Here is an 83,264-nt window from a genome sequence, read left to right as displayed (position 1 = left end):
GGTGCATGACGAAACCGCCGATGGTATGGAACAGGTCGCGTTCAGCATCGAGATCGATATCCAGTTCGCGAAAGACATCGCCGATCGGGGCCGCGCCGTCGATCAGCCATGAATTGGCATCACGTCGAACGATTGCCTGCTCCTCGAACGGGCTTGCCAGGCCATCCATGAGCGCCCCCATGATGTCCTTGAAGGTAATCAGCCCGACGACAAGGCCATACTCGTTGACGATAAGCGCAAACCCGGCACCATGGGTGTCGAACTGGGCGAGCGTGTCCCACAGATTCAGCGTGTCCGGCAGAGAAAGCGTATCGCGCCTCATGCGGAATATCTGACTGCTGATCGGCTGGCTTGGATCAGCATGGGGCGGCACTTCATCGACCACGGCCACGAGCACGTCCTCCGCGCGTATCGATCCAATGACGTGATCGAGGCCGCCATCGCAGAGCGGATAGCGCGAATAGGGACGGATACGCACCTTGTCACGCTGAGATTCGAGTGATTCCTGAACGTCGAGGAACACGATCTCGTCGCGTGGCGTCATAGCGGAGGTGACGGAACGATCCTGGAGGGCCAGCACGTTCTGGATCAGCTGATGCTCTTTTTCCTGCAACACGCCCGATGCCGTGCCTGCTGCTAGCATGGCGTTCAGATCTTCGGGGGTCACGGGCTCTACGGCGGAGGCGGCGGGAATGCGGAGCAGGCTCAGGAGCCAATCCGAGATGATCGAGAAAATCCAGACCGCCGGGTAAAGCACCCTGAGTGCGCCGGTGAGAAACCAGCCCACGCGCAGCGCTACCCGGTCAGGATTATTGAGCGCGATCCGCTTGGGCAGCAGATCGGCGAAAAGCACGAACAGACCGGTCACGATCACGAAGGCCAGGGTTGCAGCGGTCTTGGTCGCCACGCCCTGACTCAAGCCTGCTTCGATCAGGGCCGTGCTGAAAGCAGGGGTAAGAAGCTCACTGGAAATTACGCCGCCTAGAACGCCCACCGCATTGAGGCAGATCTGCAATACCGTGATGACCTGGCCGCTGTTGCGCCGCAGTTTCAGAAAGGCCGAGGCCCGTGCATCGCCCTGATCGGCCAGCGCGCGCAGGCGGATATCGCGCGCTGCAGCGAACGAGATTTCAGACAGGGAAATCAGAATGGAGACGGCAATAGCTGCCACCATGGCCGCAAGGCCCAGAAGCAGCAACGTCATGCGCGTGGCTCCTCATAAACAGGGACAAAGGATAGCGTGAGCCCGTATTTAGGCCTTTTCTGCCTCCCTTGCCAGTATTCGTCCGTCACGGAGCGGGTGGCAGCCCGGCGATTTCCCGCCAGCCCGCCTCATCGCAAGTGTTGAGACCCAGATCTGCCGCTTTTTTGGCTTTTGATCCTGCTTTTTCGCCCAGCACCACAAGCCCAGTCTTCTTGGAAACAGAGTCACTCACCTGTGCTCCAAGCCGCTCTGCAATGGCCTTTGCTTCCGGTCGGGTCATGCTGTGCAGCGTGCCGGTAAAGACGATGGTCTTGCCTGAGAGCGGTCCCGATTCCGGGCGGGATTCTTCTTCGATGGTGAGTTGCCCGCGCAGGTCTGCCAGTGTCTCGACATTATGCGGCTCGGCGAAAAACGCGAGAAGATCAGCCACGATGCTCTCACCGATCCCCATGATGCTGCCGAGCGCAAGTCGGTCGTCCGATCCGATCACGCGGGCAGCGTTCATGGCCTCAACCCAAGCCTCGTAGCTCTGATAATGGCGCGCCAGAAGCTGCGCGGTGCGCTCTCCGATCCGGCGTATTCCGAGCCCGAAGAGAAAGCGGCTGAAACTGATGCTGCGGCGCTGTTCGATGGCGCGCAGCAGATTACGCGTCGAGACCTCGCCCCAGCCTTCGCGACCGCGTATCAGCTCGGCCTTTTCATGGAGGCGAAAAATATCGCCCGGCTTGTCGATCAGGCCGATCTCATGAAACTCACGTATGGAACGCTCACCGAGCCCGTCGATATCGAATGCAGGTCGGGAGACGAAATGAATGAGACGCTCGACCACCTGCGCCTCACAGGTCAGTCCGCCCGTGCAACGGCGCACGGCCTCGCCTTCGGGGCGCTCTGTCAGGGAGTCGCAAACCGGGCAGCGTGTGGGGAAGACGAAAGCCGGGCTCCGGGGCGCGTCTTCGGGTACGGGGCCAAGTATCTGCGGAATGACGTCGCCAGCGCGCTGGACGCGCACGAGATCACCGGGGCGCACGTCCTTTCGGGAAATTTCGTCCTCGTTATGCAGCGTCGCTCTTGAGACGATCACCCCGCCGACATTGACCGGTTGCAGATGAGCCGTCGGGGTCAGAGCGCCGGTACGCCCCACCTGTATCTCGATCTTCTCAAGACGAGTAATGGCCTGTTCCGACGGGAACTTCCAAGCGATGGCCCAGCGCGGTGCACGGCCCACGAAACCGAGGCGGGTCTGTAGGGCGATAGCGTCGAGTTTGAAGACCACGCCGTCTATATCATAGGGCAGGGCAGCACGATCGCGCGCCAACGTGTCGATATACGCGGCGATATCGCTCGCATGGGCGATGCGGCGGGACAGCGGGTTGACGGGGAAACCCCAGGCCCGCAGCTGCTCGAGATAAGCCCAATGCGTGTCGGCGCACGCGGCGCTGGCATAGCCCTGGGCGTAGGCGAAAAGCGAAAGCGGGCGGCGCGCGGTCACCGCAGGGTCGAGCTGACGCAGCGAGCCCGCAGCCGCATTGCGGGGATTGGCAAAGCTCTTCTGCCCCTGCGCCTGCATCGTCTCGTTCAGCGTCAGGAAGTCGGCCTTGGCCATGAAGATTTCGCCGCGTATCTCGATTTCATCAGGGAATTTGCCTGTAAGCCTGCGGGGGATATCGGCAATGGTCAGCAGATTGGCGGTCACGTCTTCTCCGACCATGCCATCGCCGCGCGTTGTCCCACGTATGAGCGCGCCCCCGACATAGGTGAGATTGATCGAAAGCCCGTCGATTTTCGGCTCTGCGACAAAAGCAAGCGCATCCGCTGCGGCCGCATCAAGCCCGAGAAAGCGCGCAGCCTTGGTCACGAAGGCATCGAATTCCTCGGTGGTAAAGACATTGTCGAGCGAGAGCATGGGTAGGCGATGCCCCTGCTTGCCAAACGCTGAATCCGGGGCAGCCCCGACGCTATCTGTCACCCCGCCCTGGGTTTTGAGCTCGGGATAGGTTTCCTCCAGCGCGACGAGGTCGCGTCGCGTGGAGTCATATTCCGCATCCGAGACTTCCGGCGCGTCATTCTGATAATAGGCCGCGTTCCAGCGCGCGATGAGCGCCGCAAGCCGGGCGTGTTCTCTGGCGTGGATATCGTCCATTACTCTTGTTCCAGAAGACTGTCTGCTGCCGTGCGGGCGGCATCCGTGATGGTTTCTCCGGCGAGCATGCGGGCAATCTCCTCGCGACGCTCCTCCGCCGAGAGCTTCTCTGCCAGCGTCTCGGTGCGCTCCTTGCGGATGCGCTTGCTGATGCGCAGATGCTGATCGCCCCGCGCTGCAACCTGTGGGCTGTGGGTGACCACGAGCACCTGAACATCCTGTGCGACACGGTGCAGACGATCACCGATGGAGGAGGCCGTGGCGCCACCTACGCCGGAATCAACCTCGTCGAATACGAGTGTGGGTATGGCGGAGCGCTCGGCCAGAACCACCTTGAGCGCGAGCATGAGCCGCGAGAGTTCACCGCCCGAGGCGACCTTGGCCAGAGGGCCGGGAGGCTGGCCCGGGTTGGCGGCGATCAGGAAAGACGCCTGCTCCTTGCCCCGCAGGTTCCAGGCCTCTGGTTCAAGTGGGGTGAGCGCGACGATAAAACGCGCGCGTTCGAGGCGGACGGGTTTGAGCTCGGCCATGACGGCTGTCTCCAGACGGCGCGCGGCTCGCGCCCGGATCTGGCTCAAAGCCTCGGCTTCAGTCGCAAAAACCTCGCGCGCTGCCTTTGTCTCGGCCTGGAGTTGCTCGATACGCGCATTTCCGGAATCGAGCGCCTCGAGCCGCGCCTGCAGGCTGGCCAGCAAGGCCGCGAGCTCATTGACCCCGACACCATGCTTGCGCCCGGCGGCACGCAGGGCAAAGAGGCGCTCCTCGGTCTCTTCAAGCAGTTTGGGGTCTGTGTCGGCGTCGGCGGCAAGGCGCGAGAGCAGGGTTTCGGCTTCGGCCAGTGCCTCTTCCGCCTTTTCCAGCGCTGCCAGAGCTTCCTGCGCCTGATGCTGCTGGGCCGAACTGGGCGCAGACTCATCCCCCGGCGCCGGAAGGAGACGCGCCAGCGTGCGGCTGGCATTGCGCAGGGCGGCGGCGGGTGTAGCCGACCGACGGTCGCGTGGTGTCAGCTCGGAGAGAGCCGCGGCAATAGCCTCGCCCCGGCGCTCATTCTGCTGCAAACCGATGCGCAGAGCCGCGAGCTGCTCTTCCTCATCTTCCTGCGGCGCGAGGGCGGACAGATCCTCAACCGATTGCCTCAGCCAGTCTTCTTCGCGTCGCGTGGCCTCCATTTCCGACTGGGCGGCGGCGAGGGCAGCCGTCGCCTCGATCCAGCGGCGGTACCCGCGTGCAACAGCGTCCCGCGCACGGCGATCGACGCCGAATGCGTCAAGCAGATCGAGATGGGTGCTCTGATCGGCCAGACCCATCTGGTCATGCTGCCCCTGAATCTCGACCAGCAGCGCGGCAATACGCCGCAGTAGTCCCACCCCGATCGGCTGATCATTGACATAGGCCCGTGAGCGCGAGTCTGTCGTGACCGTTCGGCGCAGCACGAGGGGCTCGTGAGGGTCATCGAGGGCGATGCCTTGCTCAGCGAGAAGCTGATGAACGGGATGCCCATCGGGTATCTCGAAACAGGCTGACACGGCCGCCTGGTCGGCTCCGGCGCGTACCAGACCGCCACTGGCGCGATCGCCCAGGGTCAGGCTGAGTGAGTCGAGGAGGATGGATTTGCCCGCGCCTGTCTCACCCGTCAGTACCGTAAGCCCGGGATGGAACGGCAGATCGAGCCTCTCGATCAGGACGATGTCGCGTATCGAGAGGTGAGTCAGCATGGAAGGGGGTCCCGATTATTCAGCGTGGAAATCGCGCAGCCGGGCAGAGACCATAGCGGCGCAACAGTCTCGGCGGGATCAGAAGACCGAGTGCCACATGCGGCCGAAGAAGCCACGCTGCGTGGAGCCGGGAACCACACTGTGATCGGCGAGCAGGTTGCGGTTGCGCAGCATATTGTAGCTGTAACGATACCACTGGCTGTTCGGGTAATTATACCCGAGGACCGATGCGGCCTTGCGGGCTTCGTCCACAAGACCAAGCTCAAGATTGACTTCGACGATACGCTCGAGCGCTTCGGCAACGTGATTGGTCGTCTGGAAGTCCGCCACCACGCGCTGGTAGCGGCCAAGCGCGGCTTCGTAATTATGCTGTTGCTGATAATAACGCCCGACAAGCATTTCCTTGCCTGCCAGATGGTCGCGGCAGAGATCGATCTTGAGCTGGGCATCGCGCGCATAAGCCGTTTGAGGGAAGCGTGTAACAACTTCCTCAAGCGCATTCAGTGCCTCAACGGTTCCCTGCTGGTCACGCTGGACCTCGGCAATCTGCTCGTAATAGCAGAGTGCGCGCAGATAATAGGCATAGGCGGCGTCAGGGCTGGTTGGATGCAGCAACAGATAGCGCTCGAGCTGCTGGACGGAGAGCGCATATTCGCCCTGCAGATAATAGGCATAGCCTTCCATCAGCTCGGCATTACCAACATAGCCGGAATAAGGATAATTCTGCTGCAGCAGCTCGAATTCGCCGCTCGCCAGGGTGTAACGCTTCGAATGCAGCGCATCGATACCGTAATTATACAGTGCCTCGGCGCTCGCGACTTTGGGTGCCTTGACCTCTTCCTTGTTCGAAAAGAGGGAGCAGCCGCTCAGCAGCAGAAAACTGCTTGCCATTGTTGCGGCAGCGAGACGCTGACGCTTGCGCGCAGGAGGTACGTTACGTTCTGTGTTCTGATGCATGCCGACTCTTCCACTAACGAACGGTCTTATATCACGCCTGACCATTCGCGGAAGACCTGGGCGCATGAGATCGTTTCTCTTACGCCGTTGCGCGCAATTCCGTTCTCGACGATTCTTCACTACCGACGAAACGCCAGTTCTCGGCGGAGGCAAACAAGGCTCTCAGCAGCTTGTTATTAAGCGTATGCCCCGATTTATGGCCCATGAAACCGGCTTGGAGCGTATGCCCGGCCAGATAGAGATCGCCCACGGCATCCATGAGCTTGTGGCGCACGAATTCCTTGGGATGACGCAGCCCGCAGGGATTCAGAACCGTTTCGCCTTCGACCACGATCGCGTTATGCAACGATCCACCCCGAGCGAGCCCCATCTTCTGAAGCGCCTCGATTTCCTTGCGCTCGACGAAGGTACGGCAGAAACCGACTTCCTGACGAAAACGCTCCAGGCTGAGTGGCATGGCGTGGCGTTGCTGGCCGATCACCGACGCCGAGAAGTCAATGGACATGGCGAGAGCAAAGCCGGAACGGGCCGGGCGCAGCTCGGCGAAAGCACCGCTCTCTTCCTCGACATGGACAGGGCGCAGGACTTCAATGACGGCGCGCGGCAACTCCAGAATCTGGGTGCCAGCGCACTGGATGAGAAAATCGAACTCCGCAGCGGAGCCATCCAGAACGGGAGTCTCGGGGCCGTCGATCTCGATAAGGGCGTTATCGATGCCATTGGCATGAAGCGCCGCCATAAGATGCTCGATCGTGGCAACGCGGATCTCCGGGGTGCCGGAATTTGCGATGACCGTGCTGAGACGAGTGCAGACAACATTGTCGTAGCGCGCGGCGATAGGCGCTGAGCCGGTCAGATCAACGCGCTCGAAAACGATGCCGTGGCCTGCCGGTGCCGGGTTGAGCGTCATGCGTACCTGTGCACCGCTGTGCAGGCCGATACCTACGCAGGTGATAGCCTTCTTGAGCGTGTTCTGAAGCGGGGTACGTGGCGCGTTGCCGGGAAGGATCGAGAAGGAGGAGGGCGTAGAGGAGAGCGGGAGAGGCACGATCGATGCTTTGAACGGTGTTTCGGCCGTGATCTGCATGATGAGAGGCTCTCCTTGGTTTGGGCCGGTTTAAGCCCGGATCCTGCGGAAAGCTGTAACCGCTATGAGGGAGAGCAGACCAGTCAATGTTTATTGCCAAGTATTACGGCCTAAGGTCCTGAAACTGAAGTCGATTTTCAGTTTCAGGATGTGACGTAACGCCCGCCTCAGCGTCCCTGTTCGCGTCGCAGGAAAGCCGGAATATCAAGGCCGTTCTCGTCACCGGCGTCATGAGACGCGCTCACCCGTGGCATCTCCTCACGTTCCACGACGGTCGGTTCATTGCGCGCCGGTTCGTGATGAGTCGGCGTGGTCGAGGAGACAGGGCGCCCGCGCAGGGCGCCGGTCACGATTCCGAACAGGCTGCGCGGCTGGGACTGGGGTTCTGGCGCCGGACGCTGTCCCTGATCCGAAAAGAGGCCCGCGCGCGGTGACGGCGCATGCGGCTGAGGCTGTTTCGCAGCCTGCTGCGGTACCGTATGCGGCGACGGAGCCGCCGAGGCGCCACCCTGATTATCCAGCGTGTAGTGAGGCTGCTGACGAGGCACCGAGGCGTAGGTCGAGGCGGGCTGGAACGGGGGCTGAGAGCCGCTGCCCTGAGTCACCTCGGCACCGTCCGGGGCGACGGGCGCTGGCTCAGATGTCTCGGCATGGGTCTCGACGATTTCAGGCTCAGGCACACGGCTGCCATCGATACCGGTTGCGACAACCGATACGCGCATCCGCCCATTGAGCGATGGATCGATGGCCGAGCCCCAGATCACGATGGCATCATCCGACACTTCCTGGCGGATGCGCTCGACGGCCTGATCGACTTCATACAGCGTCATGTCGTCGCCGCCGGTGATGTTGATCAACAGGCCACGCGCGCCGGACATCGAGGAGTCTTCGAGCAGCGGGTTGGAGATTGCGCGATTCGCGGCTTCAAGCGCTCGATCCTCGCCTTCCGTTTCGCCCGTTCCCATCATGGCCTTGCCCATTTCCGCCATGACGGTGCGGATATCGGCGAAGTCGAGGTTGACCAGGCCGGGGGCCATCATCAGATCGGTCACGCCACGGACGCCCATATAGAGCACTTCGTCTGCCATCTTGAACGCTTCACGCAGCGTCGTATGCATGGTGGCCATGCGAAAGAGATTCTGGTTGGGGATGACGATCAGGGTATCGACATATTGCTGAAGTTCGGCAATGCCCGCTTCAGCGGCTTTCTTGCGGCGCCCGCCTTCAAAGCCAAAAGGTGTGCTGACGACGCCCACGGTCAGGATCTTGCGCTCGCGTGCCATTCTCGCGATCACCGGAGCCGCGCCTGTGCCCGTGCCACCGCCCATTCCCGCCGTCACGAACACCATATGCGCGCCGTCGATGTGGCGCGCGATCTCATCGGCGGCTTCCTCGGCGGCAGCCTTGCCGATTTCGGGCTTTGCGCCTGCACCGAGACCCTGGGTGAGGTGCGGGCCAAGCTGAACCCGACGCTCGGCGCGCGAACCGGCAAGAGCCTGCGCATCGGTATTGGCCACGACAAACTCGACGCCCTGAAGCTGCATCTCGATCATGTTGTTGACGGCATTCATGCCACCGCCGCCCACACCGATGACGGTGATACGGGGAGAAAAATCAGAATAGTTGTATTGCGGGGCAGTGAGATTGAGCGTCATGGCGTGATCCGAATAGGGCTGAAATCAGTCTCGAATGGCAGGAGAATGACTGTAGAGCATGAACTACATAGGTTACTTTTTCCTCACGCGCGACCCCTAATGAAATGCACGAGGCGCTTTAGCATGCCTCCAGCGCGCGGCTCGGGGGCATCGGCGTCATGGAAGCTGCGATCAGCACCTGCAGCCCAGGCCAGCAGCCCCGAAGCGGTGGAGAAACCTGCAGAATTGGCCCCGATTTCAGGCAGGCCGACAATGCCCAGGGGACGGCCCAGTCTGACGGGACGATCCAGAATACGCGCCGCCATGGGGCCGACACCGTCGAGCAGAGACGCCCCCCCGGTCAGGACCACACGCTCGCGCCCGGTCCGACCAAATCCCGCGTCGTCGAGCCTGTCGCGGACCAGTTCGAGTGTCTCCTCGATGCGCGGACGAATGGCGGAAACGAGCCGTGCCCGTGAAACGGTGGTCAACGATCCCGCAGCTTCGCCGATTTTCTGAAGCGTGATCAGTTCGCTGCTGTCTTCGGCCGAAAGCTCGGCTGCGCCGTATTTGGTCTTCAGGCGCTCGGCTTCATCCAGCGATGTCGAGAGCATGCCCGCCAGATCGCGAGTGACATGCAGCCCCCCCACGGGCAGGAATGCGGTGTGGCGCAGCATTCCCTCGCCGAATACTGCGACCGAGGTCGTACCCCCGCCCATATCGACCACGGTTGCACCAAGTTCGCGCTCATCAGCGTCGAGTACCGAGAGTCCTGAGGCAAAAGCTGCAGAGACGAGATTGGTCATCTTGAGTTCGGAGCGCATCAGCACGGAATCGAGTGTACGAACGGCGGCCGTGGCCGCGTCGACGACATGCAGCCGTGCGGTGAGCTGTTCGCAGACCTGCCCACGCGGATCGACGATGCCGTAAGTATCGTCCACCGCGTAGCCAATGGGCAGGGTGTGGATGACCGTACGCCCCTCGGTGTAGGCGCGCGCCTGGCCTTCGGCCACGACACGGCTCATATCGGCTTCTCCGACTTCACGGCCGCCGATCGGCATGCGCGCGTTGAACAGCCGGCTCTCGGGATGACCGCATGAGAGATTGACCGTGATATTGTCCAGTCGTCGGTCGGCCGCGTCTTCCGCCTGCCCGACAGTGGCCCTGATCGCCTGTTCGGCCTCCTTGAGATCGACGATATTGCCGTTGCGTATCCCGCGTGAGCGCCGCCATCCATAGCCGAGAACGCGTAACGTGCCATCGGCCTCTCCCCGCCCGATCAGGCAGGTCATCTTGGTCGAGCCGATATCGAGCACGCCGAAAACACCAACGCGCCAATGCCGCGGCAAAGCGGGCTCATCAGCCGGGGGTAATGCCAGGATATGGTCTTCTGACCGCTCCTGATTGCGTCGCCCCGTGCTTACTGGAAGCAGGGCGCGACTGCGGACGGTGCGACGGCGCTTCTTGCGGGGAGCTTCCGGATCGGTCGTGACGAGATCGTTCATTCTGCCGGGGCTCCATTGAGTGGCTGAGGGGCGGGCAAGGGGCGTTCCGCATCCTGTGGCGGAACCGGACGGGTCGCTGAGGGGCTTTGGGTCGGATGCGGTGCGGGAATCATCCGGTTGTTCCCTGCATCACCCGCAGTCGAGGGCGTTCGCTCCTTCATCGGTCGCATCGCCGGGCCGCGGCCCTGATCGGCACCTCTGTCGGTTTCCGAACGGCCACTCACCGGTTTCCTGGCTGGAGAGTCGACGCGGCTCTTCCCGCCATCGGTAGCGGAGGAAGGCGGCTTAGGCGCCGTATCCGAGTTCGCCGTGCCATCGGCAGGCTTGCCGTCGCTGTTCTCGGCTGCGGGTGCGTTCTGATGAATGACCATGCGGTCGGGAAGGCGCATGTCGATCGATACGACCGGGCGTTCCAGCAGACGGAATTGTGCCTGATACTGCGCCAGGCGGGCCAGTGCTGCCTGTTCCTGCCCTTCAGGCAAAAGCACGGAGGCGCCATCGCGCAGGGTTAGATTCCAGCGCCGCTGGCCGATCCGGACCGCGGCCACCACGAAATCCTTGACCACTGGATTGGCCGTCATCGCATCTACAAGGGACGATGCGGCGACATTCGCCCCTTCACCCACCACAAGCGGCAGGCGAATGAAGGCCTGACCGTTCTTGCCTTCGAGCCCCTGATCAGGAACTTTCTCTCCTGCGCGGTTGATTAGGATGAAATGGCCATGATCCTGCCAGACGGCAATTGGACTGCGCTCGACAATGCTCACGATCACCGTATCGGGCATATGGCGCGACACCATGGCATGATCGACAAAGGGCAGAGTGTCGATCCGGTCGCGCGCCGCCGAGACCGAAAACCCGAATATTGGCTGACCGACCGACGTGCCGAGCGCCTTCATCAGATCTTCTTCAGGAGTGAGATTGCGTCCCTCGACACGAATGGTCTTGATCTGGAATGGCAGGTACTGGACCAGTTTCGCGCGGTAAGGTGCGAAACGGGATTCCGAGCTCGACAGATGCAATGCCGAAATTCCGAATCCCGCCAGCCCGAGCAGGATGAGAAAAGCGACGAACAGACGCAGCCCGCGCTTGTGCCGGCGCATGAACAGCGCGAGACGGGCAGGCCTGTCCTGCTGCACCGGGCCGCGATAAGGCGCGTCTGGCCGTCTGTTTTTCATGCAGGGCGTTTACCGCGTGTCGTCAGGGCGTCACGCACCAGCCAGTCGCAGAGCTCGGGGTAGGAAATGCCGCAATAGGCTGCCTGCTCGGGCAAAAGTGAGGTTGCCGTCATGCCGGGCTGCGTATTGACCTCCAGCAGGATCAAGCGGGCGTTGTCCTCGTCATAGCGGAAGTCGGAGCGTGAGGCACCGGAGCATCCAAGCGCCTTGTGCGCCGCTTCTGCACAGCGCAGGGCCTGTTCGAAAATCGCCTCAGGGACCTGCGCCGGAACATGATGCACCGAGCCGCCAGGCGCGTATTTGGCATCGAAATCATAGAAATCACCGGTCGGCGAAGCTGCCACGATATCGGTCACGGTCAGGGCGCGATCACCCAGCACCGCGACGGTGAGCTCGCGACCGGGGATGTATTCCTCGACCAGCGCCTCATGGCCATAGGCCCAGCCTGCGGCGATAGTCTGACGGCGATTACTGCCGGTGCGTACGATCTCGACCCCGAAGGACGAGCCTTCCGCAACAGGTTTCACGACATAGGGTGTGGGGAGCGGATCCGCGTCCGCCAGCTCCTCCATGGTGACCACACGCCCTTCTGCCACGGGCAGCCCGGCAGCGGCGAAGACCCGTCGCGAGGCGTCCTTGTCCATGGCGAGTGCAGACGCTCGGATGGAGGAATGGGTGTAGGGCAGGCCCAACCATTCCAGCACGCCCTGAATGGCGCCATCTTCACCCAGCGGGCCATGGAGTGCGTTGAACACCACATCGGGTGCGGCAGCGCGCAATGCCCTGATCGTCTCCACCAGATCGGGACCGGCATCGACACTCACCACGTCATGACCGGCCTCGACAAGAGCCTGCGCCACGCCCGCGCCGCTACGCAGGCTGACGGGACGCTCGCTGGAAATTCCTCCCTGCAGGACGGCAATTTTCAGGCTCATGGCGTTTCCTCCCGGCGCAATTCGGCGACTGATGGTGTGTCTTTTTGCTGAGCGTTGTCGTGCAAGACTTCCCCAGCTTTTCTGCCCAGTCGCTTGATCTCCCAGTGCAGCGCGATGCCGCTATGGTCGAGCACGCGCTGGCGCACGAGATCGCCAAGCGTCTCCAGATCCGCGCTCGTGGCCTCGCCCAGATTGAGCAGGAAGTTGCAGTGTTTTTCGCTTACCTGCGCGCCGCCCTGGATGAGTCCCCGACACCCGGCCTCATCGATCAGTTGCCACGCCTTGTGCCCGTCCGGATTGCGAAAGGTCGAGCCGCCTGTACGCGATTTGATGGGCTGCGAGGCTTCGCGTGCCTCCTTGATCCCGGCAATATGGGCGCGGATCTGCGCCTTGTCGCCCGGCTGGGCCCTCAGGCGCGCGCGCAGCACGATGGCCCCCTGAGGCAGCACGGCATGGCGATAGGTGAAGGCCAGGGCGGGATTATCGAGTTTCGTGATCGATCCGTCCGGTAGCAGGACCTCTGCCCAGTCGAGCACGGCGTTCATATCGGAGCCATAGGCCCCGGCATTCATCACCACCGCCCCACCTATCGACCCCGGAATTCCGGCGAGGAACTCCAGGCCTGCCAGACCGGCACCTGCGGCCTGCTCGGCCACCATCATGTCGAGCGCCGCAGCCCCGGCGATCAGCCCGTCCGGTTCGATCACGATCTCCGCAAAGCCGCCCGCCAGACGCACCACGAGTCCATCCAGCCCGCCATCGCGAATGATGACATTCGAACACGCCCCGAGCACGGTAACCGGGGTATGCGGGGGCAGGGCGGCCAGGGTTTCGGCCAGATCCTGCGCATCCTTGGGGACAAAGAGGGCCTCGGCATTGCCGCCGGTACGAAACCACGCGCGTGGGCCGAGCGGCGCATCGAAGCTCAGCCTCCCCCTTGGGGTAAGATCACGAAGCGCGGTGCTCATGATGCCTTGCCATTCAGCGCGGCGAGCTGCCCAGGCAGGGCCTGCGCCCAGTTGGTAATGGTACCGGCGCCGAGGCAGACCACGAAATCACCGGGCTTTGCGATGGCATTGATCATCTCGGCCAAATGTTCCGGGCCGGGCAGCGGGACAACCGAGCGATGACCGCTCGCACGCAGTCCCTCGATGAGGGAGTCGCGGCTGATCCCCTCGATCGGAGCCTCACCCGCAGCGTAGACGTCGGTCACGATCACCGTGCCGGCATCGTTCATGCAGGTGCAGAAATCGCTGAACAGGGCCTCGAGGCGCGAATAGCGATGGGGCTGCACCACGGCAATCACGTCGCGCGCACCAGCCTGACGTGCGGCGCGCAGAACTGCCGCGATCTCGACCGGATGATGGCCGTAATCGTCGATTACGGTGATACCGTTGAAGTCGCCACAGCGCGTGAAGCGACGCTTGACGCCACGGAAACCGGCCAGAGCCAGGCGGATCGTCTCGTCATTGATGTCCATCTCGCTCGCGACCGCAATCGCAGCGAGCGCGTTGAGTACATTATGCTGCCCGAGCATCGGCAGGCGGAACGGCCCGGCCCTGCGCGTCGTCTTTTGCGTGCGGCTCGTGATGACGACTTCAAACGTCGCGCCCAGACGGTCGGTGATCAGCTTGTCGGCGCGCACATCGGCCTGAGGGCTGAAGCCATAGGTCACCACGCGATGATCGGACAGGCGCGGGATCATCTGTTGGACGGCTGGGTGATCGATGCAGAGCACGGCGAAACCGTAGAACGGGATATTGGACACGAACTGATCATAGGCGGCCTGCATGGCCTCGGCCGTGCCCCAGTGATCCAGATGCTCGGGATCCATATTGGTGACGACCGCAATTACGGCCGGAAGACGCAGGAAGGAGCCGTCGCTCTCATCGGCCTCGACCACCATCCAGTCGCCCGAGCCCATACGCGTATTTGTGCCATAGGCCTCGATGATGCCACCGTTGATGACCGTGGGATCGAGCCGGGCCTGCTCGAGCACGCAGGCCACGAGGCTGGTGGTAGTGGTCTTGCCATGGGTGCCGCCGATGGCCACGGCCCAGCGCAGACGCATCAGCTCGGCCAGCATTTCGGCACGACGCACGACGGGGATCAGCCGAGCCCGTGCGGCAAGCACTTCAGGATTGTCCTTCTTGACCGCCGTCGAGGTCACAACGACCTGCGCCGTCCCCAGATTGGCCTCATCATGACCAATCGCCACGATGATGCCGAGCTTGCGCAGGCGCAGGACGTTGGCATTCTCGCTGATATCGGAGCCCTGCACCTTGTAGCCCAGCATATGCAGCACTTCGGCGATTCCAGACATGCCAATACCGCCGATACCGACGAAATGGATGGTGCCAATGGAAAGGGGAAGTGCGCGCATGGACCAGGCTTTCAGAGAAACAGCAAAGGATCGGTTGACGAGGTGACGTGTCAGGAAACGGGGGAGCGGTAATCCACTATGCGGGCTTCGACAAGGTCGGCCAGCAGGCGGGCGCTCTGCGGATGGGCGAAGCGTCTTGCCGCAGCCGCTGCCCCCGCAAGACGCTCAGGGTCGTTCAGCAGCGGGGCCAGGAACGCGGCAAGGGCATCGGGGGTGAAATCCTTCTGGCGGAACATCCAGGCCCCGCCTTCATCGACCAGTTGGGACGCATTTGCCCCCTGCTCATCAGAAGCGGCAATCGGCAAGGGGACGAGGATCGACGGCTTTCCCGCAATCGTCAGTTCCGCCACTGAGGAGCCGCCAGCACGGCCGATGACGAGATGCGCCTTTTGTAGAAGAGAGGCCACGTCGGAGAAGAATGGCGCCAGAACGCAATCGATGCCCGCCTTGTCATAAGCGGCCTGTACCTCTGGAATATCCTTGTTATGCACCTGCTGGGTTACATGGAGCCTGGCTTTGAACCCCGGCGGTAGCTGCGCCAGCGCCGCAGGCACGGTGGTCGAGAATACGCGGGCCCCCAGGGACCCACCCCAGACCAGAAGATGGAGCGCGTCGCCCGGTGGCGTGTAGGGCGTGTCCAGCAGGGCCTCGATCTCCGGGCGCACCGGCATGCCGGTGAGCGCCGCGCGCAGACCAAGCGGCAACCTTGCGACGGTGGGAAAGGAGGTCGCGATGGATGTCGCGAAACGTGCCAGGAGCGCATTGGCCTGACCCAGAACCGCGTTGCCTTCGTGTAGGATCACGAGCGGGCGTCTGGAGTCAGGCAGGAAGCGGCTGCCAAGAATGGGCGGCACCGAGGGGTACCCGCCGAAACCGATCACGGCGACCGGGTTGATTTGACGATGCAGTGCCCGTGCGGCCCAGGCGCCGCGCAGGAGCGCAGTCATACCGCGCAGCTTGGTCGTGATGCCCTTTCCCGCCACACCGGTGCCCTCGAGCACATATTGTGGCCGGTCCTTGAAGATGCCGCTGGTGCGTTTGCCTGCCCGTTTGTCGGTCATGAGCACCAGTTCATGACCGCGCGCGGCGAGTTCGGTCGCAAGGGCTTCTGCCGGGAAGAAATGGCCACCCGTTCCCCCTGCAGCGATCACGATTGGACGGGTCATGAATTCGATCCTTCCCGAAGCGAGGTCCAGTGGCCCTGACTCGCGTAAGTGGAACTGATGGGGCTGGCCGAAACCTGATGCCGTGTCAGCGCCAGCACCATGCCAAGCGTAAGGGCAATGGAGAGAGCCGACGAGCCTCCGTAGGAGATGAGCGGCAGCGTCATGCCCTTGGTTGGAATCAGATGCAAGGTCGAGCCCATATTGATGAAAGCCTGCAGGCCAAAGCCTGCGACCAGGCCTGAGGCGGACGTGATCACGAAAGGATCGCTCTCGCGCATCAGCTTGAGCAATGTGCGGACCACGATCACGGCGAAGATCAGGATGATGAAGAGGCAGATGAAAAGCCCGTATTCCTCGCCTGCAACGGCAAAGACGAAGTCGGCATGGGCGTCAGGCAGTAGATCCTTGACCCGTCCCTCGCCGGGGCCGCGCCCCATCATTCCGCCATTACCGAAGGCGCGCAGGGCGGTGTCGATCTGGTAGTGATCGCCCACATTCGGATGCAGGAAGCGCTCGACACGTGATCGAACATGCGGGAAGGCCACATAGGCGCCTGCGAAGGCTGCGATCATCGCGCCAACACCCGCACCCACGAAAATGACGGGCAGACCATTCACGAATAGCTGGATGAAGAACACCATCGTGATGACGGACAACATCCCGATATCGGGCTGGGATTTCAGAAGCAGCAGAATGAGTCCGAAACAGCCAAACGCAATCAGCATGCCGGGAAAACGCATCGACCCGAAGATGACCCGGCGGCGCTGCTCCGCCAACAGCCATCCCGTGACCACGGCGAAGAAGGGCTTGAGGAATTCGGAGGGCTGAACCGACATCATGGGAAGCGCGATCCAGCGACGCGCCCCCTTGATCTCCACGCCATGGACAAGCGTCATGAAAGTCGCCGCGAGGGCGATGACCCCACCGATCAGGGCAAGGCGCCTGACCGCTGGGCGGGAAAGCCCGGAGACGCCAAGCACCACGGCCCCTGCGAGAAGCAGGAAGATGACCTGTTTGAGAATGAACATCTCACGCGATGCGCCGATGCGCACGGCCACGGCCGGGCTTGCAGCGAGCATGAGAATATAACCGAACGCGATCAGGATCCCGACGCAGCAGAGCGTGACGCGATCGACATTGCGCCACCAGCGTCCGATTCTGGACGTATCGACACGTGAATGCCCTGCCATCTTAATTCAGTCCCCCAAGGCCCTGCAGATCAGGGCGATCCCGTTTCACGCCGTGCGTCCACTCGGTCCAGACGTGACAGGATATCGATAAAATGCGCGCCACGCGCCTCAAAACTCGCAAACTGATCGAAGCTTGCGCAGGCAGGGGAAAGCAGAACGATAGGCACGCCGAGCGCCTTGGCGGTTTCGAGGCTGGCCATGGTGGCGGCTTCGAGCGTTTCGACGCTCTCACAGGCTACGCCGTGCGTCTCCAGAGTCTCACGAAGAAGGGGCGCATCGCGACCGATCAGATAGGCCTTGGCAATCCGGTCAAAAAGGGGCGCCAGAGCCTGGATCCCGCCGGACTTGGCAATGCCCCCGGCAATCCAGATGATCCTGTCATAACAGAGCAGCGCCTTTTCTGCGGCTTCGGCATTGGTGGCCTTGCTGTCATTGATGAAGCGTATGCCATCGATGGTAGCGGCCAGAGCCTGTCGATGGGGCAGGCCGGGATAGCTGCGCAGCCCATCCGTGATCATCTCATCCGAGAGACCGAGATGGCGCGCCATGGCTTGGGCAACCAGGGCATTTTGCAGATTATGCTTCCCGGGGAGGGCAGGCGCTTCTTCGAGTGCGGCAGATATTCCGCGTACGGTATCCGGATTATCGACCGAGATCAGGGTGACGGTCAGACCCTTCGCAATCAGTTCCTGCGCCTGAGCGCAGCAAGGGGCGTCATCCACCCCGATAACCGCCAGATCGCGAGGGGTCATGTTGTCGAAGACATGGCGTTTGGCGCTGGCATAACCCGCCATTGTGCCATGGCGCTCCAGGTGATCCGGTGTCAGATTGAGCAGGCAGGCCGTCGCGGCGTGGAAGCTCTCCAGCCTTTCGAGCATGTAGGATGACATTTCGATCACATACACGCCCTCATCGGGCAGGAGCGGCAGGGCGAGGGAAGCTGTACCGAGATTGCCTCCTGCCGCAACAGGCACACGGGCTTTCTCGAGCATATGCGCCAGCAGCGCCGTAGTGGTGGATTTGCCGTTTGTGCCGGTCACCGAGGCGAAACGCGCCAGCGAACCCGCTTTGCGCACGGCGCGATAGAGGATCTCTGCATCCGACAGGATGGGCACCCCGGCTTGCTGGGCAAGCAGGGCAACCGGATGCGGGAAAGGCAGATGATGCGGGATACCCGGTGAGAGGATCAACGCTTCGAAACCCGTCAGCTCCTCAAGCGGGGCCGCGATGAAGCGGGCAGCGTTCCCGTCGCGAGCGAAATCGTTGGGTCCGGGTGGGGCTTTGTCGTCCCATGCCTGCACTTCCGCCCCCATGGCGAGAAGCGCTGACACGACGGCCGCGCCGTTTCGGCCGAGGCCCAGCACGGCAAAGCGCGAGCCAGCAAAGAGATCGGAGGGAAAGGCGCGTATCGTCATCTTAGCGCAGCTTCAGCGTCGCGAGGCCGGCCAGCCCCAACAGGATAGAGACGATCCAGAAACGGATGACGATCTTGGGCTCCTGCCAGCCCTTCTTTTCGAAGTGATGATGCAGTGGTGCCATCAGAAAGACGCGGCGCTTGGTGCGTTTGTACCAGAAGACCTGGATCACGACAGAGAGCGTCTCCACCACGAAGAGACCGCCTACGATGCAGAGTACCAGCTCATGTTTGACGGCAACGGCGATGGCGCCCAGCGCCCCGCCCAGAGAGAGCGAGCCCGTATCACCCATGAACACGTCAGCGGGTGTCGCATTGAACCACAGAAAGCCGAGCCCCGCCCCGATGAGGGCCGCGCAGAACACGCCGAGTTCCCCTGTGCCTGGAACCAGATGAAGCTGCAGGTAGTCGGCAAAGACGCGATTGCCGACCAGATAGGCGATCAGCGCGAAAACCAAAGCGGCGATTACCACCGGCACGATGGCCAGCCCGTCCAGGCCATCCGTGAAATTTACGGCATTGCCGAACCCGGTCATGACGATCATGGCAAAGAGTGGAAAGGCAAAACCCAGCGGCAGGAGGAAATCCTTGACGAAGGGAAAGGCCACCATGTTCCGCAGTTCGGGCGGCATGAGGCTCTCCATCCAGTACCCCGCGATCAGAGATGCGGCAAACTCGCTTCCCAGACGGGCGCGCTTGGACACGCCTTTCGTGTTGCGCTTGGAGAGCTTGAGATAGTCATCCGCAAACCCCACCGCACCGAATGCCGCGGTGACGAACATCGCCGCCCAGACAAAACCGTTGGTGAGGTCGGCCCAGAGCAGGGTCGAGGCAAAAAGCGCAATCAGGATGAGCATTCCACCCATCGTGGGCGTGCCGGCCTTCTCGAGAATATGCCGCTCGGGACCGAGCGTGCGTATGGGCTGACCCTCGCGCTGGATGCGCTTGAGCTGGGCAATGAAAGGGCGGCCGAAGACCAGCGAGATGACGAACGCCGTCAGACAGGCCCCGCCCGAGCGGAAGGTCAGGTAATGGAAAAGATTGAAGAAACCGCCATGGGTCGTGTCGTGAATGGCAATCAGATTATACAGCATCAGCCTGACACGCCCCCAGCAAGAAGAGGGGTGACAATGTCGCGCATGCGACTGCCAAGACTGCCTTTTACGAGAACCACGTCACCGGCTTTCAGATAGGATTGGACGAAGGGGGCGAGAGATGCCGCGTCTGGTTGCCAGACGCCACGCTTTTCTTCGGCAAGCGCGTCAAAAACATGGCGCATATGCGGGCAGCAGCAAAAAACCAGATCCGCATGGGCCATCAGATCGGGCAGGAGGGCCAGATGCTCGCGCTCGGCGAAATCACCCAGTTCGCGGATATCGCCCAGTACGGCGATACGACGCTTGGCTGGCATGAGCGCAAGGGTCTCCAGCGCTGCGCGTATCGACAGAACAGAGGCGTTATAGCTCTCATCCAGAAGTGCGGCCTGACCGCCCAGGATGGGTTGCACCTGTCCGCGCCCGGCGCCGGGGCGCCAGATTGCGAGCGCTGCTGCCGCCTTGTCGAGGGATAATCCGAGCGCATCGATCGTGGCCAGAACCAGCCCCGCATTGCGGATGAGATGGCTTCCAGGTGCGGAAAGCATGATGTCACGGTTCATGAACTTGAACCGCGAGCCTTCCGCTCCGGTTTCGAGCGCTGTCAGCCGATAGCTGGCGTGTGCGCTCAGCCCGACGCGGGAAATCCGGCAGCCCGACCGCGCGGCGGCGCCGGCAAGAATGGCCTCCATGCCGGTATCATCTGGTACAATGGCCACGCCCTGCGCCGAGAGCGCGCCGATGAGATCGGATTTTTCTTCCGCAATGGCTTCTACACTGCCCATATGGCCCAGATGGGCACTGCCTATGGTGGTGATGACAGCGATATCGGGTTGCACCATGGCAGCGAGTGGCGCGATCTCGCCGCGGTGGTTCATGCCGATCTCGGCCACGCAGAAGGCGGTATCACGCGGCATTCTTGCCAGGGTGAGGGGCACCCCCCAGTGATTATTATAGGAAGCGATGGCGGCATGGGTGGGCCCGATGGAAGCCAGCGCGCAATGCAGCATGTTCTTCGTGGTGGTCTTGCCGACCGAGCCGGTCACCCCGACCATTTTCCCGGTAAAGCGCGCCCGTGCGGCATGGCCGAGGGCGCGCAGCCCTTCCATCGTATCGGCCACACGCAACAGGCGCGGGTCGGAGACATCACCGGCCTCATGCACCATGACGCAAGACGCGCCCTTTGCCAGGGCCGCCGCCACATGGGCATGGCCATTGCTGTTCTCTCCCTGCAAGGCGATGAACAGGTCGCCAGGCTCGAGACTGCGCGTATCGATGGAAATGCCGGTCACCACGATCTCGGCGTCGAGCATGCCATGCGTCGCGGCACGCAGTTCCGCGCTGGTCCAGAGGGTGTTCATGGGGCGACCCCGGCCAGCTCGCGAATGACGGCACGATCGTCGAAGGGGGTGGTGACACCGGCCACCGTCTGACCGCTTTCATGACCCTTGCCAGCCACAACGACCACATCGCCCGCCCGCGCTTGCGCAAGGGCTGCGGCAATGGCTGCGCGACGATCGCCGATTTCGAGGGCGTCGGGGCAGGCTGCCCTGATGGCGGCGCGTATGCTGGCGGGGTCTTCGCTGCGCGGATTGTCGTCGGTGACAATGGCCAGATCGGCCAGCCTTGCGGCAATCTCTCCCATAAGGGGACGCTTGCCCCTGTCACGATCTCCGCCCGCGCCGAAGACGACGATCAGGCGGTTTGAGGCGTGAGGGCGCAAACTGTGCAGCAGGTGCTCGAGCGCGTCCGGCGTATGGGCATAATCCACGTAAAGACCGGCCCCGTTATCGAGCGTTGCCGCAAGCTCGGCCCGCCCACGCACACCGGCGAGCCGGGGGAGTAGATCCAGCACAGCGCGCGCGTCCTCATCCTGCTCAAAGGCCATGGCGGCGGCCAGAAGCACGTTATCAACCTGGAAACGTCCGGTGAGTCCAAGTTCGATTTCAGGCAGGGCTTCGCCGAGGAGCGAAAGAGAGATGATCTGCCCATGGGGCAGGGGTGTTGCGCGTAGCAGGCGCAGGGTTTCGCCCTGCTCGCCCACGCACCGCAGTTTGAGCCCACGGGACTGCGCCAGTTCACGGAGGGCGGACACCGTTACCGCATCCATGTCCGCATTGATCGCGGCGAGTGCGCCCGGTGGCAGGAGGCTAGAAAAAAGGCGCAGCTTGGCAGCTCGATAGGCTTCCATCGTGCCATGATAATCAAGGTGGTCGCGCGTCAGATTGCTGAACCCGCCTGCGTGAAGCGCGACGCCATCGAGACGATTCTGCTCGAGCCCGTGCGATGACGCCTCAAGTGCTACATGCTCGATTCCGGCAGATTTGAGCCGGGCAAGCGTTTGAACCATGGAGACCGCATCAGGCGTTGTGAGCGGGGGCGGAGCCTCGACCGGGACATCGCTGATGAGACCGAGCGTTCCGATACTGGCCGACATCGTGCCGGACAAAGACCAGAGCTGGCGCAGGAAATCAGCCGTGCTGCTCTTGCCATTCGTGCCGGTGACGGCAGCAATGCGCGCCGGCTGCGGCCCCGCCAGCGCTCTGGCAAGCACAGCAAGATCATGGCGCGGCCCCTGTGAGGCGATGAGCGGCACGTCTGCTGCGACGGTCGTCGTTTCCGGCAGCAGAAGCGCGGCTGCTCCCTGGGACAGGGCTTGGGGAATGAAGCGTGCGCCATCGGTCGCGACGCCGGGCAAGGCGGCGAAGATCATGCCGGGCCCTACGGCGCGGCTGTCAGCGGTGATCCCTGTGATTTCGGGGTCGGCCTTCGATGAATCGACGGCGAGCGGCGGGACCGGGAGTCCGGCCCGCTTCAGGAGTTCGGAAAGGCGCATGGCTCAGCCTCGTTCAGAAGAGTGACGCGCGGCGCGCTCGGTGGCCTTCGCAGCGAGCTTGGCGGCTTTCTCGGCAGCCTTGGCGGCGTCTTTTTCCGCCTTTTCCTTTTGCGCAGCGATGCGCGGATCACCCGGATCGTTGCCGGGGCCGAGGGCGCGTTTACCCGGCGGAATGCCGGGTTCGAGCGGTATGGCCATCTCGGCATCGATCTTTGCGGCGTTCTTCGTGTCGGGAAACAGCCCGAGCATCGGCCCGATACGTGCAATCAGCTTTCCTGTCGTCGGGGCGGCGTTCCAGCCAGACGTCACGAAGCCGTGGGTCTTGGGGGTGGGGTGTGGCGAATCAAGCATGACATAGACGGCGTAGCGCGGTGCATTCATCGGGAAAATCGAAGTGAAGGCCGAGATATTGACGTGCTTCAGATATCGGCCATTCGGTCCGACCTTTTCAGCCGTACCGGTTTTGCCGCCTACGAAATAGCCGGGTACTTCCGCGCTGCGCGCCGTGCCCTGCGTTACGTCAAGACGCAGCATCTTGCGGATGAGCCTGGAATTTTCCTCCGATACGACCCGGTCACCCTGAGGCTGCGGCGGCGGGGCGGGGGCATCGCCCGAGGCATCGCTCTCGGGCCTGAAGGCGGCGGGTACAACAGGGGCGCCCGGAGGTGCGGCCGCACCCGTCGTGCCAGATTGCGTTCCGCCGGGTGCATTCAGGGGGGCACCGCCGGGCGCGGTCGCACCGGGGGGGAGGGCCTCCTCATCCGGTTTTGCGCCGTCATCCTGTTCGCGTGCCACGAGAGTAGGCTTGATCAGAATGCCGCCATTCACCGTGGCAGCGGTGCCGCGCACGATAGAGAGCGGTGGCTCAGCCACGCCGTGACCGAAGCCGACCGTCATGACAGTCGAAACGCCCCAGTTCTTCGAAGACGGTACGATGGGACGTCCAGCCTCGGGTAGTTCGATCGGCACGCGATTAAAGAACCCCATATTGCGCAGCCATTCCTGCTGCCGTTTCGCGCCCACGTCGAGTGCGATATGCGCGGCAGCCGGGTTCGATGACTTGGCAAGAACGTCGGGCAGGGCGAGCCAGGGCGCGAAGTGATCGGTCTTGATATCCGAGATGGTGAAGCGACCGATATGGATGGGGATGGTCGAGAAGCGATCCCAGATATGGGCCACGCCATATTCGATGGCCATGGCCGCGGTCTGAAGCTTGAAGGTCGAGCCCGGTTCGTACATGCCCGTGACGGCGCGGTTGAACCGTGCATCGGCAGGCGCATGGCCGAACTCATTGGCGTCGTAATCGGGCAGGCTGACCATGGAGATGATCTCGCCCGTATTCACATCCATCACGATGGCCGCAGCCCCGATGGCCTGAAACTCGTCCATGGCGGCCTGGGTCACTTCCCGGGCCACGGCCTGGATACGCACGTCCAGCGACAGACGCAGCGGGGTGCGATCCTTGTTGAGACGCTCGTTGAAATAACGTTCGACCCCGGCCACGCCGTGATCGTCGATATCCACCCCGCCCAGAATCTGCGCGGCGGTACGGCCCAGCGGGTAATGACGTCGCTCGCTCGCTTCGAAATAGATGCCCGGAATGCCCAGATTATTGATGGCTATTTCCTGCACGGGCGAGATATCGCGGGCAATGTAGACAAACTGCTTCTTCAGCGAGAGTCGGCGTGTTGTCTCTGCCTCGTCGAGCTGGGGCAGTACGGATTTGAGCTTCTTCGCTGCATCCGGGGCGTCGATCAGCTCCATCGGATTGGCATAGACCTGCGCCACGGGCAGAGAAAGGGCGAGGGTCTGCCCATTACGATCGACGATGCTCGCGCGATGCACATCCGGTAACGAGAAATCGCCTGCGATCTGCCCTTTCGGGTCGCTTTTCGGAATTTCAGGCACCTGTGAAGCGATCTGTCGCTTCTCGGGGGCCATAGGCATGAAAACGGTGGCGAGGCTCAGTTTGCCCGCCACGAGGCCGAAAAGGACCAGAAACCCGAGCCCGACCCCGATCAGTCTTGTGTGCATCTGGTCGAGCGACGCCCTGACCCGCTTGGTGCTCTTGCCTTCAGGACGCGAGGGCGCGCCACCGGAATGGCCCGACCTGTTGGGGGGAGGTGTCCTGCCAGCCATGCTCAGCCGCTTTCATATCCGCTCAATTGGCAAGAGGCGTAGGCGGTGGCAGAGCATCACCATAGCCGGCGAGGGATGAAGAAGATCCGGAATCGCTTTGCACATGATGGGGCTTGGGTGCCTGCATGGCAATCTCCGCGTTGCCATGCGTCACATGGGGGGAAGCGCTGACATGGGCACTGTGCCATGAGGTGGCGGGCGTCGCCTGCGGACGATTGCCCCGAAAGCTCGCCAGACGAACGGCCAGATCGGTATCGCCTGTGCCGGCCGCGCCGGGACGCGTTGTGGCATGAACGACGGCATCATAGCGATGGCTGTGATGGGCTGCCTGCCCCAGTTCATCAGAGACCATATGAGGGCGGCTGCTCTGCTGGGCGAGTTCGACCACAGGGCGTTGGGTGGGCGCGTGCAGGGCATGAGGCGCGGCCGTGGCTGCATGGGCAGGAGGCTGGGCGCGCGGGGTAGCCGAGGCAAGGGCGACACGTGCCGGTGCGGTCGCGGCAGGGGCGATGACCGGCGCGACGGGCAATGCGGGTGCAGAGCGGTGACGAGCGGGCTCGGCGCTCGCCACGAGGGCTGCCGTATCACGTGCCGCCGGAGCGGATGGGGTCGGGGCCACAGTCTTCGGCTCTGCGGGCTTGACCGCGGGGGCGACGACACTCGGAGCGGCGGGGGCGTTCGACACGGCGATGCTCAGGCTCTCGCGCGGATCGCGGAAGGCAGGTTTCGAACTGGGCGCAGGCAGCCCCTCGATCATGCTCGCCAGGCGCACATATTGCGTGGGAGCCATGGGATGAAGCTGCCCCAGGAAACGCCCGGAAAGCGCACTGAGGCGGTCCGGCTGGTTGAGTAGCGCCCATTGGGTCCGCAGCATCGCCGTTTGCTGTCTGACGCGCTCGGTCTTTTGCACCACATTTGTGATGTTCTGATCGAGCACTGTCGTTTCATGCTTCTTCGTATAGAGAAACAGTCCCGAACCACCAGCAAGAAGCGCGCAGAGAAGAGTGAACGGCCGGATCATGAGAGAGACCCCCTAACAGAGGCTGATGGTGCGGTACGAAGAAGGCTACGCAGTTTGGCGCTGCGCGAACGGGGATTGCGACTGATCTCGTCATCCGAGGCGAGGACAGGGCGGGTATGGGGCAGGACGTAATCCGGCGTGACAAAGCGCTCGGCCATGGGTTCATGGCGTGACGGGCGGCTTACCCGCCCCGCGGCCTGGGCAAAGGCGCGTTTCACAAGACGATCTTCCAGGGAATGGAAGGTCACCACCACAAGGCGGCCATTTTCGGCTAACAGGGACGGCGCCTCATCCAGAGCGCGCTGTAATTCGCCGAGCTCGTCATTCACCGCAATTCGCAATGCCTGAAAGGTGCGTGTGGCAGGATGAATGCCTGATTTGTCGGGACGCACGACACTGCGCACGACATCGGCCAGGCGCGCGGTGGTGAGGATCGGTTCTTCCTGACGCGCACGCACGATGGCACCGGCGATCCGGCGCGAAAGACGATCTTCACCGTAATGGTAGATGATATCGGCCAGCTCGGCCTCTTCGGCCTCGTTCACCAGATCGGCAGCGGAGCGACCCGACTGCGCCATACGCATGTCGAGCGGGCCATCATGCCTGAACGAGAAACCACGCTCGGCTTCGTCGAGCTGATAGGAAGACACGCCAATATCGAGCACGATGCCGTCGAAAGGGGCAGCGTCACCGAGGAGTTCCGCCATGGCACCGAACGTGCCCTCTACAGGTATCAGACGATGCGCGGGGGCGTCGGCTGAAAGGGCCGCGGCGAGGGCTTCGGCACGCGCAATGGCGGTGGGATCGCGGTCGATCCCCCAGACGCTGCATGCCGCGCGGGCCAGAATGCCCCGCGTATAGCCGCCTCCACCAAAGGTGCCATCCACGTAACGACCGCTCTCATGCGGTGCGAGGGCGTCGAGGACTTCCGGCAGCATCACGGGGACATGGCCAGGGTCATGGCCGGTCAGCAGAGCAAGGGGAGAGAGCGCATTCATGACGCCACCTCGTTCGGCGCAGCGGCGCGGCTGGTCATGCGGCGCGCACGGGCGCGTGCCTCTTCGCGGCGTTTGGCGCCAGCCTCAGGCTCCCAGATCTGGAATACGCGTCCGAGACCCATGAAGGAAATCTCGTCGGTGAGATTGGCGTGACGCTTGAGCACATCCGGCAGGATGATGCGGCCTTCCTTGTCGGCATCGATCGGATAGGCGTCCGCATAGAGACTGGCGGCGAGGTCGTCATGGTCATCGGAGAAGATATCAAGTGACTCGACAGGACCCGCCAGCGTGGCAAAGGCGGCACTCGGCCATGCCTCGATGCAGGGATGCAGATGGGAGGGACGCAAGATCACGAGGCTCTCATCGGGCTGGGCCTGCGCCCTGAGGGCGGCGCGGAAGGAGGCCGGAATGGACACGCGGCCCTTGGCGTCGAAACGGTTCTGATGCGTGCCGAGAAACACACTCACGCCGTTCGATGCCTCCTCTTTCCGCTGGAGTAATTGCCGCTGATGTTTCGCTCCCGGCACGGGACAAGGCGCTGCGCTTCATGTCAGAAGGACCGTCCGGGATAAATTTGGGATATCATGGGATTTCATGGGACGTCAAACAATTCGCGCGCAAAAACCGCAGAATTTCGGAGTTTTTTTGAATGCGGCAATTTGTATGTTCTTATTATGTTCTTGTGGGCAATAAAAAGAAACTGCCCGGACATCGCAATACATCGTTTTTGTTATGTTCTTATTAAGGCATGGCTGCGGAACATTGCGGCATGATTGTGGCGCAAAATGCCCTTCGAGCCGGATTGGGCCACGTTATTCGGGCGTCATATGTCATGATCCGGCTGCCAGATCCTGCCGCCGCTTCAAGCAGGGACTCTCCCGGGTTTAGGGGGCAATCGAGAGAGCGATCCGTCGCGCTCCGACACGCGGGTAATGTCAGACGGTCTGTAAGCCGGGTTCTGTCCGCCCTGAGGCGGGGCGATCATTCCTCTGGGACCGGTCTTGCAACCGGCCTCACGCAACCAACCCGAATGACAAGGCGGGAGAGCCTCTGATCCCATCCCGGGGGATGGATCCGCCATTCCTATTCGGTCTTGCTCCCGATGGGGTTTGCCCTGCCTCCCGCGTTACCGAAGGAGCGGTGCGCTCTTACCGCACCGTTTCACCCTTGCCTGCAGCCCGAAAGCCGGGCAGGCGGTTTGTTTTCTGTGGCACTTTCCCTAGGGTCACCCCCGCCGGCCGTTAGCCGGCATCGTTCTCCCGTGGAGCCCGGACTTTCCTCCATCACGACGGTTCTCACCGGCGCAGCAGCGATCGCCCGACCGTCTGACGGGCGCAACCTGACCGATGCGCTCCCCAGGGTCAAGCGCCACACCGGGAATTTATCCTTCATTCCACCTCTCATAAGCTTGCCCTGACCGGCGAGCCTGGTCAGGCAGCTGCGAGATGGGCAGGGAAGCGCGTCGTCCCCAGGGGGCAGGGCGCTGAATCGAGGATCGTGATCATCATAGTCCCGCCATGCGGGCCAACGGGAAAAGGAAGGGGGATGAAAGCCGCGCCCGAGGTCCAGCGGCATGCCGATGTATCGCGCGGATGCCATCCTTCCAGCGCTTCGTCGTCAAGATGCACGACAATATCACGTGTGCCCTGGTCGTCGGTGAGCGTGATCCTCCCGACAAGAACGCCCAATGTCCGCCTGTCATCGATGAAGGCGCCGATATCGACCGCAGGGATGAAGCAGCGTGCATGCAGGATCACGGTGCGCGTATCGGCAGGGAGGCCGAAAGCGACCTTCGTCCCGCCGGTGAAGCGGGGCGGGAGGACATGCCCGTGTTCCGTGCTCATACAGAGCCCGGCAGCGCGGGGATCACGCGGGTCGCGTTGACGCGAAAGCGGCGCAATATGACCGTAACGAGCATAGAGAGACGCAACGAAGGGTGGCGTTACATCGATCGGCAGCGGGATAAGCGCAGCGCGGCTTGCCTGAGCACCCTCAGAGGTTGTTCGCTCTTCCGCCGGGTTCGGCTGTGCCGGGAGATAACTCTCGACGGGCAAGCCATTGGCGAACAGGACCTCATGCCTTTCCAGTTCGAGATTGTAGTAACGATAGGGGGCAGAGCCCGTCTCGTAGATGACTGAGTTTTTGTTGACCAGCATGCGGGCAGGGACGCATCGACCCTGAAGATACAGGCAATGTTCAGGAGTAAGCCGCAGATCCCGATGGGGGGCACCTTCACCAAAAGCGTGAGCGCAAACCCGCACAGGATGGTTGGACCAGCATTCCGCAAGGAGGGGATTGGGGGTCTGCTCCCCTTCATGGACAGCGACGATCGGCACCGCCTCGCGGCTCTCACCGCGAAGGACCGTGACCAGATCTCCCGGGCGCAACGTCTCGACGCTACGCTCACCATTCGGAGTGGCAATGAGTGTGCCGGGCAAAAAACACGGCGCGGCGCGCGTGTAGGTCACGCCCTTGTTGCCGTTATAGCTGTCGGCATTTGAAAACGCGTTTCGATCATAACCGAGACCGATATCCAGGCGTATCGTCTTGGTAAGCTGAGTGATCGTCAATATCCCGGTGGCGGGGTCGTAGCTGAAGCTGTTCGACCCGTTTCCATTCCAGACATAGAGGACATCGCCCTGAGAAAAGCCGCGTATTTTCAGATTGACGGGGCCGGACTGGAAGTTGAAGGCGATATAGTTATTCGATCCCTTGAGATTGATCGTCGTATTTGTCATCCCACCGCGCACGGCTAGAGACGAATTTTCCATGTTGATCGTCTGCCCCGAGACGAGAAACAGCGAATAACTGGTCGGATTGCGTGTGTAGCCGTTGAGCTGCACGTTTCTGAGGTTGATCGTGCCCGACCCGGTAATCGAGGCAGGCTGATAGGGCGTCAGCGAGATACCTGTAATATCGATCGTGCCATTATTGACGATGGCGCCTCGCACATTGATCGTCGAGGCACGATCTGAAGACCCGCTGAACCGCATGGTCTGACCGACTGACACGGTGGTCGTCTTCCCGGTGGCCCCCAGCTCGTAGGCGGCCCGTGGCGATATCGCCGCAGCAGCGCGCGCGTAGAGGGCGTTCGCTCCATGAGTATTCACGGGAACTACTTCGTCAGGCATCACTTTATTCCGGCATTTAATGATTATTACATATCAATGCGATGAAGAGGTCTTCATTTCTATGAAGAGAATAAAGTGACGGGGAGTGTCACTGTCAAACCTGTTATTTTCATGCGCGGTAAGCCAAACTTATTCGCGCGATACTTTCAGGGACTGGTCTGTCCTTGATGGCCACGTGTGTAAGATCCTGCCACCGGCGTCTGCGGCAGGTTTCCGCGCCGGATGTTCCTGCTGCACGCCAGTGCCGGGCAGGAGGGGGCTCGCCTGTTCGATGGTGCTTTTATCTGGATCAGGACGTCACCGTGCCAGTACCGTCCTGCGCATGACAGATTCTCCCGCCCAACGTCCCGGATTGCTCTATCGGCTCTTTCTCAACTGGCTCAAACGTGCGGCAGGAGGGCGTGACGGATTGCCGCTTCCGGAGCGCCTGACCCCGGAGACGCTCGCTGCGCTACGCCGGATGACCGGTATCCCGAGTTTTCCTCAGCGGTTCTCCTCCCTCCAGATCAGGGCATGGCGTCCGGTCATGTTGCCCTGTGGTTCAGGCGCGACGGATTGTGACAATCGTCCGGCGCGTCTCTATCGCCCACGAGGAGCCGTGCGCGGTCTGGTGCTTTTCCTTCATGGCGGCGGCTTCGTGCATTGCGACCTGGTGTCACATCACGGAATCTGCTGCCGCCTCGCCCGTCATTCGGGTGCGATGGTGCTCTCCCTCGATTATCGGCTGGCGCCTGAACATCCCTTTCCGGCGGCGGTCGATGATGGATGGGACGCGTTACTCTGGCTCCATGAGCAGGCCAGGCTGCTCGATCTGCCGATTGCTGTGTGCGGTGACAGTGCGGGGGGAAATCTCGCTGCGGTCCTGGCGCGCCGCGCAGGGGCCGCCGGGCTCGAACGCGTCGTCGCACAGCTTTTATACTACCCGACGGTCAGTGGGCTTCTGTCGCCCGTTACGCGTGAGACCTACGCCCAGGGCTATATGCTGACGGCGCGCCTGCTCGACTGGTATGGCCGTCAATATATCCGCAGTGACCGCGACATGCTGAACCCGGATTTCGCTCCGGTCTTCGCCAGCGATCTGGCCCAGGCGCCGCCTGCCATGATCGTCACGGCCGGATTCGATCCGCTGCGCGGTGAGGGGGAGCTTTATGCCCGCTTGCTTCGAGAAGCCGGAGTGACGACGCGGCTTGTCTGTTACTGGCGGGCCATCCACGGTTTCCTCAATTTCTATGCGGCCGTCGTGGAGGGGCGTCAGGCCCTGCGTGTGGGCGGACGCTATCTTCGGGAGCGGTTTGCTGCCTGGCAGGAAGACAGGATCTCGTAATGAGTGACTTCGCTGGGCGGTTCAGCAAAAAAAAGGCCGGAAGTGTCCCCGGCCTTTCTCGTTATTGCTGCGCTATGGCGTGGAACCGACCAGGCGTGCCCTGGTCCGTTGCCAGTAGGCGATCAGCCCGGTTGACCTTGATGGTAAACAGTCGGTCGAAACTGCCCGGCTTGCCTGGACAGCCATTATTGCTGCGTTCCATGAAGTCGATACGCGTTGCTTCCGGCGGGTCATTGCCGTTGACGATGGGCACCAGACATTTTGCCGGGACATCGGTCATGCCATTATGGGTGACGAGAACACGCAGATGTTCGACCAGCTTGGTATTGTCGAACCAGGCGAGGCGATCGAACTGGATCTTGTCTGCTGCCTGATCGAGCCAGCCCATTTTCATGACGAGAATGGCCAGAAGCGAGGCAGGCACCAGTACGACGAGCCGCCGCAGGAGATGCTGCTTGAGCGTGCGCGGCTTGCGACGCCCCGCACGACCCGAGCCGAGGTGGGGGGTGGGAGCGTTCTCTGACCCGGAGGTCGGCGTGCGGGGAGGGGTTTTGGGATCGGAGGCCAAGTCTGCGCCTTATTCCATGTCTTCGTGCCAGATCTGCCCATCGCGAGCGAGCATCTGACGTGCTTCTTCCGGACCCCAGCTTCCAGCGGCGTAATGTGCCATCGGGACCTCGTTCTTGGCCCAGGCTTCCATCACCGGCGCCACCCATTTCCATGCGGCCTCGACTTCGTCGCGGCGGATGAACAATACGGGGTAGCCACGGACTGCGTCGAGCAGCAGGCGCTCATAGGCATCGGGATAGCGCACCGAGAACTCGCGCTCGAAATGCACGTCCAGCGTGGTTTCCCACAGGCCGAATTCGTCATCCATCGGGTTCTTGACGTTGAACTGCCAGGAAATGCCTTCATCCGGCTGGATGCGGATCACAAGCACGTTCTTCTCGGGCTGGGACGGGAAGAGCTTGGTGGCAGAGGGCTTGAAGGTGACGACGATCTCGCTGACCTTGGCCTTCAGGCGCTTGGCCGAGCGGATATAGAACGGCACATTCTTCCAGCGCGGGGTGTCGATCTCCGCGCGCAGGGCAACGTAGGTTTCGGTGTTGCTCTCATGGCCAAGCTCGTCCAGATAACCATCGACCGTCGAGCCCTTGCTGTGGCCCTTAGTATATTGCGCGCGCACCGTGCTGGTGGGCAGGCTGGCGGCATCGAGGGGGACCAGGGATTTCAGCACGGCCACCTTGGCGTCGCGTACGTCATCAGCCTGAAGCGTGTCGGGCTTTTCCATGGCAACCAGGCACAGCACCTGCAGCAGGTGGTTCTGCACCATGTCGCGCAGTGCGCCCGAATTGTCGTAATAGGCCGCGCGCCCTTCGACACCGACGAGTTCACCCGCTGTGATCTGCACGGATTCAATATGCTCACCCGACCACACCGCTTCGAAAAGCGGATTGGCGAAGCGGAGGGCGATCACGTTCTGGACGGTTTCCTTGCCCAGATAGTGATCGATACGGAAAACATAGCTTTCCTTGAAGTATTGGCCCACAGCCTCATTGATCTCGTCGGCAGACTTCAGATCGATGCCGATCGGCTTTTCCAACACCACACGGCTGTCTTCGGTGATCAGCCCTTCATGATGCAGGTTCTTCGAGATTGCGCCGTAAAGGTCGGGGGCGGTCGCGTAATAGAACACGCGCACATGGTCTTCCGCCTTGTGGCTCAGGACCTCGCGCAGGCCTTCCCAGTTGCTGTCAGGCTTGGAGCCATCGAGGCTCACATAATGGACCATGTCGAGAAAGCGATCGACCACATCCTCATCGAAATCATCCGACTTCACGAAGCGCTTGAGCGCGTCACGGGCACGGCTCTGATACTCGCTGCGCTTGAGCGGTGAGCGTGCCGTCCCGATGATGCGAGCTGTATCAGGCACCTGTCCCATGGTCAGACGATAGTAAAGGGCAGGCAGCAATTTGCGCATCGTCAAATCGCCGGTGGCGCCGAAAATGACGTAGTCGAATGGGGCGACCTGGTGGCACTGGGTCATCTTCCTGGCTCTCCGGTTCCGAAATGGGCAGTGCGGTCTTATGACATGCACCGCTCGTTAGCGACAAGGGTGCAAGGCAATGCACCAGGGCAGCACAAGGTTCCCATGCGATAGGCGTTGACCCGGACACTCCCGGCGCGATAAGCCGCCCCTTCTTCCCCCAATGCAGGCGGGCGCTGCCTTCATGCATCTGGTGCGGTTTCGGTCCGCCAGGGCCAAGCGCAACCCCCGTTTTTCGAGGTCATCATGTCCGACATGCCTTTTGATATCGACGAAGCCGCCGCCAGCCGCGCGCGTCAGGCTGCCGATCCTGACTCGAATGTGGGCGGCATTGCCGTCGACCGTCTGCGCAGCGTGATCGAGCGCGTCGAGCGCCTGGAGGAAGAGCGCAAGGCCCTTGCTGGCGATATCAAGGATATCTTCAGCGAGGCCAAGTCGGCCGGGTTCGACGTGGCCACGATCAAGAACATCATCAAGCTGCGCAAGAAAGAGCCCAACGAGATCGAGGAGCAGGAGACGCTTCTCGACATCTATCGCCGCGCCCTCGGCATGTAACGCCTTCGCAGGGCAGGCCTGATACGGCATTGCCCCGCGGGTTCCGTGAAGATTTGAAGACACGGGCCGATCCCGACTGACAGGGTGTTTCGCCATTGTTATGAACCGCCGCAATTCCGGCTTTTCATAACTGGCAGGGTGGCGATGTCAGCGGCTCAATGGTGCCTCGAGCAATCCGTCTGGGTTTCCCTGCACGAACGTGTGCGGCGTCAGAGCCGACGCAGCGATACCGATGATCTGCTTCAGACGGCACTGCTCCATCTGTTCGAGCGCGGTCTGGACGGGATCGATCATCCCGAGGCCTATGTGCTGCGCGCCACGCGCAACCTGGCGATCGATCGGGCAAGGCGCGAGAAGCGTATCCGGTTTTCCTCACTCGACGATGAAGCAGGGCTGGACCCGGTCTGCGCAGCACCCGGCGCCGAGCGTATCGTGCTGGGGCGTCAGCAACTGGCCCGTATCCGCGCGGCATTTGCCGAGCTCGATGCGCGCACTGCCCGCATCTTCCTCCTGCACAGGCTCGACGGGCTGACCTATAGCGCGATTGCCGGGCAACTGGTCGTAAGTGTCAGCACGATCGAGAAATCGATCGCCCGCGCGCTTGCCCATCTGGCGCTCGCCCTCATGGATGAGGGCAGCTCGTGACACCAGACCACGTCGAACAGGCGGCGGACTGGCAGGCGCGTCTTCTCTCCGATCGCTGCTCGGATCAGGACAGGGCGCGTTTCCACGCCTGGCTAAGAGAGAGCGAGGCTCATCACAAGGCCTATGATCTGGTTTCGCAGATATGGCAATCCGGCAGTTTTGCGCCAGCGCAACGTGCGGCGCCGCACTCTCGTCGGGCGGTATTAGGCGCATTCGCCCTCTGCGCCGCCGGCGCCGTTGCGGCGCCCCAGACCGCCGATGCGCAAAGCATCAGGACGGGGAGGAACCAGACGCGCCATGTCGTCATGGGTGCCGTGACTGTGCAGATGGACGCCTGTAGCGCCCTCACCTGCGGGCCGGAACGTCACAAGCTCGATTTCGGCCAGGGACGGTTTGCGTTCTCACTCAGGCCAGAACAGGCGGCCCTCCGTTTCGGATGCTGCGCGTGGCGCATTTCGGGGGAGCGCGGTGATTATGCGCTCGATGTCACGCCCGATCGTATGATCCTGGCCGTGATTTCGGGTGGATTGAACCTGCACCATGTGCATGCCGCGGCAGCGCGGCTCGGCCCCGGGCAACTCATGGTGTTCGACCGCCGGACCCTGCAGGCGCGGGTTACGGAGGGGCGGGTGGACGATCTGCTGGCCTGGCGAGAAGGGCGAGCGATCTTTCATGAAACCCCGCTCGATCAGGCGGTTGCGGAAATGGCGCGTTACAGCGACAGATCCGTGGTTCTGCTTTCGCCTTCTCTCGCGCATCTGCGTTTGAGTGGGGTATTTCATACGCGTGACCCGAAGCGTTTTTTCAATGCGCTCGCCCATCTGTTGCCGTTGCGCGTGCTGATCGAGCGCGACCGTATCGCGATTGTTAAGCTTTGATGAAACGGCAGGCGGGATGATGAGGAGGATTGGGTCTGGGTCGTCAAGCAGGACAGAGACCATTTCCGATCCCATCCTGAAAGACAACCGCGCTTATGATCCGTGTTCCCTGCCACGTGTCCGCCAGACGCAAGAAGCTTGCCCTGGTTCTTCTTTCGCTTACGGCATGGCCGCATTCGGGTCTTGCCCAGGGACCGGGTGGGACGAATACGGCCGGGCTGGACTCTGCCGATACGCTCAAGGCGCTGAGTCTGAGCCAGCCCGCAGGCGCGCTGGAGGACGCTTTGACCGGTCTGGCCCGTCAATCGGGGCGCGATATTCTTTTTTCCAGCGATCAGGTTCGCGGCAAGAGGGCACCCGCCCTGAAGGGCAGATTGACGCTGGATAAGGCGCTGGACCGGCTTCTGGCCGGGTCTGGCCTGAGTGCCCATGTCCAGTCCGATGGGGCGGTGGTCATTGCCAATGCTGCGCGTGGGAGCAATTTCGCCCATGATCAGCATGGCGAGAAGACGGGGCAGGAGCATATTACGGTTATCGGGCGCGCTGAGCGTCTGGCTCCTTCCACGGTGCCGCTGACCATTACCGAGCCGACTTCCGTCATTCAGAGGCGCTTCATCACCAACAACATCGTGCCGCTCGCGAGTGTGGATGACATCATCAAGTTCCAGCCCAGCATCTGGACCCAGAATCCGAACGGTCCCGGCATGGGCAAGGCCGAGACGATGAGCCTGCGCGGCTTCCAGGACGGTCAGTACAATATGCTGTTCGACGGCATCCCTTTCGGGAATGCCAGCGACCTGCACCATACCACCTCTTCGCTCTTCATCTCGCATTTTCTGGGTCAGGTGCAGGTCAATCGCGGTCCTGGCACTGCCTCGACCATCGGGAATGCGACCTTTGGCGGCACGATCGGCTTTGAATCCCGCACACCCGCCAATCGCTTCGGGGTGACGCCTTATGGCACCTATGGCAGTTTCAATACGCGTGCAGGCGGTGTCGAGGTCGATTCAGGCAAGACGCGCTTCGGCTCCATGGTGCTCGATCTGCAGCACGAGGAAACGGATGGATATCTGACCGGCTCGGGCGAGCGGCGTAACAATCTGCTTTTCAAGGACGTCGCAAGACTAGGGGAGAACACGACCCTGACTGTGCTGACCACCTATAACTGGGAAAATCAGAATACCACTCAGGGGGCGACGCTGGCGCAGTATCGCAAGTATGGCAAGGATTACGGGTTGTGCTTTAACGCGACATTGCAGTGCTATGCCGGGTATCAGCCGAGCACCTATACCTCCGACTTCGATTATGTCGACATCAAGAGCAAGGTTCTGCCCTGGCTCACCGTCGAGAACCGGCTCTACACGAACGGCTTCGAGCATGATTACACGGAATCGATCGATGCCAGCTCGGATGATCCAGGCGCCAATGGCGTGACCTTCTATTCTGCGAGCGGCAAGAAGCTTGCGACGTACAAGAGCGACGTGCCCGGCAAATATGCTGATGCCAAGTTCCGCGATTACGGCGATACCCTGACCTTCAAGGCGCATACCTCTCAGGGCGATGTGCTGCTCGGTGCCTGGGCTGATCTGCAGGATGATCGGCGCTATACCTATGCACTCGACCTGACAAAGGGCGGGATCATGGTGCCTGGCAAGAATGGCTCGGCCTATAGCTATGACATCTCGGATTTTAATACGACGGTGCAGCCCTATCTCGAATTCGACTGGAAGCCGTTCAAAAACACTATCATCAAGCCCGGCATCAAATATTCCTATTTCCGGCGAGACTATGATGCTGCGGTCAATAAATCGACCAAAGTGCCGCTGAACGCGACCCAGAAATTCACCTCATGGCAGCCGTCGATTTCTGCCAATCAGATTATTCTGCCGGGTTGGAGCGCCTACGCCCAGATTGCGCGCGGCTTTCTGGCACCACCCATGAGCGTGTTTCAGACTCAGAATGTCGGCAATGTCAGCCCCGAAACGACGCTGAACTATCAGCTCGGTACAGTGGTGCAGCAGAAGCGCTGGACGGTGTCGTTTGACGCCTATTACATCAATTTCTCCAATTTCATTGCCTCGGCTCAGATCAAGGTGCCGGGCTTCGGCACCCAAAGCACTTCGGTCAATAGCGGTGGTGCGATCTACAAGGGGCTCGAAGTCGAAGGGCAATACGCCATCGGGCATGGCGTGTCTCTCTACGGCAATTACAGCGTGAATGACGCGCAATACAAGCACAGCTCTGTCCGTGTTGCGGCGACTCCCAATGTGCTCGCGTCTTTCGGCGTGCTCTATGACGATAACAAAGGCCCCTATGCCTCGCTCATCGGTAAGTTTGTGGGGAATCATTATGGGCTCGACAGCACCACCAACAGCAGCGGCAACACGGTCTTTGCCAATCAGTACCGTATCGGAAGCACCACTACGGCCGATCTCGCTTTGGGGTGGCATTTCAAGAAGCTGGGCGGCTTCATGCGGGACGTGACGCCCAGCCTCAAGATTTCGAACCTGTTCAATAATCGCGCGATCAGTGATTTCGCTGGAAATCAATCAGCAGCCAGCGCGGGTTATCCCGATGGTGCGCCGCTTTACTGGCGTCTGGCAGGGCGCTCCGTGTTCTTCAACCTGACCGTCACCCTCCCATGAGAAGAGCGCTCCTTCTCTCTTCGTTGATCGTGCTCGGGTCGAGCCTGGCGCCTTGTGAGGCTTCCCCTGCAGGGCTGAGCGTGTCGGCTTCCTCGCCTGGCGCGCAGGACAGGCTCGATCGCGTGGTGCTTGTTGCACGGCACGGCATACGCAGCCCTACGCAGGACCCGGCCACATTGGCCCGGGAAACCGGGGTGATCTGGCCTGAATGGCCTGTCGTTGCGGGGCAGTTGACCGATCACGGTCGGGCTACGCTGCGGGTCATGATGGAGGATATCGCCCGATTCTATGATCTGGCCTGCAAGACGATCAGACACTCCGCACAGCAGAGACCCTGCCTGTCGCGGCCCGCTCCCGTCATCTGGGCCGACTCAGCCGATGAACGCACGATGCAGAGCGGCGAGATCATGGCGGCTGCCTTTACGCGTAACGACGCCATCGGGGCGCAGGGTCTCTTCCTAGGGAAGCGTGATCCTCTGTTCGAGGGTGCATCCCCCGGCTTCATCACGCAGAATTACGGGGCCATCCATCAGGACGTCGAGGGCGCGCGGGAGGAAGACCGCGATCACCGGTCCGCAGCAGTAAGCGAGGGACTTGCATCCCTTCAGGCCTTCCTCGCGCCGCGAGGATGCGCAGACAACACCGAGCCTTGTTTTGCCGAAGCGCTTACGACCGGGCAGAAAAAAGGCCGCCCAGTGCTGGAGGGGGGAGGCGTTCTGGCGGCATCTCTCGCTGAAAATCTGCTTCTGATCTACGTCGAGGGCCTCGATCGGTCACACCGGGAGCAGACTAGTCCAGACTGGGTAAAGCGGATCGATCCTCGGCTCCTGTCTCGCGTCCTTCCCGTGCATGAGGCCATGGCGCGTCTCACACGGCGCCGGGGTGTGCTCGTACAGGAGAAGGCGCATCTGCTGGCAGAAGTGATTGAGCGTTTTCTCTCTGGTGAGGCGGTGAGGCTGTCCGACACCATGCCGCTGGGGCGCACCACCCGCTTCCTGGCTTTTGCCGGGCACGACACGACACTGGATGCCCTTGCCGCTCGTTACGGTCTGGACTGGCATTTCAGCGATCAGCCAGATGGCACAGCGCCTGACACTACAATGGCATTCGAGCGCTGGCTGAGCCCGTCCGGGGTGGTGTCGTATCGGGTGCGTTTGTTCCATCAATCCCTGGCGGCGTTGCGCGAGGGCAGGGGGCTCGACCTGCGTCATGGCGGGGCCGTCCTGCTCGCGCCGGGCCGCCTGTGAGGTCGGTCCGCACGCGTCGAAATCCGTGAGCCAGGTCCTGGACAGGTACCGTAGAATATCCCTCTTGGCGGAGTCGATAAAAATAGCATAGATCGCAGATCATGACGACCGCGCTTCTCTCACTTCCACTCTGGATGCAGTTCCTGGCAGGATTTGTCCTGCTGGGACTGGGGCTCATGTTCATCCTCATGCCGTTCTCGATTTTCGGCGTGAAGCCGAGGCTCGAGGAGGTCGAGCTGCAGCTCAATGAGGTGCGCGCCGAATTGCGGATCATCGCCATGCGTCTGGGCCAGAGTATTCCCGAGACAGGCCCTTCAGGTGAACCTGTCTATGCGCCCCCGCGGCGCAGCTCCGCGCCTATCGAGAATCGCACGGCTGAGCCTGCTCGCGTGCCTGAAATCATGCCCTGGTCGACCGAGGCGAACCGTCAGGCCCCCCAGCGCCCCGTTCAGCCCCGCGATGACGGTGCACGGGGCGATGCTCCGCCCCGCGAGGCGTTCCCCCAGCGTGACATGGTAGCAGAAGACCGGCGGGATCGTGCGCCAGAGCGGCCCTTGGATCGAGCCCAGGAGCGTCAGACGCCGCCGCCCGAGGCGCGCGATGATTACAGCTATGCCGAATCCGGTGCGCAGGAGAATATCGAGCGTATTCTGCGTCCGACCCATTTCGACCCCCCACCACCGCGCGAGGCCCCGCGTCCGCCCCGCCCGCCCGTAGGGCAGGAAGCGCGCAGCCCTAATCAGGCCGTGCCAGATGGCGATGAGGCGTGGCGGCTCAAGGCGACCCGTCCTGAAGCTGCCCGTTCGGACATGTCGCGCCCTGACGCTTCCCGCTCCGATACCTCTCGCCCCGATACTTCTCGCCCTGACTATTCGCGACATGACGGGTATCGCGTGGAGGGACAGCGACAGGAAATGGCTCCCCGCAGCGCCGCGGCCGAGGCGGAGAGGTTGCGCCAGGCCGAGGAGGCCGGTGCGCGTCGTGTGCGTTCCGAGCCGACCCTGCGTTGGCCCCCCCGGCCCTGAGGCCCACGCGGCGACATAATGCGCCGCTGTTCAAGCAAAGCGCACGCACCGTCCTTGTGGCGATAGTCGCCCCCCAAGGCCCATCTCAGTGGGCACGTTGCCTCCGAAGGGGGGGGGCATTCGCGATCCATTTCAATAGGTGAGCCTCTCTCCGGTCCGGGGTACCGCCGGGCGGGAGTGCGCCCTCGACGGGTCATGTTCCGTTCCGGGAGCTGGATGTCGAGCCATGCGCGAAGCTGACGAGCGGCCGATCAAGCCACGTCCAAGGCCGGATTAATGGTAAACGCAATGTGTTAATCGAGAAACATAATTTAATATATAGTAAATATACAAAAAGTCGATAGTCACTACCAACAAATTGCATCGTCATCTCGAATAGAGTATCCCAATTTGATTGCATACAAGAAATAAAGCTGGCGATTCTCGTTTATCGTCCCTTGGCACGATCGTGTATCCTGCACGGGTGAAGGTGAGGACAAGGAGTCACAACAACATGACCCGTAGACATGATGAGGCCGCCCAGCGCGCCGCGACCGAGGCTTCCCAGATACGCGACCGTCGATCCCTGCTGGCCGGCGGGGCCGCATTGTTGACAGCACTGCCTATAACGGCCGGTGCGGCCTCGTTGAAAGGGACCACGCCTCAACCCGCTCCCGCATTCAGCGCGGGGAGCATCCATGCCGGACGTGGATCGCAATTGGCGGGACGCGTCGCGGTTGTCACGGGCGCCGCTCGAGGCATAGGTCGGGCGATCGCGGTGGAATATGCGGCTAATGGGGCCGATGTGGCCGTGATCGATATCGCAGGGCCCATCAGCTCCGTTGCTGACGCCGTGCCCGCAACGGGCGATGAACTGGAGGAGACGGCGCAGCAGATAAGGGCCTTTGGCCGCCGGACGATGGTGATCAAGGCGGATATCCGGCAGATCGCCCAGATGCGTGCTGCGGCGGCGCAGGTTTCGCAAACTCTCGGACAGATCGATATCCTTGTCGCAAATGCCGCCATACAGGGCTGGAAAGCCATACTCGATATGGATGACGCCGATTGGGATGATCAGATCGAGAATAATCTGAATGGAACCGCCCGAACCCTGCGGGCCTTCGTTCCACATATGATCAAGCGTCCCGGAGCCCGTGTACTGATCGTCTCGTCGATGCAGGGGCGTCATGGAACACGTAACGGATCGAGCTACTCGGCCTCCAAATGGGGCCTCATCGGGCTCATGAAATCCGCCGCCATGGAGTTCGCTCCGTATGGCATGACGGTCAATGCGGTGATCCCCGGCCTCGTCGGCACCGCGCTGACCCTGAATCCCCAGCGTCTGGCAGCAGTTGAGGAGCAGGCCCACCACTCGGTCAAGGGCCAGGTTTCACCGGCCAGAGCCTGGCGCGATCGCGCCCGGAGCGAGGTCGAACCGGTGGGATGGCTCCAACCGGAGGATATTTCTCCGATCGCCGTATTTCTGGCGTCAGAGGCTGCAGCCCTCACAACCGGTGCGGAATTCGAGGTCAATGGAGGGGATAGCGCTCTGATGACCTGAATTCCGATCCGGTCATCAAGCCGTGCGGACATTGCCGGATCCGCCATGGCGTGTGTTCGGCGGGTCATTGCGCGCCGTTGCAAGTCAGACAGGGTAGCGTAGGGAGTGTGTGGGCCAGAGCTCCTCGCTCGTGGGGATCAGCGTATCAGGACGAGATCGTCGCGATGAATCAGCTCGTCGCGCCCGCTATGGCCAAGGCAGCGCGTGATCTCTTCGGAACGATGACCGGCAATCCGGCGCGAGTCCTCGGCATCATAGGCGGTCAGGCCGCGACCGATTTCGTGACCGGCTGCGTCACGTATCACCACCAGATCGCCCTGTTTGAACGTGCCTTCGACCTCGCGAACGCCTGCGGGGAGCAGGGAGCCGCCATTGAGCAAGGCACGGGCTGCACCTTGATCGATGATCAGACTGCCCTTCGTCTCAAGCGCGCTGGCAAGCCAGCGCTTGCGTGCCGAACCAGCATCCTCGCTGGCCAGAAACCAGCTGCAGCGTCCTCCATCGAGCAGGCGGCTGACCGGGTGCATCGAGAGCCCGGACGCAATGGCCATGCGCGCTCCTGCACGGGTGGCGATCTGCGCGGCCAGCAGCTTGGTGTGCATGCCGCCGGATGAATAGCCCGGTGGCGGAGCGCCTCCCATGGCCATGATCGATTCCGTGAGGGTCTCGATTTCGGGCAGATGCTCGGCCTTCGGGTCCAGCCTTGGATCGGCAGTGTAGAGCCCATCGATATCGGAGAGCAGGATCAGCGTATCCGCGCCGATCATTTGCGCCACGCGCGCGCCGAGGCGATCGTTATCGCCGAAGCGGATTTCGGTGGTGGCGATGGCGTCGTTTTCGTTGATGACCGGGACGCAACCCAGAGCGAGCAGGGTACGCAGAGTGGCGCGCGCATTCAGATGTCGCTCGCGATCTTCCGTATCGCCCGGCGTGAGCAGCAATTGCCCCGCAGTCAGACCCTGAAGGGCCAGAGCGGCGCTCCAGGCCTGGGCGAGCTGGATTTGTCCGACACTGGCAGCGGCCTGTTTCTCCTCCAGGCGCAGCCTGCGCCCGACCAGCCCCAGCCGGGTGCGTGCCAGAGCAATGGCACCGGAGGAGACGACGACCACATCCGTGCCCTGGGCACGTAGTCGGGCAATATCCTCGCAGACCGTATTGAGCCAGTCATGGCGAAGCGCGGCGTTTTCGGCATCGACCAGCAGGGCCGAGCCGATTTTGATGACGACGCAGCGCGCTTCGGCCAGACGGTTTGTCACGGGGTGTTCTCGCGTTCTTCCAGACGGTATTGGGTGACGCGATCCTGCACGATACGCAGCAACTCGGCCAGCCCCTCATGAGTGGCTGCCGACAAGGTGAACACTTCGGCCCCTGAGGCCTTAGCCAGTGCTTTGGTCTTGGCCGTGATCTGGGTCTTGGTCAGGGCGTCGCATTTGTTGAGCACGATGATTTCCGGCTTCTCGGCCAGTGTCTCGTCATACGCCGCGAGCTCGCCGCGGATCATGCGATAGTTCTTGACCAGCTGGCTCTCTGTGCCATCCAGAAGATGGATCAGCATCGCGCAGCGCTCAACATGGCCGAGGAAGCGATCGCCCAGCCCGGCGCCCTCGCTGGCGCCCTCGATCAGCCCAGGGATGTCCGCGATGACGAATTCTTCCGTGGCCGAGAGACGCACGACGCCAAGCTGGGGGTGCAGCGTGGTAAAGGGATAATCGGCAATCTTGGGCTTGGCGCGCGAACACACCGAAAGCAGCGTGGATTTACCGGCATTGGGAAGACCTACGAGCCCGACATCGGCGATCAGTTTCAGGCGCAGCCACACCCAGCGTTCCTCACCCGGCCAGCCCTTGTCGGCGCGGCGCGGGGCACGGTTGGTGCTGGTCTTGTAATTGGCGTTCCCGAACCCGCCATCGCCGCCCTTGCAGAGCAGCACTTCCTTGCCGGGCTCATCGAGATCGGCCAGCATGGTCTCGCGATCATCGTCGAAAATCTGAGTGCCGATGGGCACATTGATGATCACGGTTTCGGCCTTGGCACCGGTGCGGTCGGAGCCTGCACCATTCCCGCCCTTGCGGGCACGGAAATGCTGAGTGTAGCGGAAATCGATCAGCGTGTTCAGGTTTGGGACAGCGCGGAAGACGACATCGCCACCGCGACCGCCATTGCCCCCATCGGGACCGCCGAACTCGACATATTTCTCGCGACGGAACGCAACAACACCATCCCCGCCATCGCCGGAACGCACATAGATCTTGGCCTGGTCGAGGAATTTCATGGTCTGTCTCGTCTTCGTCCAAAAATAAACGGTCCAAACAAGAAAGGCCGGCCCATGCGGACCGGCCTCTCCCGTCAACTGGTTGTGGCCAGTCTTTACTCTGCGGCTTCTGCCAGCGTCACGGAAACGTGGACGCGGCCTTCGGCGCGGCGCGTGAACTTCACGGCGCCATCGGCGAGGGCGAACAGGGTGTGGTCACGACCGACGCCAACATTCGAGCCGGCCATCATCTTTGTGCCGCGCTGACGGACAATGATGTTGCCTGCAAGAACGGCTTCGCCGCCGAACTTCTTGACGCCGAGACGGCGGCCTGCACTGTCGCGTCCGTTACGGCTCGAACCGCCTGCCTTTTTTTGTGCCATGGAGGTCTCTCCTTCTCTCTAGCGTCAGTTACGCTGCGTTGATCGCGTCGATGCGCAGGACGGTCACGTGCTGGCGGTGACCATTCTTGCGGCGGCTGTTCTGCCGGCGACGCTTCTTGAAGATGATGACCGTGTCCAGGCGGTCCTGGGCGATCACGGTTGCCGTAACAGTGGCGCCAGCAACGAGCGGGGCGCCGATCTTGATGCCGGCGTCGGAACCAACGGCCAGAACGTCGGAGAAGGTGATGGTCGTGCCGGCTTCGGCTTCGAGCTTCTCAACCTTCAGCGTGGCCTGCGGGGCGACGCGATACTGCTTTCCGCCGGTGCGGATGACTGCGAACATGGTTTAACTCTCTATCAATCCGATCTCTTGGCAATTTTGCCGGGGTTTTCCCCCAGTCGGCATTGCCCAGTCGCTTTTTATTATTGGCAGAAGGCGCAAGCGCTCCCGCGAGGGGGGCTCACTACAAGAGCGGGGGCCGGTCCGTCAATGATTATCGAGCCGGGCCGGAGGGAAAATCGCGGCCATGCGTCCCTGGCAAATCGGGGCAGGGTGAAAGAATCGTTTCATCCCCTCTTGCAAGGGGCATGATCTGCCCCCTATAAGCCGCCCACGACCGGGTGATCCTGTTACGGAGAGGTGCCAGAGTGGTCGATTGGGACGGTCTCGAAAACCGTTGTGCCTTCACGGGCACCGTGGGTTCGAATCCCACCCTCTCCGCCAGACCCGCCTTACGGGTCCCTTCGGATCAGCCGGTCGCTTTCCCTGATATAATGCGGTGAAATCCTCTGTTTCTGATGAAGCAGAACGTGCGCCCCTTTTCCTGTGAGCAGGTTGTTTTGCGCCTCTTAGTCCGGACGCCCCGCACGCTGAGCCTTTCATTTCTTTCTGACGTTGCTCTGGAAAATGCCCTGAGGAAAAGGGTAGAGGCTTCGTTACCCATTGAGAAAAAGGAATGCGAACCGGTTGATAACCGGTGCTCGCGCCAAGGAAGACAGGACGACAAGATCGTGAAAAGCGATATCTGCCCGCAATGCGGCTGTGAGCATATCTATCAGGACGGCGGGCTTTGGGTCTGCCCCGAATGCGCGCTCGAATGGAGCATTGCCGAGGGTATGCCTGCCCAGGCTGATGACTCGGTCATTCGCGATGCGAATGGGAATCCCCTTGCGGATGGGGACACCGTGACCATTATCAAGGATCTGAAGATCAAGGGGTCGTCTTCCGTTATCAAGGGGGGCACCAAGATCAAGGGTGTGCGTCTTACTGACGGGCATGACGGTCATAATCTCTCCTGCAAGGTGCCCGGCATCGGTGCCATGAATCTCAAATCGGAATTCGTCAGAAAGGCCTAGGGCCTGACGGCACGCGAAGGAGCCAGCCTCATGTCGAGCGAAAGGTTTGTGGCGAGGCGCATCGATCGTCGGAGAATGCTGGCTTCGACCCTGTTTGGCTCGGTCGCGACTTTAGCGGGCTGTCACGGACCCTCCCGCCCGAAAGCGCCCGAACAGGTCGCGCTCTGGCCTGATGCACCGCCAGGCGGCGGAGGGCCGAAGGGCGTCGAACAGGCTACCAAGACGGGAGCGCTCTATAATGTCGCGGAGCCACGCCTGGAAATCTTCCGGCCCGAACGCCCCAATGGCAGTGCCGTTCTTGTGGCGGCGGGTGGAGGCTATCAGCGTATCGGCATGCAGCGAGAGGCTTATCCGGCGGCGCGCTGGCTGACGGCACGCGGCATTACGGCCTTCGTGCTGGTCTATCGCCTTCCGAGTGAGGGATGGAGCGAGGGTCCTCTTGCTCCGCTTCAGGATGCCCGTCGCGCCCTTGCGCTGATTGGGCAACGCGCCCGCTCGGAAGGAATCGATCCTGCGCGCGTTACCCTGCTCGGATTTTCCGCCGGGGGACATTTGATGGGTATGACCGCGACCCACTGGCAGGGAGCCGGTCCGCTGGCATCGCTTGCTCTGGGCGCTCCGGCTGTGCGCCCCGCAGGAGCTGCCCTGATCTATCCGGTCATCACGCTTGAAAAGCCCTATGACCATACTGCGACGCATCGCGATTTGGTGGGCACAGATCCGGATCCGGCACTGGCCCGGCTCTGGTCCGTCCAGAGCCATGTGGCCCCAGGCTACCCCCCTGTCTTTCTGACGCATGCCAATAACGATCGCATCGCCAACCCGTATAATGCGGCGTTGATGGCCGAGACCTGCGAGGCGATCGGCACGTCTGTGGCCTATCACCGTCTCTCCTCTGGCGGGCATGGTTTCGGTATGGGCGAGCCCGATCGCGTTACGGCTGAATGGCCCTTATGGTATCATGACTGGCTGGCTGCACGCGGCATGATCTGAACGCAGAACAGCCCATTCTTCCTCACCGATCGACAGGGCTTGTCCAGAGCCTGCGATGGGGAAGGTCGAGCGTGCCCCGGGCGCGCCGGTTGAGGGCAGCGAGAGAAATCAGCCTGCGGAGACGGATCTGTGACGCTCGCCCATGACATAGGTTGCGGCGATCGCCCGGTCATCACCGAGCATCGAAAGCGCGAAGAGAAGATCCGAGGCGTTCTCGGCCCGCTCACTGCGCTGACGCAGGATCGGGGTTGCCATGGGATCGAGCACGCAGAGATCCGCCTCGATACCCGGCTCGAGCTGGCCGATCAGCGCATCGAGCCCGAGGGCTCTGGCGGCGCCCGTCGTCGCGAGCCAGTAGGATTGAACCGGATGCAGGCTGGTTCCATGTGCCTGTGCCGCCGTGTACGCGTCGTTCATGACGCGCAGCATCGAAAGGCTGTTGCCACCGCCAATATCCGTGCCAAGGGCGACATGAACGGGTCGATCGCGCTTGACGGCATCCAGAAGACGAAAGGCTCCGCTGCCAAGAAAGGCATTCGAAGTGGGGCAATGGGCGAGCGTGCACCCTGAATGGGCGCAGCGGGTGAGATCCTGCTCGGTCACGTGGACAGCGTGGCCAAATATACTTCTGGGGCGGACGAGTCCTGCCTTGTCGTACACGTCCAGATAGCTGCGCCTATGGGGAAAGAGCGCACGCACCCAGAGCTCCTCCTGCACAGTCTCGAGAAGATGCGTCTGCATGAAGAGATCGGGTGCGGTGTCGAGCAGGGCGCCTGCCAGTTCAAGCTGTTCCTCCGTGCTGGTAGGAGCAAAACGTGGGGTGACGGCGTAGTGGGCGCGGCCCTTGCCATGCCATTTCTCGATCAACGCGTGGGACTGGTCGTACCCGCTCCGAGCCGTGTCGCGCAGATAATCCGGTGCGTTGCGGTCCATCAGCACCTTCCCCGCGATCATGCGTGTATTGCGCGACCGGGACTCGGTGAAGAACGCCTCGACCGATTCCGGATGGACCGTGCAATAGACGGCGGCTGTCGTGGTGCCTTGGGTCAGCAGCGTATCCAGGAACATCGAGGCCACCCGGTGGGCATAGGCGGGCTCGGCAAACCGGTGCTCCTCGGGGAAAACGTAGCGTTCGAGCCAGGAAAGCAATTGTTCGCCATAGGAGGCGATGACACCGAATTGCGGATAATGCACATGGGCGTCGATGAATCCCGGTCCGATCAGGCAGGCGCCGTGATCGATGACCGTCATGTCGGGAGGTAACGTCCTGCGCAGCGTCTCCCAGGCGCCGATAGCGGCGATGCGCCCTTTCTCGATCACGACCACGCTGCCTGGTTCGGCCCTGAGGGCCTCCTCAGGGGGCATCTCGAACGGGTTGCCTACGAAGCGCAAGGTGGTGCCGCGCAGGGCAAGAGAGGGCAGAATGCGCGTCATCGCAGCGTTTCCAGAACTGTATGGCTGGTGAATTTATGGGTTTCGTCGAGGAAGGCCGCATTGGCGACGAGTTCATCGCGGATCACCACCAGATAGGAGATGCCACGGATGAGCTCAAGTCGCGTGACCAGATCCGTCTCGGTGCGATCGAGTGCGCGTAGCCGGCGTACGGCTGCTGCGGCGATGCGGGCGGGTCGGTCATGTCTGTCACGGGTATATTCCATGCGGTCCAGCAGCAATTCGATGGGACGACGCGCCGTAACGGGCAGGTGCTCGCGATCAAGCAATGTGCGGAGTCGGATGGCGTTGAGCCCGATCGTCATCACTGCAAGCGTGCCCTGCAGATAGCTCTCGACGATGGGCAGGGGAGACGGGCCAGCATGGCGTATCAGGCGCGCAAAACGGTCGATATTGCGACCGATCCACTGGCGCGTTTCGGGTGCCTTGCGCAGGTGGCACAGCGCGCGCAACTCGTCCAGCATCTGACGGCGCAATCTCAGGCGCTCCGATTGGGGGTTGAATGGCAGGAAGGTGTGAAACACCAGCACGGCGGCTGAGGCGGCCATGACTGTGGCCATTGCGCCGTTATAGAAAGCGATCTCATCAAGACGGTGATGGTTCTGTACGCCCACCATACTGGGCATGAGCAGCCCGTAGGCCGCGGCTGCACCCGCTGTGGCGGCGTTGACCCGCGCGAGGCCGCCTATGAACATGGCCGGTCCAAAGGCCATGATGAACATCTCATAGGTGTCGAATTTCGGGACGAAGATGAAGGTCAGGATACCTCCGGCCACCACGGACCAGAGCGTTCCCTTGAGGAAGGTGGTCGTTCCGAGAACCGGATTTTCCTGCGTGGCGAAGAGCCCGCAGATCAGCGCTGTCATCGAGATGAAGCCTGTTCCGTTGGGCCAGGCCGTGACCTCCCAGACCAGGGCTGTGAACAAGACGGCGGCCATCACGCGCAGACCGTTATTGATCGCGTTGCGCGGGTCGTGGTGGGACTGAAGCTTGAAATGGAAGCGGTCGCCCGGGATCAGATGGGTGCTGGCGTCATATTCGATGATTGCGATTTCCAGGTCATTCAGCAATTCGCCCAGCGCCACATGCAGCACGCGTTCATCGACCGGACCAAGCTCGACAACCGGCTCCTGATCGGATCGGACGAAGGGGGCTGCATGGATCCGGCATTCCTCGATGAGCAGATGCAACTCACCCAGAATCGACTGTATGGGCTCACGCCCAGTCAGGCGCGACTCGAGACTGCGCAGAAAGATCTGGGCATGGTGGGACGTCTCGCGAAAACTGCCATGGCTGTGGGCAAGCGCGGCCAGTCGTGCCGCCATGCCAAAACCGCGTGAAAGGAGAATGGACACGGCCGCCAGCGCGGCGCGGGCGTGATCGCCCTCGTGTCCATGAGGACCCATTTCGATCTCGGCGAATTCGATCTCGCTGTTCAGACGCAGAATGGTGGCGAAAAGCTCGCGCGCCTTGCGCGGCGTTGTCGCTGCGTCCGACAGGATATCGGCGATCGAAAGCGACACCAGAGAGAGCGCGGTCTGCAGCTTGTTGCGCACGGCCTGTCTGGCGTGACGTTCCTGACTGGTGGCGAAGACGAGCCCCATCCCAGCCTCGCAGAGCACGCCCAGGGCGATATAGGTCGAGCGTGAGACCGCGATCATGAACACGTTCTCCGGGTCATAGACCGCGCCCATTGCGATGATGGCGCAGGTATAGCCGGAGAGTACGAGGGCATAGGACCTGAAATTACTGACGAACGTGGCGATGCCGGCGCAAAGCCCCATCCAGAGCGCCAGGGTCAGGAAAAAGAGCAGAGGCTGCTGCGGAAAGACTGTGAACAGCCCGATGGCAGCGACGGCGCCAATCACGGTGCCCACGATACGCCAGCGTGCCTTGGAAAGGCTCTCTCCACGCGTCCCCTGGGCGACCGCCCATACCGTCATGGTGGCCCAGATCGGACTGTCGAGTTCCATCCACATGGCGATGCCGAGAGCGAGCAGCGCCGCAATTGTATTGCGCAGCGCAAATTCGACCGCCTGGGGCGACGGAGCATAAAGCCACGCCCATTTCTCCCGACGCGGCATGAACGCGAGGCGTCCGGCAGGCTGGAGTGGTAGGCTGAACAGATGGGAGAGGGAACGCCAGACGGGCACGAGCGGGATTTACACCGTTGCAGAAGGCCGAAAAGAGCCGGGGCCGAGTATGATGGCAGTCGGGCTACTGCAAGAAAAGCGCCCAGGCCACTGTGCGAACTTAACATTCAGTAAGGCCAGGCCTTCGGTCGGATATGAAGGCGCCTTGTGCTGTAGCCAAACGCCAGATCAGAGCGCGTTGGGGTGAAGCGAAAGCATGGGGTCGACAGAGCCGGGCCAACGTCGCCGCTCAAGCTCAGTCGCCGCATCGTCATGCACGGTCATCTTCACAGGCTGTCTCAGGGAGGGCGTCAGGGGCGATCCTTGCAAGGACGCGCGCGCGATAGCATGCGGGGTGTCGCCTCCTGGTTAGGTGAGGCGCCGGGCGCGCATCGCGCTGATTCTCATATCGAGCTCCGTCCGGCTGAACGGAATTGGGCGTCAAGTTTCCTGGGGCGCCGTCTTCGCGCGAGGCATGCTCCCTGGGTGAAGCATGGTCATGGAACTCCAAGTAATCTGAGATGACGATAGCGAACCCGGGGAGGGCGGCCAGATACAGAAATGGCGGCGTATCAATACTTCCTCGCACATGTTCAGCGGCGTTGGGCCGCGCCCTGAGAGGGGGCATTTTGGAGGAATTTCACGCAAATTCTGACCGGGGAGACAAGGTTGATGCCGCTATTGCTGATTTCAACCACGCTGCGGCGGATCGGTAGTTATAAAGAAAGCTTCTGTTAAAGGTCTGTTCACTCAATGAAATCGATCCAATCAACAATGTAGCCATAAAGAGCGGCTATGATCCTCGCCAGGACCCGATCATGAAAACCCGTGATAACCGAGTCGGAACAATTGTTACCAAACCGGTTACAGAGAGGGCTGGGGGAATGAGGTCTTGCCGCTATCAACGAACACCACGACGTAGGGGGCCGATATCGGATGTTTTCAAAAGGAAATCGTGAGGCTAATCTATAGCGCCGGGAAAAATTTTGTAATCTGACGACATGGAGAGAAAATCAACTCGTGCGCAGCGCGATTTAGTAGAAATTTTACAATCGATAACTATTGTATTTTCACGGGTTTTGACGAGGTGTTCTGAAAATTACACAGGTCTTCATCCGGTAGAGGCATTAAATTCTTGCTGGAAAGGGCAAAAAGTCGTGAATTCGAGAGGTCTTTAACGACAAACGAGTCAGATTGTCAAAACAATGGAAGAAAACGTTAAACCTATTTACCTCACAAAAGTGATGGTATAAAAGAGCCAGTTAAAAGAGTTAAACTTCAACAAAGAGAAAATAAATGTCAGAATCTGAAACCAATGTGGCCCTTCTCGAACTGACCGCCCAGATCGTTTCCTCTCACGTTGCCAATAACCCGATGACGGGCGAAGACCTGCCCGGCATGATCAAGCAAGTATACAATGCGCTTCAGGGCGCAGGTCAGGCCGAGCCGGAGCCCGAGCGTCCCCAGCCTGCCGTGCCGATCAAGCGTTCGGTTTTCCCGGACTACATCGTCTGCCTTGAAGACGGTAAGAAGCTGAAGATGCTGAAGCGCCACCTGCAGAGCGCTTACGGCATGACGCCGGAGCAGTATCGTGAGCGCTGGGGTCTTCCGAGCGACTACCCGCTCGTGGCTCCCAACTATGCAGAGCGTCGTTCGCATCTTGCTCGCGAAATCGGCTTGGGTCGCAAGATCAACGCCAGTGCTGACAGCGCGCCTCGCGCAACCACCGAAGAATCCGCCGAGGGTGAAGAGCGTCCCGCCCGCCGCGGTCGGGCAAAAAAGGCGTAATCACGCTTTTAACCTGTAGACGAGACAGAAAAGGCAACTCATCCTGTGATGAGTTGCCTTTTTTATTTGCAGGAGCTGAATCGGGTCATGGCAGAGAATCTCGAGCCGCAGGGTGATTTGCGCCTGGTCTACGCGCAGCAGCGCCGCCGTCTTCTGCTTTGGCGTGGCATTGCAATCGCAGCGCTGATCGTGACCTGCGGGGTTCTGTTCGCCCCGCGCCACGCCGGTCCGCCTGCGGATGCGATCGCACGGTTCGAAATCAAGGGAATCATCAGCGATCGGGTGAAGCCGCAGCTTGATGCCATCGCCCGGGCCGGGAGGGATCCTCATATCCAGGGTCTGCTTCTGGTCATCGATAGCCCGGGTGGCGGTGTGACAGGCGGGGTCGCCATTCATGACGCTATCGCTGCTTTTGCCGCGCGCAAGCCTGTTGCGGTCTCGATGCAGGGCGTCGCGGCGTCGGCAGGCTACATGATTGCAGTTCCTGCCCAGCGCATTTTTGCCTATCCTTCCACCATCACGGGCTCAATTGGGGTTATCATGGTGCGCCCGGATGCATCGGCCCTGCTTGGTCGTATCGGTGTCACAACGGACACCATCACCTCCGGCCCCATGAAGGATCAGTCTCAGCCTTTCGTGGCGCTGAAGCCGGAGGGACGGGTGATGTTACAAGGAATCGTCGATGATCTGTTCGATCAGTTCGTCACAATGGTTTCGAAAGGGCGCCATCGTTCCGTAGACGAGATTCGCCAGCTGGCCGATGGCCGACCCTATACCGGTCGTCAGGCGGTACCACTGCATCTGATCGATCAGATCGGCAATGAGGAGCAGGCGACGCAGTGGCTCAAGACCCAGATTGCCAACGGCAAGGACCTCCCGGTGCGTGAGCTGCCTCTGCGCAAGTCGGATAAATTCTTCTGGGAACGCGTCTATCACAAATTCGGCGGAGACTGGTCCGGCGTGACCGAGGCGATTGAACAGATCACAGCCTATCAGAAACTTGACGGTGCGGTCGCGATTTTGCCACGGTAACCGTCCCGATCCGATACGGGCGGGCCGGAATCGCCCTGCCTACAGATTTCGCGAGCGTACAGAGTTTATCATGACCAAATCAGAACTTATCGCCGAATTGTCGGCAGCGCATCCTCATCTGAGCGCCCGCGATATCGAACTGATCGTCCACACCATTCTGTCGGAAATCTCCTCAGCGCTTGCCAGAGGTGATCGGGTGGAGATACGCGGTTTCGGTGCTTTTGTGGTGAAGCGGCGTGATGCGCGTCAGGGTCGTAACCCCAGGACAGGTACGACCGTTTCCGTCGGTGAGAAGACGATACCGTTCTTCAAGGCGGGCAAGGAGTTGCGCGAGCGCGTGAATCACCAGGGCCGCAAGAGCGCCTGATGCACAGCTTTGACCCTGAGGGTCGTCTCAGGGCTTGGTCGGGTGAATCTCGCTCAGCAGGAAATCGCGCAGGACGGTGATGCGCTTGGACATCTTGAGCTCCTCCGGATAGACGAAGAAGGCTTCGACGGTCGGCACGGGCTCATGGGGCAGGATACGCACCAACTCTGGATGCGCCTGTGCGAGATAGGTGGGGAGTGAGCCTATGCCCGCACCATGCGCAATAGCGGTCGCTATCGCTGGAAAGCTGTTGATCTCGAGCTTGTTGCGCAGTGAGCCATGTGTCTGGCGACGCACCAGATCCAGCAGCCAGAAGGCATCTGGTAATGGCGGGGAAAGTCCGGCAAATCCAACCAGGTGGTGCTGTGCCAGATCGGCAATGCTCAAGGGCATCCCATGCTGGTCCAGATAGGCCTGGCTGGAATAAATGGGCATCGGAAAATTAGCGAGGTGACGCTGGATCAGATCGGCCTGCCTGGGCGGATGCATGCGGATGGCGACGTCGGCCTCTCTCATGCCGAGATCGAGATCCGTATCCTCCATGATCAGGCTGACCTCGATATCCGGATGGAGTGCGAGGAAGCGCTGTAGCCTCGGCGCCAGCCATCCGAGACCGAAACCTGAAGTCGTGGTGATTTTGAGCTCGCCCTTCGCCTTGACCTTGCTCTCGCTCAGATAGGCTTGGGTCAGCGACAGCTTCGAGAAGACTTCCCGCACCGTATGGTTGAGTGTCTCACCCTGCTCGGTCAGGATGAGACCGCGTGCATGACGGTGGAAGAGCGGCACATTTAGTGTTTCTTCCAGCGCGGAAATCTGTCGGGAAACGGCGGACTGGCTCAGATTGAGTCGATCTCCGGCATGGGTAAACGACCCCGCCTCGGCAACGGCATGGAAGATTCGCAGTTTGTCCCAGTCCATGCGGCTTTCCTAGAGCTCGTCTTCGACCGCGCGAAAATGGGGCATCGCATGATCGGTATCCTGCGCTGTTCCATGCGGTCATGCAATCTTGATCACTCTGACTTGGCAGCATTCCACGGCGCTGCCAAGTCATTTTATGCGGGGGATCTTACGCAGAAATAACGATCTTTGACTCAGGAAAGTCCAGCCAGTAGATGCTCGGCCTCGAGCGCTGCCATACAACCGGTGCCAGCCGCGGTAATAGCCTGTCTGAATTTCTTGTCCTGCACGTCGCCTGCCGCGAATACGCCCGGCACGGAGGTCTGAGTGCTTCCTGGTACGGTGATGATATAGCCCTCGGGATCACAGGCAATGGTGTCGCGAAACGGTGCCGTGTTGGGGCTGTGGCCAATGGCCACGAAGACGCCGTCTACAGCCAGTTCCTGCTCCGCCCCTGACTGCGTGTCGCGCAGTCGAACGCCACAGACGGTTTCCGGCTTGCCCGCACCCAGGATTTCCTCAACCGCATGGTTCCACAAGACGGTGATCTTTGGATTGGCGAAAAGACGATCCTGCAGGATGCGCTCGGCACGCAGTGTGTCCCGTCGATGGATAAGCGTGACATGGTCGGCATGGTGGGTCAGGTACAGTGCCTCTTCCACCGCCGTATTCCCGCCGCCAATCACGGCAACCTTCTTCCCGCGATAGAAGAACCCGTCGCACGTGGCACAGGCCGAAACGCCGCCGCTCTGCAGGCGGGCCTCGGAGGGAAGGCCAAGCCATTTCGCCTGGGCGCCCGTGGCGATCACGACGGTCCGCGCGAAATATCGTGCGCCCGAATCCGCAGTCAGAGTGAAATACCCATCGTCGGTCTTCTGATCGAGGCGGCATTCCGTGATCAGGTCATAATGCATCTCGGTGCCGACATGCTCGGCCTGAAGGCGCATCTGCTCGACCAGCCACGGACCCTGAACGGGCTCTGCAAATCCCGGATAATTCTCGACATCGGTGGTGATCGTCAGTTGTCCACCCGGCTGAAGCCCCGCCACGAGAATCGGCTTGAGATTGGCACGCGCCGCATAGATGGCGGCTGTGTAGCCCGCAGGCCCGGCACCGATGACGAGCAGATCGGTCTTGAAACTCTGGGTCACTGATTGGGTCCTCGATCGGGGTCCGAAGCCGCTAGCGTCGGACCGATATGACATGACAAGTGTGAAGAGACATGGCTCTTGGTTCAGGATGCAGATATAGGTGATGCAGCGCGCCTGCCAACCGACTAGTTTTGACCGACCCCACGGTGACGATGACTGACCACGACCCAGACGACCATATTCCCCATCATCATGCGTCGAGAGGCGATTCGCCTCTGGGGAGTTCCTCTTCCGCATCATCCTCAGGTCAGACGGGTGGCGGGATCGTCGATCTGGACTCGATCGACCGGCAGATCGTCGCTGAATTGCAGCGCGACGGCCGCATGACCAATGTCGAGCTGGCCCGCCGGACCGGAATCTCCGCGCCGCCCTGTCTGCGCCGTGTGAGAAGGCTGGAGGAGATCGGGGTCATTGAGGGCTATCATGCCGATGTCGACGCCTCACGCCTGGGCTGGTCACTCACCTTTTTCGCCCTGATCGGGCTGGAAAGCCAGAAAGGCAGCGTGCTCGAGGCCTTCGAGGCTGAAGTTGCCGACTGGGCAGAAGTGCGCGAGTGCCACATGATCCGTGGCGGCGGCGATTTTCTCGTACGTCTTGTTGCCCGTGATGCAGCCCATCAGAATTACCTGACCAAACGCCTGACCGATCTGGATCATGTCGTGCGGGTGCAGACATTGCAGACCATACGCACCAGTCTGAACAGGGCCGGTGTTCCCGTATGAGCCTCCCGCTTCCCGCGGATCTGACACTCGTCATTCCCTGTTACAACGAAGCAGATAACGTACGCCCTCTGATCGAGGCAGTACGCCGCGCGCTCGGGTCGCTACGCTGGGAAATTGTTTTCGTCGATGACGATTCCCCAGATGGCACCTCGCGTGCTGTCGAACAGGCTGCCCAGCACGATTCACGCGTTCGTTTGATCCGGCGTGTGGGGCGTCGCGGCCTTTCTTCGGCCGTGATCGAAGGGGCCCTGTCCTCCACTGCGCCAGTCATTGCTGTCATGGACGGCGATTTGCAGCATGACGAGGGTATCCTGCGTGATCTGGTCATGCCGCTGCTTGAGGATCGGGCTGATATCGCCGTGGCCAGCCGCCATGTCGAAGGGGGGGATAGCAGCGGTCTCGCCAATCAATGGCGTCATATGCTCTCCCAAGCCGGGATCAAGCTGGCACAATCGATCCTGCCAATGCCGCTTTCTGACCCGATGAGCGGCTTTTTTGCCATGCGCCGTGCCCGGTTCGAACAGGCGGTTCCCCGACTGACCGGGACCGGGTTCAAGATCCTGCTCGAGGTAGTGTTGTCCGTGCCCCGCGACACACGCTTGATCGAAGTGCCATTCGTGTTTCGCCCGCGCGTTGCGGGTGAGAGCAAGCTCAGCCCGCTGGTGATGGTGCAGTTTCTGGGCATGCTCATCGAGCGTGGTTGTGGGGGCTGGCTGCCCACGCGCTTCATCATCTTCGCAGCGGTTGGCCTGATTGGCATTGCGGTCAATCTTGTGGTTTCGGAATTGGCGCGTTTCGCAGGCGCCGATTTTGCGACCGGGCAGATTATCGGAACGGCCTGCGCCATACTCGCCAATTTCCAGCTCAACAACCGCATCACCTATCTGGATCGTCCGCTGCGCGGCAAACGCTGGCTGCCCGGATTATGTATCTTTGTGGTTGGCGCAGCGATCGGAGCGATTGGTAACATCGGTGTCGCGCAGCTCCTTTACGATACTCACGGCCATTGGAGTCATGCCAGTGCGGCGGGAGCCGTGATTGGTGTGGTATGGAATTATGCGATTGCTTCAACACTCGTCTGGCGCTGATACGTTCTCCTTCTGGCGGGTTGAGGGAAGCGCCGCCACACGCTTGTTCTGGGCGCTTCTGGCCGTACTAACCCTGCTGCGTCTGGTTCTTGCCGCGCGGCTCGGCGTCACGCCTGATGAAGCGTATTACTGGACCTGGTCCCAGCATCTTCAGCCCGGCTATCTCGATCATCCGCCCATGATCGCTGCATGGATTCGCATAGGCACCTATCTATGCGGTCAGAATGCTTTGGGTATCAGGTTGCTTGGTCCGGTCTCGGCTTTTCTGGGGTCCGCCGTGCTGGTTCGCGCCGGTCGCGACCTGCTCGGAAGTCGGGCCGCCGGTTATCGTGCGGCGTTGCTGCTCAATGCGACGTTGATGCTGGGACTTGGCGCGGCAACAGCCACGCCTGATACGCCTCTCGTCTTTTTCCTGACGCTGGCCCTCTGGGCTCTGGGGCGGCTTCACGTCACCGGACGAGGACTCTGGTGGGGGGCAATCGGTCTATTTTTCGGCCTCGCCTTCGACAGTAAATACACGGCCGTTCTGCCTGCTTTCGGCTGCGGCCTGTGGGCACTCTTCACCCCAGGCATCAGGAGGCAGTGGGGTAGCGTGTTGGCGGGCGTGGTGGTGGGCCTTGCGGCAATTCTGCCTGTGGTGTTTTGGAACGCGACTCATCATTGGGCGAGTTTCCTTAAGCAAGGGGGGAGAACAGGGGATTGGCACCCTCTCCGGGCGCTCAATTTTCTCGGCGAGCTCGCCGGGGGGCAGATCGGCCTCGCGACGCCGCTAGTTTTCCTGCTCTTTTGTCTCGGGGTCATCTGGTGTGTGCGGCGCGCGCGTATGGAGAGTGTCCCCCGGCTGCTGGCCTGTCTCTGCCTCGTGCCGGTCATCGTGTTTGTTCAGCATGCCTTCGGGGGGCGGGTTCAGGCCAATTGGCCGGTGGTGCTCTATCCCGCGGCTGCTCTGGCTGCCGCTGCAACAGCGCGCAGCATTGCCGTGGCATGCGCGCTTGGTCTGACTCTGACCGCGCTCGTGACGCTTCAAGGTATTTTCTCCCCACTCAGGCTTTCGGCCCATCACGACGTGATTGCCCGCCAGGCAGCTGACTGGTCGGGGTTGACAGCGCGCGTACGCGACGCCCTGCCGCCGGGCCGCGCCCTCGTGGTGGGAGATTATGCGCTGGCTGCGATCATGACCTATCAGGACCCCGCGCATCCGGTATTCAGCTACGATCGACGCTGGGCGTATCTGGATCGGTCTCAACAGTCTCCAGGCCCGGCGATGCTGCTGCTTCGGGAGAGTGAGAAGCCTGATCTCCCGAGCTCGTGGCTGGGCGGGGAGGTCACAAGACATCTCTGCCGGATGCTGAGGGGGGAACCGATGATCTGCTACAGGCTGATTACGCTCAGTCTACCCGCCCACGTCACCCTGTACCGGCTCCCCTGAAAGCGGCAGGAGCGCCGCCTGATTGAGCCCTTGCATGGCAAAGAAAGCGCGTACAGCAGGCCATGCTCCGCACCACGCCGGTTACAGTAGTGTCGCATCAGTATCCAGGCGCGCGGTAGCGCGCCTCATGCCGTCGTTGTTGGACAATTTCCGTAAGCCGGGCTGGTTCCCCTTAGTCAGTGCGTGCTCTAGGCTCGCGAGATCATCCAACGGAGGGACACGCCATGAGGCGCTTATTATTGGCGATGACATCGCTCGTTTGCTCGTCACTTCCGGTCGTTACGGTCCCGTTCATGATGCCCGTGACTGCGCTGGCTGCTCCAGGGCCGTCAGTGGCAGCCCCGGCCGTGCCACCTCGTGCGGTGCTCGAACAGGTCGAGGGACAGCAGGCCCTCGATTGGGTGAGGGCGCAGAACAGCCGCAGTGCCAATGTCCTGCAAGCCGACAAGCGCTATCAGAAATTCTACGATGACGTGCTGAGCGTCGAACAGGCACCAGGCCGCCTGCCACTGCCGGATCAGGCGGGTGGGCGCTTGTGGAATTTCTGGCAGGATGCCGCGCATCCCAAGGGAATCTGGCGTGTCACGACTGACGCCTCCTTCGCTCAGTCTGCACCGGACTGGAAGACCGCCATCGATCTTGATGCGCTCTCGAAGCAGGAAAAGCGCGATTGGGTGTTTCAGGGAGCCGATTGCCTTGAGCCCGAGGCGAAGCGTTGCCTCGTCGCCTTGTCTCTCTCCGGCGAGGATGCGGCGTTTTATCGTGAGTTCGACACGACCACGAACAGCTTCGTCACCGACGGCTTCGATTTGCCGCGCTCCAAGCAGCGCGTGGCCTGGCTCGATCTGGATACCTTGCTGGTTTCACGCGACTGGGGGGAGGGCAGCCTGACGCGCTCTGGCTATCCTTTCAGCGTGAGGCTGGTCAAACGCGGCCAGCCTCTCGCTGCGGCGAAGGAGATTTTCCGAGGCGAGGAGGGCGATATGATCGTCGAGCCTCAGGTGCTGCATGATGAGGCCGGACGCAAGATTGCGATCATCCAACGCAATCTCGATTTCTTCCGGAGTGAATACCGGATCTATGACCCGGAGACCGGCAAGCTGAGGCAGATTGCCCTCCCTCAGAAGATCGGCTTCCTCGGATACTATTCTGGCAAGCTGATCCTGCGTCTCGATCAGGACTGGAATGCCGGCAGGCATTTTGTGCGCGGCAGTATCGTGGCGGTCGACCCATTCGCTTCAGGCAAGACGCCCTCCCTTGTTTTCACACCCAAAGCGAGCGAGACAACGACGGATATCGGCGTCACCTCAAAGGGGGTGATCGCTGTCGTATATACGGATGTGCAGCCATCCTTGCGGCTCTATACCCCGACCGGAAAGGATAGAAGCTGGCATGAGGCCTATTTCATCCTGCCCCGCATGAGCTCCGCCTCATTGCAATCCGCTTCCTCCTCCGCGAGTCACGCTTATCTCGAGGTCGAGGGCTATATCGTCCCGCCAGAGCTCTGGAGTTTCGACGCTGCTGCGGCGAAGGCGCTCAAGGTGAAGACGACGCCCGCCCTGTTCGACGCCAACGGGTTGCGAACCGAACAGTTCTGGGTCAAGTCGAGCGATGGCGTTAATATCCCCTATTTCGTCACGCACCGCCGTGACTGGAAGATGAACGACCACAACCCGGTGCTCTTCACGGCTTATGGCGGATTCGATCTCTCATATCTGCCGACTTATTATGCTGATATCGGCAAGACCTGGCTTGAACGCGGCGGCGTCTACGTTGTGGGTAATATACGCGGAGGCGGTGAGTACGGTCCTGCATGGCATGAGGCGGGAATGAAATCGGGGCGTCAGCACGCCTATGATGACTTCGCCGCCATCGGGCGTGATCTTGCCACGCGCCATATCGCCGACAAGGAACATCTGGGGATACGGGGACGCTCCAATGGCGGCCTGCTGATGGGGGTCGAGTTCACCCAGCATCCCGAGCTCTGGAAGGCCGTCATCATTGGGGTGCCGCTGCTCGATATGGAAAATTTCGAGACCATGGCAGCCGGCGCTTCATGGGCGGCCGAGTACGGCCATATGGCCATACCTTCCGAACGCGCGTTTCTGCAGAAGATATCGCCCCTGCAGAACCTGAAAAAGGATGGGACCTACCCCGTGCCGTTCATTTTCACCTCGACCAAGGATGATCGTGTCGAGCCGGTTCACGCACGTCTGTTCGCCGCGCGTCTCGCTGAACTGGGCAAGGATTTCTATTATTACGAGGATACCGAGGGCGGCCATGCCGGTACGGTTAATGCCCGCGAAATCGCCCATGAGCGTGCGCTCGAAGCGGTTTATCTGTCGCAGAGCCTTATGGATCCGGACGCTGCGATGACACACTGACGACATCGCGCTTCAGATGCCAGAGGGTGAGGGGGCGTGTCCTCTCACCCGGATTTCACGTCTGGGAGTATCAGAGCTGACTCCTGCAGGCACAAAAAAACCGCCGTGAAGACGGCGGTTGTTCTGTTTGCCGGTTCGGCAGGCTGATCAGAAGCCTTCACGCTCCAGGCGCTTGCGCTCCATCTTGCGTGCACGACGAACCGCTTCGGCGGCCTCGCGAGCGCGACGCTCGGAGGGCTTCTCGAAGTGGCGACGCAGCTTCATCTCGCGGAAAACGCCTTCGCGCTGCATCTTTTTCTTGAGCGCCTTGAGCGCCTGATCAACATTGTTGTCACGAACCAGAACCTGCACGGGTCTGCCATCTCCTGTCCGACCATGGAAATCATGGTCTGTTTGTAAATGCGATGCCAGGAACGCGATACCGATGGCAGAGCGTTCCAGAGAGGCCGCCGCCTTAGCACAGGTTTTCGAGGGGACACAAACGGTTTGAGCAGTATCGCCCGAAATTTATTCATGTCACGATGCAGGCCAGCACGGGAACTTTTCCCCAAGGGTAAGGACTGGATCAGGTAATGGCGTTGCTGAAGATCGCGCGTATGGGGCATCCGGTACTGCTCCAGAAGGCGCAACCGGTTGAAGACGTTCATTCTTTGACCATAAGGCAGCTCGTCTCCGATATGATCGAAACGATGCTTGATTCGCGGGGGGCCGGGTTGGCTGCGCCTCAGGTTCACAAATCCTTGCGTTTGTTCGTTTACCACGTGCCAGAGCCGCGCTGTATGGCGGGCGAGGCGCCGATTCCGCCGCGTGTGCTGATCAATCCTGAAATCACGCCTCTGGGCGATGCAGTCATGGAGTGTACGGAAGGCTGCCTCTCGTTGCCGCTCCTGCGCGGTGTAGTGCCACGTCATGCCGCCGTGGCTTACAAGGGGCTCGGCCTGGACGGCACGGTGATCAGCGGCGAGGCGCGGGGCTTTCATGCCAATGTCCTGCAGCATGAATACGACCATCTCGAAGGTATTCTCTACACCATGCGCATGACCGATTTCGCGAGCTTCGGCTACGCTGAGGAATTCGCCATTCCGCGCGACAGCGAGGGGTGAGCATGTCGGGCCTGCGTGTACAGCGCGATGCGCCGGGTCAGGCGCATCTCTATCTTCGTGAAGAACAGATACGCCTGACCTATGAGGCCATGCTGCTGGCGTGGCGCGAACTGAGTGCGCTCTGCGACCCGTTTCAGCGCGACCAGCAACTGGGATCGGCCCATCATCGTGTGATGTTTCTGGTCTCGACCCATCAAGGACTGACCATGAGCGCGCTGCTGAGGCGTCTCAACATCACCAAGCAGAGCCTGAACCGGGTTCTGCAGGACCTCATGGCGCGCGGCCTGCTGGAGCAGCGCCCCGATGAGCGTGACAAGAGGCTCAAGCATCTGCACCTCACGCCTCAGGGCGCGGCGATCGAAGAAGAGATTTTCGCCGCGTTGCGCGATCGCATGACGACGGCCTACAGGGCTGCGGGCGGTCAGGCCGTTGAAGGGTTCAGACGTGTGCTGGCAACGTTGCAGGGGGAGGGAGAGACGCCATGACTCAACCGCATGTGCTTGTGGTGGATGATGATGCGCGCTTGTTGCGCCTTTTGCAGCGCTTCCTGTCCGAGCACGGTTTCCGGATCACCACGGCGATGGACGCCGAATCCGCGCGCAAGATCCTGTCCGTGACCCAGCCCGACGCGATGGTGGCCGACATCACCATGCCGGGCGAGGATGGGTTGAGCCTGACGCGCTGGCTGCGCGAAAAGGGGCAAGTCTGGCCCATCATCCTGCTCACAGCCCGTGGCGAACCGGCGGATCGGATCATCGGGCTGGAATCGGGCGCGGATGATTATCTGGGCAAGCCCTTCGAACCACGCGAATTGCTGCTCAGGCTTCAGAGCCATCTGCGGCGTCATGTGCCTCGCCCCACCGGGGCCCCGCGGCTCCTCAGGCTCGGGAAGCTGGAATTCGATACGGGCCGTGGTCTCCTGACGGGACCGGAGGGGATCGTGCACCTGACAAGCGGTGAGGCGGCGCTTCTGGGCGTGCTGACACGGTCCCCTGGCGAAATTTTATCACGTGAGGCCATTGCCGAGGCGCTTGGCATGGATGAGATCGGTGAGCGGGCCGTCGATGTGCAGGTGACCCGTCTGCGCCGAAGGATCGAGCCCGATCAGAAAGAGCCCCGCTTTCTGCAGACCGTGCGTGGCAAGGGCTATGTGCTGAAGCCCGGGAGCTGAATTCCATCATGCAGGCCGCACGGATGATGGAGCGTCTGATACGCAGGCTGCTCCCGCGCTCCTTTCAGGGGCGATCGCTGCTGATCGTGCTGATGCCCCTCCTGATCACGCAGATCGTGGCGCTTCAGCTGTTTTATGGGAATTATCTCAATGTCGTTTCGCGCCGTCTTGCCGATAGTGTGGTGGCCGATCTCGCCCTGATCAAGGACTCGATCGAGCATCAGCCCACGTCACAGGACTGGATCATCGCGCAGGCGCGATGGCGTATGCAGCTCGACATCACCTTCCATCCCGGACAGAAATTCGTGCCGCGCCGCATGCCTTTCGTTCTCGGTCCTATGGACGAGGATCTGATGAGCGCGGTGCAGCGTATCTTCAATGCACCCTGTCAGATCGACTGGAACGCCACACGTCAGAGCGTGAGACTGGAAATTCCGTTGGGCGACGGGGTGCTGGATGTGATCGTGCCGCGCAAGCGCCTCGATGTGGGGCCGATCTGGCTGTTTGTCGCCTGGGAGGTTGGGAGTGCCATTCTCCTTTTCATCGTCGCCGGGTTGTTTGTCGGGCGGCAGGTGCGCGCGGTGCGTCGTCTCGCCAAGGCGGCCGAAAATTTCGGGCTTGGACGTGATGACGGTCCGATCCAGCCTCAGGGTGCACTCGAGATCCGCAAGGCGGCCCTGGCCTTCAATCGCATGCAGGCGCGCGTGAACCGCTTCGTGACGCAGCGTACGGCCGTTCTGGCGGGCGTATCGCATGACCTGCGCACGCCACTGACCCGCCTGCGCCTGACACTGGCCATGATGCCTGTGGAGGGAGCGATCGAGGCCCAGGAACTGCGCCCTGATATCGAGGACATGGTGGCGGATATTGCTGAGATGGAACGACTGATCGGCAGCTATCTCTCCTTCGCACGGGGGGAGGGCGAGGAAGATCCCGTTCCCACCGATTTGCTGGCCATACTGCGCGATGTGGCGGCGGCAACGACCCGAGCCGGAGGGGAGGTGCTGGCCATTCACGCCGAGCAGAGTCTGATCGTGCCGGTCCGTCCTGATGCCATGCGGCGCGTCCTGATCAATCTGGCAGAGAATGCGCGCCGGCATGGAGGCCGTATGACATTTTCTCTGCGTCAGACCGGCCGCATGATCGAGATCACCATTGACGATGATGGTCCCGGTATCGCCCAGTCACGGCGCAAGGATGTATTTCGCGCTTTCAGCAGCACTTCCGGCCCTGAAGGGGGAAGCGGGCTCGGCCTGACCATTGCCCGTGACATCATGGCCGCGCATGGTGGCAGCGTGGTTTTGCGTAACAGTCCGCTGGGCGGCCTGCGCGTGATGCTCAAGCTGCCGCGCTGAAACGTAGAGCGGGGCACAGCGGCACTACGTACCCATCGAAGTCCCGTCCAAAGCGAGACGTCACCGCCTCTGTCACTCAGCGAACGCTAAAGAACTCCCTCCGCCTCGACACAGCGCTGGGACGTAACCGTTAGTGAACATCCCTTGGGCGGCAGTTGGTGTGCCCGGAACGGAAACGGGCCCGATCCTGAGACCGGGCCCGTCCGAAAAGGGTTATGCCAAAAACATGGCCATAGGACCGTTTCCTGGCCCCTGGAGATATCAGGGAACCGAGTTGCCCGTACCGCCATGACCCGTGCCCACACCGGCGCCCAGTGGCCCCTGCGTGCCGCCAAAGGTGCTGCCCATGTTGCTCATCGGGTTGTAACGACCGACATTGCCCAGCAGCTGCTGCAGGACATTGATCTTGGTGCCCGGTGTGGGGGTGGTTTCACCGACCATACCGACATTGTAGCCATTCTTGCGATGCAGCGTGTCCATACGACGCAGAACGCCGCCATTATCGAAGGCGAGCACCAGGACATTCTGCTTCGTGACCCGCGGGAAGCCGAGTGGCTGCGGCACGGTCACCATCGAGATGTAGATCCAGGTATTGTCATCGAACGTGGCATGGGCCGTGGGCGAGCCCAGCAGATCGGTCACGTCATTGCGCGTGCTGGTTCCGGGCACGAGTTGGGAATAATCGTCTTTCTCGATCAGCGAACCGCGATTCTGGGGAATCGGGCTGAAAACGGAACAGCCGGCCAGAGCGAGCGGCGCGATGCAGAGCAGGGCGCGCGCAAAACCCGCATGCGATTGCTGCCGCGGGGCGGTCTTCTTGGAGGCGCTCTTCATGGCGGGCTATGTCGTCCTGCAGTGATCGAAACAGATTCGTAAGATGGTCATGCTGCGATGGAAACGATGTTTCATCAGCGTCGCAAGACGATCAGACTCTTCTATATTGCTTACACCAACGGTAAGGCAATTCGGAAAAGGGAGCTTGCTCGCCGGTTTTTCCGATGCGCAAGCATGTTCCCGCCGCAGATAGTGTCAGGAAGGCAGCCATGAGCGACAGACAGGATTTCGAAAGTGTTCCTCCATCCCAGCCGGAATTCTCGCGTCGTCTGGTTATCAACCGTATCGGCCATGAGGGGCTGAGCGAGACGATCAAGGCCAAGGAGGACGAGTGCAGGAAGCTGGCAAAGCGTCTGGACATTCCGGCGGTTCGTGCGCTCGACTGTCGTTTCCGCATCATTCCTGAAGCGTCGGATAATTTTGTGCTCGAAGGCGTGCTGACCGCCCATGTGGTGCTGGAATGCGTGATCACAGGGGAACAATTCGAAGACGCCCTGAATGAGTCCTTTGCGGTACGGATGGTTCCTGCACGTCGTTTTTCAGAGGAGACGGCTTCGGATCTCGAGGCGATTGACGAGATTCCCTATGAGGGGAATGCACTCGACCTGGGAGAGATCGCCAGCGAGCAGCTTGCCCTGATGTTACCCGCCTATCCGCGCAAGCCGGGAGCCGCCCTCGAAAATGCGGTTGACGAAGCCCCCCGTGAGGCGGCAGAGGAAACCGCAGATGAAGCAGGTGGCCGACCCAACCCGTTCGGTGCCCTGGCCGGTCTGTCTCTCCCCAAAAAAAAGACGGATCTGAGCTAGAAACGCACAGGATGCTTGCGACCCGGCTTCGGGTCTGCTAGAGCCGCCCGCCTGATCATAGTGAACAGTATCGTTTCCCGCTGCGGTCGAATGGCGACCGGTTGCAGGGACGATCTAAGAAGAAAGAGGCTCCTGCCATGGCCGTCCCCAAGAGAAAGACCACGCCGTCCCGCATGGGCATGCGTCGCAGCCACCACGCCCTGACCGTTCAGGCTCACGCCGAGTGCAGCAACTGCGGTGAGCTGAAGCGCCCGCATCATGTTTGCGCGCATTGCGGTCATTATGACGGTCGTGAAGTCGTGGCTTCCGGCAAGACGCTGAAGACGACCGTTCGCGTTTGAGGCTCGATGGGGCTGGCTCGGTGAAAGAGTCAGCGCATCTTGTTTGAAATGAGACGCGGGGCGGAGCATGACTGACCTGAATGTGCCGGCCAGCCAGGCTGCGCCTTACAGTTTGGCTATTGATGCGATGGGCGGGGATCATGCCCCCGAGATCGTTCTGGCCGGTTTGGATCGGGCAGCCGATCGACATCCTACAGCTAAGATTCTGCTGGTCGGTGATGAAGCCGTGCTGCGTCCGCAGCTGGCCCGCTACACCAAGGCACAGCGCATCTGCGAAATCCGCCACGCGCCCTCCTCCATTTCCATGGAAATGAAGCCGACGGCAGCCCTGCGCATGCGGGATTCCTCGCTGCGCATGGCGATTGATGCAGTCGCCTCGGGCGAGGCGGGCGGCGTCGTGTCAGCTGGCAACAGCGGTGCCATGCTCGCTCTTGCCAAGATCGTGCTCAAGACGCTCCCCGGAATCACGCGTCCTGCCATGGCGGCGGTTAATCCATCGGCCCGTGGCGACGTTGTGATGCTCGATTTGGGGGCCAATATTGCCTGCGATACGCGCAATCTGGTCGAGTTTGCTGTCATGGGTGAGGCTTTCGCCAAGGCGGTGCTCGGTCTCCCTGCGCCCAGTATCGGTTTGCTGAATGTCGGCGCCGAGGAGTTGAAGGGTGACGAGCGCCTTCGTGCCGCAGCCGATATCCTGCGCGATTCGCCGCTTTCCGCTCAATTTCATGGCTTCGTAGAGGGCCATGATATCACAGCGGGAACGACCGACGTCGTCGTGACCGACGGATTTTCGGGCAATATAGCGCTCAAGACGGGTGAGGGCGCACTCAAGCTGGTTTCGATGCTGTTGCAGCGCGTCTTCAAGACCAACCTGCTGACCCGTATCGGGTATCTTCTCGTGCGTCCCGGACTGGAGCGCATGAAAGAATGGATCGACCCGCGCCGATACAACGGGGCTGTGTTCGTCGGTCTTAACGGAATTGTCGTGAAGTCTCATGGTGGCGCGGATGCCGAAGGTTTTGCCGCCGCCATCGATGTGGCGATGGATGCCGTAACCCATTCGATCAATGAGAAGATCCGCGATCGCCTGCGTCAGGTCGAGGCTCTCATGGCCGCCGAGGCCGAGAGAGAGCTCGCTTCTTCCACGACGGCGGCCTGATCGGTTCTGTTGGCCCGATGCGGGCTTACAGGTCCTTGGCCATACCCGCCTCCAACCTGCCTTGCCTTCTCCCCGGCGGCCTGACGCATGGTCTGTCTTTTCCGGGGGCTGCCTTGGGCGCTACTGGCGCGATAACGGATAGGCTGGTATCGGCAGGGTCTGCCTTCCCGGCATCAGTACAAGAGGAAACGACATGTCCCTGCGCGCGCGCCTGACCGGATTTGGCAGCTATCTGCCGAAGCAGGTTGTCACGAACGCCGATCTGGCCGAGCGTATCGAGACTTCAGATGAATGGATCAGGACGCGTACCGGCATTGCGCAGCGTCACATCGCCGGCGAGGACGAGACGGCCGTCAGCATGGCGGTCAATTCTGCTCGTGCTGCACTGGCCTATGCCGGAATCGATGCGCAGGAAATTGGTGCCGTCATCGTGGCGACCGCGACGCCCGACCAGTGCTTTCCCGCAACGGCTGTCCGCGTACAGGCGGAGCTGGGCATGGCGGCCGGGTTCGCCTTTGATCTGACGGCGGCCTGTTCCGGCTTCGTCTACGCCCTGGCTACCGCCGAGGCATTCATTCGCAGCGGTCAGGTCAAGAAGGCGCTGGTGATCGGCACGGAAGTCTATTCGCGCATTGTCGACTGGGAGGATCGCACGACCTGCGTCCTGTTCGGCGACGGTGCGGGTGCGGTTGTACTGGAAGCTACCGAGGAAGAGGGGCTTGGAATTCTTTCCACCCATCTGCACAGTGATGGAAGCCATGGCGACATCCTGTACGTGGATGGACCCGCTACGGCCAAGCCTGTGCTGCATATGCAGGGGCGGGAGGTCTTCCGCCACGCGGTTGCCAAGCTCTCTTCAGTGGTGGACGAGGCTCTGGCTGCGAACGGGCTTCAGGGACAGGATATTGCCTGGCTCGTTCCGCACCAGGCCAATCTGCGTATCATCGAGGGCATGGCCAAGAAGCTTGCCCTGCCACTCGATCGCGTGGTCGTGACGGTTGATCGTCACGCCAATACGTCTGCGGCGTCCATACCGCTTGCGCTTGACGAAGCGGTACGCGACGGGCGCATCAAGCCGGGAGACCTGGTGCTGCTTGAGGCGCTTGGCGGCGGTCTGACCTGGGGCTCGGCGCTGCTGCGTCTGTAGAACCCGTCGACGGGTCATGTCAGAACACTGATTTGATTGATTTTCATTACTGTCATGATACGGTGCTGTCATGACCACGGTGACCCGCGCGCAAATAGCAGAGCACATCTATAGTGAAGTAGGGCTGTCCCGGCACGAATCCGCCGATCTGCTCGAGACGGTTCTCGAACTGATCGCTGCGCGGCTCGAAAAAGGCGAGACGGTCAAGCTGAGCGGATTCGGGACTTTTTCCGTCCGCCAGAAAGGCCGCAGGGTCGGCCGCAATCCCAAGACCGGTATCGAGGTGCCGATTCTGCCGCGCTCGGTGCTGGTGTTCCGGCCTAGCCAGATTCTCAGGGCCGAGGTGAATGGCGAGTCGATTGAAGGTCTTGCCAGTGAAGGCGATGATTCATGACGACCACCCACTCCGCACCTGATCTGCTTAAGGGGGCTGAAGAGCGCAGCGATCTTGATCGGCTGGTGAAGGGCCCCAATGCCTACCGCACCATCAGTGAAGTTGCCGACGAGCTTCATGTTCCGCAGCACGTGTTGCGTTTCTGGGAGACGCGCTTTCCCGAGGTCAAGCCGCTCAAACGCGGTGGCGGACGACGCTATTATAGTCCCGAGGATATCGACACGCTTCGCCAGATCACGGACCTGCTTTACGTGCAGGGCTACACGATCAAAGGCGTTCAGCGTGTTCTGAAAGAGCACGGAGCCGTGGGGCCGCTTCCAGTGGTTGCTTCTGCGCCAGCAGAGCCCGAACTCCGGCAAGCCACCGGAGTTGATGGAGGAAGCGCCGCGTCAGAGACCCCGCGAGCGCCTTTCGAGATTCCAGCATTCCACCCCGCTGTGGAAGAGCAGAGCGTGGATCTGGATTCCGGCCCCATGGCAGCTGATGCTGATGAGGCGTCTATCGCAGAGCCTGGAGAAGGTCATCGGGCGTTTCAGAATGAAGGAGCTGTCGATGCAGGTGAAGAGACGAACGCCCTGCCTGCCGAGTTCACACAAGTCTCTATCATTTCACCGCTCGCTAACGCCGAGGCGGAAGCTCGAGGGGAAGCAGTCGTCTCCGCTCCTTCGCAGGGCGGTAGCGCGGCAGAGCTGAACGCCATTCTCCAGGATGAATTGGCAGAGTTGCGTGCCAAGGAAGAACGGTGGCGCCACGAGCGTCGGGCTCTGCGTCTCGCCCTCGAGGATGTGCTGGGTGAGCTCGATAATCTGCGCGAAATGCTGCCAAGCGCCTGAAAACGCTGATCGTGCAAAAAACTGGCCTTGGGGCGCTTGCAGGATAAGCGCCCCCCTGCTAAACGGCCTGTACCGCAGGACTGACGGGCAGTAGCGCAGCCTGGTAGCGCATCAGTCTGGGGGACTGGGGGTCGTGGGTTCGAATCCCGCCTGCCCGATATCGTTCGTCCTGCGGTTCTTATCTCCAAAATTCAAAGATTAAGCGGTTTCGCCGCGTGTAGACGCGCTTGCCTGTCGATCTGTGCAGCATCGCGCATCTCGCCCGGTGCGGAAGTGCCAGTGTCTGTGCACCGATGCGCCCGGACAACGGGCATGAAAAAGGCCGGTCGAGCCGGCCCTTCCCATGATTCAGCGATCAGAAGCCCTCTGGAGGGCAGGCCTATTGTGCTTCCTCGCGAAGCTGGCTTTCCGTATCCGAGCTCCAGATACGCCACAGCAGATGGACGGCTGCCATGATGGCCGGGCCAAGAAACAGGCCGAGCAAGCCCCAGGTTTCCACACCCCCGAGAATGCCCAGAAGGACCCAGAGGAACGGCATTTGCGTGCTTCCGCCAATCAGAGCAGGGCGAATGAAGTGGTCCGCCACAAAAATCACGATCGCCCCGAGCACGATGATAACGATGCCCGCGATCATCTTGCCCTGAACGATGATCAGAAGGGCAGCCAGTATGACCGTAGGCAGGCCCAGAAACGGGATCATGGCCGCCACGCCTGTGAGCAGGGCAAAGAGCAGTGGCTGAGGCGTGTCGGTCAGCACATAGGCGATGCCCATCACGAAGCCCTCTCCCAGCCCGACCAGCACAAGACCCGCCACCGTACCATGCACCGAAGAGATCATCTGCCGTGCCAGCTTCTCTCCGCGCTTGCCGAAGGTCCGGTTCGACACCACCAGAACACGGTGGATGATATCCGCACCATCACGGAGCAGGAAGAACAGCGTTAGGATAGAAAACAGGAAGAGCGTCGCACGTCTTGCAACCTGCGTGGTGACCTGCCTGGTGACGGCCATGCCATGACCGGCATCGAAAGAGTGGAAGAGACGATTGAGGTGTTCCGGGTTGACGAGATTGTTCTGCCACCAGCGTGCCACCTGGGCCCGCTCAAAGGGCAGATCGTTGAGCCATTCCGGCATCGGTATGCCAGTATGGCGCACTTCGTCGATCCAGTGCAGCGCGCTCTGCGCCTCCTCGGCAGCCTTGTATCCTACGAGGCTGAGCGGCACGAGAAAGATGAGCGCGATGGCTGCGGTGAACAGCATGGGAAGCCATTCCGTCCGCCCGAAGCGCTTTTCGGTACGTTGATAAAGCGGCCAGGAGGCAATGGCGAAGACGCAGCCCCAAAGCAGGGCTGGCAGGAAGTTCTTGAGTGTGAACAGGGCGAGAGCAATGAAGAAGAAGCCGAGAAGACCTCTGGAGCGTCTTTGTCCTCGCCCGACGGGTGAGCCGGTCGCCTCTGTAAGATCGTCTTCCCCCGGCTGGTCCTGACACTCGGCAGATGGTCGGGTCAGGCCGGCTGGTGGCATGGCGTTCGGGTTGGTCATCATGTTCCTCGGGGCCAGCATCGCCCGCTCCGACCGTCGTGAAATGACGCTTCGCGGTTCCGGAGACGCTGCCTGTTTTCCTGTAAATCCTGATCACATCAGGAGGGCGATTCTCATTTCTGGCAAGTTACGGTCGCGCGTCAACATGCCAGTCCACTCTAGGGTGCAGGATACGCCTAAAAGGAGGCGCAGCCAGAGTGGATGAACGCGGCGACGGAACTCTGGTTGAACCGTTTTTTATAGGCGTTGCGTATGGCCGTCAGCTTCGCGCCCAGACCGGGACCAGAAGGCGCGATGATCCATACCAGTCGCGCGCGTTCGTGGATGATCGGTGACGCGGGCGTATCCTGCCATTGTCCACGCACTTCCGTAACCGAAAGGCCGGCAGGGAAGTCAGGCGTCACCTCGCGCGCGAGGAAATCCTTCCAGTCGGCCTCCGTGATCTCGCCTCCTCCAGGAAGCGAGAGACCGAAAGCAAGGGTGATGGATTCCGAGGGGGCACCCGCAATCGCCTTGCAGAGTATCCTTTCCTGCGGCGCGGGAGCCGGTGCGGTCGCACATCCCGAAATCGCAAGCAGCGTGACTCCGAGAATCAGCGCGAGGCTGGGAGGAAGAATCCGATGCAAGGACAGAGGTCTCACTGGCGATCGAGCGCCGCACGCAGGATCGTGCTCTCATCGGGCGTGAAAAGCCCATGGCGCAGGAAGAGGTCGATCAGCACGAGATTGACGTTGAATTTGATGTCGTTCGTGTCGCGTACCAGAGCAAAGACCTGTTCGAGCGCCATGAGCTCGAAAAAGGCCACTTCTCCATCCACCGGCTGCGGGACGAACTCGGTTGGCAGGAGCAGATCGTAGCAGTAGAGCGTGTCCTGGCGCAGGCCTTCGGGCCGTGCCATGGCGTAGCGCAGGGTCGCGACGGGTTGGGCCTGTGCCGCGAGCTTGGGCGGAATAGCGGCTTCCTCCCCCGACTCCTTGATAAGCGCTTCCATAGGGGTGAGGCCTGTGCAGATGCCCCCTGCCGCCAGATGGTCGAGTTTGCCCGGGTCGAGGCGCTTGTTCGCAGCGCGATGGCCCATCCAGATGAGGCATTGGCCATCTTTCTGCACCAGCCCGTTCAGATGCACACCGGCGGCGGTGCAGCCCAGCAGGGGCAGGGCGCCACGATCGATCTGGCCGATCACCTTCCCCTGGTTGTCGAATACGTCGAAGAGTTCGTCATGAGGCCGATAGAGCCCGCGCTCGGCGAGGGTAACGCCCAGCCCGACAAGCTTTGTGCCGTCCTCGATGCGGAACTCCTCCCCCTGAGCCAGACCAAGCTCCGTCAGGGCCGCGAAGGCGCGGGGATCGACCAGCCCGAATGGCGTTTCCCCCGCCCGAAAAAGGCGTCTGTCCCCGGGGAGAATGGCAGTCTTGCACTGCCTGATATGGGCCAGAAACGGGGCAAGGCGATTGTCGTGCATGGAGGGCGGTACTCTCTACTCTGAGGGGCAACGATATCGCGTAACAGGAGGCGATTGCAAAACGCTGACGCACACCACAATTTGGACTCATGTCCTTCTCCTGGCGTTTGCCTCTCGCTGTCACCAGCCTCGTCCGGGCCTGGCGTCTCGTCCTGTCACATGACATCCGCTTTTTCCGCATCGGCATGGGCCTGACGCTGTTGCTGCTTTTGGGGGAGCGGCTCTGCATTCTGGCCACACCCTACATGTTCAGCCGACTGGTCGCGCATTTTTCGGTGCCGGATCTGCGGGTGGTCGTGCCTGTTATGCTGATCCTGTCCTATGCCGGGCTGATTTTCTTCCGGAGCGTTTTCTCGGCGTTGCAGGAACTGGTGTATCAGCCGGTTGGACAGCGGCTCCAGGCGCTGACGGCACAGGAGGCCTTCAGGCACCTGCTCGATCTGCCCTATCGCTTTCATCGTGACAGGCAGACAGGCGCCCTCACACGCGCCATCGAGCGCGGCTCTGAGGCCGCAGACACGTTGTTGCGTCTGGCGCTCTTCAATGTGCTGCCAGCCGTGCTGGATACGGGTTTGACCATTGCCGTCGTGTTCCATTTCCTTGGTCCACGATATGCGGCAGTCATTGCTGTAGCGCTCGTGAGCTATATCGCCCTCGCGCAATGGTTCGTGCGCCAACGGGTCAGAGCGCGGCGACAACGCAATGAGGCCAATGGCCGCGCGCAGCACTTCCTGCTCGATTCCCTGCTCAATTTCGAATCCGTGCGCCATTTCGCCAATGAGCCCCATGAATATGCGCGCTATGAGCGCGCGCGGCGCGCGCAGGAAAAGGCCAGTCTGCGCATGACCTTTGTCGCCGGTCTGTCCTCGGTCAGTCAGAACGCCATGATCGCGCTGGCAACGCTTGCCCTGTTCCTCATGGCGGCGCGCGATCTGGCGGCCGGAAGACTGGATGTTGCGGCCTTCGTGCTGATCGGGACCTATTTGCGCACGCTTTATCAGGCCATCATCTCGCTCAACCTCGTCTATGCGGGGTGGCGCAATGCCTGCGTCGATCTGGAGCACCTGACCGAGCTGATGGACGAGACGCCCCGGGGCGGGGAGGGCAGGGATACTGGCAGCGCTCCGGCAGGGATCGAGCCTGCCTCGCTCTCGTTTCGCGATGTCAGTTTCGATTATGACGGGCGCGAAATCCTGCACACCCTTTCCTTCGATGCCGGGCCGGGCGAGACGCTTGCGCTTGTCGGCCCGACCGGGGCAGGAAAATCAACCATAGCCCGGCTCATCCTTGGGGCTTATGCGCCGCGTTCAGGCTCTATCCTGCTGGATGGGCAGGACCTGACGACCCTCGCTCCTGTCGATCTGCATCGCATGATCGGCGTGGTCCCGCAGGACACGCAGCTCTTCAATGATACGATCGGCTACAACATCGCCTATGGTCATCTGGAGGCTACTCAGGAGGAGATCGAAGAGGCCGCGCGTCTGGCCCAGATTCATGATTTCATCGACGGCCTTGAGGAAGGGTATGAAACGCTGGTTGGCGAGCGTGGCCTCAAGCTTTCGGGTGGAGAGCGTCAGCGTATTGCTCTGGCGCGCATCATTCTGCGCAAGCCACGGCTGCTTCTGCTGGACGAGGCGACGAGCGCGCTGGATACCGGCACCGAGCTGCGGCTTATGGAGGCCTTGCGTCAGGTGACTTCCCGCCAGACCACGATCGCCATAGCCCACAGATTATCGACCATACGGCACGCAACACGGATTCTGGTGATCGAGTCCGGGCGCATCGTCGAGCAGGGCACCCATGAGGCGCTGATGGCGCAACATGGAGCCTATTTCGAGATGGTGACCCATCAATCCACCGCAGCGACCTAGTTTTCTCGCCAGTGCTTCCCTAACTGTTGCTCGATGATGCGCGTCCGGCTGGTCACCAGACCGCCTGCCGCGCGCATTCCCAATTCAAGAGGAGAACTCTCATGACCAAGCCGGCCGAAGACCTCGCCCAGGACTTCCATCCCGACCAGAATATCGAGGCGGAAATCCGGGATCAGGCGGCTCATGAGCTCTCTGACGACCCTGATGCCGTCGAGATCCCCGAAGAACTGCGTCAGTGCGGCGCCGTGATCGACAAGGCAATCGGCTATCTTGTGGAGCAGAACCTGCCGACCGAACTGATCGCCTCGGCATTGCTCGGCGGTTCGCTGGGCGTGCTCGCCCGGACCACCGATGCCGAAACGATGGTGCGGATGCTGCAAACCGCAATCGACAGCATCCGCACGGGTGAACTGCTTTGTGCGGACGCCTTTTCAGACGGCGAATGACAGTTTGCGACGCTTTCGGCTTGACGGGAGCGGGGGGCTCCGTCATAAGCCGCGCCTTAACGCATCGTCGTATGCCGGGAGTGGTCTCGGCGATCATATTACTACCGAGGATCAAGTCCATGTCACGCCGCTGCCAAATCACGGGCAAGGGTGTGCTGACGGGCAACAACGTCAGCCACGCCAACAACAAGACCCGTCGTCGTTTCCTGCCCAACCTGCAGGAAATCACCCTTCTGTCCGACATTCTGGGCACGGGCGTTCGTCTGCGTCTCTCCACCCAGGGTATCCGTACGGTCGAGCATAATGGCGGCCTGGACTCGTTCCTGATCAGCACGCCGAACCGCAAGCTCCCGGTTGAAGCTCAGGTCATCAAGCGCCGCATCCTGCGCGCTCAAGAAAGCAAGGCCGCTCAGACCGCTTGAGTCTGACGGCGCCAGCCTGACGCCCCGGCGGAAAAGGCAGGCAGCAACACAATTGGCCTTGAAAACGTGGTCGGGTTGTTTCATTCAGCCACTCGATCACAAGGCCCGACTTGGTCGATCCGGCTTCGACGTCTTCCCCAAGCTTCCCGAAGGGCATACCACCGGGAATATTCTGGCATAGCGCGTCGATCTGTGACGGCCACGGCAAAGGTGTTTCGGGGCGGCCTGAAGCACCTTTCATCGCATTCTGGAGGTATCCCGTGTCCGAAAGCAGCGTCGCAGAAGCCAAATCGGCTCTCTCGAAGATCCGCAATATCGGTATCACCGCGCATATTGATGCCGGCAAGACCACGACGACCGAGCGTATTCTGTACTACACCGGCGTGTCGCATCGCATCGGTGAAGTGCATGACGGCAACACGACCACCGACTACATGGCGCAGGAACGTGAGCGTGGCATCACGATCACCTCGGCAGCCGTGACCTGCGAGTGGGAAAACCACCGCATCAACATCATCGACACCCCGGGCCACATCGACTTCAACATCGAAGTGAACCGCTCGCTGCGCGTGCTCGACGGCGCCATCTTCATCATCGAAGGCGTTGCCGGTGTTCAGCCGCAGTCGGAAACCAACTGGCGTCTGGCTGACCGTTACAACGTGCCGCGCGTCATCTTCATCAACAAGCTCGATCGTACCGGCGCCGATTTCTATCGCGCGTTCGACACGCTGAAGGAAAAGCTCGACATCGTCGCTATTCCGCTTCAGCTGCCGATCGGCATTGAAGAAAACTTCGTTGGCGTGGTCGATCTGGTCGAAATGCGCGCCATCATCTGGGAAGGCGGCGAGCTGGGCGCGAAGTTCCACTACGCCGAGATTCCCGATGACCTGAAGGAAAAGGCAGCTGAAGCTCGCCAGAACCTTCTGGACACCGCGCTGAGTGTCGATGAAGCCGCTATCGAAGAATACTTCGAGAAGGGCGATGTCGATGTCGCAACGCTCAAGAAGTGCATCAAGAAGGGCGCTATCTCCGGCGTGTTCCGTCCCGTCCTGTGCGGCACGGCCTTCAAGAACAAGGGCGTTCAGCCGCTCCTCGATGCCGTTATCGATTACCTGCCGGCTCCTGACGAAGTCGAAGGCATCCGTATCGCGCCGCCGGAAGGCGAAGAGGTTGACGAGAACTTCCTGCCGATCGTGCCGGTCGATCCCGATGGCAAGTTCGCCGGTCTCGCGTTCAAGATCATCTCCGACAAGTACGGCACCCTGACCTTCGTGCGCGTCTATCGCGGTGTCCTGAAGTCGGGCGACACCGTGCTGAACACGACCAAGGGTCACAAGGAACGCGTTGGCCGCATGTTCCAGATGCACGCTGACAAGCGTGAGGAAGTCAAGCAGGTCGGCGCTGGCGATATCGCCGCATTCGTGGGTCTGAAGGACACCCAGACGGGTGACACCCTGGCCGACGCTGCTGATCCGGTTGTTCTGGAGCGCATGCAGTTCCCGGTTCCGGTGATCGACATCTCGGTCGAGCCGAAGACCAAGGACGGCGTCGAGAAGATGACGCTGGCCCTGCAGAAGCTGGCCGCGGAAGATCCCTCGCTGCAGCTCAAGACCGATCAGGAAACGGGTCAGACCATCCTGTCCGGCATGGGCGAACTGCATCTGGACATCATCGTGGACCGTCTGCGTCGTGAATACGGCGTTGAAGCCAATGTCGGTGCGCCTCAGGTGGCCTATCGTGAGACGATCTCGCGCGCCCACACCGAGACCTACACCCACAAGAAGCAGTCCGGTGGTTCGGGTCAGTACGCTGAAGTCAAGATCGAGTTCGTGCCTGTCGAGCGTAACGAAGGCATCAGCTTCGAGAACAAGGTCGTTGGCGGTACGGTTCCGAAGGAATACATCCCGGCTGTCGAAAAGGGCATCCGCATGCAGTCCTCGACGGGCGTGCTGGCTGGCTTCCCGACGGTGGACTTCAAGTTCACGCTGCTCGACGGCAAGTACCATGACGTCGACTCGTCGGCTCTCGCCTTCGAAATCGCCGCCAAGGCCTGCTTCCGCGAAGGCATGAAGAATGCTGGCCCGGTCATCCTCGAGCCGATCATGGATGTGGAAATCACGACCCCGAACGACCATGTCGGTGACGTGGTGGGCGACCTCAACCGTCGTCGTGGCATCATCCAGAGCCAGGAGACGGCCGGTTCGACCGTCATGATCCGCGCTCAGGTGCCGCTGAAGGAAATGTTCGGCTACATCTCGCATCTGCGTTCGGCCACCAAGGGCCGCGCGTCGTTTACGATGCAGTTCCATCACTATGATCCGGTGCCGCGCAACGTGGCCGACGAAATCATGGCGAAGAGCGCCTGATCCTTCGGGCTCGGTCTCAGAACATGGAAAAGCCGCCCCTCGGGGCGGCTTTTTTCGTTTTCTGTTGGCGCTTCGAAGCGTACGGGGAGGAGAGGTGCGGCGCCCCTCTCAAGGATAAGGCGTCATCTCGTGCTCTGACAGGCGCGATGGAGCCGATAGAGAGAAGGCCCGAAGAAGCTCGCTGCAATCATGAAGACAAGGCTGAGCCGGAGAACAAAGGCCTCGGGCCCGTGATGGGCAGGCATGCGCGCCATGTCGATGAAGACGAGGGCACGCACCGCGAAAAACGCTCCCCATATGCGCGTGTAGAATCTGAAAAAGCGGTCGATACCCGGTGCTTCGGTACGGTCTTGCATCGCGTCCCCTCCGCGTTGCCGCGCCAGATGTTCGATCAGGGAGATGCGCCAGAAGCTCCCCCAGAGGAATAAACCCGCCATCATGGCGGCACAGAACGCGGCGAAGTAATCAGGGCTCATCCTGTCTCGGAGCAGGATACTCGCAAGCCCGAAGCCGATCGCGCCACCGTTGAGTGCAACCCAAGGCGGAGGGAACCCCGCGCCTCGACGATAGCGACGAAGAGCGCTCACCCCCACAAACGCAAGACTGGCAGGCAAGGCGTAGGCCTCAAGCCCCGCCATCTCGCCAACCCATACAAGCGCGAGGCCACCAAATTCCTGCACGATTGCCCGGAGTGGCAGGCGAGAGAGACGGGACGAGAAACTCATAGGGGTACCTCAATCAGCTTTGGTATCTTTTCACCGTAAAGATTGCCGCTCAGATCATGGCGGAGTCAAACTTTTTATTGTAAAGATTGGCAGGAACTCCGTGAGGCACCATGAACGACCCATCTTCCTCCTATCATCATGGCGACCTCGCCAATGCGCTTCTTGAGGCAGGGCGTGCTCTGCTCGCGACCGGCGGGTTGGAGGCGCTGAGCCTGCGCGCCGTCACCCGCAGGGCGGGTGTCTCGGCAACGGCTGCGGTGCCGCATTATGGCAGTCTGGCCGGGCTTCGGGCGGCCCTCGCTGCACAGGGATATCGGGAGTTGGCGCTCGCACTGGGTAAGGCCTCAACCGCGCATGAGGCTGGTATGGCTTATATTCGTTTCGCCATCGCCAATCCGAACCTCTTCCAGCTCATGTTCCGGCGTGCCCTGCTTCTGGAGAGCAGTGAGGTCCTGCAATCGGCCTCGCAGGCCGCCTTCGAGGCCCTGCGTGGCCTCGCGCAGGGCTTAGACCCGGCGACAGGGGGGATTGAAGGCGGAGCGGCGCGTATGGCTGGGCTATGGGGAAGGGTCCATGGCCTGGCTATGCTTGCCATAGACGGAATGCTGTCTCCGATGATCGCGGCCGAGGGTTTCGAAAACGTTGAAGGTTTCCTTGCTAAAGCGCTCGATTCCGGGGGGAGGAACTCAGCTGATTGATGGTTCGATTCGCTCCGGGGCTCGGCGAGGGAGAGGGTACGGACGCGCATTGCGCGGCTTTGATGGGATGCGATCAACATGGACGCGAATTAACTATCACGTCTCCGTTACTTAATTAAAGATTGCAAAAACATTATATAAATTTAACAAAATATCTGCTTCTCTCGATTTCGGCAGAAGGGGACCAAGCAAGTTTTCCCCGCTGCTTCAGGCGCAAATCGGGAGACTGGTCCCATGACTCTGGCCCAACACACGTTGTGTGACACGCAGGACGGAACGCCGCTCCTGCATGTCGAGGGTATTTCCAAAACATTCTCCGGGGTGCGTGTTCTCAAGGATGTTTCCCTCATCGCCTATGGCGGTGAAATTCTGGCGCTGATGGGTGAGAACGGGGCGGGCAAGTCCACCCTGATGAAGATCCTCTCGGGCGCCTATACAGCCGATCCTGGCGGTGAAATCCGCATTGCCGGTGAGGTCCAGAAAATCACCAACCCGGCCTCTGCACGGGCGCTGGGTATCGGGATCATTTATCAGGAACTGGCCCTCGCGCCGAACCTGACGGTAGCCGAAAACATCCATCTGGGCTCGGAGCTGCGTCGCAACGGCATGATTGATCGTGCCGCCATGAACGAGGCCTGCCGGGACCTTTTGAAGGAGCTCGGTGCGCCTTTTGGCCCGGAAGATCGCCTGTCAACTATGTCGGTCGCGGAGCAGCAGCTCGTCGAGATCGCCCGTGCCCTGCACCGCGATGCACGCATTCTGGTGCTTGATGAGCCCACCACGGCGCTTTCGGCCCGTGAAACCGACCGGCTCTTCGCTCTGATCCGCCAGCTTCGCGCGAAGGGTCTGGCGCTCATCTATATCAGCCACCGCATGGATGAGATCGACGAACTGGCCGATCGCGTGTCGGTACTGCGCGACGGCGCCCATGTCGGGACGCTCGAGAAACATGAGCTTTCCTCGGCGCGGATCGTCAGCATGATGGTCGGGCGTGATCTGTCGAGCTTCTATGAAAAGGACGGTAATCACGTCCGCCGCGATGCGGCCCCGATTATGCAGGTCGAGGGCCTGACAGATGGCCGGCGCGTCCAGCCGACAAGCTTCGCGCTTCGTCCGGGCGAGGTGCTGGGAATTGCCGGTCTGGTCGGGGCAGGGCGTACGGAACTCGCCCGGCTTATCTTCGGGGCAGACCCCAAAACGGGCGGCAGTGTTTTACTCGATGGGAAAAAAATCGAGATCCGCTCGCCGCGCGACGCGCTCGCAGCAGGCATTGCCTATCTGACTGAAGACCGTAAGTCGCTCGGTCTCTTTCTCGACATGTCCTGCAGCGGCAACATCAATCTGGGTGTGGTCGAGCGTGACTCCCGAATGGGCGTGCTCGACCAGACGAAGGGGCGCACCCGTGCAACGGGCTCGTTCTCTGCCCTGCGCATCAAGGCGCAGAACATGCTCACCAATGTTGGTGGACTCTCCGGCGGAAACCAGCAGAAGGTCCTGCTGGGCCGTCTGCTCGAAACAGGGCCCAAGGTGCTGATCCTCGATGAGCCGACGCGTGGCGTCGATATCGGGGCAAAGACCGAAATCTATCGCATCATCAATGATCTGGCGGCGCAGGGGCTGGGGATCATCGTCATTTCAAGCGAAATGGCCGAGATCATTGGCGTGAGTGACCGCGTTCTCGTCATGCGCGAGGGTCATCTCACGGGTGAACTCGAAGGCAGTGCGATCACGCAGGAGGCCATCATGTCTCTTGCTGTCGGGCTTGCCTCCCCTTCGCCAATCGCCGCCTAGGATATCACGTCAATGAGCAATACTCTCAACCCGGCGGTGGCGGCCTCACCAGCCGCCCAGCTGAACGCGCGCGCAACCACACGCAGCATCATGCAGGCAGCTGGCATGCTGCCCGTTCTGATCCTTCTGGCGCTGGGCTTTCATTTTCTCGGCGGGCATCGGTTCCTGTCGGGCCAGAATCTCTCGATCATTGCCCAGCAGGCATCCATCAATACCGTGCTGGCCTCGGGCATGACCTTCGTCATCCTAACGGGCGGTATCGATCTGTCGGTCGGCTCCATTCTGGCTTTCGCAGCCATGTGCGGCCTGATTGTCTCGCTACTGCCCCATCTGGCCTGGCTGGCTGTGCCGGCTTGTCTCGGCGCAGGTCTGCTGATCGGCGTATTCAACGGCGCACTGATTGCGGGGGTCAAGATTCCGCCCTTCATCGTGACGCTGGGTACATTGACCGCCGTACGAGGGCTCGCCCGGCTCATGGGCAATGACCGCACGATTTTCAATCCCGATCTTTCCTTCGCCTGGATCGGCAATGATGGCATCGCGATCACCTCGACCTTCACCATTCCCTGGCTTGCGGTCATCGCTTTTGCTGTGGTCGTGGCGAGCTGGTTCATCCTGCGTCGTACGGTTCTGGGCGTGCATATCTACGCCATCGGCGGCAACCCCTCCGCTGCGCGCCTGGCCGGTATTCGCGTCGGGCTTGTCCTGATGTTCGTTTACGCGGCTTCGGGTCTGCTCGCAGGGCTTGGCGCCGTCATGTCCTCTGCCCGCCTTTACGCGGCAAATGGCCTGCAGCTTGGTCAGTCCTATGAGCTCGATGCCATCGCCGCGGTCATTCTGGGCGGCACGTCCTTTGTCGGGGGGATCGGCTCGATCTGGGGCACGCTCGTCGGGGCGCTCCTGATCGCCGTGCTCACTAATGGCCTCATTCTCATCGGAGTGTCGGATATCTGGCAGTTCATCGTCAAGGGTCTGGTCATCATTGTGGCCGTGGCACTCGACCGCTTCCGGGCACCGACGGCGCGCACCTGACACTGCGCTCCCCCGGGGTCTGCCCGGGCCTCCCAAGGTGGGCCTCTCAGGGGCTCACCCCCGGGGCCATTGTCCCTTCGCCCCGGGTCAAACGCTCACCTAGTTTGTCTTTCTTCCGTTTCGGATGTCTCAAGATGATCACTCGCACAAAATTCTTCCTCGGCGCGCTCGCCCTTTCCACTGTTCTCACTGCCCCGGCGGCTCGGGCCGATGGCATCAGCAATGTGGGCGTCTCAGTCGGATCGCTCGGAAACCCGTATTTCGTCGCGCTGGTGAAAGGTGCTACCACGCAGCTCAAGAGCGTGGCCCCGAGTGCCAGCATCAATGCGCTTTCTGCGGATTACGATCTCAACAAGCAATTCTCGCAGATGGACAGTTTCGTCACTTCCGGTGTGAACCTGATTCTGCTGAATGGGGTGGACCCCCAGGCCGTGATGCCTGCGGTCAAGCGCGTTCAGAAAGCTGGCGCTACCGTCATCGCAGTGGACGTCGCCTCGGCCGGTGTGGATGGAACGGTGCAGACCGATAACGTCGCGGCGGGACGCATCTCATGCGAATACCTTGCCAAGAAGCTGGATGGTAAAGGCGAGGTGGCGATCGAAAACGGTCCGCAGGTCTCGTCGATCATCGATCGCGTGAAGGGCTGCAAGGAAGTTCTCGCCAAATATCCCGAGATCAAGATTGTCAGCGACGATCAGAATGGCGGGGGT

At 61.3% G+C, this 83,264-nt stretch carries 73 protein-coding genes, 2 tRNA genes and 1 other RNA gene; 37 read left to right on the top strand and 39 right to left on the bottom strand.

Annotation, left to right across the window (positions count from 1 at the left end; all coding sequences use genetic code 11):
• The 23 genes from C0V97_RS13300 to C0V97_RS13190 all read right to left on the bottom strand — a co-directional run.
• Positions 1-1,204 (bottom strand): hemolysin family protein (locus C0V97_RS13300; RefSeq protein ID WP_148114940.1); only part of this gene is annotated, 1,204 nt, incomplete at its 3' end.
• Positions 1,205-1,289: 85 nt separating this feature from the next.
• Positions 1,290-3,344, bottom strand: a complete 2,055-nt coding sequence (gene ligA / locus C0V97_RS13295; RefSeq protein WP_127103058.1) for an NAD-dependent DNA ligase LigA — start codon at positions 3,342-3,344, stop codon at positions 1,290-1,292.
• The gene (gene recN / locus C0V97_RS13290; RefSeq protein ID WP_127103057.1) at positions 3,344-5,059 is read right to left on the bottom strand and encodes a DNA repair protein RecN; all 1,716 of its coding nucleotides are present in this window, start codon (positions 5,057-5,059) and stop codon (positions 3,344-3,346) included. Before recN ends, ligA begins: the two co-directional genes overlap by 1 nt.
• A 78-nt stretch (positions 5,060-5,137) precedes the next feature.
• Positions 5,138-6,016, bottom strand: coding sequence for an outer membrane protein assembly factor BamD (locus C0V97_RS13285; RefSeq protein ID WP_127103056.1), 879 nt, complete (start codon positions 6,014-6,016; stop codon positions 5,138-5,140).
• Positions 6,017-6,095: 79 nt separating this feature from the next.
• A complete protein-coding gene (lpxC, locus tag C0V97_RS13280) occupies positions 6,096-7,103 on the bottom strand; it encodes a UDP-3-O-acyl-N-acetylglucosamine deacetylase (RefSeq protein WP_127103055.1) in 1,008 nt (335 codons plus the stop codon).
• A gap of 167 nt (positions 7,104-7,270) precedes the next feature.
• On the bottom strand, positions 7,271-8,758 hold the full coding sequence (gene ftsZ, locus C0V97_RS13275) for a cell division protein FtsZ (RefSeq protein WP_127103054.1): 1,488 nt from the start codon (positions 8,756-8,758) through the stop codon (positions 7,271-7,273).
• An 83-nt stretch (positions 8,759-8,841) separates the two neighbouring features.
• Positions 8,842-10,242 carry a cell division protein FtsA gene (ftsA, locus tag C0V97_RS13270; RefSeq protein ID WP_127103053.1) on the bottom strand — a complete coding sequence of 467 codons (1,401 nt, stop codon included), beginning with the start codon at positions 10,240-10,242 and terminating at the stop codon, positions 8,842-8,844.
• Positions 10,239-11,420, bottom strand: coding sequence for a cell division protein FtsQ/DivIB (locus C0V97_RS13265; RefSeq protein WP_127103052.1), 1,182 nt, complete (start codon positions 11,418-11,420; stop codon positions 10,239-10,241). The genes ftsA and C0V97_RS13265 overlap by 4 nt, the downstream gene beginning before the upstream one ends.
• Positions 11,417-12,355 (bottom strand): D-alanine--D-alanine ligase, encoded by a 939-nt coding sequence (locus C0V97_RS13260; RefSeq protein WP_199751873.1) that lies wholly within the window; start codon positions 12,353-12,355, stop codon positions 11,417-11,419. The genes C0V97_RS13265 and C0V97_RS13260 overlap by 4 nt, the downstream gene beginning before the upstream one ends.
• Positions 12,352-13,323, bottom strand: coding sequence for a UDP-N-acetylmuramate dehydrogenase (murB, locus tag C0V97_RS13255; RefSeq protein WP_127103051.1), 972 nt, complete (start codon positions 13,321-13,323; stop codon positions 12,352-12,354). Before murB ends, C0V97_RS13260 begins: the two co-directional genes overlap by 4 nt.
• Complete coding sequence (gene murC, locus C0V97_RS13250; protein ID WP_127103050.1) at positions 13,320-14,738, bottom strand: UDP-N-acetylmuramate--L-alanine ligase; 1,419 nt, start codon at positions 14,736-14,738, stop codon at positions 13,320-13,322. The genes murB and murC overlap by 4 nt, the downstream gene beginning before the upstream one ends.
• A gap of 50 nt (positions 14,739-14,788) precedes the next feature.
• Complete coding sequence (gene murG / locus C0V97_RS13245) at positions 14,789-15,904, bottom strand: undecaprenyldiphospho-muramoylpentapeptide beta-N-acetylglucosaminyltransferase (RefSeq protein ID WP_127103049.1); 1,116 nt, start codon at positions 15,902-15,904, stop codon at positions 14,789-14,791.
• A complete protein-coding gene (locus tag C0V97_RS13240) occupies positions 15,901-17,094 on the bottom strand; it encodes an FtsW/RodA/SpoVE family cell cycle protein (RefSeq protein ID WP_127103048.1) in 1,194 nt (397 codons plus the stop codon). The genes murG and C0V97_RS13240 overlap by 4 nt, the downstream gene beginning before the upstream one ends.
• A 29-nt stretch (positions 17,095-17,123) precedes the next feature.
• Positions 17,124-18,503 (bottom strand): UDP-N-acetylmuramoyl-L-alanine--D-glutamate ligase, encoded by a 1,380-nt coding sequence (murD, locus tag C0V97_RS13235; protein ID WP_127103068.1) that lies wholly within the window; start codon positions 18,501-18,503, stop codon positions 17,124-17,126.
• A gap of 7 nt (positions 18,504-18,510) precedes the next feature.
• Positions 18,511-19,602, bottom strand: a complete 1,092-nt coding sequence (gene mraY / locus C0V97_RS13230; protein WP_127103047.1) for a phospho-N-acetylmuramoyl-pentapeptide-transferase — start codon at positions 19,600-19,602, stop codon at positions 18,511-18,513.
• Positions 19,602-20,963, bottom strand: a complete 1,362-nt coding sequence (gene murF, locus C0V97_RS13225; protein ID WP_127103046.1) for a UDP-N-acetylmuramoyl-tripeptide--D-alanyl-D-alanine ligase — start codon at positions 20,961-20,963, stop codon at positions 19,602-19,604. Before murF ends, mraY begins: the two co-directional genes overlap by 1 nt.
• Complete coding sequence (locus tag C0V97_RS13220) at positions 20,960-22,438, bottom strand: UDP-N-acetylmuramoyl-L-alanyl-D-glutamate--2,6-diaminopimelate ligase (RefSeq protein WP_127103045.1); 1,479 nt, start codon at positions 22,436-22,438, stop codon at positions 20,960-20,962. The genes murF and C0V97_RS13220 overlap by 4 nt, the downstream gene beginning before the upstream one ends.
• A 3-nt stretch (positions 22,439-22,441) precedes the next feature.
• Positions 22,442-24,472, bottom strand: coding sequence for a penicillin-binding protein 2 (locus C0V97_RS13215; RefSeq protein ID WP_127103067.1), 2,031 nt, complete (start codon positions 24,470-24,472; stop codon positions 22,442-22,444).
• A 127-nt stretch (positions 24,473-24,599) separates the two neighbouring features.
• A complete protein-coding gene (locus tag C0V97_RS13210) occupies positions 24,600-25,598 on the bottom strand; it encodes a hypothetical protein (RefSeq protein ID WP_127103044.1) in 999 nt (332 codons plus the stop codon).
• Positions 25,595-26,596, bottom strand: coding sequence for a 16S rRNA (cytosine(1402)-N(4))-methyltransferase RsmH (gene rsmH, locus C0V97_RS13205; protein WP_127103043.1), 1,002 nt, complete (start codon positions 26,594-26,596; stop codon positions 25,595-25,597). The genes C0V97_RS13210 and rsmH overlap by 4 nt, the downstream gene beginning before the upstream one ends.
• Positions 26,593-27,063 (bottom strand): division/cell wall cluster transcriptional repressor MraZ, encoded by a 471-nt coding sequence (gene mraZ, locus C0V97_RS13200; RefSeq protein ID WP_127103042.1) that lies wholly within the window; start codon positions 27,061-27,063, stop codon positions 26,593-26,595. Before mraZ ends, rsmH begins: the two co-directional genes overlap by 4 nt.
• 464 nt (positions 27,064-27,527) lie before the next feature.
• An RNA gene (rnpB, locus tag C0V97_RS13195) (RNase P RNA component class A) lies at positions 27,528-27,925 on the bottom strand.
• 101 nt (positions 27,926-28,026) lie between these two features.
• A complete protein-coding gene (locus C0V97_RS13190; protein ID WP_127103041.1) occupies positions 28,027-29,727 on the bottom strand; it encodes a Hint domain-containing protein in 1,701 nt (566 codons plus the stop codon).
• A gap of 322 nt (positions 29,728-30,049) precedes the next feature.
• Here C0V97_RS13190 and C0V97_RS13185 point away from each other — a divergent pair, with 322 nt between their 5' ends.
• The gene (locus C0V97_RS13185; protein ID WP_127103040.1) at positions 30,050-31,051 is read left to right on the top strand and encodes an alpha/beta hydrolase; all 1,002 of its coding nucleotides are present in this window, start codon (positions 30,050-30,052) and stop codon (positions 31,049-31,051) included.
• A gap of 61 nt (positions 31,052-31,112) precedes the next feature.
• Here C0V97_RS13185 and C0V97_RS13180 read toward each other — a convergent pair whose 3' ends face one another.
• Both C0V97_RS13180 and zwf read right to left on the bottom strand, forming a co-directional pair.
• The gene (locus C0V97_RS13180; protein WP_127103039.1) at positions 31,113-31,619 is read right to left on the bottom strand and encodes a hypothetical protein; all 507 of its coding nucleotides are present in this window, start codon (positions 31,617-31,619) and stop codon (positions 31,113-31,115) included.
• 9 nt (positions 31,620-31,628) lie between these two features.
• Entirely contained in the window at positions 31,629-33,098 is a 1,470-nt protein-coding gene (zwf, locus tag C0V97_RS13175; protein ID WP_127103038.1) for a glucose-6-phosphate dehydrogenase, read from the bottom strand.
• Positions 33,099-33,353: 255 nt separating this feature from the next.
• On the opposite strand from zwf, the gene C0V97_RS13170 reads away from it, so the two are divergent.
• The 7 genes from C0V97_RS13170 (at position 33,354) to C0V97_RS13140 (ending at position 41,633) form a co-directional block, all read left to right on the top strand.
• On the top strand, positions 33,354-33,653 hold the full coding sequence (locus C0V97_RS13170; protein ID WP_051395789.1) for a DUF2312 domain-containing protein: 300 nt from the start codon (positions 33,354-33,356) through the stop codon (positions 33,651-33,653).
• Between the two features lie 144 nt (positions 33,654-33,797).
• On the top strand, positions 33,798-34,298 hold the full coding sequence (locus tag C0V97_RS13165; RefSeq protein WP_127103037.1) for an RNA polymerase sigma factor: 501 nt from the start codon (positions 33,798-33,800) through the stop codon (positions 34,296-34,298).
• On the top strand, positions 34,295-35,176 hold the full coding sequence (locus C0V97_RS13160; RefSeq protein ID WP_127103036.1) for a DUF4880 domain-containing protein: 882 nt from the start codon (positions 34,295-34,297) through the stop codon (positions 35,174-35,176). Before C0V97_RS13165 ends, C0V97_RS13160 begins: the two co-directional genes overlap by 4 nt.
• 95 nt (positions 35,177-35,271) lie before the next feature.
• Positions 35,272-37,821 carry a TonB-dependent receptor gene (locus C0V97_RS13155; RefSeq protein WP_233582164.1) on the top strand — a complete coding sequence of 850 codons (2,550 nt, stop codon included), beginning with the start codon at positions 35,272-35,274 and terminating at the stop codon, positions 37,819-37,821.
• Positions 37,818-39,068: a histidine-type phosphatase gene (locus C0V97_RS13150; RefSeq protein ID WP_127103035.1), complete on the top strand. Its 1,251-nt coding sequence runs from the start codon at positions 37,818-37,820 to the stop codon at positions 39,066-39,068. The genes C0V97_RS13155 and C0V97_RS13150 overlap by 4 nt, the downstream gene beginning before the upstream one ends.
• A gap of 101 nt (positions 39,069-39,169) precedes the next feature.
• A complete protein-coding gene (locus tag C0V97_RS13145; protein WP_127103034.1) occupies positions 39,170-40,093 on the top strand; it encodes a hypothetical protein in 924 nt (307 codons plus the stop codon).
• A 493-nt stretch (positions 40,094-40,586) separates the two neighbouring features.
• Positions 40,587-41,633, top strand: coding sequence for an SDR family NAD(P)-dependent oxidoreductase (locus C0V97_RS13140; protein WP_127103033.1), 1,047 nt, complete (start codon positions 40,587-40,589; stop codon positions 41,631-41,633).
• Positions 41,634-41,770: 137 nt separating this feature from the next.
• On the opposite strand, the gene proB is transcribed toward C0V97_RS13140, so the two are convergent.
• The 4 genes from proB to rplU all read right to left on the bottom strand — a co-directional run bounded on the left by proB (position 41,771) and on the right by rplU (position 44,610).
• Positions 41,771-42,889, bottom strand: coding sequence for a glutamate 5-kinase (gene proB / locus C0V97_RS13135; protein ID WP_127103032.1), 1,119 nt, complete (start codon positions 42,887-42,889; stop codon positions 41,771-41,773).
• Positions 42,886-43,905, bottom strand: coding sequence for a GTPase ObgE (gene obgE, locus C0V97_RS13130; RefSeq protein ID WP_127103031.1), 1,020 nt, complete (start codon positions 43,903-43,905; stop codon positions 42,886-42,888). The genes proB and obgE overlap by 4 nt, the downstream gene beginning before the upstream one ends.
• Before the next feature lie 95 nt (positions 43,906-44,000).
• Complete coding sequence (gene rpmA / locus C0V97_RS13125) at positions 44,001-44,267, bottom strand: 50S ribosomal protein L27 (RefSeq protein WP_127103030.1); 267 nt, start codon at positions 44,265-44,267, stop codon at positions 44,001-44,003.
• Between the two features lie 28 nt (positions 44,268-44,295).
• On the bottom strand, positions 44,296-44,610 hold the full coding sequence (gene rplU, locus C0V97_RS13120; protein ID WP_023977545.1) for a 50S ribosomal protein L21: 315 nt from the start codon (positions 44,608-44,610) through the stop codon (positions 44,296-44,298).
• A gap of 291 nt (positions 44,611-44,901) precedes the next feature.
• Here rplU and C0V97_RS13115 point away from each other — a divergent pair.
• The 3 genes from C0V97_RS13115 (at position 44,902) to C0V97_RS13105 (ending at position 46,616) form a co-directional block, all read left to right on the top strand.
• Positions 44,902-44,991: transfer RNA gene (locus C0V97_RS13115), tRNA-Ser, on the top strand.
• 284 nt (positions 44,992-45,275) lie between these two features.
• Positions 45,276-45,623, top strand: a complete 348-nt coding sequence (locus C0V97_RS18720; RefSeq protein WP_127103065.1) for a zinc ribbon domain-containing protein YjdM — start codon at positions 45,276-45,278, stop codon at positions 45,621-45,623.
• 30 nt (positions 45,624-45,653) lie between these two features.
• Complete coding sequence (locus C0V97_RS13105) at positions 45,654-46,616, top strand: alpha/beta hydrolase (protein ID WP_127103029.1); 963 nt, start codon at positions 45,654-45,656, stop codon at positions 46,614-46,616.
• 108 nt (positions 46,617-46,724) lie between these two features.
• Here C0V97_RS13105 and guaD read toward each other — a convergent pair whose 3' ends face one another.
• Both guaD and C0V97_RS13095 read right to left on the bottom strand, forming a co-directional pair.
• The gene (gene guaD, locus C0V97_RS13100; RefSeq protein ID WP_127103028.1) at positions 46,725-48,050 is read right to left on the bottom strand and encodes a guanine deaminase; all 1,326 of its coding nucleotides are present in this window, start codon (positions 48,048-48,050) and stop codon (positions 46,725-46,727) included.
• Positions 48,047-50,152: an FUSC family protein gene (locus C0V97_RS13095; protein ID WP_127103064.1), complete on the bottom strand. Its 2,106-nt coding sequence runs from the start codon at positions 50,150-50,152 to the stop codon at positions 48,047-48,049. The genes guaD and C0V97_RS13095 overlap by 4 nt, the downstream gene beginning before the upstream one ends.
• A 1,344-nt stretch (positions 50,153-51,496) precedes the next feature.
• Between C0V97_RS13095 and C0V97_RS13090 the strand changes: the two genes are divergently transcribed.
• The 3 genes from C0V97_RS13090 to C0V97_RS13080 all read left to right on the top strand — a co-directional run bounded on the left by C0V97_RS13090 (position 51,497) and on the right by C0V97_RS13080 (position 53,387).
• A complete protein-coding gene (locus tag C0V97_RS13090; protein ID WP_127103027.1) occupies positions 51,497-51,988 on the top strand; it encodes a MucR family transcriptional regulator in 492 nt (163 codons plus the stop codon).
• Between the two features lie 87 nt (positions 51,989-52,075).
• A complete protein-coding gene (gene sppA, locus C0V97_RS13085) occupies positions 52,076-53,020 on the top strand; it encodes a signal peptide peptidase SppA (RefSeq protein WP_127103026.1) in 945 nt (314 codons plus the stop codon).
• Between the two features lie 70 nt (positions 53,021-53,090).
• Positions 53,091-53,387, top strand: a complete 297-nt coding sequence (locus tag C0V97_RS13080; protein ID WP_127103025.1) for an integration host factor subunit beta — start codon at positions 53,091-53,093, stop codon at positions 53,385-53,387.
• 27 nt (positions 53,388-53,414) lie between these two features.
• Here C0V97_RS13080 and C0V97_RS13075 read toward each other — a convergent pair whose 3' ends face one another.
• Both C0V97_RS13075 and trxB read right to left on the bottom strand, forming a co-directional pair.
• Positions 53,415-54,305 (bottom strand): LysR family transcriptional regulator, encoded by an 891-nt coding sequence (locus C0V97_RS13075; protein WP_127103024.1) that lies wholly within the window; start codon positions 54,303-54,305, stop codon positions 53,415-53,417.
• 173 nt (positions 54,306-54,478) lie between these two features.
• On the bottom strand, positions 54,479-55,435 hold the full coding sequence (gene trxB / locus C0V97_RS13070) for a thioredoxin-disulfide reductase (RefSeq protein WP_233582163.1): 957 nt from the start codon (positions 55,433-55,435) through the stop codon (positions 54,479-54,481).
• 152 nt (positions 55,436-55,587) lie between these two features.
• Between trxB and C0V97_RS13065 the strand changes: the two genes are divergently transcribed.
• From C0V97_RS13065 to C0V97_RS13050, 4 genes are all read left to right on the top strand, one after another.
• Positions 55,588-56,157 carry an Lrp/AsnC family transcriptional regulator gene (locus tag C0V97_RS13065; RefSeq protein WP_127103022.1) on the top strand — a complete coding sequence of 190 codons (570 nt, stop codon included), beginning with the start codon at positions 55,588-55,590 and terminating at the stop codon, positions 56,155-56,157.
• The gene (locus C0V97_RS13060; protein ID WP_127103021.1) at positions 56,154-57,245 is read left to right on the top strand and encodes a glycosyltransferase family 2 protein; all 1,092 of its coding nucleotides are present in this window, start codon (positions 56,154-56,156) and stop codon (positions 57,243-57,245) included. Before C0V97_RS13065 ends, C0V97_RS13060 begins: the two co-directional genes overlap by 4 nt.
• Complete coding sequence (locus C0V97_RS13055) at positions 57,214-58,674, top strand: ArnT family glycosyltransferase (protein WP_370265683.1); 1,461 nt, start codon at positions 57,214-57,216, stop codon at positions 58,672-58,674. The genes C0V97_RS13060 and C0V97_RS13055 overlap by 32 nt, the downstream gene beginning before the upstream one ends.
• A gap of 224 nt (positions 58,675-58,898) precedes the next feature.
• Complete coding sequence (locus C0V97_RS13050) at positions 58,899-61,058, top strand: prolyl oligopeptidase family protein (RefSeq protein ID WP_233582161.1); 2,160 nt, start codon at positions 58,899-58,901, stop codon at positions 61,056-61,058.
• Between the two features lie 147 nt (positions 61,059-61,205).
• On the opposite strand, the gene rpsU is transcribed toward C0V97_RS13050, so the two are convergent.
• Positions 61,206-61,409 carry a 30S ribosomal protein S21 gene (gene rpsU, locus C0V97_RS13045; RefSeq protein WP_007283570.1) on the bottom strand — a complete coding sequence of 68 codons (204 nt, stop codon included), beginning with the start codon at positions 61,407-61,409 and terminating at the stop codon, positions 61,206-61,208.
• 221 nt (positions 61,410-61,630) lie between these two features.
• Between rpsU and def the strand changes: the two genes are divergently transcribed.
• The 4 genes from def to C0V97_RS13025 are packed head-to-tail and all read left to right on the top strand — an operon-like array spanning position 61,631 to position 64,687.
• Entirely contained in the window at positions 61,631-62,161 is a 531-nt protein-coding gene (def, locus tag C0V97_RS13040; RefSeq protein ID WP_127103020.1) for a peptide deformylase, read from the top strand.
• Positions 62,162-62,163: 2 nt separating this feature from the next.
• A complete protein-coding gene (locus C0V97_RS13035) occupies positions 62,164-62,646 on the top strand; it encodes a MarR family winged helix-turn-helix transcriptional regulator (RefSeq protein WP_127103019.1) in 483 nt (160 codons plus the stop codon).
• Entirely contained in the window at positions 62,643-63,332 is a 690-nt protein-coding gene (locus C0V97_RS13030; protein WP_127103018.1) for a response regulator, read from the top strand. The genes C0V97_RS13035 and C0V97_RS13030 overlap by 4 nt, the downstream gene beginning before the upstream one ends.
• 8 nt (positions 63,333-63,340) lie before the next feature.
• Complete coding sequence (locus C0V97_RS13025; RefSeq protein WP_233582160.1) at positions 63,341-64,687, top strand: ATP-binding protein; 1,347 nt, start codon at positions 63,341-63,343, stop codon at positions 64,685-64,687.
• Positions 64,688-64,948: 261 nt separating this feature from the next.
• Here C0V97_RS13025 and C0V97_RS13020 read toward each other — a convergent pair whose 3' ends face one another.
• A complete protein-coding gene (locus C0V97_RS13020; RefSeq protein ID WP_127103017.1) occupies positions 64,949-65,521 on the bottom strand; it encodes an outer membrane protein assembly factor BamE in 573 nt (190 codons plus the stop codon).
• 209 nt (positions 65,522-65,730) lie between these two features.
• On the opposite strand from C0V97_RS13020, the gene C0V97_RS13015 reads away from it, so the two are divergent.
• The 7 genes from C0V97_RS13015 (at position 65,731) to C0V97_RS12985 (ending at position 70,359) form a co-directional block, all read left to right on the top strand.
• Positions 65,731-66,327, top strand: a complete 597-nt coding sequence (locus tag C0V97_RS13015) for a DUF177 domain-containing protein (RefSeq protein WP_127103016.1) — start codon at positions 65,731-65,733, stop codon at positions 66,325-66,327.
• 137 nt (positions 66,328-66,464) lie between these two features.
• Positions 66,465-66,668 carry a 50S ribosomal protein L32 gene (rpmF, locus tag C0V97_RS13010; RefSeq protein WP_023977526.1) on the top strand — a complete coding sequence of 68 codons (204 nt, stop codon included), beginning with the start codon at positions 66,465-66,467 and terminating at the stop codon, positions 66,666-66,668.
• 67 nt (positions 66,669-66,735) lie between these two features.
• A complete protein-coding gene (gene plsX, locus C0V97_RS13005) occupies positions 66,736-67,827 on the top strand; it encodes a phosphate acyltransferase PlsX (protein WP_127103015.1) in 1,092 nt (363 codons plus the stop codon).
• Positions 67,828-68,020: 193 nt separating this feature from the next.
• Positions 68,021-68,974 carry a beta-ketoacyl-ACP synthase III gene (locus C0V97_RS13000; protein WP_127103014.1) on the top strand — a complete coding sequence of 318 codons (954 nt, stop codon included), beginning with the start codon at positions 68,021-68,023 and terminating at the stop codon, positions 68,972-68,974.
• 70 nt (positions 68,975-69,044) lie between these two features.
• Positions 69,045-69,368 (top strand): integration host factor subunit alpha, encoded by a 324-nt coding sequence (locus C0V97_RS12995; protein WP_127103013.1) that lies wholly within the window; start codon positions 69,045-69,047, stop codon positions 69,366-69,368.
• Complete coding sequence (locus C0V97_RS18715) at positions 69,365-70,201, top strand: MerR family transcriptional regulator (RefSeq protein WP_233582159.1); 837 nt, start codon at positions 69,365-69,367, stop codon at positions 70,199-70,201. Before C0V97_RS12995 ends, C0V97_RS18715 begins: the two co-directional genes overlap by 4 nt.
• A gap of 84 nt (positions 70,202-70,285) precedes the next feature.
• A tRNA-Pro gene (locus tag C0V97_RS12985) sits at positions 70,286-70,359 on the top strand.
• A 221-nt stretch (positions 70,360-70,580) separates the two neighbouring features.
• Here C0V97_RS12985 and C0V97_RS12980 read toward each other — a convergent pair.
• The 3 genes from C0V97_RS12980 to C0V97_RS12970 all read right to left on the bottom strand — a co-directional run bounded on the left by C0V97_RS12980 (position 70,581) and on the right by C0V97_RS12970 (position 73,203).
• The gene (locus C0V97_RS12980) at positions 70,581-71,762 is read right to left on the bottom strand and encodes an AI-2E family transporter (RefSeq protein ID WP_233582158.1); all 1,182 of its coding nucleotides are present in this window, start codon (positions 71,760-71,762) and stop codon (positions 70,581-70,583) included.
• A gap of 155 nt (positions 71,763-71,917) precedes the next feature.
• The gene (locus C0V97_RS12975; protein WP_158625422.1) at positions 71,918-72,367 is read right to left on the bottom strand and encodes a DUF3574 domain-containing protein; all 450 of its coding nucleotides are present in this window, start codon (positions 72,365-72,367) and stop codon (positions 71,918-71,920) included.
• Positions 72,368-72,378: 11 nt separating this feature from the next.
• Positions 72,379-73,203, bottom strand: coding sequence for an NUDIX domain-containing protein (locus C0V97_RS12970; protein ID WP_127103011.1), 825 nt, complete (start codon positions 73,201-73,203; stop codon positions 72,379-72,381).
• Positions 73,204-73,292: 89 nt separating this feature from the next.
• Between C0V97_RS12970 and C0V97_RS12965 the strand changes: the two genes are divergently transcribed.
• From C0V97_RS12965 to fusA, 4 genes are all read left to right on the top strand, one after another.
• Complete coding sequence (locus tag C0V97_RS12965) at positions 73,293-75,074, top strand: ABC transporter ATP-binding protein/permease (RefSeq protein ID WP_127103010.1); 1,782 nt, start codon at positions 73,293-73,295, stop codon at positions 75,072-75,074.
• Between the two features lie 101 nt (positions 75,075-75,175).
• Positions 75,176-75,520, top strand: coding sequence for a hypothetical protein (locus C0V97_RS12960; RefSeq protein ID WP_233582157.1), 345 nt, complete (start codon positions 75,176-75,178; stop codon positions 75,518-75,520).
• 119 nt (positions 75,521-75,639) lie between these two features.
• Positions 75,640-75,942: a 50S ribosomal protein L28 gene (rpmB, locus tag C0V97_RS12955; RefSeq protein ID WP_023977516.1), complete on the top strand. Its 303-nt coding sequence runs from the start codon at positions 75,640-75,642 to the stop codon at positions 75,940-75,942.
• 260 nt (positions 75,943-76,202) lie between these two features.
• The gene (gene fusA / locus C0V97_RS12950) at positions 76,203-78,308 is read left to right on the top strand and encodes an elongation factor G (RefSeq protein WP_023977515.1); all 2,106 of its coding nucleotides are present in this window, start codon (positions 76,203-76,205) and stop codon (positions 78,306-78,308) included.
• Between the two features lie 122 nt (positions 78,309-78,430).
• Here fusA and C0V97_RS12945 read toward each other — a convergent pair whose 3' ends face one another.
• Positions 78,431-79,033: a hypothetical protein gene (locus C0V97_RS12945; RefSeq protein WP_127103009.1), complete on the bottom strand. Its 603-nt coding sequence runs from the start codon at positions 79,031-79,033 to the stop codon at positions 78,431-78,433.
• A 110-nt stretch (positions 79,034-79,143) separates the two neighbouring features.
• Here C0V97_RS12945 and C0V97_RS12940 point away from each other — a divergent pair, with 110 nt between their 5' ends.
• The 4 genes from C0V97_RS12940 to C0V97_RS12925 all read left to right on the top strand — a co-directional run.
• The gene (locus C0V97_RS12940; protein WP_127103008.1) at positions 79,144-79,731 is read left to right on the top strand and encodes a TetR/AcrR family transcriptional regulator; all 588 of its coding nucleotides are present in this window, start codon (positions 79,144-79,146) and stop codon (positions 79,729-79,731) included.
• Between the two features lie 234 nt (positions 79,732-79,965).
• Positions 79,966-81,522 carry a sugar ABC transporter ATP-binding protein gene (locus tag C0V97_RS12935; protein WP_127103007.1) on the top strand — a complete coding sequence of 519 codons (1,557 nt, stop codon included), beginning with the start codon at positions 79,966-79,968 and terminating at the stop codon, positions 81,520-81,522.
• Between the two features lie 12 nt (positions 81,523-81,534).
• Positions 81,535-82,554 carry an ABC transporter permease subunit gene (locus C0V97_RS12930; protein WP_127102596.1) on the top strand — a complete coding sequence of 340 codons (1,020 nt, stop codon included), beginning with the start codon at positions 81,535-81,537 and terminating at the stop codon, positions 82,552-82,554.
• A 134-nt stretch (positions 82,555-82,688) separates the two neighbouring features.
• Positions 82,689-83,264, top strand: a 576-nt coding sequence (locus tag C0V97_RS12925; protein WP_148114939.1) for a substrate-binding domain-containing protein, incomplete at its 3' end; no start/stop codon positions are given.

Source organism: Asaia sp. W19 (assembly GCF_003994335.1).
Classification (GTDB): Bacteria; Pseudomonadota; Alphaproteobacteria; order Acetobacterales; family Acetobacteraceae; genus Asaia.
The sequence above is the reverse complement of the archived record's forward strand: the minus strand, read 5'-3'. Positions and strand labels throughout refer to the sequence as shown.

Bases quoted from the DNA above. Each gene is read 5' to 3' on its own strand.
- C0V97_RS13090 (WP_127103027.1), top strand. From the start codon at position 51,497: ATGTCAGAATCTGAAACCAATGTGGCCCTTCTCGAACTGACCGCCCAG.
- C0V97_RS13240 (WP_127103048.1), bottom strand. From the start codon at position 17,094: ATGGCAGGGCATTCACGTGTCGATACGTCCAGAATCGGACGCTGGTGG.
- C0V97_RS12935 (WP_127103007.1), top strand. From the start codon at position 79,966: ATGACTCTGGCCCAACACACGTTGTGTGACACGCAGGACGGAACGCCG.
- ftsA (WP_127103053.1), bottom strand. From the start codon at position 10,242: ATGAACGATCTCGTCACGACCGATCCGGAAGCTCCCCGCAAGAAGCGC.
- def (WP_127103020.1), top strand. From the start codon at position 61,631: ATGGCGTTGCTGAAGATCGCGCGTATGGGGCATCCGGTACTGCTCCAG.
- sppA (WP_127103026.1), top strand. From the start codon at position 52,076: ATGGCAGAGAATCTCGAGCCGCAGGGTGATTTGCGCCTGGTCTACGCG.
- murF (WP_127103046.1), bottom strand. From the start codon at position 20,963: ATGAACACCCTCTGGACCAGCGCGGAACTGCGTGCCGCGACGCATGGC.
- C0V97_RS13095 (WP_127103064.1), bottom strand. From the start codon at position 50,152: ATGCCGCGTCGGGAGAAATGGGCGTGGCTTTATGCTCCGTCGCCCCAG.
- rplU (WP_023977545.1), bottom strand. From the start codon at position 44,610: ATGTTCGCAGTCATCCGCACCGGCGGAAAGCAGTATCGCGTCGCCCCG.
- C0V97_RS13000 (WP_127103014.1), top strand. From the start codon at position 68,021: ATGTCCCTGCGCGCGCGCCTGACCGGATTTGGCAGCTATCTGCCGAAG.
- murG (WP_127103049.1), bottom strand. From the start codon at position 15,904: ATGACCCGTCCAATCGTGATCGCTGCAGGGGGAACGGGTGGCCATTTC.
- C0V97_RS13060 (WP_127103021.1), top strand. From the start codon at position 56,154: ATGAGCCTCCCGCTTCCCGCGGATCTGACACTCGTCATTCCCTGTTAC.
- C0V97_RS13170 (WP_051395789.1), top strand. From the start codon at position 33,354: ATGCCTTTTGATATCGACGAAGCCGCCGCCAGCCGCGCGCGTCAGGCT.
- C0V97_RS13105 (WP_127103029.1), top strand. From the start codon at position 45,654: ATGTCGAGCGAAAGGTTTGTGGCGAGGCGCATCGATCGTCGGAGAATG.
- obgE (WP_127103031.1), bottom strand. From the start codon at position 43,905: ATGAAATTCCTCGACCAGGCCAAGATCTATGTGCGTTCCGGCGATGGC.
- C0V97_RS13260 (WP_199751873.1), bottom strand. From the start codon at position 12,355: ATGAGCCTGAAAATTGCCGTCCTGCAGGGAGGAATTTCCAGCGAGCGT.
- C0V97_RS13265 (WP_127103052.1), bottom strand. From the start codon at position 11,420: ATGAAAAACAGACGGCCAGACGCGCCTTATCGCGGCCCGGTGCAGCAG.
- C0V97_RS12995 (WP_127103013.1), top strand. From the start codon at position 69,045: ATGACCACGGTGACCCGCGCGCAAATAGCAGAGCACATCTATAGTGAA.
- C0V97_RS13065 (WP_127103022.1), top strand. From the start codon at position 55,588: ATGACTGACCACGACCCAGACGACCATATTCCCCATCATCATGCGTCG.
- C0V97_RS13155 (WP_233582164.1), top strand. From the start codon at position 35,272: ATGATCCGTGTTCCCTGCCACGTGTCCGCCAGACGCAAGAAGCTTGCC.
- C0V97_RS13210 (WP_127103044.1), bottom strand. From the start codon at position 25,598: ATGATCCGGCCGTTCACTCTTCTCTGCGCGCTTCTTGCTGGTGGTTCG.
- rpmF (WP_023977526.1), top strand. From the start codon at position 66,465: ATGGCCGTCCCCAAGAGAAAGACCACGCCGTCCCGCATGGGCATGCGT.
- rpmB (WP_023977516.1), top strand. From the start codon at position 75,640: ATGTCACGCCGCTGCCAAATCACGGGCAAGGGTGTGCTGACGGGCAAC.
- C0V97_RS13015 (WP_127103016.1), top strand. From the start codon at position 65,731: ATGAGCGACAGACAGGATTTCGAAAGTGTTCCTCCATCCCAGCCGGAA.
- C0V97_RS13050 (WP_233582161.1), top strand. From the start codon at position 58,899: ATGAGGCGCTTATTATTGGCGATGACATCGCTCGTTTGCTCGTCACTT.
- C0V97_RS13220 (WP_127103045.1), bottom strand. From the start codon at position 22,438: ATGCGCCTTTCCGAACTCCTGAAGCGGGCCGGACTCCCGGTCCCGCCG.
- C0V97_RS13185 (WP_127103040.1), top strand. From the start codon at position 30,050: ATGACAGATTCTCCCGCCCAACGTCCCGGATTGCTCTATCGGCTCTTT.
- C0V97_RS12965 (WP_127103010.1), top strand. From the start codon at position 73,293: ATGTCCTTCTCCTGGCGTTTGCCTCTCGCTGTCACCAGCCTCGTCCGG.
- zwf (WP_127103038.1), bottom strand. From the start codon at position 33,098: ATGACCCAGTGCCACCAGGTCGCCCCATTCGACTACGTCATTTTCGGC.
- C0V97_RS13035 (WP_127103019.1), top strand. From the start codon at position 62,164: ATGTCGGGCCTGCGTGTACAGCGCGATGCGCCGGGTCAGGCGCATCTC.
- murC (WP_127103050.1), bottom strand. From the start codon at position 14,738: ATGCGCGCACTTCCCCTTTCCATTGGCACCATCCATTTCGTCGGTATC.
- C0V97_RS13055 (WP_370265683.1), top strand. From the start codon at position 57,214: ATGCGATTGCTTCAACACTCGTCTGGCGCTGATACGTTCTCCTTCTGG.
- C0V97_RS13140 (WP_127103033.1), top strand. From the start codon at position 40,587: ATGACCCGTAGACATGATGAGGCCGCCCAGCGCGCCGCGACCGAGGCT.
- mraY (WP_127103047.1), bottom strand. From the start codon at position 19,602: ATGCTGTATAATCTGATTGCCATTCACGACACGACCCATGGCGGTTTC.
- C0V97_RS12970 (WP_127103011.1), bottom strand. From the start codon at position 73,203: ATGCACGACAATCGCCTTGCCCCGTTTCTGGCCCATATCAGGCAGTGC.
- C0V97_RS13150 (WP_127103035.1), top strand. From the start codon at position 37,818: ATGAGAAGAGCGCTCCTTCTCTCTTCGTTGATCGTGCTCGGGTCGAGC.
- C0V97_RS13080 (WP_127103025.1), top strand. From the start codon at position 53,091: ATGACCAAATCAGAACTTATCGCCGAATTGTCGGCAGCGCATCCTCAT.
- plsX (WP_127103015.1), top strand. From the start codon at position 66,736: ATGACTGACCTGAATGTGCCGGCCAGCCAGGCTGCGCCTTACAGTTTG.
- murB (WP_127103051.1), bottom strand. From the start codon at position 13,323: ATGAGCACCGCGCTTCGTGATCTTACCCCAAGGGGGAGGCTGAGCTTC.
- C0V97_RS13165 (WP_127103037.1), top strand. From the start codon at position 33,798: ATGTCAGCGGCTCAATGGTGCCTCGAGCAATCCGTCTGGGTTTCCCTG.
- guaD (WP_127103028.1), bottom strand. From the start codon at position 48,050: ATGACGCGCATTCTGCCCTCTCTTGCCCTGCGCGGCACCACCTTGCGC.
- C0V97_RS12945 (WP_127103009.1), bottom strand. From the start codon at position 79,033: ATGAGTTTCTCGTCCCGTCTCTCTCGCCTGCCACTCCGGGCAATCGTG.
- C0V97_RS13145 (WP_127103034.1), top strand. From the start codon at position 39,170: ATGACGACCGCGCTTCTCTCACTTCCACTCTGGATGCAGTTCCTGGCA.
- C0V97_RS12980 (WP_233582158.1), bottom strand. From the start codon at position 71,762: ATGCTGGCCCCGAGGAACATGATGACCAACCCGAACGCCATGCCACCA.
- C0V97_RS12960 (WP_233582157.1), top strand. From the start codon at position 75,176: ATGACCAAGCCGGCCGAAGACCTCGCCCAGGACTTCCATCCCGACCAG.
- C0V97_RS12930 (WP_127102596.1), top strand. From the start codon at position 81,535: ATGAGCAATACTCTCAACCCGGCGGTGGCGGCCTCACCAGCCGCCCAG.
- C0V97_RS13025 (WP_233582160.1), top strand. From the start codon at position 63,341: ATGCAGGCCGCACGGATGATGGAGCGTCTGATACGCAGGCTGCTCCCG.
- ligA (WP_127103058.1), bottom strand. From the start codon at position 3,344: ATGGACGATATCCACGCCAGAGAACACGCCCGGCTTGCGGCGCTCATC.
- C0V97_RS13215 (WP_127103067.1), bottom strand. From the start codon at position 24,472: ATGCACACAAGACTGATCGGGGTCGGGCTCGGGTTTCTGGTCCTTTTC.
- C0V97_RS13285 (WP_127103056.1), bottom strand. From the start codon at position 6,016: ATGCATCAGAACACAGAACGTAACGTACCTCCTGCGCGCAAGCGTCAG.
- recN (WP_127103057.1), bottom strand. From the start codon at position 5,059: ATGCTGACTCACCTCTCGATACGCGACATCGTCCTGATCGAGAGGCTC.
- lpxC (WP_127103055.1), bottom strand. From the start codon at position 7,103: ATGCAGATCACGGCCGAAACACCGTTCAAAGCATCGATCGTGCCTCTC.
- ftsZ (WP_127103054.1), bottom strand. From the start codon at position 8,758: ATGACGCTCAATCTCACTGCCCCGCAATACAACTATTCTGATTTTTCT.
- C0V97_RS12940 (WP_127103008.1), top strand. From the start codon at position 79,144: ATGAACGACCCATCTTCCTCCTATCATCATGGCGACCTCGCCAATGCG.
- C0V97_RS13190 (WP_127103041.1), bottom strand. From the start codon at position 29,727: ATGCCTGACGAAGTAGTTCCCGTGAATACTCATGGAGCGAACGCCCTC.
- C0V97_RS13030 (WP_127103018.1), top strand. From the start codon at position 62,643: ATGACTCAACCGCATGTGCTTGTGGTGGATGATGATGCGCGCTTGTTG.
- C0V97_RS18715 (WP_233582159.1), top strand. From the start codon at position 69,365: ATGACGACCACCCACTCCGCACCTGATCTGCTTAAGGGGGCTGAAGAG.
- C0V97_RS13075 (WP_127103024.1), bottom strand. From the start codon at position 54,305: ATGGACTGGGACAAACTGCGAATCTTCCATGCCGTTGCCGAGGCGGGG.
- rpmA (WP_127103030.1), bottom strand. From the start codon at position 44,267: ATGGCACAAAAAAAGGCAGGCGGTTCGAGCCGTAACGGACGCGACAGT.
- rsmH (WP_127103043.1), bottom strand. From the start codon at position 26,596: ATGAATGCGCTCTCTCCCCTTGCTCTGCTGACCGGCCATGACCCTGGC.
- C0V97_RS13020 (WP_127103017.1), bottom strand. From the start codon at position 65,521: ATGAAGAGCGCCTCCAAGAAGACCGCCCCGCGGCAGCAATCGCATGCG.